This window comes from Kitasatospora sp. NPDC101108 (genome assembly GCF_055584725.1).
In genome coordinates this window covers 230,687-346,029 of record NZ_JBVJLM010000005.1, presented here as the reverse complement: position 1 = coordinate 346,029, position 115,343 = coordinate 230,687, and the positions used below count along the sequence as shown (strand labels likewise).

General features: G+C 74.4%; 60 protein-coding genes and 2 pseudogenes (1 of these 62 cut by a window edge). 38 read left to right on the top strand and 24 right to left on the bottom strand.

Annotated features, from left to right (window positions below):
• Nucleotides 1-374 precede the first annotated feature (374 nt).
• The 3 genes from ACZ6Z8_RS14430 to ACZ6Z8_RS14420 all read left to right on the top strand — a co-directional run bounded on the left by ACZ6Z8_RS14430 (nucleotide 375) and on the right by ACZ6Z8_RS14420 (nucleotide 7,430).
• A complete protein-coding gene (locus ACZ6Z8_RS14430; RefSeq protein WP_465609858.1) occupies nucleotides 375-3,089 on the top strand; it encodes a beta-L-arabinofuranosidase domain-containing protein in 2,715 nt (904 codons plus the stop codon).
• 415 nt (nucleotides 3,090-3,504) lie between these two features.
• Complete coding sequence (locus tag ACZ6Z8_RS14425; RefSeq protein WP_465609554.1) at nucleotides 3,505-7,158, top strand: WGR and DUF4132 domain-containing protein; 3,654 nt, start codon at nucleotides 3,505-3,507, stop codon at nucleotides 7,156-7,158.
• Between the two features lie 41 nt (nucleotides 7,159-7,199).
• Nucleotides 7,200-7,430 (top strand): hypothetical protein, encoded by a 231-nt coding sequence (locus tag ACZ6Z8_RS14420; RefSeq protein ID WP_465609552.1) that lies wholly within the window; start codon nucleotides 7,200-7,202, stop codon nucleotides 7,428-7,430.
• Nucleotides 7,431-7,585: 155 nt separating this feature from the next.
• Here ACZ6Z8_RS14420 and ACZ6Z8_RS14415 read toward each other — a convergent pair whose 3' ends face one another.
• Nucleotides 7,586-8,188 carry a hypothetical protein gene (locus tag ACZ6Z8_RS14415; RefSeq protein WP_465609550.1) on the bottom strand — a complete coding sequence of 201 codons (603 nt, stop codon included), beginning with the start codon at nucleotides 8,186-8,188 and terminating at the stop codon, nucleotides 7,586-7,588.
• Between the two features lie 319 nt (nucleotides 8,189-8,507).
• A pseudogene (locus tag ACZ6Z8_RS14410) lies at nucleotides 8,508-8,717 on the bottom strand (NAD-binding protein); the annotation flags it as partial.
• Between the two features lie 274 nt (nucleotides 8,718-8,991).
• Here ACZ6Z8_RS14410 and ACZ6Z8_RS14405 point away from each other — a divergent pair.
• Both ACZ6Z8_RS14405 and ACZ6Z8_RS14400 read left to right on the top strand, forming a co-directional pair.
• Nucleotides 8,992-10,518, top strand: a complete 1,527-nt coding sequence (locus ACZ6Z8_RS14405; protein WP_465609549.1) for an NHL domain-containing protein — start codon at nucleotides 8,992-8,994, stop codon at nucleotides 10,516-10,518.
• A 187-nt stretch (nucleotides 10,519-10,705) separates the two neighbouring features.
• On the top strand, nucleotides 10,706-12,217 hold the full coding sequence (locus ACZ6Z8_RS14400; RefSeq protein ID WP_465609547.1) for an NHL domain-containing protein: 1,512 nt from the start codon (nucleotides 10,706-10,708) through the stop codon (nucleotides 12,215-12,217).
• Between the two features lie 118 nt (nucleotides 12,218-12,335).
• On the opposite strand, the gene ACZ6Z8_RS14395 is transcribed toward ACZ6Z8_RS14400, so the two are convergent.
• Both ACZ6Z8_RS14395 and ACZ6Z8_RS14390 read right to left on the bottom strand, forming a co-directional pair.
• The gene (locus ACZ6Z8_RS14395) at nucleotides 12,336-12,866 is read right to left on the bottom strand and encodes a hypothetical protein (RefSeq protein ID WP_465609546.1); all 531 of its coding nucleotides are present in this window, start codon (nucleotides 12,864-12,866) and stop codon (nucleotides 12,336-12,338) included.
• 82 nt (nucleotides 12,867-12,948) lie between these two features.
• Nucleotides 12,949-14,094: a hypothetical protein gene (locus ACZ6Z8_RS14390; protein ID WP_465609544.1), complete on the bottom strand. Its 1,146-nt coding sequence runs from the start codon at nucleotides 14,092-14,094 to the stop codon at nucleotides 12,949-12,951.
• A gap of 441 nt (nucleotides 14,095-14,535) precedes the next feature.
• Here ACZ6Z8_RS14390 and ACZ6Z8_RS14385 point away from each other — a divergent pair, with 441 nt between their 5' ends.
• The 3 genes from ACZ6Z8_RS14385 to ACZ6Z8_RS14375 all read left to right on the top strand — a co-directional run bounded on the left by ACZ6Z8_RS14385 (nucleotide 14,536) and on the right by ACZ6Z8_RS14375 (nucleotide 18,571).
• The gene (locus tag ACZ6Z8_RS14385; RefSeq protein WP_465609542.1) at nucleotides 14,536-15,258 is read left to right on the top strand and encodes a hypothetical protein; all 723 of its coding nucleotides are present in this window, start codon (nucleotides 14,536-14,538) and stop codon (nucleotides 15,256-15,258) included.
• A gap of 67 nt (nucleotides 15,259-15,325) precedes the next feature.
• On the top strand, nucleotides 15,326-17,215 hold the full coding sequence (locus ACZ6Z8_RS14380; RefSeq protein WP_465609540.1) for an FG-GAP-like repeat-containing protein: 1,890 nt from the start codon (nucleotides 15,326-15,328) through the stop codon (nucleotides 17,213-17,215).
• Nucleotides 17,216-17,809: 594 nt separating this feature from the next.
• Nucleotides 17,810-18,571 (top strand): DeoR/GlpR family DNA-binding transcription regulator, encoded by a 762-nt coding sequence (locus ACZ6Z8_RS14375; protein ID WP_465609538.1) that lies wholly within the window; start codon nucleotides 17,810-17,812, stop codon nucleotides 18,569-18,571.
• 152 nt (nucleotides 18,572-18,723) lie between these two features.
• On the opposite strand, the gene ACZ6Z8_RS14370 is transcribed toward ACZ6Z8_RS14375, so the two are convergent.
• Nucleotides 18,724-19,689: a carbohydrate kinase family protein gene (locus ACZ6Z8_RS14370; protein ID WP_465609536.1), complete on the bottom strand. Its 966-nt coding sequence runs from the start codon at nucleotides 19,687-19,689 to the stop codon at nucleotides 18,724-18,726.
• Nucleotides 19,690-19,923: 234 nt separating this feature from the next.
• Here ACZ6Z8_RS14370 and ACZ6Z8_RS14365 point away from each other — a divergent pair, with 234 nt between their 5' ends.
• The 4 genes from ACZ6Z8_RS14365 to ACZ6Z8_RS14350 are packed head-to-tail and all read left to right on the top strand — an operon-like array spanning nucleotide 19,924 to nucleotide 23,908.
• A complete protein-coding gene (locus ACZ6Z8_RS14365) occupies nucleotides 19,924-20,958 on the top strand; it encodes a substrate-binding domain-containing protein (RefSeq protein ID WP_465609534.1) in 1,035 nt (344 codons plus the stop codon).
• A 45-nt stretch (nucleotides 20,959-21,003) separates the two neighbouring features.
• Nucleotides 21,004-22,002, top strand: coding sequence for an ABC transporter permease (locus ACZ6Z8_RS14360; protein ID WP_465609532.1), 999 nt, complete (start codon nucleotides 21,004-21,006; stop codon nucleotides 22,000-22,002).
• Complete coding sequence (locus ACZ6Z8_RS14355) at nucleotides 21,999-22,826, top strand: ATP-binding cassette domain-containing protein (RefSeq protein ID WP_465609531.1); 828 nt, start codon at nucleotides 21,999-22,001, stop codon at nucleotides 22,824-22,826. Before ACZ6Z8_RS14360 ends, ACZ6Z8_RS14355 begins: the two co-directional genes overlap by 4 nt.
• A gap of 59 nt (nucleotides 22,827-22,885) precedes the next feature.
• Complete coding sequence (locus ACZ6Z8_RS14350; RefSeq protein WP_465609529.1) at nucleotides 22,886-23,908, top strand: LacI family DNA-binding transcriptional regulator; 1,023 nt, start codon at nucleotides 22,886-22,888, stop codon at nucleotides 23,906-23,908.
• Between the two features lie 568 nt (nucleotides 23,909-24,476).
• On the opposite strand, the gene ACZ6Z8_RS14345 is transcribed toward ACZ6Z8_RS14350, so the two are convergent.
• A complete protein-coding gene (locus ACZ6Z8_RS14345; protein WP_465609519.1) occupies nucleotides 24,477-24,872 on the bottom strand; it encodes an SHOCT domain-containing protein in 396 nt (131 codons plus the stop codon).
• 236 nt (nucleotides 24,873-25,108) lie between these two features.
• Here ACZ6Z8_RS14345 and ACZ6Z8_RS14340 point away from each other — a divergent pair, with 236 nt between their 5' ends.
• The gene (locus ACZ6Z8_RS14340; RefSeq protein WP_465609516.1) at nucleotides 25,109-25,954 is read left to right on the top strand and encodes a hypothetical protein; all 846 of its coding nucleotides are present in this window, start codon (nucleotides 25,109-25,111) and stop codon (nucleotides 25,952-25,954) included.
• A gap of 31 nt (nucleotides 25,955-25,985) precedes the next feature.
• Here ACZ6Z8_RS14340 and ACZ6Z8_RS14335 read toward each other — a convergent pair whose 3' ends face one another.
• The 5 genes from ACZ6Z8_RS14335 to ACZ6Z8_RS14315 form a co-directional block, all read right to left on the bottom strand.
• Nucleotides 25,986-28,721 carry a winged helix-turn-helix domain-containing protein gene (locus ACZ6Z8_RS14335; protein WP_465609515.1) on the bottom strand — a complete coding sequence of 912 codons (2,736 nt, stop codon included), beginning with the start codon at nucleotides 28,719-28,721 and terminating at the stop codon, nucleotides 25,986-25,988.
• 145 nt (nucleotides 28,722-28,866) lie between these two features.
• Nucleotides 28,867-29,757, bottom strand: coding sequence for a YhjD/YihY/BrkB family envelope integrity protein (locus ACZ6Z8_RS14330; RefSeq protein ID WP_465609513.1), 891 nt, complete (start codon nucleotides 29,755-29,757; stop codon nucleotides 28,867-28,869).
• A gap of 178 nt (nucleotides 29,758-29,935) precedes the next feature.
• Nucleotides 29,936-30,163, bottom strand: coding sequence for a hypothetical protein (locus tag ACZ6Z8_RS14325; RefSeq protein WP_465609511.1), 228 nt, complete (start codon nucleotides 30,161-30,163; stop codon nucleotides 29,936-29,938).
• 129 nt (nucleotides 30,164-30,292) lie between these two features.
• A complete protein-coding gene (locus ACZ6Z8_RS14320) occupies nucleotides 30,293-31,702 on the bottom strand; it encodes an MFS transporter (protein ID WP_465609509.1) in 1,410 nt (469 codons plus the stop codon).
• 118 nt (nucleotides 31,703-31,820) lie between these two features.
• On the bottom strand, nucleotides 31,821-33,650 hold the full coding sequence (locus ACZ6Z8_RS14315; protein WP_465609507.1) for a glycoside hydrolase family 15 protein: 1,830 nt from the start codon (nucleotides 33,648-33,650) through the stop codon (nucleotides 31,821-31,823).
• Between the two features lie 288 nt (nucleotides 33,651-33,938).
• Between ACZ6Z8_RS14315 and ACZ6Z8_RS14310 the strand changes: the two genes are divergently transcribed.
• On the top strand, nucleotides 33,939-34,457 hold the full coding sequence (locus ACZ6Z8_RS14310) for a hypothetical protein (RefSeq protein ID WP_465609506.1): 519 nt from the start codon (nucleotides 33,939-33,941) through the stop codon (nucleotides 34,455-34,457).
• 108 nt (nucleotides 34,458-34,565) lie between these two features.
• Here ACZ6Z8_RS14310 and ACZ6Z8_RS14305 read toward each other — a convergent pair whose 3' ends face one another.
• Together ACZ6Z8_RS14305 and ACZ6Z8_RS14300 are read right to left on the bottom strand one after the other, a co-directional pair.
• Complete coding sequence (locus tag ACZ6Z8_RS14305) at nucleotides 34,566-34,847, bottom strand: SHOCT domain-containing protein (protein WP_465609504.1); 282 nt, start codon at nucleotides 34,845-34,847, stop codon at nucleotides 34,566-34,568.
• Nucleotides 34,848-34,889: 42 nt separating this feature from the next.
• Nucleotides 34,890-35,384, bottom strand: a complete 495-nt coding sequence (locus ACZ6Z8_RS14300) for a DUF6325 family protein (protein WP_465609502.1) — start codon at nucleotides 35,382-35,384, stop codon at nucleotides 34,890-34,892.
• A 391-nt stretch (nucleotides 35,385-35,775) separates the two neighbouring features.
• Between ACZ6Z8_RS14300 and ACZ6Z8_RS14295 the strand changes: the two genes are divergently transcribed.
• The gene (locus tag ACZ6Z8_RS14295) at nucleotides 35,776-36,987 is read left to right on the top strand and encodes a hypothetical protein (protein WP_465609500.1); all 1,212 of its coding nucleotides are present in this window, start codon (nucleotides 35,776-35,778) and stop codon (nucleotides 36,985-36,987) included.
• Nucleotides 36,988-37,224: 237 nt separating this feature from the next.
• Nucleotides 37,225-37,647 (top strand): annotated as a pseudogene (locus ACZ6Z8_RS14290) (DUF7144 family membrane protein); the annotation flags it as partial.
• Nucleotides 37,648-37,924: 277 nt separating this feature from the next.
• On the opposite strand, the gene ACZ6Z8_RS14285 reads toward ACZ6Z8_RS14290, so the two are convergent.
• Nucleotides 37,925-40,714 (bottom strand): SpoIIE family protein phosphatase, encoded by a 2,790-nt coding sequence (locus ACZ6Z8_RS14285; RefSeq protein WP_465609498.1) that lies wholly within the window; start codon nucleotides 40,712-40,714, stop codon nucleotides 37,925-37,927.
• A 42-nt stretch (nucleotides 40,715-40,756) separates the two neighbouring features.
• Entirely contained in the window at nucleotides 40,757-41,329 is a 573-nt protein-coding gene (locus ACZ6Z8_RS14280; RefSeq protein WP_465609497.1) for a YceI family protein, read from the bottom strand.
• A gap of 504 nt (nucleotides 41,330-41,833) precedes the next feature.
• On the opposite strand from ACZ6Z8_RS14280, the gene ACZ6Z8_RS14275 reads away from it, so the two are divergent.
• The 3 genes from ACZ6Z8_RS14275 (at nucleotide 41,834) to pntB (ending at nucleotide 46,609) form a co-directional block, all read left to right on the top strand.
• On the top strand, nucleotides 41,834-43,204 hold the full coding sequence (locus ACZ6Z8_RS14275; protein WP_465609495.1) for a ricin-type beta-trefoil lectin domain protein: 1,371 nt from the start codon (nucleotides 41,834-41,836) through the stop codon (nucleotides 43,202-43,204).
• Between the two features lie 364 nt (nucleotides 43,205-43,568).
• Nucleotides 43,569-45,140, top strand: a complete 1,572-nt coding sequence (locus ACZ6Z8_RS14270; protein ID WP_465609492.1) for a Re/Si-specific NAD(P)(+) transhydrogenase subunit alpha — start codon at nucleotides 43,569-43,571, stop codon at nucleotides 45,138-45,140.
• 5 nt (nucleotides 45,141-45,145) lie between these two features.
• Complete coding sequence (gene pntB, locus ACZ6Z8_RS14265; RefSeq protein WP_465609491.1) at nucleotides 45,146-46,609, top strand: Re/Si-specific NAD(P)(+) transhydrogenase subunit beta; 1,464 nt, start codon at nucleotides 45,146-45,148, stop codon at nucleotides 46,607-46,609.
• 223 nt (nucleotides 46,610-46,832) lie between these two features.
• On the opposite strand, the gene ACZ6Z8_RS14260 is transcribed toward pntB, so the two are convergent.
• Nucleotides 46,833-48,254 carry a phytoene desaturase family protein gene (locus ACZ6Z8_RS14260; protein ID WP_465609489.1) on the bottom strand — a complete coding sequence of 474 codons (1,422 nt, stop codon included), beginning with the start codon at nucleotides 48,252-48,254 and terminating at the stop codon, nucleotides 46,833-46,835.
• A gap of 133 nt (nucleotides 48,255-48,387) precedes the next feature.
• The gene (locus tag ACZ6Z8_RS14255) at nucleotides 48,388-49,701 is read right to left on the bottom strand and encodes a UDP-glucose dehydrogenase family protein (protein WP_465609488.1); all 1,314 of its coding nucleotides are present in this window, start codon (nucleotides 49,699-49,701) and stop codon (nucleotides 48,388-48,390) included.
• 293 nt (nucleotides 49,702-49,994) lie between these two features.
• On the opposite strand from ACZ6Z8_RS14255, the gene ACZ6Z8_RS14250 reads away from it, so the two are divergent.
• Nucleotides 49,995-50,630 carry a hypothetical protein gene (locus tag ACZ6Z8_RS14250; protein WP_465609486.1) on the top strand — a complete coding sequence of 212 codons (636 nt, stop codon included), beginning with the start codon at nucleotides 49,995-49,997 and terminating at the stop codon, nucleotides 50,628-50,630.
• A 14-nt stretch (nucleotides 50,631-50,644) separates the two neighbouring features.
• Here the strand turns inward: ACZ6Z8_RS14250 and ACZ6Z8_RS14245 are convergent, their stop codons facing one another.
• The 5 genes from ACZ6Z8_RS14245 to ACZ6Z8_RS14225 form a co-directional block, all read right to left on the bottom strand.
• A complete protein-coding gene (locus ACZ6Z8_RS14245) occupies nucleotides 50,645-52,450 on the bottom strand; it encodes an acyl-CoA dehydrogenase (protein WP_465609484.1) in 1,806 nt (601 codons plus the stop codon).
• 187 nt (nucleotides 52,451-52,637) lie between these two features.
• The gene (locus ACZ6Z8_RS14240; RefSeq protein ID WP_465609482.1) at nucleotides 52,638-52,877 is read right to left on the bottom strand and encodes an MbtH family protein; all 240 of its coding nucleotides are present in this window, start codon (nucleotides 52,875-52,877) and stop codon (nucleotides 52,638-52,640) included.
• A 42-nt stretch (nucleotides 52,878-52,919) separates the two neighbouring features.
• A complete protein-coding gene (ddaH, locus tag ACZ6Z8_RS14235) occupies nucleotides 52,920-53,771 on the bottom strand; it encodes a dimethylargininase (protein ID WP_465609480.1) in 852 nt (283 codons plus the stop codon).
• A gap of 93 nt (nucleotides 53,772-53,864) precedes the next feature.
• Nucleotides 53,865-54,695: an ABC transporter permease gene (locus tag ACZ6Z8_RS14230; RefSeq protein WP_465609478.1), complete on the bottom strand. Its 831-nt coding sequence runs from the start codon at nucleotides 54,693-54,695 to the stop codon at nucleotides 53,865-53,867.
• Nucleotides 54,696-54,838: 143 nt separating this feature from the next.
• On the bottom strand, nucleotides 54,839-55,750 hold the full coding sequence (locus ACZ6Z8_RS14225; RefSeq protein WP_465609476.1) for an ABC transporter ATP-binding protein: 912 nt from the start codon (nucleotides 55,748-55,750) through the stop codon (nucleotides 54,839-54,841).
• 374 nt (nucleotides 55,751-56,124) lie between these two features.
• On the opposite strand from ACZ6Z8_RS14225, the gene ACZ6Z8_RS14220 reads away from it, so the two are divergent.
• Nucleotides 56,125-56,601, top strand: a complete 477-nt coding sequence (locus tag ACZ6Z8_RS14220; RefSeq protein ID WP_465609474.1) for a GNAT family N-acetyltransferase — start codon at nucleotides 56,125-56,127, stop codon at nucleotides 56,599-56,601.
• A 135-nt stretch (nucleotides 56,602-56,736) separates the two neighbouring features.
• A complete protein-coding gene (locus ACZ6Z8_RS14215) occupies nucleotides 56,737-63,921 on the top strand; it encodes an amino acid adenylation domain-containing protein (protein WP_465609472.1) in 7,185 nt (2,394 codons plus the stop codon).
• Between the two features lie 74 nt (nucleotides 63,922-63,995).
• On the opposite strand, the gene ACZ6Z8_RS14210 is transcribed toward ACZ6Z8_RS14215, so the two are convergent.
• Nucleotides 63,996-64,802: a thioesterase II family protein gene (locus ACZ6Z8_RS14210; protein ID WP_465609470.1), complete on the bottom strand. Its 807-nt coding sequence runs from the start codon at nucleotides 64,800-64,802 to the stop codon at nucleotides 63,996-63,998.
• A gap of 298 nt (nucleotides 64,803-65,100) precedes the next feature.
• Between ACZ6Z8_RS14210 and asnB the strand changes: the two genes are divergently transcribed.
• The 14 genes from asnB (at nucleotide 65,101) to ACZ6Z8_RS14140 (ending at nucleotide 106,116) form a co-directional block, all read left to right on the top strand.
• Nucleotides 65,101-66,984: an asparagine synthase (glutamine-hydrolyzing) gene (asnB, locus tag ACZ6Z8_RS14205; protein ID WP_465609469.1), complete on the top strand. Its 1,884-nt coding sequence runs from the start codon at nucleotides 65,101-65,103 to the stop codon at nucleotides 66,982-66,984.
• A complete protein-coding gene (locus tag ACZ6Z8_RS14200) occupies nucleotides 66,981-67,724 on the top strand; it encodes an aspartate/glutamate racemase family protein (protein ID WP_465609856.1) in 744 nt (247 codons plus the stop codon). Before asnB ends, ACZ6Z8_RS14200 begins: the two co-directional genes overlap by 4 nt.
• Entirely contained in the window at nucleotides 67,721-69,466 is a 1,746-nt protein-coding gene (locus tag ACZ6Z8_RS14195) for a non-ribosomal peptide synthetase (RefSeq protein ID WP_465609467.1), read from the top strand. Before ACZ6Z8_RS14200 ends, ACZ6Z8_RS14195 begins: the two co-directional genes overlap by 4 nt.
• Nucleotides 69,463-75,912, top strand: coding sequence for an amino acid adenylation domain-containing protein (locus tag ACZ6Z8_RS14190; protein WP_465609465.1), 6,450 nt, complete (start codon nucleotides 69,463-69,465; stop codon nucleotides 75,910-75,912). Before ACZ6Z8_RS14195 ends, ACZ6Z8_RS14190 begins: the two co-directional genes overlap by 4 nt.
• Nucleotides 75,913-75,916: 4 nt before the next feature.
• The gene (locus tag ACZ6Z8_RS14185; RefSeq protein ID WP_465609463.1) at nucleotides 75,917-76,654 is read left to right on the top strand and encodes an aspartyl/asparaginyl beta-hydroxylase domain-containing protein; all 738 of its coding nucleotides are present in this window, start codon (nucleotides 75,917-75,919) and stop codon (nucleotides 76,652-76,654) included.
• Between the two features lie 78 nt (nucleotides 76,655-76,732).
• Nucleotides 76,733-81,214, top strand: coding sequence for a type I polyketide synthase (locus tag ACZ6Z8_RS14180; RefSeq protein WP_465609461.1), 4,482 nt, complete (start codon nucleotides 76,733-76,735; stop codon nucleotides 81,212-81,214).
• Nucleotides 81,211-89,862 carry an amino acid adenylation domain-containing protein gene (locus tag ACZ6Z8_RS14175; RefSeq protein ID WP_465609459.1) on the top strand — a complete coding sequence of 2,884 codons (8,652 nt, stop codon included), beginning with the start codon at nucleotides 81,211-81,213 and terminating at the stop codon, nucleotides 89,860-89,862. Before ACZ6Z8_RS14180 ends, ACZ6Z8_RS14175 begins: the two co-directional genes overlap by 4 nt.
• A gap of 94 nt (nucleotides 89,863-89,956) precedes the next feature.
• On the top strand, nucleotides 89,957-95,479 hold the full coding sequence (locus ACZ6Z8_RS14170; RefSeq protein WP_465609457.1) for a type I polyketide synthase: 5,523 nt from the start codon (nucleotides 89,957-89,959) through the stop codon (nucleotides 95,477-95,479).
• Nucleotides 95,476-98,613 carry a non-ribosomal peptide synthetase gene (locus tag ACZ6Z8_RS14165; RefSeq protein ID WP_465609455.1) on the top strand — a complete coding sequence of 1,046 codons (3,138 nt, stop codon included), beginning with the start codon at nucleotides 95,476-95,478 and terminating at the stop codon, nucleotides 98,611-98,613. Before ACZ6Z8_RS14170 ends, ACZ6Z8_RS14165 begins: the two co-directional genes overlap by 4 nt.
• A gap of 71 nt (nucleotides 98,614-98,684) precedes the next feature.
• Entirely contained in the window at nucleotides 98,685-100,514 is a 1,830-nt protein-coding gene (locus tag ACZ6Z8_RS14160; protein ID WP_465609453.1) for a non-ribosomal peptide synthetase, read from the top strand.
• Nucleotides 100,511-101,713 carry an argininosuccinate synthase-related protein gene (locus tag ACZ6Z8_RS14155; RefSeq protein ID WP_465609451.1) on the top strand — a complete coding sequence of 401 codons (1,203 nt, stop codon included), beginning with the start codon at nucleotides 100,511-100,513 and terminating at the stop codon, nucleotides 101,711-101,713. Before ACZ6Z8_RS14160 ends, ACZ6Z8_RS14155 begins: the two co-directional genes overlap by 4 nt.
• A gap of 2 nt (nucleotides 101,714-101,715) precedes the next feature.
• Entirely contained in the window at nucleotides 101,716-103,008 is a 1,293-nt protein-coding gene (locus ACZ6Z8_RS14150) for an ATP-grasp domain-containing protein (protein WP_465609449.1), read from the top strand.
• Nucleotides 103,009-103,060: 52 nt separating this feature from the next.
• Entirely contained in the window at nucleotides 103,061-105,634 is a 2,574-nt protein-coding gene (locus ACZ6Z8_RS14145) for a penicillin acylase family protein (protein ID WP_465609447.1), read from the top strand.
• A 5-nt stretch (nucleotides 105,635-105,639) separates the two neighbouring features.
• Nucleotides 105,640-106,116 (top strand): hypothetical protein, encoded by a 477-nt coding sequence (locus tag ACZ6Z8_RS14140; RefSeq protein WP_465609445.1) that lies wholly within the window; start codon nucleotides 105,640-105,642, stop codon nucleotides 106,114-106,116.
• A 103-nt stretch (nucleotides 106,117-106,219) separates the two neighbouring features.
• Here ACZ6Z8_RS14140 and ACZ6Z8_RS14135 read toward each other — a convergent pair whose 3' ends face one another.
• The gene (locus ACZ6Z8_RS14135) at nucleotides 106,220-107,590 is read right to left on the bottom strand and encodes an MFS transporter (RefSeq protein ID WP_465609443.1); all 1,371 of its coding nucleotides are present in this window, start codon (nucleotides 107,588-107,590) and stop codon (nucleotides 106,220-106,222) included.
• 740 nt (nucleotides 107,591-108,330) lie between these two features.
• Here ACZ6Z8_RS14135 and ACZ6Z8_RS14130 point away from each other — a divergent pair.
• Both ACZ6Z8_RS14130 and ACZ6Z8_RS14125 read left to right on the top strand, forming a co-directional pair.
• Nucleotides 108,331-114,390 carry an acyltransferase domain-containing protein gene (locus ACZ6Z8_RS14130; protein WP_465609441.1) on the top strand — a complete coding sequence of 2,020 codons (6,060 nt, stop codon included), beginning with the start codon at nucleotides 108,331-108,333 and terminating at the stop codon, nucleotides 114,388-114,390.
• Nucleotides 114,387-115,343 carry the 5' portion of a non-ribosomal peptide synthetase gene (locus ACZ6Z8_RS14125; protein ID WP_465609439.1) on the top strand. 861 nt of this gene lie beyond the right edge of the window, so the window shows 957 of its 1,818 coding nt (coding positions 1-957); the start codon lies at nucleotides 114,387-114,389; the stop codon falls past the right edge of the window. Before ACZ6Z8_RS14130 ends, ACZ6Z8_RS14125 begins: the two co-directional genes overlap by 4 nt.

The following is a 115,343-nucleotide window of genomic DNA, read 5'->3' as shown; positions in this document are numbered from 1 at the left end:
GATGGAATGGACACCTCAGGGGCACCGTGACGGCCCTCACTATGGCCACACGTTGGGGCACCGTCAAGACATCGCACATGGAACCTTGGTCAGTGTACGCACAGTTTCGACTCGCGGTCCGGGCCGGCACCGCCGGTCCGTCGCCGCAGTCGGTCGAGAACCGGTGGGCAGTGACGATCCCCCGCCCGGCGGACCTCTGGACACGCCCGGCGCGCGGGGCTATAAACGTGGGACCTGTTAACGGCAGATGTCGCGATGTCAGTCATCTCTCCCCCCGCCCCTCAGAGTTGCCCTGCCTCGGGCAGCTTTGTTAGCGCTAACACTCCATGGGCGCACGGTGGTTCTTCCTCCCCGAAAGGAACAGGTCAGCAATGCTGCCCCCTCCCCTGAGCCGCCGCAGTCTGCTCCGGGCGACCGGCGCCCTGGCCGTCGCGCCCGCCGTCGGTCTCGGTCTCGACCTCGGTCTCACCGCCCCGGATGCCGAGGCCGCCGCCATAGGCGTCTCGGCGCTGCCGTTCGACCTCGGCCAGGTCCGGCTCACCGGCGGCCGGTGGCTCGACAACCAGAACCGGACCCTGGCGTACCTGCGCTTCGTCGACGTCGACCGTCTGCTGTACAACTTCCGCGCGAACCACCGGCTGTCCACCAACGCGGCCGTCGCGACGGGCGGTTGGGACGCCCCGTCGTTCCCCTTCCGCACCCACGTGCAGGGGCACTTCCTCAGCGCCTGGGCCCAGGCCTACGCGGGAACGGGCGACACCACCTGCCGCGACAAGGCCGCCTACATGGTGGCCGAGCTGGCCAAGTGCCAGGCCAACAACGCCACCGCGGGGTTCGCCGCCGGCTACCTCTCGGGCTTCCCCGAGACGGACTTCACCCAGCTGGAGTCCGGCACGCTCAAGAACGGCAACGTCCCCTACTACTGCGTCCACAAGACCATGGCCGGCCTGCTCGACGTCTGGCGCCTCATGGGCAGCACCCAGGCCCGGGACGTGCTCCTGGCGCTGGCCGCCTGGGTCGACCAGCGCACCGGCAGCCTCGGATACGGCCAGATGCAGGCACTCCTGGGTGTCGAGTTCGGTGGCATGAACGAGGTCCTGGCCGACCTCCACCTGCAGACCGGGGACGCGCGCTGGCTCGCGGTCGCCCAACGCTTCGACCACGCCGCGGTGTTCGACCCGCTGGCCGCGGGCCAGGACCAGTTGAACGGCCTGCACGCCAACACCCAGGTGCCGAAGTGGATCGGTGCCGTCCGCGAGTACCGGGCCACCGGAACCGCGCGCTACCGCGACATCGCCTCGCACGCATGGACGATCTGCACCACCTCGCACAGCTACGCCATCGGCGGGAACAGCCAGGCCGAGCACTTCCGCGCCCCCGACGCCATCGCCGCCTACCTGACCAACGACAACTGCGAGCTCTGCAACTCGTACAACATGCTCAAACTCACCCGCGAGCTCTGGCAGTTGGATCCCACCAACGCCGCGTACTTCGACTTCTACGAGCGCACCCTGCTCAACCACGTCGTCGGCGCGCAGAACCCCGCCGATCCCCACGGGCACGTCACCTACTTCACCCCGCTCAAGCCCGGCGGCCGCCGGGGCGTGGGACCGGCCTGGGGCGGCGGCACCTGGAGCACCGACTACGACTCCTTCTGGTGCTGCCAGGGCACCGGCATGGAGTCCAACACCAAACTGGCGGACTCCGTCTACTTCCACGACGGCACCACCCTCGTCGTAAACCTGTACGTGCCCACCGTCCTCACCTGGGCCGAACGCGGCATCACGGTCACCCAGTCCACCTCGTACCCGGCGCAGGACACCACGACGCTCCAGGTCACTGGCAGCGTGAGCGGCACCTGGTCGATGCGCATCCGCATTCCCGCCTGGACCTCCGGCGCCACCGTGAGCGTCAACGGCACGGTCCAGAACATCGCCACCACACCGGGCAGCTACGCCACCCTCACCCGCTCCTGGACCTCCGGCGACACGGTGACCGTCGAACTGCCCATGCGCGTCACGCTCCGGGCCGCCAACGACAACCCGAACGTCGCCGCGATCACCTACGGTCCGGTCGTCCTGTGCGGCAACTACGGCAGCACCGCCCTCGCCGCCCTCCCAGTCCTCGACCCGGCGTCGATCACCCGGACCGGCACGACCGGCCTCGCCTTCACCGCGACCGCCGACGGCTCACCCGTCGGCCTCGTCCCGTTCCACGAGGCCCAGGGCTTCAACTACACCGTCTACTGGAGCACCGGGAGTACCGGATTCCGCCTGCTCAACGCGGCCAGCGGGCTCGTTCTGGGCATCCAGGACATGTCCACCACGGACGGCGCGTCCGCCCTCCAGTGGGCCGACTCCGGCACCGCCGACCACGACTGGGGGCTCGTGATCGACGGCACCGCGCTGCGCCTGCGCAACGCCAACAGCGGCAAGGTCCTCGGCGTACAGAACATGTCCACCGCCGACGACGCCCCCGTGCTCCAGTGGTCGGACAACGGCACCGCCGACCACCGGTGGTCCGTCGTCGAGGCGGCCGACGGCGCGTACGAACTGCGCAACGCCAACAGCGGCAAGCCGCTCGGCATCGCCGGCGGATCCCTCGCCCAAGGGGCCCTCGCGGTGCAGGCCGCGGACACCGGTGCGCCGACCAGCCAGTGGCGGTTCGTACCGAGCGGCACCCGCCGCATCCAGAACGTGGCCAGTGGGCTGGTGCTGGGTGTACTGACCATGTCGACCGCCGACGGCGCACCGGCGATCCAGTGGGGCGACAACGGCACCGCGGACCACCTGTGGACCGCGGTGATCGACGCCGGCGGCTACCTGCGGCTTCGGAACTCCAACAGCGGCAAGGTCCTTGCCGTGGAGGGCGGCAGCACGACGAACGGCGCCAGGATCGTCCAGTGGACCGACGACGGAGCCGCCGACCACCGGTGGCGCCTACGGCACGGCGGCGGCGACACCTTCCGCATCCAGTCCGCCGTCAGCGGCCGAGTCCTCGGAGTCTCCGGCGCCTCCACCGCCGCAGGAGCCCAGGTCGTCCTGTGGGACGACAACGGCACGGCCGACCACCTCTGGCGCTTCCTCTGACCGGCGATCACGCTCGATGGCGAGCTCACTCGTCGTGCCGAGTCCGGGCCTCGCGGGCAAGTGCGTCAAGGCCAGCGTCGAGCGCGCGGCCTCCCGCGCGGAACGCGACCGCCGTTCCGCGCGGCCTCCCACGCGGAACGGCGGTCCGACCACGCACCCGTCGCGGCCAAGTTCGACTTCGGCGACAACTGATCGATGAGTAGCCATTGACGCCGAGACGTGGCCCCAGTCACTGATCGGCGACGGCCGATACGTCCAGAGCGTGTACGCCGCTCGCTGAGGCACGAGGCACGAGGCGCCGGCGCACGGTGACTTCGGCGGGGAGGTGAGCGCGGGGGCGGTCGGCCGGGGACTTGTCGGTGGGGCTCGCTAGCGTTCGTCTCCTGATCATCAGTGCGAGGAGAGGGGCGGGGCTGTGCGGCGCTGGGAGTTCGTCGAGGGCGGCTCGGACAAGTTCTGGGAGGCTGCGGTCGACGGTGTCGCGGTGACCGTGCGGTTCGGGCGGTCCGGTACGGACGGGCGGGAGCAGGTCAAGTCGTTCCCGACCGTGGAGGAGGCGCAGGCGCACTTCGCCAAGGCGGTCGCCGCGAAGGAGCGCAAGGGCTACCGCGAGATCGGTGCGGGGGCGGCTGCGGAGCCGGGTGCGGCAGCGATTCCGGTGCCCGTGGCGCAGCCCGTCGTGTCCGCGCCCACGGCCGAGGCCGCCGGTCCCGAGGACGAGGACGTCTTCGTCATGCCGGACGCCTGGCGTCGGGCCCTGATCCCGCGCCGGGGCGGCATTCCCCGGAAGCCGTCCGCGCCGGTGAAGGAGCCGGTGAGCTCGTACCGCGACGGGCTGCGGCAGATGGGGGACTGGCTGGAGCAGACGCTCACCTCGGAGCACAGTGACCCGGAGCTGGTCGCGGCCGCCCGCGCCCACCAGGCCGGCAGCCGGGACCCGCTCGGTGCGGCGGTGCTCGCCGCCGTGTTCTCGTACCCGAGCAACAACGGGGTCTGCTCGGCCGTGGACGCCTGGGTGGCGGAGTTCGGCCTTCCGTTCGCGGCCAGGGCCACCGTCGAGCTGTTCACGACGTCGGTCGAGACCGACTGGATCTGCCCCAGCCAGAAGTCCGTCCACCCGCGTGTCCGGCGCGGGGCCGACCAGAGGCACGGCGTGTACCGTCCCGCCGCGGACCGGGTCCGGTCGCTGCTGGCGGACTGCGACGAGGAGACCCACCGCGCGGCGGTCGAGGCCCTGGCGGGCTGCCGGAACAACCTGACCCGCCTGGTGGTGGCGGCGTACCTGGTGCCGTCCGAGACCGCCTGGGTCGAGGAGTGCGTCGCGTCGGGGGGCTCTCGACTGGCCGCCGTCGAGTGGTCGATGCTGCTGTGCTCGCTCTCCTCGGCAAAACCGCTGGAGAAGCTCCCCCCGCTGCCGAGCCTGGGCCATGCCGGATGGTCCACCGAGATCATCGCGACCGTGGCGGAGGGCCTCGGCGGCGACGCGGCACCGGTGATGCTGCACGACCTGACCACCAGCTACCACCACAAGGACGGCAAGAAGCGGATCCTGGACGCCCTCGCCGAACTCCCCTCCGACGAGGGTTTCCGGGGGCTGCTGGCCCAGCAGGACGGCATCAAGTCCACCCGCGCCGCCCTCATGGCCGGTCTCCGCCGCTTCCCCCGGCGTGCCCTGCGCCTGCTCGCCGAGGCCGCGGTGGCCTCCACCGACCCGGCCGCGCAGCAGCTCGCCCGGCAGCTCCTCACCGGCCACGTCGCCGTCCACCGCGCGACCGCGCTCGAACTGCTGCCGGAGCTGACGCCCGAGCAGGCGGCCCTGGTCGAGCCGCTCACCGACCTGGGCGAGCGGGTGCCGGAGGTCGGCCCCGACTCGCTGCCGGAGCTGTTCACCAGCCCGCCGTGGACCCGGCCGCGCTCCGCCGGCAAGCCCCGCGTGCTGACCGGCCTCAGCGCGCCGCAGGAACCGCAGATGCGGTGGCTGCCGGGTGAGCGCGAGGTGTGGGCGGCGAACTCCGAGCCCTGGTACGCGAGCTGGTCGGACGACGCATGGCAGCGGGTCGCGGCCACGATCCGGGCCAGGATCGGTCAGCCCGAGGACGCGCGGCTGCGCGGCGGACAGCACGCCGAGCTCGCGCTGTTCGCCTACGGCGACGAGAACTTGGCCCGGCCCCTGCTCGCGCAGTGGCGCGTCGGTGAGCGCATCTTGCACTCCGGGGACTCCCTGCGCCGGGTCGCCGCCCGCTTCGGGACGCACGCCCTCGGACCGATCCGGGCCGCAGCGGCGGGGAACCCGGCCACGCACGCGCCCCTGCTGCTTCCCTACCTGGACGTCCGGGTGGCCGAGAGCATGGCGGACTGGCTGGTACGCCTCAAGTCGGCCGGGAGCACCGCGCGTTCATGGTTCACCCGGCACGGCGTGGACGCGGCCCGGTTGCTGGTGCCCGCCGCGCTCGGGAAGGCCGGGGCGGCCCGGTACGGCGCCGAGCAGGCCCTGCGGGTGATCGCCGAGGCGCACGGCGCGGCGGCGGTGCGCGCGGTGGCCGGCGAGTACGGGCCGAAGGCGGAGGAGGCCGTGGGCGCACTGCTGTCGGCCGACCCGCTGGTGACCGCGCTACCGGCGAAGCTGCCCCCGTCCTGCGACTGGACGGAGCCGGTGATGCTGCCGCAGCTGCTGCTGCGCGGCGGTGAGGGCGCCCTGCCCGCCGAGGCGGTGCGGCACGTGCTCACCATGCTCGCGCTGTCCGCGCCCGGGGCGTTCTACCCGGGCCTCGACGAGGCGGCCCGGCTGTGCGAGCCGCGGTCGTTGACGGAGTTCTGCTGGGCGGTGTTCGAGCAGTGGCGGCTGGCCGGCATGCCCGCCCAGGACGGCTGGGCGCTGCACGTGCTCGGCCGGTTCGGCGACGACGAGACGGTCCGCCGGCTGACGCCGGTGCTCCGTGCCTGGCCGGGCGAGGGGGCCCACCACCGGGCGGTGGACGGCCTGGAGGTGCTGGCCGCCATCGGCACCGACGTGGCCCTGCTGCACCTGCACGGCATCGCACAGCGGGTGAAGTTCAAGGCGCTCAAAACCCGGGCCCAGGAGAAGATCTCCGAGGTGGCAGCCGGTCTCGGCCTGACCGGGGAGCAGCTGTCCGACCGCCTGGTCCCGGACTTCGGGCTGGACGCCGACGGGACCACCGTCATCGACTACGGCACCCGGACCTTCACGGTCGGCTTCGACGAGCAGCTCAAGCCGTACGTGCTGGACGCGGCCGGCGCCCGACGCAAGGACCTGCCCGCCCCGGGGGCACGGGACGACGCCGAGCTGGCGCCCGCCGAGCGCAAGCGCTTCGCCGCGCTCAAGAAGGACGTCCGCACGGCGGCAGGGGACCAGATCCGCCGCCTGGAGGAGGCAATGGTCACCCAACGCTCATGGACGGCACAGGAATTCGACCAGCTCTTCGTCGGGCATCCCCTGCTGTGGCACCTGGTGCGCCGCCTGGTGTGGCTGTCCGAGACCGACGGCACGGTGACGGCGTTCCGCGTCACCGAGGACCGCACCCTGGCGGACGTCCGGGACGAGGCGTTCGCGCTGCCGGCCACGGCCTCCGTCCGGCTGGCGCACCCGCTCCTGCTCGGCGACGACCTCGCCGACTGGTCGCAGCTGTTCGCCGACCACGAGATCCTGCAGCCGTTCCGTCAACTCGGCCGGCCGGTGTACACGCTGACCGACGAGGAGCGGGCCGGCCACCGCCTCACCCGCTTCGAGAACGGTCCGGTGCTGCCCACCACCCGGCTGGTCGGCATGGAACGGCGCGGCTGGCGGCGCGGCGAGCCCCAGGACAACGGCGTCGAGCAGTGGCTGTCCCGCCGGATCGGGCCCGACCTCTACGTGGTGATCGCCCCGGAGGACGGCATCGCCGTCGGCATGTTCGACTCCTACCCCGAGCAGCGGGTGGAAACGGTGTGGCTCGACAGGTGCCCGGGCGACTACTGGCCCCGCAACCGCACCTTCCCGACCTTCGCCGAGCTCAACCCGGTGATCGCCTCCGAGGTGATAGCCGACCTCACCGAGCTGACCACGTTGTGACACCCCGCCACCTCACTGACGACCACCCGGGAAAGGGCGCCGTGACCACGGCCACCACCGAGGAGAAGCTCCAGCTACCGCCCCCAGAGGTCCGGTACGCCGAGGAACCGGCGGCACTGCACGCCGAAGACCGCGACCCGTGCCCGCCGGGCTGGGAGCTGAGCCTGCGCGCCGCCCGCCGGTTCACAGTAGGCGACGAGGCCGCCGGCATCGCCCGCACGTTCGTCGGCGACCCCGTCACACGGCCCCCGCTCGTACCCGGGCTCGGCTGACCGGCGGCAGCCGGCCCTTCGCTCTCCAGGCTGGCGCCCCTTATCGCCCGCCCGGGTCGGCAGCACCGAGCGGGCGGACGGCAAGGGTCGCCAGCCGCCGGTGGCCGTCACCCCCGCTGGGTGACGGCCACCGAACAGGGCTCACACCCTGGTCACTAGCACGACCACGGTGTGGTGACGTGGCCCGTCACGGTGTCCACCGCCACCGTCCTGCCCTCGCTGGGAATGCAGAAGTAGTAGGTGGGATGCGGGTTCTGCACGACGGGCTCATTGAGGTACAGGGGCTTGAACGCGCCGGTGTGCCCGGCCTTGACGGCCAGATCGTGGGCCTGGACCTCCGTCATGGTGAACGGGGAGATGGCCTGGATCCCGATCGGGACCCTCCACGGCTGCGTGCTCTGGTACTGACCGGTGGTCGAGTACTTGTACTCGAAGGACGGCTCCGAGCCCTTGGCCCGGAAGCGGATCCACCAGGCCTGGACGTCATTGGGGTTGGTCGTGGGTGCCAGCAGGACGGCGTCCGCGTCGTAGAACTGCGAGCCGGGGTGCTCCTGCTGCGCCTTCACCTTGGCCTCCCGCACGATCTGTGTGAGCGGGAGGTGGGGTGCCGCGCCGGCGGTGGTCGGGGCGATCGGCAGCAGCGACAGGGCCGTGGCGGTCGCGGCGAGCCCGATCCGTGCCCGACGGCGGCGGCGTGATGTCCGGCACCCGTTCAGTGCGGGTGTCGCGGGCGTGCGGGCGGTGCGTGTGGTGTTCATGTCCTTCATCTCCTTCGCCCCGGACCCTGCGTGGTCACGGTGGAAGTCGACTGCCGGGTTCGGCGTGAGCGGTGGCCGACGGGCGAGAGGTCCTCGGCCGGGCTCCGCGGGGGATGCAGCCTCCCGGGGTCCAACGGTAGGAAGGTCTGCGGGCGCCGTCTCCTGGCCGTCATCCTCGCTGAGCCGAACAGGCGAACCTCTCACCCGGAGCGATGCCCGTCCGGGGTTTCGCCGCGCGGTCCCGGCCGGTGGGCCCGATCCTGTGCCGCTCCTTGATCATCGCTGACTGTTACAAGGTGGTGACACGATCGTGGTCGAACTCGGCGGCCCTGAAGCGCAGTTCGGCCGGAGCGGCGTCGGCGGCGAGCCCGAGGTCCTTGGCCATCAATGCGGCGGCGAACCCGGCCGCGTAGTCGCGGTCGACGGGGCCGGCCGGAACCGGCCCGGGGACCGGGCAGTTGGTGGTGAGCGCCCAGCACTGGCCGGAGGCGGTGGAGGCGACGTCGTAGCCGGTTGCCTGCCCGAGCCCGGAGTTGGATGGCCGTTTCGACGGTCTCGCGGTGGAGTGGCTGGGAAGCGAGCGTGGTGATCTTCTCTGGTGCCTGCGGGGACACTGCTGCGGTCGAGCAGTTCACGTCCGGGCGCCGGCGGGGGTCGACCGCTCATCCAGGTCGCCGTCTCGTCAACGTGCTCCACAAGGAAGCACTCGGAAGGGCAATTGCCATTCCAATGCTCTTGTGACTTTCTGGAATCGACCGACAACCGCTTGCAGCAGGCGGTCAGTGAACGGTGAAGGGACGACGATGAGCACTGCCCCCAAGGCACCCGAAGACGGCGAGCAGTCCGCCCCTCCGATCGGCACGGTCGCGGGGACCGGAGCCGAGGGGTTCACGGGGGACAAGGGACCTGCCGTTTCGGCTGAGTTGAACCGGCCGTACGGAATCGCGGTGGACAGCAACGGCGCCGTCTGCGTCGCCGATCACGAGAGCCACCGGATCCGGAGGATCACGACCGACGGGAGGATCAGCACGATCGTCGGGACCGGGACGTCGGGGTCCAAGGGTGACGATGGTCCAGCGGTCTCGGCCCAACTGAACTCGCCGCGCGGGGTGGTGACGGACAGGGCGGGCAACCTCTACGTCGCCGACACCGAGAACCACCTGGTCCGGAAGATCACGACCGCCGGGAGGATCGGCACGGTCGCCGGCAAGGGCACCGCCGGCTTCAGCGGTGACGACGGCCCCGCCACCGCCGCTCGGTTGGACCGCCCGGTCGGGGTGGCGGTGGACAGCACCGGCGCCCTCTACATCGCCGACCACGGCAACCACCGGGTCCGGAAGGTCGCGGCCGACGGGACGATCAGCACGGTCGCCGGCACCGGCAAAGCGGGCTTCGACGGAGACGGCGGTCCGGCGGACGCAGCCCAGCTGAACTGCCCGTCCGGAGTGGCGGTGGATGGCGCGGACAACCTCTACATCGCCGACACCGAGAACCACACGGTCCGGAAGGTCACGACTGACGGGAAGATCAGCACGGTCGCCGGCACCGGCAGCGCAGGCTTCGACGGAGACGGCGGACCCGCCGCCTCGGCCCAACTGGACTTCCCCACCGGGCTGGTGGTGGACAGCACCGACACCCTCTACATCGCCGACCACAGGAACCACCGGGTGCGGAGGGTCGCGGCCGACGGCACGATCAGCACCGTCGTCGGCGCGGGCAAAGCGGGCTTCGACGGCGACGGCGGCCCGGCCGTCTCGGCCCAGCTGAACAGCCCGATCGCGCTCGCCGTGGACTGCGTCGACACCCTCTACATCGCGGACCACGTCAACAACCGGGTGCGGAAGGTCGCGGCGGCGAAGATGGCCGGGCTGCCCGAGTCCGGCACGGTGGTCTCCTGGGCCAACGTCCGCAGCAAGCTGCGGATGGGGGTCGTGCGCGAGTCCGTCAAGGACGGGGCCGAGGTCCATCACCTCCTCGCCGCGCCCAGGGAGCACCAGCGCTGGCGGCTGGTCGTGGTGGGCGAGGACGACGGCGATGTCCACTACGTGATCGAGAACCTGCGCAGCGGCAAGGTACTTGAGGTCCCCGAGGCGCTGAAGGTGCACGGGACGGTGGTCGCGCAGCGCACCTCCGAGGGCGGGGACGCATACCACCAGCACTGGCGGTTGATCCCCATGAGCCCCGCGACCGCCGCCCATCGGGTGTACGAGATCGCCAACCGGCACAGCGGCCTGCTCCTGCGCGTCGACACCAGCACCTCGACCGCGATCAAGCAGTACCGGTCCGAGGGCGACCACCGCAACCGGCAGTGGCAGCTGCTCCCCGTGTGACACAGGGGCAGGGGCATCGTCGCCCCCGCCCCTGGCAGCCGGACACGACCCTGACGCGCCAGGGCGCCCGCCGGTGGCCGCCGCCAACTCCCGGAGCAGGTTGCGCTGTTCCGGGACGTTGCCGCGGCCTGGAACAGACCGACAGCCACTCACAGCGAGCGGCTACCCGAACGGTGAAGGAATGACGATGAGTACCCCGAACGAGCAGCCCGCCCGTCCGATCAGCACGGTCACGGGCATCGATGGCGCGGGAGGATTCGGCGGGGACAACGAGCCCGCCGTCAAGGCTCGGCTGGACCGCCCGATGGGGGTGGCGGTGGACCGCACCGGCGTCCTCTACATCGCCGACACCAACAACCACCGGGTCCGGAAGATCACGACCGACGGGAAGATCAGCACGGTCGCCGGCAAGGGCCAACCGGGCTTCGGCGGTGACGGCGGCCTGGCGACCTCGGCCCTGCTGAACACCCCGCGCGGACTGGCGGTGGACGGTGCGGGCAACCTCTACATCGCCGATGCCGTCAACCACCGGATCCGGAAGGTCACCACCGACGGGAAGATCAGCACGATCGCCGGTACGAACAGCGTGGGCAACGCCGGCAACAACTGTCCGGCGACCTCCGCCCAGCTGAACTACCCGTTGGCGGTGGCGGTGGACAGCGCGGGCAACCTCTACATCTCCGAGTACTACAACAACCGGGTGCGGAAGGTCACGACCGACGGGAAGATCAGCACGATCGCCGGCGCCGGAAAGGCGGGCTTCGGCGGTGACGGCGGTGCGGCGACCTCGGCCCTGCTGAACGGCCCGCGCGGACTGGCGGTGGACGGCGCGGGCAACCTCTACATCGCCGATGGCATCAACAACCGGATCCGGAAGGTCAGCACCGACGGGAAGATCAGCACGATCGCCGGTACGAGCAGCGCGGGCGTCGGCATCGACGAAGGCCAGGCGGCCTCGGCCCAACTGAACCTCCCCATGGGGATGGTGGTCGACAGCACCGGCACGCTCTACATCTCCGACTACAACAACCACCGGATCCGGAGGATCACGCCCGACGGGAAGATCGGTACGGTCGCCGGTACGGGCAAGGCGGGCTTCGACGGCGACGGCGGCCCGGCCGCGAAGGCGCAGCTGAGTCACCCGATGGCACTCGCCGTGGACTGCGTCGACACCCTCTACATCGCCGACCACGTCAACAACCGGATCCGGAAGATCGCGGCGGCGAGGATGGCCGGACTGCCCGAGTCGGGCACGGTCGCCTCCCTGGCCAACGTCCGGAGCGGGCTGCGGATGGGGGTCCTGCGGGAGTCCACCAGGGACGGCGCCGAGATCCACCAGTCCCACGCCGTCCCCCGCGAGCACCAGCGCTGGCGGCTGGTCGTGGCCGGCCAGAGCGACGGCGATGTCCTCTACAGGATCGAGAACCTGCGCAGCGGCAAGGTCCTGGAGGTCCTCGAAGCGGAGGAGGCGGCCGGGGCCCTGGCGGCGCAGCGCGCCTACGAGGGCGTCGACGCGCACCACCAGCACTGGCGGCTGATCCCGGTGGGCGCCGCGGCCGACGGTCCGCGGGTGTTCGAGATCGCCAACCGGCTCAGCGGCCTGCTGCTGCGCGTGGACGCCGGCGGCCCCGCAGCGGTCAAGCAGCACGGGGCGGAGGGCGACCACCGCAACCGGCAGTGGCAGCTGCTCCCCGTGTGACACACGAGGGGGCAGGGGCTGCTTGCCCCTGCCCCCTCGTGACCCGCACCTCGGAGTGACCCGGACCTCGGAACCAGCGACCCGGACCTCGGAACCTGAGCCCCGCCCGCCGGGCGAACTACTTGCCCTTGGGCGGGGTTTCCGCGGTCGGCTTCGCCGCAGTCGGTTGCTCGGCGGCCGGCTTGTCCGCCTTGGGCGCATCGGCGGACGGCTTGGCAGCCTTGGGTGGCTGGGAGAAGTCGCTCTTGCTCGGCTTGCTCTCCAGATCTTCGTCCTTCTGGAGGCCGCTGTGCTCCGTCACCGTCGGACTCGACGCCCGCATGCCGCTGGCCGCCGCCATGGACACCGAGCCCGGGTCCCCGGCGTACGCGGCCTGCGCGCCGGCCGACGCCTGGGTGGTCTGGATGAAGGAGCCGAGGAAGCCCAGGATGGCCCGCGCCTCGGGCGACTGCTCCTGGACGGTCTTCGCCCGGTCGTTGGCCCCGTGGATCCCGCTGGTGAACAGGCTCGTGGTCGTGTCGTCGTAGGTGTCGTCGTCGGCGTCCTCGAAATCGATGTCCGCCCCGGGCTGCGCCTTGGTGCCGTCGCTGTCCACCGAGAAGAGCCCCGCGCCCTTGCCCGCGGAGCCGAAGATGTTGCCGAACACCATGGTTGTCACCTCTGGTCGTCTCTGATCGTCTGATCGTCCCCGGCCGTCTCCGGCCGTCGTGGTGGCGGCGCCGCCCGCCGGGTCAGGGCAGCTTGTGCAGTGTCTGGTCACTGCCGACGAGGCTCTCCCCGTCGAACATCGTGTGGTCGACCTCCAGGGCGGAGACCACCTCGGCCAGCCCCTTCATGCGGAAGCCGCCGCCCGCCAGGTCGAGGTCGGCGATGTCGCGGGCGACCAGCTTGGCGAGGCCGGGGTACGTCCCGGGCTGCGGGGGCGACAGGACCGCCACCGGCACGTCGTACAGCACGCCGAGCAGCCCGGAGAAGGTCACCGGGATCTCGTAGACGTACTGCTTGCGGACACGCCGCTGGGTGACCAGGGTCTCCACCCGGGAGCCCGCCGGGACCTCGCCGGAGATCTGCGAGTTGGACATCCAGCTGGTGGTCAGGGTGCCGCCGACGGAGCCCATGATGCCCATCATCAACTGGGCGTTGAGTTCCGCGGTGCCGGTGGCGCTGCCGGTGGTGGCGAACGCCACCGAGTTGGTCACCGAGCTCGACGCGGAGTTCGAGGCGGAGTTCGTCACCGCGTTCGTCATCGAGTTCTTCACGGCGTTCTCGACGCCGTTCGCGACGTCGACCCCGATGTCCTCCTTGCTGTTCTCGTTCGTCACCACGTTGGTGGACTTGTTGTCCATGTCGTTCTGCAGCTGGTTCTGGAGCTGCGTCCCCAGCTCCGCCCCGAGCTGCGCCTGCAGGTCCAGCTGGAGCTGGCTCTGCAACTGCAGTTGGAGCTCCGCGCTGACGCTGCCGCCGAAGGTGAGCTGGGCCTCGCCCTGGAGTGACCACGTGACCTCGTTCGACACCGTGAACTCGACCGCGTCGGTGAAGGTCATCTTGGACGTCTGGCTGCGGTTGACGTACGTGCGCGAGGAGAACATGTCGGGCGGGGGCTGGTGGATGTTGCCCCGCTCCTCGATCAGCGGCTCCCCGAGGTTCATGTAGGCGAGCCAGCCCAGTTGGTGCGCGGTCCCGGGGAAGGTGCCGAAGCTCGACTTGTTCATGGAGAACCCGATGGGCTTGTGCTTCACGCCGTGGTCGTCGACGTAGACCAGGTTGGGGTGGTCCAGGATGGCCTGCCAGGTCTCCTCGATACCGAGTTCCCGCAGGTTCTTCTTGGTCAGTGGCCGGCGCTTGGCCTGATCCAGGTGGTACGCGTTGGAAGGCATTCCCCGTCCTCGAAATGATCCGGTCGAACCGCGTTCGGTGAAATGGAAAAAGAATTCTGCACACGTTCCGGCGATCGAAGTTAGCACGGTCATGTTTTCCTCGGCAGGTGATTTCTTGCATGCCACCCAATCGGGTGATGCAGGGCTCCTGAGCCGCCGCCGGTCTGCGGAACATGAAACCCTGGCCGGCGGTTGGACGCCTGACCGGCACACGCCGGGAAGCCTTGCCGGCAGGGGCTTTTGGCTTCGAACGCCGCTGCGACCGGAGATATGGTCCTCGACCATCCTTTCGCCTTCCGATTCCGTTTCGACCTCGTTTCGACCGGGCGCGGCTGGGCTTCCGACAATGTCGTGTGGTACACCAATGAACCGGGCGCCCGGCGCATTGTTCTCCCACAGCTATCCCATATACGGAACAACGGAACAGGTGAGGTTTCCGCGATGTACACCCAAGAACGCACGGCGATGGCGAATTTGGTGGTCGGCGGCCCGGTGGCGGTGAACGGCTACGACAACGCGATCGTGGCGGCGCTGGTCGAGAACCGGCCGGTCATGCTCGTCCACGCCTTCAACGGCGGCTACCTGCGGCCCGCGGAGCTCAAGGAGTCGAGCCACGACAAGGGGGTCAAGCTGGCCACCACGCTCGACCCGGACACCAAGGAGGCGAAGGGCCACCTCTGGTACATCACCCCCGGCGGCTTCTTCGGCCAGCGGCCGCTGTACTTCCTGGAGAGCGCCGCCGGGCAGGTGACGCCCAAGCCCCTCGCCGCGGGCGAGGCGGCCGCCGGGCGCGGCGACGACGGCACCCCGAAGCCGCAGCGCCGGCGCATCAGCGTCCACCAGGACGCCCCGAAGCCCGCGACGGCCGACACCGTGCAGGTCGGCCTCCCCGACAAGGTCGCCGAGAAGTGGCGCGGCAAGAACGGCGCCCCCGAGGACTCCCAGCTCTGGGTCGTCACGGTGACGCCCTGGGGCGGGATCACCTTCGTGCCGATCACCCACCCCGACGCCATCCTCGGGTTCAAGGACCACGCGGTGACGGCCGACAACGAGGTGCGCGTCACCTACAACTGGGGCGGGGACTTCACCGGGACGGTCATCAACACCTTCTACCCGCGGCTGCCCAACGAGTGGAACGTCCCCTACCACCACGTCTTCACGTGAGCCGCCGCCGCGCCGTCCCGGCCCCGAACCACCACCCGTACCCGCACTGCCTGGAAGAGGCACCACGATGCCCGTGCCCACGCAAGAACTGAAACTGGAGATCGTCAACGCCGCCACGGGGAAGACCCTCGGCGCCAAGGCCGCGCCGGGCGCGGACGGGGCACTCGTCGTCCGCGACTTCCCCAAGGGCGGCCCGAGCCCGGAGCAGTGGCAGCTCATCCCCGTGCAGACCGCGCAGGGCGGGTTCGAACAGGACGACCAGGGCTATGTGATCCGCAACGCGGCCGGCGGCAAGGTCTTCGACGACCCCGCAGGCCAGGGCCGCGCCCTGCGCGAAGCGGCCGCCGTGGCCGGCAAGCGGAACCAGCAGTGGCACGTCGTCCCCATCGAGGGCGAGGCGGGCCTCTACTTCATCGAGAGCGCGACCGACGGCGCCGTCCTCGACCTCGCCGGATCCGGCTCCGATTCCGACTCCGGCTCCGACGATGACGAAGCCGAAGCGAAGGGCGGGGACGAAACCCAGGTCGTCCTGCGCCCGTACGACGACCACGCGAGGACCCAGCGCTGGCGGTTCGTCACCGCCGCGCCCGAGCGCACCAGTGACCCCGTACTGCGCTTCGCCCACGTGGACCACTGGAACGGCCGCCGGTCCTGGCCGCTGGTCCGCTCGAACGCGCTGCGGATGGCGCCCGGCGCGACCCCCTCGTTCAGCGACATGCTGCTGGTCCTCGAAAAGTTCGGCAGCGACAAGGCCGCCGGGGAGTGGCAGGGCGACGGGGCCAACCGCGGTCCCGGGCAGGCGGGTTGGTGGGCCGGAGCCGGTGCGCGGTTCCTCGCCGATCTCACCGGGGCGGGGCGGCACGACATCGTGGGGCTCACGGCCGCGAAGGGGGCCGTGACGTCGGCCAGCCGGGGCGACGGCACCTTCGACGACGAGCGCGCACTGCACAAGTCCACGAACGCCCTGGCGCCCGGGGACCTGTGGACCCTCGCGGACACCACGGGCAGCGGCAGGCCCGACGTCGTCGTGCTGGCCGCCGACGGCGTCCGGGTCTCCCGCCAGGACGAGGACGGGGAGTTCGGGTCCGCCGCCGGCACCCTGGTCCTCAAGGCCTTCGGTCACGACCAGAAGGCGGGCGGCTGGCTCGCCGACAAGCATCCCCGCTTCCTCGTCGACACCACCGGCGACGGCCGGCTCGACCTCGTCGGCTGCCACGACGACGGCGTCTGGGTGTCCCGCCAGGACGAGGACGGGAAGTTCGCCCCGCTCGACGAGGAAGTGGCTCTCCCGGCGTTCGGCCACGGCGAGAAGGCGGGCGGCTGGCGCCTGGACAGGCACCCCCGCTTCCTCGCCGACACCACCGGCGACGGCCGGCTCGACCTCGTCGGCTGCCACGACGACGGCGTCTGGGTCTCCTACCAGGACGAGGACGGAGGGTTCATCGAACCCTCTCTCGTGCTGGGCGACTTCGGGACCGTCCAGGGGTGGAAGTCGGTCGCGAACCACCCACGGTTCCTGATCAGGACCACCAGCGGTGGCCCGGTGGACATCGTCGGATTCGGCCCGCAGGGCGTCGCCGTGTCCCGGGGACGCGGCGACGGCACCTTCGAGCCCGCGAAGCTCGTCCTGAACGACTTCGGAACCGCCCAGGGCTGGTCGGGCAAGAAGCACCTGCGGTACCTCGCCGACGTCACCGGCGACGGCAACCCGGACATCGTCGGCTTCGGCGACGAGGGCGTCTGGGTGTCGCACGGCCTCGGCGAGGGCAGGTTCGAGCAGGCCCAGCTGGTGTGCCGAGGATTCGGGCACAACGACGACGCGGGCGCCTGGCGGGTCGACCGCCACCCCCGCTTCCTCGCCGACATCACCGGCGACGGCCGCGTCGACATCGTCGGCTTCGGCGGCCCGGGCGTGTACGTGGCCCGCAACCTCCACCGCCGCTTCAGGACCCGATAGCCCTCGAAGGACCCCCACAAGTGCTTCCCGGCGTGGCCCGTCGACCACTCCGGGAAGCGGACACCTGTGCCCTGCCGCCTCCCCCGCGCCGGCAGGGCACAGGTGTTATGCCGGGCCGACAGATCAACTCGGCCGCCAGGTCCAGCCGTGGCCGGAGCCGGCCCTTCTACGCCCCCGGCGACGGGTCGTCGGCCCAGCCCCCCTCATCGCCGCTCCCTCGCGGCCCCCGCAGCCACCGACGCGGACCTCTGGCACGCCTTGGCCGCGCCCGCATCGACGACCTCGTACGCCCGCTGCCCGAAGGCCCGGGCACTGTCGTCGGCGAACGCGGCCACCGCCTCTCCGGCAAAGGGCGCCAACACCTCACCGACCGCGACGGCCTGGCGCCGACCGAGGGCGCCGGGTTCCTGGTCCTCGAACGGGAAACGGACGCCCGAGCCCGCGGCACCCGGCCCCGGGCGCTGCCGGCCAAGTCCACTCATTCGGGCATGCCATGACGAAGGAGTAGCCCTTGTAGCCCTTGCTTTCCGGCCCGGAAGGCGTATGGTCACTCCTCATCAGGCGTGAACAGACATGAAACGGACTTGATCCCACATGCATGCTCCCGAGCGACAGCAAGAGATCCTGCGCCTCACCCAGCTCCACGGGCGGGTGGACGTGCCCTCGCTCGCCGAGGAGTTCGGTGTCACGCAGGAGACCGTCCGACGGGACCTGTCCGCCCTCGACCGGGCCGGGCTCGTGCGCCGGGTGCACGGCGGCGCGCTGCCGGCCGGGGCCCTGCACCTCGAACCGGGCATCGCGGAGCGGGAGTCCACGGCCGCCGGCGAGAAGGACCGGATCGCCCGCGCCGCCCTGGCCCTGCTCCCTACCGAGGGCACCGTGCTCCTGGACGCCGGGACCACCGTCTCACGGCTCGCCGCCCTGCTGCCGCTGGACAGCACCCTGGCGATCGTCACCAACGCGCTGCCGATCGCCGCCCGGTTGGCCGACCACCCGGGCCTCGGCCTCCACCTGGTCGGCGGCCGTCTGCGGCACCGGACCCAGGCGGCCGTGGACGCCTGGGCGCTGCGCGACCTCGCCGACGTCCACGCCGATCTCGCGGTCATCGCGACCAACGGTTTCTCCCCCGAGGTCGGGCTCTCCACGCCCGACCTGGCGGAGGCGGCCGTCAAGCGCGCCATGGTGGCCGGTGCCCGTCGGGTGATGCTGGTCGCCGACTCCTCCAAGTACTGCGTCCGGCACTTCGCCCGCTTCGGCGTGCTCGACGACGTCGACATCCTGGTCACCGACACCGGGCTGACCGACCGGCAGGCGGCCGAGATCGAGACCCACGGGCCGGAGGTCCTCCGCGTCTGACCGTCGGCACCGGAGATCCGACGCGGGGTGAGCCGGCCGGGTCACCGTGCCGGTGGCCTCGTCCCCGGCGGCGGGGGTGAAGGTGTCGAGCACGCGGTCATGTCATCGATGACATCGGCTGTGGAGGATGGCGGCCTTTCCGTGACTTCACGTCAGGAGCCCTTGCGCTGACGGGGTATGCCGAGCTGCTCCGCCCAGGGCGGATTCGGGCCGGTGACCGAGCAGGTCAGGGCCGCCACCTCGGCGGCGAACCGGCACGCCGCGGCGGCCTCGGCGAGGCTCAACCCGGCCAGCCGGCCGCCGAGCCGGCCGAGCCGCGCGAGGCGGTGCAGCAGCCCGGCGGTGAACGAGTCACCCGCCCCGACGGTGTCCACCACCGCGACCTCGGGTGCCGACACCCGCACCCGCTCGCCGTCCAGCGAGACCAGCGCCCCCTCGCCGCCGAGGGTGATCACCACCAGCCGAGCGCCGGCCTCGTGCCAGCCGTCACAGGCCCGTTCGGGCGAGACGCCCGGCAGCAGCAGCTCCAGGTCGTCCGAGCTGAGCCGCAGGATGTCCGCCAGCTCGCACCACCGGCCGAGCCGGGCCCGGTAGACGTCCGGATCCACCAGCTGCGGGCGGACGTTGGGGTCGATCGACACGGTGAGACCGGCCCGCGCCCGTTCGAGGAGCAGCTCGACCAGGGCGCCGCCGGGCTCGCGGACCAGCGCGAGCGAGCCGGTGTGCAGGCAGCTCGCGTCGGCGAGCGGCACGGCGGCCAGCTCGGCCGCGCTCCACTGCCAGTCGGCGGCCCGATCCGCGTGGAACGCGTAGCGCGCCTGGCCGTGGCCGTCCACGGTGGCGATGGCGAGCGCGCTCGGCTCGGCGGCCGTCACCACCGCGCCCAGGTCAACCCCGGCGGAGCCCAGGTGGGCGCGGAACAGACCGCCGAAGGCGTCGGCGGAGATCCGGCCGAGGAAGCGCGTGGGCGTGCCGAGCCGGGCCAGCGCGACGGCGGTGTTGGCCGGCCCGCCGCCGGGCAGCACGCGCAGGGCCAGCTCACCCGGAAGGGCGCCGGCCGGGTCGGCGAAAGCGTCGGCGACGCACTCGCCGAGGACCGCGACGAATCGCTGGGACACCAAAGGCCGCCTCTCATGGGTCGGTGACGGAACGTCGTGCGCAGCGGCCGTCAACTCTGGTTCGGCGCACCGGGTTTCAGCCACGTTACCCAGTTGTTACACCCAGAGGCCTTGCCCGCCGCGCAGGGCTGACTTCATCATCCTCGGCAAGCCAGTGTCAACGTTGACATTGGCTGGCCGCCGGACTGACCCCGCCTCGGGACCTCCGCACCACGCAGATCAGGGAGCCCACGCATGCCCCGTACCACTGCCCTCGCCCGCCTCGCCGCCTGCGCCACTGTCGCAGCACTCGCCCTCACCGCCTGCGGCTCCGGCTCCGGCTCCAAGGGCTCCTCCGGCTCGTCCGGTTCCGGCGCCGGCTCCGCGGGCGGCACCGTCAAGGTCGGCCTGATCACCAAGACCGACACCAACCCGTTCTTCGTCAAGATGAAGCAGGGCGCCGAGAAGTCCGCCAAGGAGAACGGCGCCACCCTGGTCACCGCGGCCGGAAAGTTCGACGGCGACAACGCCGGCCAGATCGCCGCCCTGGAGAACATGGTCGCCACCGGCGTCAAGGGCGTCCTGATCACCCCCAGCGACTCCAAGGCGATCCTGCCCGCGATCAGGAAGGCCCGGGACAAGGGCGTCCTGGTGATCGCCCTGGACAGCCCGACCGATCCGCAGGACGGCACCGACGCCCTGTTCGCCACCGACAACAAGCAGGCCGGCGTGCTGATCGGCCAGTACGCCAAGGCCGCCATGGCGGGCAGGACCGCGAAGATCGCCACCCTGGACCTCGCCCCCGGAGTCGCCGTCGGCCAGTTGCGCCACGACGGCTTCCTGCAGGGCTTCGGCGTCCCCGCCGGCGACCCGTCGATCGCCTGTTCCCAGGACACCGGCGGCGACCAGGCCAAGGCCCAGACCGCGATGGAGAACTGCCTGCAGAAGGCGCCCGACCTGAACCTCGTCTACACCATCAACGAGCCGGCCGCGCTGGGGGCGTACACCGCGCTCAAGGCCAAGGGCCGCGAGAAGGAGGTGCTCATCGTCTCGGTCGACGGGGGCTGCACCGGCACCCAGGCCGTCAAGGACGGGAAGATCGCGGCCACTTCGCAGCAGTACCCGCTGGTCATGGCCGCCAAGGGCGTCAAGGCGGTGACCGACCACGCCAAGGGCGGCGCCAAGCCCACCGGCTACACCGACACCGGCGTCACCCTGATCACCGACCGGCCGCAGACCGGCGTGGACGCCAAGGACACCGGCTACGGCCTGGAGAACTGCTGGGGCTGACCGGCTTCCAGACCACCACCGCCCCACTCCCCCGAGGACCGTCCGATGACCACGACCACCGCCCCGTACGCGGAACTCCGATCGCCGCCACTCGCGCGCCGACTGCTCACCGCCCCGACCGCCGGACCGCTGGCCGCGCTGGTGCTGGCCTGCGCGTTCTTCACCTTCACCACCGACACCTTTCTCTCCGGCGGCAACTTCTCGCTGATCATCCAGCAGGTGATGGTGGTCGGCACCCTGGCGATCGGGCAGACCCTGATCATCCTGACCGCCGGCATCGACCTCTCCTGCGGCGCGGTGATGGCCTTCGGCTCGATCACCATGGCCCGGCTCGCCGCCGAGGGTACCGTGCCGCCTCTGGTCGCCATCGCCCTCGGCCTGGCGGTCTGCGCGGCCTTCGGCCTGGCCAACGGCCTGCTGGTGCAGCTGATCCCGCTGCCGCCGTTCATCGTCACCCTGGGCATGCTGAACGTCGCCTTCGCGCTCACCCACATCTACTCCGACGAGCAGACCGTCACCGACCTACCCGGCCCGCTGACCTTCCTGGGCGGCACCTTCCCGCTCGGCGACACCGACGTGACGTACGGTTCGGTGCTCGCACTGGCGCTGTTCGCGCTCTTCGCCTACCTGCTCTCCCGCACCGCCTGGGGCCGCCACGTCTACGCCCTCGGCAACGGCCGGGACGCCGCCCGCCTCAACGGCATCCGCACCGGCCGCCTCACCGTCGGCCTCTACGCCCTGGCCGGCCTGGTCTACGGCATCGCCGCCCTGCTACTGGTCTCCCGCACCGGCGTCGGCGACCCCCAGGCCGGACAGACCGACAACCTGGACTCCATCACCGCCGTGGTGCTCGGCGGCACCAGCCTCTTCGGCGGCCGGGGCAGCGTGTTCGGCTCGCTGATCGGCGCGCTGATCGTCGGCGTCTTCCGCAACGGGCTCCAGCTGATGGGCGTCGCCTCGATCTACCAGACCCTGATCACCGGCGTCCTGGTGATCCTCGCCGTGACCGTCGACCAGATCTCCCGGAAGCGAGCCAGCCGATGACCACCACCCCCGTCCTCCAGGCCCGCGGCCTGGTCAAGCGGTACGGCCACGTCACCGCCATCGACGGCGCCGACTTCGACCTGATGCCCGGCGAGGTGCTGGCCGTCATCGGCGACAACGGCGCCGGCAAGTCCAGCCTGATCAAGGCACTCACCGGCGCGATCGCCCCGGACGAGGGCGAGATCCGGCTGGACGGCGAGCCGGTCCGGTTCGCCGGCCCGCAGGACGCCCGGGCGGCCGGCATCGAGACCGTCTACCAGGACCTCGCCGTCGCCCCCTCCATGGACATCGCCGCCAACATGTTCCTCGGCCGCGAGCTGCGCCGCCCGGGTGTCCTCGGCACGGTGTTCCGCTCGCTCGACCACAAGCGGATGCGCGACGAGGCCGCGGCCCACATGGCCGAGCTGAAGATCGGCCTGCGCTCGCTCACCCAGTCCGTGGAGACCCTCTCCGGCGGTCAGCGGCAGGCCGTCGCGGTGGCCCGCGCGGTGGCCTGGGCGCGCAGCGTGGTGGTGATGGACGAGCCGACCGCGGCGCTCGGGGTCAAGGAGTCCGGTCAGGTGCTCGACCTCATCCGCCGGGTCCGCGACCGCGGCCTGCCGGTCGTGCTGATCAGCCACAACATGCCGCACGTCTTCGAGATCGCCGACCGGATCCACGTCCACCGGCTCGGGCGGCGGGCCGCGCTGATCAGGCCGGGCGACCACTCGATGTCCGAGGTGGTGGCCATCATGACCGGTGCGCTCACCGTCGCCGAGGACGGCAGCGGTACTGTCGTCGCGGACGCCGGCGCCGCCAGGGCCGCCGGGGTCCGTACGAGCTGAGCAGTCCTGGGTGGCCCGGGCCGGGGGGCCGGGCCGCCGCCCGACAGAAACGGTGGTCCATGGCCGCGACCCGTCGTCCGACGCTGCACGACGTCGCCCAGGAGGTCGGCGTGAGCGCCAAGACGGTCTCCCGGGTGCTCAACAACGACGGGCCGACCTCCGCCGCGACCCGGGAGAAGGTGCTCGCCGCCGTCGAACGGCTCGGCTTCCAGCCCAACCTGATGGCCCGCAACATCCGCACCGGCGGCCCGGACACCACGATCGGCCTGGTCGTCCCGGACATGGGCAACCCCTTCTTCGGCACGGTGGCCGGCGGGATCGAGTCCGCCGTCCGCGACCGCGGACTGACCCTGCTGCTCGGCTCCTCCGGCGACGACCCGGCTCGCGAGCGCGACCTGATCGCCGCCTTCCTCGCCCGGCGGGTCAGCGCGCTCATGGTCGTCCCGGCCGACGGGTCGGACCACGCCCACCTCAGGTCCGCCCGGATCACCGGGCTGCCGGTCGTCTTCCTGGACCGCCCCGGCAGCGGCCTGGCCGCCGACTGTGTGGTCTCCTCCAACCGGGACGGCGCCCGCACCGGCGTCGCCCACCTCATCGCCCACGGCCACCGCCGGATCGGCTTCATCGGCGACCTTCCGGCCACCCTCTACACCCGCCGCGAACGCCTGGCCGGCTACAAGGACGCCCTGGCCGCCGCCGGCCTCCCCTACGACCGGACGCTGGTGGTCGGCGCCCACGGTCAGCCGGACGCGGCCGCCGCCACCGACCGGCTGCTCTCCCTCCCGGAACCACCGACCGCGCTGTTCGCCGCCAACAACTTCGCCGCCATGGGGACGGTCTCCGCCCTCGCCCACGCGCGGCGCCGCGAGGTCGCCCTGGTCGCCTTCGACGACATCCCGCTGGCCGACGTCCTGGAACCCGCCCTCACGGTCGTCGCCCAGGACCCGGCCGCGCTCGGCGCCGCCGCCGCCCGCACCGCCCTAGCCCGCCTCGACGGCGACCGCAGCCGGGCCCGCACCACCGTGGTCGACACCCGCCTCATCGCCCGTGGCTCGGGCGAACAGCGCCCGCCCCACCGCTGACCGGCCTGGTTCGGATTCGGTTACGGCACGGATGGCTCGCCCGTCGAGCCGCTCCGACGTGTACGGGAGTGCGCGACAACCAGGGCCACCTGCCCACCCAGGACGCCTACGGCGACGCCCGCCGCCGGTACGGCTCGTCGTCCACCGCGTAGGGGGCGCGGGGGTCGGTCAGACGAGGTCGGGGAGGGGGCGCCGGGCGACCTTGTGGGCCTCGTCCGGCGGGACGCCCAGCATGCGCAGGACCATCTCGGCGAGGTTCACCGCGGCGTCGTCGCCGTCCACGTCCGGCCGGGCGAACCTCGGGCTCCAGCAGCGCCAGGTGGGGCCCGGTCGTCATGGACGTCGTCCCGACCGGGAGGAACGACTTCACCGACACCGCCGCCTGGGCGTCCCTCCTGCACACCACGCGCAGCCCCGACTCGGATGGGCGCCGAACGCCGGGGCCGGCCGGCTCGCGCGCCGTGGGTGCAACAGCCGGGTCCGACAGCACGGTGCGTCCAACCGCTGGGATCGGGGCGGAACATCAGTAGTTCGTTCTCCGCGTAGGACCACCCGGCGTTGCGGCGCGTCAGGTGAGGACGAGCTCCTTGGCGCGCTGGTACTCGTCCTCGGTGATGTCGCCGTGGTTCTTGAGGTCGGCGAGCCGCGCCAGTTCGGCGACGTGGTCGGTGGGCGCGGTGGTGGTGCCGGCGGCGTCCCGGATGTAGGTGCGGAACTCCTGCTCCGCCTCGGCCGCCTCCTGGTACTCGCGCTTCCCCATGCCCTTGCCCCTGGCGATCAGGTAGACGAACACACCGAGGAACGGCAGGACGAGCACGAACACGCTCCAGCCGGCCTTGGCCCAGCCGCTCAGGGCGTCGTCCCGGAAGAGGTCTCCGAAGACTCGGAACAGGAGGAAGAACCACATGATCCACAGGAAGATCCACATGGTCGTGAAGAAGATGTTGAGCAACGGGTAGTCCACCGGGGGCCTCCTGACATCGATGCTCTGCCCCGAACGCCGTGGCAGACGCGGTCTATCGCCGGTGTACCGCTCTGCGGCCCGGCGGGGCATCACCCGCCCCGGGTGAGTTCCGCGCCCGGGGCGGCCCCGCAGCGGCGGGGCTATTCTGGCGACTGATGGGCGGAGCGGAGAGCACGCAGCGGCGACGGCCCGGCCTGGGCGACTTGCTGAGGACGGTCCGGGCGGACCCCGTCCGCATGCCCGAGCGGCTGGCCGCCTTCACGGTGGAGTTCCTGGGCCCCCAGGCGGCCGACACGGTGGTACGGGCGCGCGGAGCGGAACGAACCGGGACCCCGCAGGGCGGGAGCGTCGAAGAGGTGATCAGGCGGGGCGTGCGCCGCTCCGTGGTGGACGGCTCGTTCCTCGGCGGTCCCTTCGTGCTCCTGCTGCCGGTCGCGTTCATCGGCGCACTGCTCGCCCAGCTGCGGATGGTGCTGGAGCTGGGCGCCCTGGCCGGCCGCGATCCGTGTGACCAGGAGGCGGCGGTGGAGATCCTGCTGGTGCAGGGCGTCCACCCGACGCGTGCGGAGGCCAGGGCGGCCCTGCGGGAGGCGTCCCGGGGTCCGGCCGACGAGGGCGGCAAAGGCTCCTGGCTCGCCGTCGTCCGCCGCCAGGCCTACCTGATCGGCCTGGTGGCGCCGGACGACCCGGCCCGGAGCCGGGTTCGCAAGTGGTTCGGCTGGGCCGGCATCGGGGGGCTGCTGGTCATCGGGACGGTGGTGCCGTTCGTCTGGGTGCCCGCCTGCGCCGAGATGTACCGTCGCGCCACCGACCGGCTCGCGGACCGTACCCTCGCCCTGCTCGGGTCGGAGGGCGGCGGGCCCGTGCCGGTCCGGGACCGTGACCGGTCCGTGCTGCGCCCCGGCCTGCTCCTGGTCGTGCTGCGGACCGTGCTGGCGTGCGCGGTGACGGTGGGCGGGGTGCTCGTCGTACTGCTCACCGGAGCGCGGGTCGCCGGCAACTCCTGGCTCGCCATGTTCCTCGTCCTGCTGGGTGCGGGCGCGGTGGTGGCCGGCTGGCACTGGCTGCGCGCCCGCCACTGAGCACCCGGCTGCGTCCGCCCCCGATGGACGGTCAGATCAGCCGCAGTTCACGGGCCCGCCGGACGGCCCTGCTGCGCCCGGAGACCGCGAGCTTCCGGTTGATGCTCTTGAGGTGCGTCTTGACCGTGTTCACCGAGAGGAACAGTTCGGCGGCGATCTCCTCGGTGGAGAGCAGCCGTGCGGCGGCCTCCAGGATCTCGATCTCCCGGTCGCTCAACGGCTCGACGGGCGCGTCCGGCACCGCGTCGTCACCGCTCGCCGCCCCCGGCGGCCCCTGCGGCCCCGGGAGGAGGTCGGGGGGCAGCCAGTCGTGGGCGTCCACCGGCACCGGCCGGGCCCGTAGCAGCCGCCGCAGCCACGGGCCGGCCTCCCGGAACGGTCGGACCACCTGTTCGGACCGGGCGACCGCGAGGGCGCGGGTGAGCAGCCGCCGGGCGTCGGCCTCGTCGCCCAGGGCCGCTGCGACCTGTGCCCTGGCCAGCAACACCCGGGCGGTGACCGCCGGTCCGTGGCCGTCATGGTCGGGGATCGCGTCCAGGGCCCGGCGGGCGCTCGGGCCGTCCCCGGCCGCGAGATGGGCACGGGCCGCCGCGACGGCGCAGTCCGGTCCCCCGGCACCGTCGCGGTCCAGCACCGCCAGGGCGGCGGCCGGATCGCCGTCGGCGAGATGCGCGGCCGAACCGACCACGGCCGCGCCCTCCGTCACCCAGGCAGGCAGCGGTCCGGCCGCCGGAGGACGGCCTTCGTCCACCCGGTCGAGCGCGTCCAGGGCCGCCCGGGCCCGGCCGTCGGCCAGCAGGATCCTCGCCCGGACGATCGCCAGGACGGCGGCGACCGCCGGATCGTGCCGGGCCGCGGCCGACCTGGCCGCCCGGTCGAGCGCCGCGCGGGCCGCCGGCAGGTCGTCCCGGTCGACGGCGAGCGTGGCGAACACCAGCTGACCGACGCCGGTGCGGGAGACCGGCGGCAGGCCGGCGCGTTCGGCTTCGGCCGCGGCCCTCCGCAGACGGGCCTCCGACCGCCCCGGCCGACCGTGCAGCAGTTCGATCAGGGCGAGGCGGGCGAGCGCCTCGTGGCGCGGACCGGCCGTGGTGGCCCCCCCGGGCGTCCTCGCTGCCGCCGCGAGCGCCGCACTCGCGGCGCCGAGACTGCCTTCCCAGAGCAGCGCCGAGCCGAGGTCGTTCATCCGCAGCGTGGACAGCTCCGGGTGCTCCGCCACCAGGTCCTGCGGCACCAACTCCTGGAGCCGTTCGGCCTGTTCGGCGGCAGCCCGGGCCTGGTCGGCCGAGCCGGCCAGCCGAGCTGCCAGCACCCGCAGCTGGGCCACGGTGAACAGGGCCGCCGGGTCGTCCTCGCCCTGGTGTTCGGCGAGGAGAGCCTCAGCGCGCCGGAGGCGTTGGGCACCCTTGTCCACGTCGTGCCGGGTGAAGTCACAGGCCGCCCGGACCAGTTCGGCGGCCGGCCCCTGGGCCTCGGGGGCCATCGTGGCGAACAGCCGCTCCAACCGCTCCGCATCCCGGCCGGTGAACAGCCGACCGATGGCCAGTTGATCGACCACCTGCGTCGCGGCGAACTCCCAGTCACCGGCCGCCGCGGCGTGCGGAAGCGCCTCCGTCAGCTGCCCCGCCCCGGCCAGCCACCGGGCGGCCCTGCGGTGGAGTTCCCGTTCCAGCCCCGGGCTCCGGGCTCCCAGGTGGATGCGCAGGATCTCGGAGAACAGCGGGTGGCACCGGTACCAGGAGTGTCCGACGGGCTCCACGAAGGCGTTGGCCCGGGAAAGGGCCGCCAGGGTCCGCGCACCGTCCGGGCGACCGGTCAGGGCGTCGGCGAGGTCCGGGTGGATCCGGTCCAGGACACTCGTCCGCAGGAGGAAGTCCTGGCTCTCGACCGGTTGGGTGTCGAGGACCTCGGCGAGCAGGAAGTCCGCGACCGTGCTCTGCCCGGCCTCGAACTCCGCCAGGTACGCCGCGGGATCGGCGGCGCCCTGGGCGGCCAGTGCCGACAGCCGCAGGCCGGCGGCCCAGCCACCGGTCCGCTCGGTCAGCGCGCGCACGCTCCCGGCGGACAGCGCGAGCCCGTGCCGGTGCAGCAGCACGGAGGCCTCCTCGGGCCGGAAGGCCAGGTCGGCGGCCCTGATCTCGGTCACACTGCCGGACACCCGGTAGCGGTGGATCGGCAGGAGCGGCTCCGTCCGGCTGAGCAGGGCCAGGCGCAGACCGGGGCCCGCGTGGCCGAGCAGGAAGTGCAGACCGGAGGCCACCTCCGCGGCGGACACCTGCTCGAACTCGTCGAGCACGAGGGTGACGGGCTCGTCCCGGACGCTCAGGTGGGCGGCCAGCCGGGCCAGCAGGGAGTGGTCGACCTCGTGGGCCCGGGCCGGACTGCCGATGCCGGCCGGCAGGGCGACGCCGTGGTGCCGGAGCGCTTCCAGCAGGTAGGCCCAGAAGACCCCCGGCGCGTTGTCCTCGTGCTCGACGGTGAGCCAGGCCACCGGACCGGGCGGTCGCGCCGTGGCGACCCAGTCGGCGACGAGCAGGGTCTTCCCTGCACCCGCCGGTCCGGTCACCAGCAGCAGGGGCGTCGGCGGGCCGTCGGCGAGCCGGTCGACCAGGCGCTGCCGGCGAACGAAGGTCTCCGGCGTCGCGGGCACCGCGAACCGCGCCGCGAGCACCGGGTCGCCGCCGGGTATCCGGGACGACGGCCCGGCGTCACCGCGGGGACCGTCCACCGGGCGGTCCTGCGTCCTGGCCGCTGGACTGGAGGCCATGGTCTTCACCTCGGGGGGTCATGGCGCGCCGACGACGCAAAGGTGTGACGACTTCCATCGTTTCCGACTTCCTCCGGCTCGGCAAAAGGGCGGACAGGTCCTCCCCGGAGGGCCACCCGACCCGCGCCGCCCGACCGTACGGGTCCTAACCCTCGTCCTCCCCGGTCGGCTCAGGGGTGCCCAGGAGCCTGGCCAGCCGGCCCTGGCCGGCCACCACGTAGCCGACGCCGATGCCGAGCGTGACGGCGGTGAACACCACGATCAGCCAGCTGAGCAGGGTGAAGACCAGGCCGAGCGGGCCGAACTGGTCGATGCTGCGGTTCAGCGAGCGGGGAACGTAGAGCTGCGACGCCCAGGCGAGCGCGGTCAGGCCGGCACTGGTCAGCACGGCCCCCGGGATCAACGGGAGCCAGGGGACCCGCCCGCCGAGCAGGAGGTGCTGCGTCCACAGCCAGAGCAGACCGGCCGTGATCATGTAGAGGACGACCCCGAGGGCCGCGCCCGCGCCGAATCCGTTCCGCACCTTTCCCTGGAGGACCAGGGCGGTGATCCACACCAGCAGCCAGGCGACCCATCGCCAGGCCGCCAACCGCCCGGAAAGGTGGGGCAGGTGCCAGGTCCGCTCGCACAGGCGCTGCAGGATGCGGCTGCAACTCGTGGCCGAGAGCACGGTCACCAGGATGCCGATGCCGCCGAAGGCATCCGTGGTCGCCTTCTGGCCGACAGGCTGGAGCGCCCGCTTGACGTCGTCGAGCGAGCTGCCGTGGAGGCCCAGGACGGTCCGCAGCGAGTCGGCGGCGCTGCTGCGCGCCTCCTGGGGCAGGAAGGCGGCCAGCACGAACAGCACCGGGATGGCCGTCAGGAACGCCTGCGCGGCGAGCCGGGTGGCGGTGTCCAGGACGTGGATGTGGATCAGCTGGGCCGCCAGCCGGCGCAGGAACGGCGCGTCGCGCAGGTCGGCCGTCCGCCCCCGCAGCCGGGCCGACCTGGCGCGGAACCGGTCAGCGCGGGTCGGCTCACCACGCTGGTGCGCCACTCCGCTCTCCCCTCGGTCGATGCCGGCGGCCGGGCCGCCGGGGTGCGGCCGGCGACCCGGCGCTGCGGACCGTCCACCGTTCCAGCCTGGGCGACGGGTCGTCGGGCGGCACCCCGGACGGACTGCCGTTCGGCGCAACGGGCGTCGCCGGCGCGCCCCGTCCCGGCGCTGGGGGTGTTCAGCTCCCCGGCCAGCGGAGCGCCTCCGGCTCGGGCAGCCGGCGGAGCTCCATCACGTGCAGCCCGAGCGCCTGGAACCGGCTCAGCAGGCCGTACAGGTGGGCCTCGTCCGTGACGGGGCCGAACAGCAGCGTCTGGTCCGGAACGAATACGCTCTCCAGCTCCGGAAAAGCCTCGCGGACGGTCCGTCCTGACATCGCCCCGGCGATGCGGAACTCGTAGCGCATGGGGGTCCTTCTCTCGCGTGCTGCGCGGGGCCTCGCCGGTCCCCCGTGGGTCCAGGCTGCGCCCCGGCTCGCCGGAGGGGGATCACTCGGCCGGGGTGATCCCCGGCCGCGGAGGCGCGTGCACCGTCCTCACCGGCCCCGGCCGGGTGCCGTCGGGGGCGCGGTGGAAGTCCGGTCGCGCGGCAGGAACAGCGCGGTGCAGAGGCCGATGAGGCCGCAGAGCGCGAGGACTGCCATGGCCGCCGCATAGCTGTTCCGGGTGAGTTCGGAGACCAGGATCGTTCCGGCGACTGCGGTGCCGATCGAGGAGCCGAGGTTGGAGACACTGCGGGAGAGACCGGAGATCTCGCCCTGACGGCTGTCGGGGAAGGCGGACTGCACGATGTTGACCGAGGGGGTGAGCATCAGGCCGACGCCCAGTCCGATCAGCAGCAGTCCGGGGGTGAACGCCCAGACGGAGTCGAAGGCGCGCACCAGCAGCAGGAGCACGACGATGCCGATGACGGTGAGGGCGAAGCCCGTGATGATCAGGGAGCGCTGGGACCGTCGCTCGGCCAGGCGTTCGGCGGCGAGCGAGGTCGCGAGCAGTCCGAGCGTCGCGGAGGTGAAGACCGCCCCGGTGGAGATGGCGCTGTAGCCGCGGACGACCTGGAGGTAGGCACCGACGGTGAACGACACGCCCATCAGCACGAGCCACTGGGCGTTCTGGGTGACCAGGCCCAGGTTCGAGGTGCGGTTGTGGAAGAGGCTGGAGGCCAGCAGGGGTTCGCGACCGGTGTCCTCCAGGTGGCGGACCCAGCGGAAGAAGCCGCCCAGCACCGCGGCACCGGCCAGCAGGAGGGCGATCATCAGCCAGGTGTTGTTGTCCGCGGCCAGGATGCCGGTGACCAGCAGGACCAGCCCGCCGGCGGACAGGGCGGCACCGACGGTGTCGAAGGACCGGGTGGGGTCGGCGGGGAGCGGGTCCTCCAGTTTGCGGGTGAGGAACACGATCACGGCCACGATCACGACCTGGAAGCCGAAGTTGGCACGCCAGTCGATCGCCGTGGTGAGCAGCCCGCCGAGCAGCGGACCGGCTGCCGCACCGATACCGCCGAGGGCCATGATGGCGCCGAAGGCGCGCGCCCGGGCCGCGGTACCGGTGAACAGCAGCGTGGTCAGGATGTAGACCGGGGGGATCAGCAGGGCCGTTCCCACGCCTTCCAGGATCGAGTTGCCGAGGATCAGGACGCCGAGTCCGGGCGCGGCGGCACTGAGCAGGGCGCCGACGCCATAGATGACGAGACCGGCCATCAGGCAGCGCTTGCGGCCCCAGCGGTCGGTCAGCTTGCCCCCGGGGATCATCAGCGCGGCCATCACCAACAGGAAGACGGTGATGACCACTTGGACGCCCTGGACGGTGGTGTCGAGGTCAGCGCTGATGTCGTTGATCATCACGTTCATGCTGGAGCCGGCGAAACTGCAGACGAACTGGGCCAGCGCCAGCGGGATCAGCACACTGCGCCCGGTCGCGGCGGGGGCGGTGATCGTGCCGGTCATGCCGGGTTTCCTTTCCTGGGGAGGTCACCCGGTGCCCGGGGCGGATCGGCCCGGGCACCGGGCACCACGCGTCCTCACACGTCCCGAGGGCCCTTTCGGCCCCCGGGTTGCGGCAGGATCAGGCAGCCCCGTGGCGGTCGAGTTCCTGGTCGAGAGCGAGGGCCGCATCGATGAGTGCGAGATGGGTGAAGGCCTGTGGGAAATTGCCCAGTTGCTCACCGGAGGGGCCGATCTCCTCGGCGAACAGGCCGACGTGGTTGGCGTAGGTGAGCATCTTGTCGAACGCGTAGCGGGCCTGGTCCACCCGGCCGGCCCTGGCCAGCGCCTCGACGTAGAGGAAGGAGCAGAGGTTGAAGGTGCCCTCGGAGCCGCTCAGCCCGTCGGGGGACGCGGCCGGGTCGTAGCGGTAGACCAGGCTGTCCTGGACGAGTTCCTGGTCCATCGCGTCCAGGGTGGAGAGCCAGTCGGGATCGGTGGGCGAGATGAAGCCGACCTTGGGCATGAGCAGCAGGGAGGCGTCCAGGACCTCGGTCGAGTAGTGCTGGGTGAAGGCCTCGCGTTTGGAACTCCATCCGCGCCGCACGATCTGGCGCAGGATGTCGTCGCGTTCCGCGCTCCAGCGCCCCAGGTCGGCGGGGCGGGCGAACTTCCGGGCGATGTGGACGGCGCGGTCGAAGGCCACCCAGCACATCAGGCGGCTGTAGGTGAAGTCCTGACGCCCGCCCCGGGTCTCCCAGATGCCCTCGTCCGGGCGGTCCCACTGATCGGTCAGCCAGTCCACGAGCCGGCGGAACGCGTCCCAGCCGCGCAGGGCCCCCATGTCGCTCTCGTCCGCGGCGAACGCGTAGGCGGCTTCGCCGTAGATGTCGAGCTGGAGCTGGTCGGCGGCGGCGTTCCCGGCGCGTACGGGGTAGGAACCGCGGTAGCCCTCCCACTGGGTGAGGGACTCCTCGGTCAGGCTCGGGTCGCCGTCGATGCGGTACATGATCTGGAGCCGTTCCGGCTCGGCCACGGAGGCCTCGATCCGGTCCCGGACCCACCGGCGGAAGGCCAGCGCCTCGTCGCGGAAGCCGAGGCTGGTCAGGGTGTGGACGGACAGCGAGGCATCCCGGATCCAGGTGTACCGGTAGTCCCAGTTCCGCTCACCGCCGATCTGCTCCGGCAACCCCATCGTCGCGGCGGCGATCAGCGCGCCGGTCGGTTGGTAGCTGAGCAGCTTCAGCGTGATCGCCGAGCGCTCCACCATGTTGCGCCAACGCCCCCGGTACGTGCAGGACTTGAGCCACCCGTACCAGAACTGCCGACAGGCGTCGAAAGCGGCCAGCGCGGCCGCGTCGCCCGGTGCGGCGGGCGGAGCGGCACCCGGGGACTGGGTGGTGAGGACCACGATGGCCATCTCCCCCGCGTCCAGCGTGAACCGCGCGGTGACGTCGGAACCGTCGGCGCGGAGCACGACCGGGTCGGTGGCCTGGACGTGGAGTTCCTGGCCGGGGCCCTGCAGCACCGCGCTGCGTTCGTCCGGCAGGGAGAGCCGGTGGGTGGCGCGGCCGTAGTCGAAGCGGGGCCGGCACTCCAGCACGAAGGACATCCGTCCGCGCACCACCCGGGCCGTGCGCAGGATCCGGTGCCGGTCGCTCGGTGACGGCGAGGTGTCCGGGAGCATGAAGTCGACGACCTCGGCCACGCCCTGCGGGGCGAGGAAGCGGGTCACCAGGATGGCCGTACCGGCCAGGTATAGCTGCTTCACCCCGGCTTCCGGCACCTCGTCCCGGTCGACAGCGAGCCGGCACCGGCCGCCGTTGGCGTGGTCCAGCAGGGAGGCGAAGAGACTGGGCGAGTCGAAGCGGGGGGTGCACCACCAGTCGAGGTCGCCCTCGGTGGACACCAGGGCGGCGGTCTGCAGGTCGCCGATGACCCCGTGCTCGGCGATCGGAGGATACGGAATCACGATGTGCTCCCCGGTGGACTAGGGAAACGGATGGGCGGGGGAACGGTCACGACGGTCACGGGCCTTCACGGTCACGGTACGAACGGCGCGCGGGAGGCGGATCACCCGGTCGGGGTGAGCGGGCGACGCCGGGCGGCGGGGCTCCGCGCGGGCCGTGGGCGGCGTTGCGGCGGGCGGCGACGGGGCCCGCTCACCTGCCGGAGGGGAGGCGGCGCGCCGGGGAACGGGTGATCATGGGCTGAGCGGGCTCAACGGTCGTCCCCGGACGGGGACGGGAGGAGGCGCATCGTGTCCACGCCCCGCAGCCGTCCCGCCGCGCGCGGGCCGGCCCCGGTGGGAACCGCCGACCGGACGGACTACGCCGGAGCGGTCTACGGTTCGATGCTGGCCGCCTCCGTGATCGCGGCCTCCGGAGTGCACGAAGCCCATCCGCGGCTGTCGCTCATCGTGCTGCTGGCGGTCACCGGGCTGGTCTTCTGGGTCGCCCACGTCTACGCGCGCCTGGCGGGAGAGCGCGAGGTCGCCCGCTGGGTCCGGTGGGACCGGGTGCGGGAGGTCGGCCGGGAGGAGTGGCCGCTCGTCGAGGCGTCCGCGCTCCCGGCCCTGGCGGTGTTGGTCAGCCCCTGGCTCGGGACGGGTGACAGCGCCTGGCTGGCCCTCGGCGTCGCCGTGGCGCAGCAGGTGGGCTGGGCGACCCTGGGTGCCCGTCGGGCCGGCGCCTCCACCGGCCAGGCGGCCGTGGAGGGCGTGGTGAACCTCCTTCTGGGCCTGTTCATCGTGGCGGCCAAGGTGGCGGTCGGGCACTGAGCCGGCCGACGGGCCCGGGGGGATCCGATCCGGATGCGGTGGTGCCCCGTCCCGACGCCGGACCGGGACGGGGCACCACCGCGCGGACGGCGGTCGGCGCCGGCGGTGTCAGCCGGCGAGGAGCCGCTGCTTCTGCGTGGCGAACTCCTCCTCGGTGAGGACTCCCTGGTCCTTCAGCTGCGCCAGCTGCTGCAGCTGGGCGATCCGGTCCTCCATGCTCGGTGCCGCGGGCGCGGCCGGGGCCGGTGCCGGGGGCGGGGGCGCCGCTGCGGCCTCCATGTCCTGCTGGGCCCAGCGGCCCGCCTGACGGCGGGAGACCCGGTTGGACACGGCGGTCGCCGTGCCGGCGACGACGGCGGTGCGCGCGATACCGCGCAGCAGTCCAGGCATGTCTCGTCTCTCCTTCTCTCCGCGGCTGTGCCGGGCGCGCCGTCAGCCGGCGGGGGACGGTCCGGGAACGGAGCCGTACGTGGGGTCCGCCGCGGCGCTGTCCTCCAGGTCGTCCAGCGATCGCAGCAGGTCCGGCAGGGGTATCCGGCCGCTGGCGACGACCCGGGCGCCGCCCCGGCGCAGGGCCGTGGCGAACGGCGCGGCCCAGGTGTTCTCGTAGATCAGTACCCCGGCCGAGTTCCCGGGCGCGAGGACGCCGGCGGCCTCCGCCAGGTCGTCGGCGCCGACCAGACCCGAGCCGACTCCCTCGAAGACGGCCAGGTCCAGTCGACCGTCACCGTCGAAGTCGGCCAGTTCCATCGCCGCGACGGTGCCGTCGGCGTCCTTGCGCACGAAAGCGAAGTCCAGGATGCGGATCACACCCCGGTCCACCAGGTCGATCAGCAGCGGCAGCCCTTCCCCGGTCATGCGGTTGCCGGGGAACTCGACCACCAGGTAGTCGACGGGCCCGGTCTCGACGAGGTCGTCATCGGCCATGGCGATGCTCCTTCCACGCGGTGTCGGTCGCCCGGCCCACCGGACCGGTCGCTGGTTCGACGGTTCGACGCTAGGGAACGCCGTCCCCCGGCGGATCACCTGCCCGGGGTGAGAACAGCCGGTTCCCTCGTCGGTGCCTCGGGCCGCGGGCAGCCGGGCGTCACCACGTCGCGCGGCTTCCTCCTCCGGGCGGACCACTCCGGCGTGCCACGTGGCCGCCCGGGCGGAGTGAATGGGGAGCAGCGGTGATCCGACCGCGTTCTTGCCGAACCCGGGAGGACCGTTGAACGGGCCAGTGGAACCCCCTCCGTCCGAGCCTCCCGCCGGAACGCCGGCCACCGGGGGACCTCCGTCGGCGCGGCGTCACCGCTCCCGGGCTGCGGGCATCGTCATGAGCACCGTCTCGGCCGTACTGATCACGCTGACCTGCATCCTGGTGCCGGTCTCGCTGCTCACCGTCTGGGTCCACGACATCGCCCTGGACACCGACCGGTACGTCTCCACGGTCGCGCCGCTGGCCACCGATCCCGCGATCCAGGACGCCGCGGTCAAGCGGATCACCCAGGGGGTGGACGTGAAGGTGGACGGCTCGGCGGCCGCCTCCGAGCTGGCCGGGTGGCTGGAGTCCCAGGGGCTGCCGCCCAGGGCCGCGACCGCCGTCAAGTCGCTCGGTCCCAAACTCGACGACGCGGTGAACCAGGTGGTGACCAAGGTCGCGACCGGGGTGGTGCAGAGCGACGCCTTCCCCACGGTCTGGACACAGGCGAACCGCTCCGCGCACGCGGCCGTGGTCCAGGCCCTCACCGGACAGGGCCGCGGCGCCGTCGGGATCGAGGACGGCACCGTCACCCTCGACCTCGGGACGGTCGTCGACCAGCTGAAGGAGCAACTGGTGGCCGCGGGCCTCACGCCGGCCGAGAAGATTCCGGACGTGAACAAGCAACTGGTGCTGTTCCAGTCCGACAAACTGGCGAAGATCCGCGGCGGCGCGCACGCCCTGGACGTGGTGGGCAACTGGATGCCGGTGATCACCGTGCTGATCGGCGCGGCCGGCGTGCTGCTGGCGCGGCGCCGGCGCCGGGCGCTGGTCACCACGGCCCTGGGCGCGGCCGGTGCCTGCCTCGTGGTGGCGATCGCCCTGGTGGTCGCCCGCCACTACTACCTCGACCACCTGCCGCGCGCCGTGCAGTCCCCGGCCGCCGCGGCGGCCGTCTTCGACACGCTGCTGCACTTCCTGCGGATCAGCCTGCGCACCGCGATCGTCCTGGGCGTGGTGGTGGCGCTCGGGGCCTACCTCTCCGGTGCGGGACGGCTGCCGCGTGCCGTCCGCGGTCGGGCCGACCGCGTCGCGGACTCCGCCGCCCGCTGGGGCGGCTCCCACGGCGTGACCACCGGCCGGGCCGGCACCTGGACCGACGCCCACCGCCGCGGTCTCGCCCTCGCGGTGGTCCTGGTCCTGGCCCTGGTGTTCGCCCTGTGGAACCACCCGACCGTGCTGACGGTGCTGCTGCTCGTCCTGGTCCTCCTCGTGGTGCTGGCCGTCCTCGCGCTGCTCGCCGCGTCCGGGCGGGCCGGTCCCGGGGACCGCCGCACCCCGGAGTGACGCCCCGCCCGGGGCGCGGGGCGGGGGGCCGTGCGCCCCAGGACAGGACGCAGGCCCGGCCCTACCGTGGACCTTAGGGCGACTGCCGAGTCCGGTGACTCCACCGCGTCGCCCGTGACCGGGGCCGTCGCCCGGGCCCCCACGGCTCGTCCGCACCGGATCGCAAGCCGGACGGGTGCACCGTCCCCGGAGTCCCTCCCCGGCCGCGCAGCGGTCGCCAACGAAGGAGTCAACGTCATGAGCAGCAGTGTCACCGGAGCCGGCCGCAGCGGCCATGAACCCGAACGGCGGCCCTTCGCGACCGGGTGGACCGTCTTCGCCGCGATCATGCTGATCGCCGGCGGCGTCATGGCGATCTTCCAGGGGATCGCCGCCATCCTCAAGGACGAGCTGATCGTCGTCACCCGCCACTACGTGTACTCGATGAACACCTCGGGGTGGGGATGGATCCACCTCATCCTCGGGATCGTCGTCGTCCTGGCGGGTGTGGCCCTGTTCAGCGGGGCCGCGTGGGCGCGGGTCGTCGGTGCCGCCATCGCCGGACTGAGCATGATCGCCAACTTCCTGTGGCTGCCCTACTACCCGTTCTGGGCCCTGGTGCTGATCGCGATCGACGCCTTCGTCATCTGGGCGCTGTGCGTCGGCACGACCAGGAAGGCGGACGTACCGGTCCAGGAGCCGCCGGTCCCGCCCACGGCCACCGCAGCCGGCGCCGGGGGGTCGGTCAGGTCGCCGTCCGACCGGTGACGCCCCGGACGGTCCGACGGGGGCCGGACCGTCCCGCGGACCCCTCGCCGAAGGCGGGCCCTACGGCGTGATCTCCCGTCACATGGCCCGAACGCTCGTGGACGGCAGGGGAGTTCGACCAGCTCCTGGTCGGGCATCCGCTGCTGTGTCGACTCCTGTCCCGCGACGAGGAGCGCCCCGCCGTGCCGGGTCACAACAGCATCGCCTCGAACCGGTACTCGGGTGCGGTCAGTGGCTGCTCCGCCCAGATGACCTTGCCACGTGCCGTGTACCTGGTTCCCCATCGTTCGGCCAGCTGGGCCACCAGGAACAGGCCCCGGCCACCCTCGTCCGTGGTGTCCGCGTAGCGCAGGTGGGGGGCGGTGCTGCTGGCGTCGGAGACCTCGCAGACCAGGCTGGTGTCGCGCAGCAGGCGGACGCGGACCGGCTCGGCGCCGTAGCGGAGGGCGTTGGTGATCAGTTCGCTGAGGATCAGCTCGGTGGTGAAGGTCAGTTCCTCCAGGCCCCAGGCGGTGAGCTGGTCGTCGCACGCCTTGCGGATGCGGGAGACGGCGGCGAAGTCGTCGGGTACGTCCCAGGTGGCCACCTGGTCGGGCGCGAGCAGGTGCGTGCGTGCGACGAGGAGGGCGATGTCGTCGCACGGACGCGGTGGGGCCAGCGCGTCGAACACGGCCCCGCAGATCTCCTCCGGGGAGGCTCCCGTGCGGATGTTCGCCAGGGAGCCGTGCAGCGCGGCGAGTCCGTTCTCCAGGTCGCGGTCGCGGCTGGTGACGAGTCCGTCGGTGTAGAGGACCAGGACGGCACCGGGTGCCAGCTGGAGTTCGGCGGTTTCGAAGGGCAGGCCGCCCACGCCGAGCGGCGGCCCGGCGGGCAGGTCGACGAACTCCACGCTGCCGTCGACGCGGACCAGTGAGGGCGGTGGGTGACCCGCCCGCGCCATGGTGCAGTGTCCGGAGACCGGGTCGTAGACCGCGTACAGGCAGGTGGCGCCCGTGACCGTCCGCACGCCCTCGTCCTCGGCCTCGGCCTCGATGTCGCCTTCTCCCGGCCTTCCCTCGTCCTGGTCGAGCCGGGCGACCAGTTCGTCGAGACGGGCGAGCAGCTCGTCCGGGGGCAGGTCGAGGGCGGCGAAGTTGAGGACGGCCGTGCGCAGCCGGCCCATGGTGGCGGCGGCGTGCAGGCCGTGACCGACGACGTCGCCGACGACCAGTGCCACACGGAAGCCGGGCAGCGGGATGACGTCGAACCAGTCCCCGCCGACCCTCTGCAGTGCCGGCCGGTAGCGGTAGGCCGCCTCCAGGGCGCTCTGCTCGGGCAGTCCCCGGGGCAGCAGGCTGCGTTGCAGCGCCTCGGCCATCCGGCGCTCGCGGGTGTAGCGGCGGGCGTTGTCGAAGCAGATCACCGCGCGGGCGATCAGCTCCTCGGCGAAGGCGACGTCCTCCGGCCCGAACGGCTCCGACTGCTCCGCGCGCCAGAAGCTGACCGTGCCCAGGGCCCGGCCGCGCGCCTTCAGCGGCGTGGAGATCAGCGAGTGGACCCCGTACGCCAGAATCCGGTCGGCGGTCTGCGGGTCGGGTGTCCGCCAGGCGTGTGCCTGACGCAGGTCGGCCACCAGCGTGGCACGCCCGCCCTCCATGGCGGTGGCCTCCGGTGTGCCGGGCAGCGGGCTGATCTGCGAGCCCACCGGGAGGAACGGCCGGTCCTCGCGGATGCCGCAGGCGGCCACCCGGCGGATCCGCGGGCCTCCCGCACCGCCCGTGCCGGGGAGCGGCTCGTCACCGCGCAGCACCGCCTCGGCCAGCTCGACGGTGGCGAAGTCCGCGAACCGGGGAACCGCCACCTCCGCCAGCTCCTGGGCGGTCCGCACGATGTCCAGGGTGGTACCGACCCGCAACCCGGCGTCGTAGAGCAACCGCAGCCGGCCCCGGGCCGCCTCGGCCTGCCCGGCCAGTGCCCGCAGCTCGGTGGTGTCCCGGATCGTCGCCACGCTGCCGGACCCGCCGCCGAACGGCGCCGTGGGGCGGTTGTTGACGGCGAGCAGCCGGTCCTCGGCCGGATGCACCTCGTCGGTGGCGGCCCGCCCGGACGCCAGCAGCTCGGCCAGCCCCGGATCGAGCCCGAGCTCGGTGACCGGCCGCCCCTCCACCTCGGGCGGCAGCTTCAGCAGCCGCCGGGCCTCGTCGTTCGTCAGCAGCACCCGTCTGTCCCCGCCGACGATCAGCACGCCCTCGCGCACCGCGTGCAGCACCGCGTCGTGGTGCTCGTACATCCGCGTCATCTCGGCCGGGCCGAGGCCGTGCGTCTGGCGGCGCAGCCGCCGCCGCACCAGCACCGCCCCGCCGGCTCCCACGGCCAGCGCGGCTGCCGCGCCGCCGAACAGGACCGGCAGCTGCCGGCCCACCGCGCTGCTCGCGTGCGCGACGGTGTAGCCGACCTGGACCAGGCCGGCGGCCGAGCCGTCCGGCCTGGTGACCGGCGCGCTGCTTTCCACGACCCGGCCGATGGGCACGGTGAAGCTGTAGGTGATCGGCCCCTGGAGGGCCTGCTGGTACGGGCCGATGAGGTGCTTCCCGATCAGCGCGGGCTGGGCGGTCTGCGCGTAGCGCGTCCCGTCGGGGCCGGCGATCACGACGTAGTCGAAGCCGCTCTTCTTCACGATGTCCAGAGCCAGCGGCTGCAGCACCGCGGTCGGGTCGGCGCTGCCCAGGGCGTCCACCACCGTGGGGACCTGCGCCAGGGTGACGGCCGCGGCGCGCGTGCGGTGCTCGGCATCATTCGAGGCGTAGTTGCGGGCCTGCAGGATGAGCGCCGTCAGCCCGGCACCGACCAGCAGCACCACGACGACCAGCAGCCACAGGAACACCTGCCCGGCGACACTGCGCACCCGCGGCCTCAAGCGGAGCCGCCCCCTGGCGTACCGGGACTCCCCCGGTCCGCCGGGTTCCGTGCCCCCGGCGGCGTGGCTGTCCACTCTGTGCATGCAGGCCGTCCCCGCATCTCCGGACCTCTCCTCCAGTGTGGGTCAGCTCGCCGTCGCGGCGGGCTCCAGGACTGCTTCGACATCGACCGTGACGTCGACCATGTCGCCTACGACGACACCGCCCCGGTCGACCACGTCGTTCCAACTCACGCCGAAGTCATGGCGGTTGATGCGCGACCTGGCGACGAATCCGGCCCGGCGCCGCGGGCCGAGATCCCGGTCGCCCTCCCACCAGGGGGTGTCCCACTGGCCCAGGTACGTCACATCGAACGTCACGGAGCGTGTCACTCCGCGGATGGTGAGTTCGCCCGTCACCTCGAAGTCGTTCGCGCTCACCTGCCGGACGCGGGACCCGGTGAAGGTCCACGTCGGGAAGCGCTCGACGTCGAAGAAGTCGGCGCTGCGCAGGTGGGTGTCGCGGTCGGGCTGCCCGGTGTACACCTGCGTCGCGTCGATCGTCGCCTCCACCTGGGCCTTCTCCGGGTCGTCCGGGTCGATCACCAGGAAGCCGTGCACGTTCTTGAACTGTCCGCGCACGTAGGTGACCATCATGTGTCTGGCGCTGAACTCCGCCGCTGTGTGACCTGGCTCGAAGAACCATCTCGCCGTAGCCATGGCAGCTCCTCGGCATGTTTGCCCCTCCGAACACGATAGGACGGCACTGAACCGTAGGCGCGCCCGGTGCCGACAGGCTGCGCTGGTCACCTTCCGTGATGGGCTCACCGGGGGGCTCGTCGAGGGGCGTGTGACGCGGGAGAGGTCCCGACGGGCGTTCCAGCCGGGCCTCGATCAGGTGGCGCAGATGGGCGAGCCCCGTCGTGGACGGACTTCGCCCCGCGGTGTTCGAGCAGTGGCGGCTGCCCGGGAGGACCCAGCGCGGGTGGGTGCTCGGCCTTCATGAGTTGACGCCAAGGGGCGCCTGTTCAACCTCTTGACGCTTTGACAGGTACAGGAGTTGAATGCGGCTCAGCTCAGCTCAGCACACCACGATGGGACGACCCCAGGGCTCGTCCGGCGGAACACGCCGGCCGGTGCCCCCGCTTCGCCCCGCTCCGCGGAACCCGCCCCCCCACCCCACCTCGCGGGCCGGGTCCGCGCCCCTTCCGTTGGGAGCAGCAGATGACCCGTGTCCCCGCGCGCCGCCGCACCGGCCGGCGCTCTCGCCAACTCACCCGGCCCGGCCGCCGACTCGCGGTCCTGGCCACCCTCGGCATGCTCGTCGCGCTGATCGGCCAGGCGCCCGCCCTCGGCGCCGCCCCCACCGCGGTGACGGCGGCGGCCCCGGTGGCCGCCGCCGGGCCGCCGCCGGGGTGGACGACCGTGTTCAGCGACGACTTCTCGGGCCCGGCCGGCGCACGGCCGTCCGGGGCGAACTGGACGTACGACACCGGCCCGGGTTCGAACTTCGGGACCGGCGAGATCGAGACCATGACCGACTCGACCGCCAACGTCCACCTCGACGGCAACGGCAACCTGGCCATCACCGCCCTCGGCAGCGGCGGCTCCTGGACCTCGGGCCGGATCCGGACGCCGAGCGCGGTCGCCGGGGCGCCGGCCGGCGGCAAGCTGGAGGTCACGGCCTCGATCATGCAGCCCGCCCCCGCCGGCGGGCTGGGCTACTGGCCCGCGTTCTGGATGCTGGGCCCGGGGCAGTGGCCCGAGAACGGCGAGATCGACATCATGGAGGACGTCAACGCCCGCTCGCAGGTGGCCGGCACCATCCACTGCGGCACCTCCCCCGGCGGTGTGTGCAACGAGGGCAACGGGATCGGCAGCGGCCTGCGCGCCTGCCCGGGCTGCCAGAGCGGCTACCACGACTACGCGATGATCCTGGACCGCACCAACACGTCCGCCGAGTCGATCACCTGGTACCTCGACGGCACCGCGTACTTCACCGTGTCGGAGAGCCAGATCGGCACCGCCGTCTGGCAGCAGGCCTTCGACCACCCGCTGTCCATCATCTTCGACCTGGCCATCGGCGGCGGCTTCCCCAACGGCGTCTGCGGGTGCACCACCCCGACGTCCGCCACCACCTCCGGGGCCACGATGAGCGTCGCGTCCGTCGCGGCGTACACCACCACCACCGGCGGCAGCGGCGGCGGCGGCGGTTCGGCGATCACCGGCTACGGCGGCCTCTGCCTGGACGACCGCGCCGCCTCCACCGCCGACTACAACCCGGTGCAGATCTACACCTGCAACGGCACGCCCGCCCAGCAGTGGACGGTCGTCCAGGCCGGCAGCACGCTGCACGTGCTGGGCAAGTGCCTGGACGTGTACGCGGCCGGCACCGCGAACGGCACGGCGGTGGACCTCTACACCTGCAACAACACCGGCTCCCAGGTCTGGATCCCGCGCTCCGACGGTTCGCTGTACAACCCGCAGTCCGGCAAGTGCCTGGACGACCCAGGGTGGTCCACCACCGCGGGCACCCAGGTGCAGATCTGGGACTGCACCGGCGCCGCCAACCAGCGGTGGGTGCTGCCCGCCTGAGACGGCGCCGCGGCGGCCGGAGGCTCCCGCGGGGCGGGACGGCGGTGGGGTGCGAACCCGCCGCCGTGCCCGCTCCGCGGGGGCCTTCAGCACGACGGCGAGCGCCGAAGGGCCGCGAGGAGAGCCTGCGGGACGGCTCGCTCGTGAACGAAGGGAGGAGGCGGATCCCCACCCACTGTTCGGGCGGCGGCGGGGTGCCCGGTCCGTCCGGCCGTCCTCCGTACGGGTGAGTGAGGCTCGTCACTGGTTCGCGCCATCGGTTCGCAGACTGGGTAGGAGTACGTTCCTTCGACCAACGGCCGGGGTTCCGCCCCGGCCGCGCATCCCCCGGTCAGCAGTGCTTCCGACGAGAGAGACACCAGACATGTCTGCACTTGTCCCGTCCCAGCCCCCACCCCAGTCCGTCGGCGTGGTCGCCGAGTCGTCCGGCGGGGAGACCCGCGTCGCGGCGACACCGGCGACCGTGCGGCAGTTGATCGGTCTCGGCTACGACGTCGTCGTCGAGCCGGAGGCCGGTGCCGCCTCCGGCTTCACCGACGACGCCTACACCGAGGCCGGCGCGCGCATCGGCGACGCCTGGGCGGCGGAGGTGGTCCTGAAGATCAACGCCCCGACGGACGACGAGATCGCCCGGCTGCGCGAGGGCACCACCCTGGCGGGCCTGATCGCGCCCGCCCAGCACCCCGAGCTGCTCAAGGCGCTCTCCGCCCGCGGCGTCACCGCACTGGCGCTGGACGCCGTCCCGCGGATCTCCCGGGCGCAGTCGATGGACGTGCTCAGCTCGATGGCCAACATCGCCGGGTACCGGGCGGTGATCGAGGCGGCCCACGTGTTCGGGCGCTTCTTCACCGGCCAGGTCACCGCCGCGGGCAAGGTCCCGCCGGCGAAGGTCCTGGTGGCGGGCGCCGGCGTGGCCGGCCTGGCCGCCATCGGCGCCGCCTCCAGCCTGGGCGCGATCGTCCGGGCGACCGATCCGCGGCCCGAGGTGGCCGACCAGGTCCGGTCGTTGGGAGGCGAGTACCTGGCCGTGGAGGTCGCCCAGGAGGCGAGCACCGACGGGTACGCCAAGGCGACCTCCGCCGAGTACGACCGCGCCGCCGCGGCGCTGTACCACGAGCAGGCGAAGGACGTGGACATCATCGTCACGACCGCGCTGATCCCCGGGCGCCCGGCCCCGCGGCTGGTCACGGCCGGGGACGTGGCGGCGATGCGGCCCGGCAGCGTCATCGTCGACATGGCCGCCGCGCAGGGCGGCAACGTCGAGGGCACCGTGGCGGGCCGGACGGTGGTCACCGACAACGGCGTCACCATCATCGGGTACACCGACCTGGCGGCCCGGCTGCCCGCCCAGGCCTCGCAGTTGTTCGGCACCAACCTGGTCAACCTGTTGAAGCTGCTGACGCCCGGGCGGGACGGCCGGTTGGCCCTCGACTTCGAGGACGTGATCCAGCGGGCCGTGACGGTCGTCCGCGACGGCGAGATCACCTGGCCGCCGCCGCCCGTGGCGGTGTCGGCCGCTCCGGCCGCGCAGCCCGCCGCGCCGGCGTCCGCGGCCGTGGAGCCGGGACGGCCCCGCCTCGGCCCCGCGGCGCGCTTCGGCCTGATCGGTGCGGGGATGCTCGCGGCCTTCCTGCTGACCGCCTTCGCTCCGGCCCAACTCGCCCAGAACCTCACGGTGTTCGCACTCGCCGTGGTCATCGGCTACTACGTCATCGGCAAGGTGCACCACGCCCTGCACACCCCGCTGATGTCGGTGACCAACGCGATCTCCGGGATCGTGGTGATCGGGGCCCTGCTGCAGATCGGCCACGAGAACCGCGTCGTCACCGGGCTGTCCTTCGTCGCCGTGCTGTTGACCAGTGTGAACATCTTCGGCGGCTTCGCCGTCACCCGCCGCATGCTGTCGATGTTCTCGACCTCCCCCGAAAGGCGTTGAGCCCGATGACTTCCACCACGGCCTCGCACGCCGCGGACCTGGTCGCCGCGCTGCTGTTCATCCTCAGCCTCGCCGGGCTCTCCCAGCACCGGACCTCGCGGGCCGGCGTCGTCTACGGCATCGCCGGCATGGCCCTCGCGCTGGTCGCCACCGTCGTGGTGGCGGCGCAGAGCATCGCCGCCGGCGCGGTCGCGCTGATCGTGCTCGCGATGGTGCTCGGCGGTGCGGCCGGGCTGTGGCGGGCGCGGCGGGTCGAGATGACGCAGATGCCCGAGCTGATCGCCGTCCTGCACAGCTTCGTCGGCCTCGCCGCCGTCCTGGTCGGCTGGAACAGCTACCTGGAGGTCGAGTCCCACGGGTCCGGCCAGACCCGGATCGCCGGTGAGCTGCTCGGCATCCACCACGCCGAGGTGTTCATCGGCGTCTTCATCGGCGCGGTCACCTTCACCGGCTCCGTCGTGGCCTTCCTGAAGCTGTCCGCCCGGATCGCCTCGCGTCCGCTGACGCTGCCCGGGAAGAACGCCCTCAACCTGGGCGCGCTGGCCGCCTTCGCGGCCCTGACGGTCTGGTTCACCGCCAGCCCGGGCCCGGTCCTGATGGTCGCGGTCACGGTGCTGGCGCTCGCCCTGGGCTGGCACCTGGTCGCCTCGATCGGCGGCGGCGACATGCCCGTGGTGGTCTCCATGCTGAACAGCTACTCGGGCTGGGCCGCGGCCGCCTCCGGGTTCCTGCTCGACAACAACCTGCTCATCGTCACCGGGGCGCTGGTCGGCTCCTCCGGCGCCTACCTCTCGTACATCATGTGCAAGGCCATGAACCGCTCCTTCCTGTCCGTGATCGCCGGTGGTTTCGGCATCGAGGCCCCGAGCGGCGGGGGCGAGGAGCAGGGCGAGCACCGCGAGGTGCACGCCGAGGAGGTCGCCGGGCTGCTCGACCGGGCCCGGTCCGTGGTGATCACCCCCGGCTACGGCATGGCCGTGGCCCAGGCCCAGCACCCGGTGGCCGAGCTGACGCGGCGGCTGCGCGAGCGCGGGGTCGAGGTCCGCTTCGGGGTGCACCCCGTCGCTGGGCGCCTGCCCGGGCACATGAACGTGCTGCTGGCCGAGGCGAAGGTGCCCTACGACATCGTCCTGGAGATGGACGAGATCAACGACGACTTCGCCGCGACCTCGGTCGTCCTCGTCATAGGCGCCAACGACACCGTCAACCCGGCCGCCACCGAGGACCCGAGCAGCCCGATCGCCGGGATGCCGGTGCTGCGGGTGTGGGAGGCCGAGCAGGTGGTCGTCTTCAAGCGCTCGATGGCCTCCGGCTACGCGGGGGTGCAGAACCCGCTGTTCTTCCGGGAGAACACCGGCATGCTCTTCGGCGACGCCAAGCAGAGCGTCGAGGCGATCCTGCGGGCCCTGCCCGGCCGGGACCCCGAGGGCGCGGTTCCGGCCGCCGGGCACGCGGCGGCGGCACGGTAGCACCGCCCGCGCTCCCGGCCGCCCGGGCTGTCGGACCGGTGCGGAGGGGCGTCACCCTCCGCCGGTCCGACAGCCCGGGCCGTCCTCGCCCCCGACCGGCCCGGCCCTCGACGCCCACGGCAAGCAACTCGCCGCCCTCCAGCACCACTTCGGGCCCCTGACGCTGCCGCAGGCGCCGCTCCAGTAGCCGGGTGCCGTTGGAGCGATCCCCGCGCCGGCGGGGTCACCACCGTGCCAGGTGTCGCAGAGCCGACTGGGCCGCGTGGAAGCCGGCCATGCCGTGGACTCCGGCGCCCGGTGGGGTGGCGGCGGAGCACAGGTAGACGCCCGGGACTCCGGTGGCGTAGGGGTCGCGGGTGGGGCCGGGGCGCAGGAGGAGTTGGCGGGCGGTGTTGGCGCCGCCGGTGATGTCGCCGCCGACGTGGTTGGGGTTGTCCGAGTGCAGCTGGGCCGCGGTGCGGACGTGCCGGGCGCGAATCCGCGGCCGGAAGCCGGGGGCGAACCGCTCGATCTGGTCCAGGACGGTTTCGGTCGCATCCCCCCGGTAGCCGTGCGGGACGTGGGCATAGGCGTAGACGGGGTGGAGGTCCCCGGCCGAGCGGGACGGGTCGGCCAGGTACTGCTGGCCGACCAGTACGAAGGGGCGGTGGGGCATCCGGCCGCGGGAGGTCGCCTCCTCGGCGGCGACGACCTCCTCGAAGGTGCCGCCGAGGTGGACGGTACCCGCCGTCCGGCAGTGCTCGTTGGTCCACGGGATGCCGCCCTCGACCGCCAGGTCCACCTTGAAGGCCGCGGGCCCGTACCGGTAGCGGCGGTAGGCCCGGGCGGTCCGGGGCGGGAGGCGGTCGCCGAGGATCCGGGCGGCGGCGTGCGGGCCGGTGTCCAGCAGGACGAGGTCGGGCCGGTCGAGCTGGCCGAGGTCGAGGACCTCCACCCCGGTCTCCACGGTGCCGCCGAGGCGCTCCAGCAGCCGTGCCATCGCGGTGGTGACCGCCTGCGAGCCGCCCTCCGCCACCGGCCACCCGTGGGCGTGGCCGACGGCGATCAGCATCAGGCCGATGGCGCTGCCGAACGGCCCGCCGAGCGAGCCGAACGCGTGGGCCGCCGCCCCGCCGAACAGCGCCCTGGCCTGCTCGCCGCTCCACTGCCGCGCGGTCCACGGGGCGGGCAGCACGGCCTGGGCGCCGAACTCGGCCAGGGCGAGCGGCGCGCCGGGCACGTGCAGGAGGGGGCCGAGGACGTCGTCCGCGAGCCGGTCGAAGTTGCTCGCCAGCCGTCCGAACACCCGCCGCCACGTCCGGCCGTCCGCCGGCGGCAGCTGCGCGGCCGTCCGGTCGACGTCGCGCCACAGCACCCCGGCGGCGCCCGAGTCCAGGGGGTGGGCCAGCTCCGCCCCGGCCCAGAGCCAGCGCAGCCCGTACTCCTCCAGGCCCAGGGAGCGCAGGAACGGCGAGGCGACGCCGGTGGGGTGGAAGGCGGAGCAGTCGTCGTGGATCAGCCCGGGCAGCGTCCGCTCGCCGGACCGGGTGCCGCCGCCGATGGTCTCCCGCGCCTCCAGCACCCTGACCCGCACGCCCTCCTGGGCGAGGCGGATCGCGGCGGCGAGCCCGTTCGGCCCGCTGCCCACCACTACGGCCGTCGTCATGCTGCCGGTCCCGCCTCTCTCTCCGGGGTCACCGGGCGGCGGAGAGGGCCGGCCGCCCGGGGTAGGCCAGCTTAGGGAGCGAAGGCCCCGGATCCGCGCACCGAGGCGCCGCGTCCGGGCAGCGGTTGCCCGGTCAGGGGCGGCCCAGGGAGCGGTAGGTCCAGCCGGCCGCGCGCCAGGCCGCCGGGTCCAGCACGTTGCGGCCGTCGACGACGGCGCGGACGGCGACCTGCTCCCCCAGGGCCACCGGGTCGAGTTCCACGAACTCGCGCCACTCGGTGAGCAGGAGGAGCACCTGGGCGCCGCGCACCGCCTCCGCGGTGGAGGCCGCGTGGCCGAGGTCGGGGCAGGCCTTGCGGGCGTTGTCCAGGGCGGCGGGGTCGTACACCGAGACCCGCCCGCCCTCGCGGGCGATCGCCGTGGCGACGTCGAGCGCGGGCGAGTCGCGGATGTCGTCCGAGTCGGGCTTGAAGGCGGCGCCGAGCACGGCGACGTTCCGGCCGGTGAAGGAGCCGCCGGCCAGTACGCGGGCGTGGTCCACGGCCCGGGTGCGACGGCGCAGGTTGATCGCGTCCACCTGCCGCAGGAACTCCAGGGACTCGCCCGCGCCCAACTCCTCGGCGCGGGCGACGAAGGCCCGGATGTCCTTGGGCAGGCAGCCGCCGCCGAAGCCCAGCCCGGCGGCGAGGAAGCGCCGGCCGATCCGCTCGTCGTACCCCAGCGCGTCGGCCAGCCGCACCACGTCGGCGCCGGCCGCCTCGCAGACCTCGGCGATCGCGTTGATGTACGAGATCTTGGTCGCCAGGAAGGCGTTCGCGGCGACCTTCACCAGCTCGGCGGTGGCGTAGTCGGTGACCACGGTCGGGATGTCGCCCAGCGGTTCGTACAGCGCGCGCAGCAGTCCCTCAGCCCGGCCGGGGCGCACCCCGAGCACGATCCGGTCGGGCGCCAGGGTGTCCCGCACGGCGTGGCCCTCGCGCAGGAACTCGGGGTTCCAGGCGAGTTCGGCGGCCTGACCGGCCGGGGCCAGGGCGGCGAGCCGGGCGGCCAGCCGCTCGGCGGTGCCGACCGGGACGGTGGACTTGCCGACGACGACGCAGGGCCGGTCGAGGTGCGGGGCCAGGGCCTCCACGGCGGCGTCGAGTTGGGAGAGGTCGGCGGCCCCGGAATCCCTGCGCTGGGGGGTACCCAGGCAGAGGAAGTGCAGGTCGGCGAAGTCGGCGGCCTCCTTGGGGTCGGTTCCGAAGCGCAGCCGGCCGGCAGCCAGGTTGCTGCGCAGCAGCTCGTCCAACCCGGCCTCGTGGATGGGCAGTTCGCCCTGGTTGAGGCGGCGGACCCGGTCCTCGTCGATGTCCAGGGCGAGGACCCGGTGGCCGAGTTCGGCCATGCAGGCGGCGTGGGTGATGCCGAGGTAGCCGCTGCCGATCACCGTCAGGCGGTGGCGCATGGACGGTCTCCTGTCGTGGGGTGGGCGCGTGGGCGTTGCCGGGGGGCGTGGGGGCGGAGCGGGCAGGGGTTCCGGTGGCTCGGGTTCAGTCGGCCGTCCGCGGGAGCCGGCGGACGGGCCGGACGGCGAGCAGCGCCAGGGCGCAGCCCAGGCCGACCACGGCCCCGAGGAACAGCAGCCGGTGCACGCCGACGAGGTCGCTGACCGGCCCGGCGACCGCCTGGCCGGTCGGCGAACACCCCGCCGAAGACCACGAACAGGGCGAGGCGTCGCGAGCTGCCGAAGGAGCCGATGTGACCACCCGGGAGAGCGTCTCGGAGCACGGCCTGACCGTGCGCGCCCAGCACCGGCGCAACCCGTACGGCCACCTCTTCGACGACGCGGACTTCGCCGGGCTGCTGCTCGGCCTCGGGCTGCGCCGGGCCGCCAGCATCTGGCGCAACCACACCGCGCCCGCCGCCACCGCGCCGCGCGACCCGTACCCCCGGGCGAGCATGGGCTTCGTGCTGCTGGACCCGACGGCCGGGCCCTGGGTGCCCGAGGAGCGGGCGGTGATGGCGGCGGTCACCGTCGGCGAGGACGCCCGGCGCTTCCTGCCCCGGGCGGCGGCCAAGGCCGCGGGCCACCGCCGGCTGGGGCGCAACTACGGCGAGGCGGTCCTGACCGACCCCCACCTGTGCGGCAGCGGCGGGTTCCGCTACGGGCACTCGGCGGCGATCCGCGGCCAGATCGTGGGGGCCAGCTCCCAGTCCACCGACCAGGACCTCTTCGAGGCCGGACGGCTGGCCGCCGAGCTGGTCGACGCGATCGCCGCCGCCCAGCTGGCCTGGGAGGAGCGCACCGGCCCCCGCGACTGGTACTCCGCCGAGGACGCGCCCCACCCCGTCTACCGGGAGATGGTCGCCTTCGCCCTGGACCGGGAACAGTGAGGGTCCGGCCGCGGTCAGAAGGCGTCGTCGGGGATCTCCACGGCGGTGCGGTCCAGGCTCTCCAGCAGGTCGAACTGGGCCGCGGTCCTGGGGAGTTCGTGGCGGAAGAAGAAGCGGCAGGCGTGCCGCTTGCCCTCGTAGAAGGATCCGCTGCCGCCTTCGGCGGCGAGGAGCTGTTCCAGCCACAGCCAGGCGACCACGGTGTGGCCGACCGCTTCGAGGTAGACGCTGGCGTTGGCCAGCGCCGTCTCGGGGTCGCCCGTCGCCCAGAGGCGCCCGGTGACCGAGACCGCTCGCCGGACGGCCTCGTCGAGCCGCGCCGCGTACTCGGCGGCCTCACCGCCGGCGGCCCCGGCGCGGGCGACGGTCGCCGAGACGGTCTCGACGAGCAGTCGCAGGCCCGCGCCGCCGTCCATGACCACCTTGCGGCCGAGCAGGTCCAGGCCGTGGATGCCGTGGGTGCCCTCGTGGATCGGGTTGAGCCGGTTGTCGCGGTAGAACTGCTCGACGTTGTACTCGCGGGTGTAGCCGTAGCCGCCGTGCACCTGGATGGCGAGGCTGTTGGCCTCCAGGCACCACTGGGACGGCCAGCTCTTGGCGATCGGGGTGAGGACGTCCAGCAGCAGCTTGGCGCGGGAGCGGTCCTCGGGCGAGGCGCCGGTGCGCTCCTCGTCGAGGAGCCGGCCGCAGTACAGCACCAGGGCCAACGCCCCTTCGGCGTACGACTTCTGGGCCAGCAGCATGCGGCGGACGTCGGCGTGGGCGATGATCGGCACCTGCGGTCCGCCCGCCGGCTTCGCGGCGACCGGGCGGCCCTGGGGGCGGCTGCGCGCGTAGTCCAGGGCGTGCAGGTAACCGGTGTAGCCGAGCGCGGTGGCGCCGAGGCCGACGCCGATCCGGGCCTCGTTCATCATGTGGAACATGTACGCCAGGCCGCGGTGCGGTTCGCCGACCAGGTGCCCGACCGCGCCGGGCTCGCCGCCCGGCCGGTGCACGCCCTCGCCGAAGTTGAGCAGGGTGTTGGTGGTGCCCCGGAAGCCCATCTTGTGGTTGAGCCCGGCCAGTACGACGTCGTTGCGCTCGCCGAGTGAGCCGTCGGCGCCGACCAGCACCTTGGGTACGATGAAGAGCGACAGTCCCTTCACCCCGGGCGGTCCGCCGGGGATCCGGGCCAGCACCAGGTGGACGATGTTCTCGGACAGCTCGTGCTCGCCGCCGGAGATCCACATCTTGTTGCCGAACAGCCGGTAGCTGCCGTCCTCCCGCGGTTCGGCCCGGGTGCGGACGTCGGCGAGCGAGGAGCCGGCCTGCGGCTCGGACAGGCACATGGTGCCGAAGAACCGGCCCTCCACCATCGGCCGGACGTAGGTGTCGATCTGCTGCGGACTGCCGTGCGCCAGCAGCAGGTTGGCGTTGCCCGCGGTCAGGAACGGGTACGCCGCGGTGCCCGGGTTGGCGGCCTGGAACCAGGCGAAGCAGGCGTTGGCCACGACGGTGGGCAGCTGGGCGCCGCCGACCTCCTCGTCCATGGCGCTGCCGAGCAGGCCCGTCCCGGCGAAGACGGTGAGCGCCTCGCCGACCTCCGGGATGATGTGGACCCGCTCGCCGTCGAAGCGCGGCTCCTCGGCGTCGTTCCGCTTGTTGTGCGGCGCGAAGTGCCGGGTGGCGACCTGCTCGCTGAGGTCCAGGGCCGCGTCGAAGGTCTCCCGCGAGTGGTCGGCGTACCGCGGCCGCCCGGTGAGGGACGGGACGTCCAGCCATTCGTACAGCAGGAAGTCGAGGTCACGGCGGGAGAGCAGCAGCGAGGTCAGCGAGGTCATGGAACGGATCCTGCCCTTCGAGTCACGGGAGCGAACCACGGCCCCGGCGGCCGAGTTCGCGGATCGGCGGACACCGGCCGCGCCGGAGACGGCCGACTAGGCGGTCGGCGCACCCGCGCCGGACGGACCGCCGGGCACCGTGACGTCCCCCTCGGGGGTGGCTCGGCCGGGCCCGGGCGGGCTGTGGTCAGCCGAGTGCGGGTCCGGTGGCGGCGGGCCGACCGGGGGTGGCCTCCGCCAGGCCGCGGGGGCGGATGTCGGTCCAGGAGGTCTCGATGTGGTCGACGCAGTCCTGCCGTCCGGCCGGGCCGAAGGTGGGGTGCCAGCCGGCGGGGGCCGGGGCGAAGGCGGGCCACAGGGAGTGCTGGCCCTCGTCGTTGACCAGGACCAGGTAGTCGGCGTCCGGGTCGTCGAAGGGGTTCGTCATCGGTTCGGTCCTCTCTCGGTTGGGTGGGGCGGGGGCGGGCGGTCAGCGGCCGCGCAGCTCCAGGGTGCAGCACTTGACGCTGCCGCCCGCCTTGAGCAGCTCGGTGAGGTCCACGCCGATCGGCTCGAAGCCGCGCCGGCGCAGTTCGCCGATCAGGTGGGTGGCCGATTCGGGCAGCAGCACGTGCCGGCCGTCGGAGAGCGCGTTGAGGCCGAAGACCGCGGCGTCCTCGTCGGTGGCCAGGACGGCGTCCGGGAAGAGTTCGCGCAGCACCGCGCGGCTCCCGGGGGTGAAGGCCCCCGGGTAGTACATGACCTCGTCGTCGGAGAGGACGGCGAGGGCGGTGTCCAGGTGGTAGAACTCCGGGTTCACCAGGGTCAGGCCGGTCACCGGGACGCCGAAGAACTCCTGGGCCTCCGCGTGCGACCTCGGGTCGGTGCGGAAGCCGGTGCCGGCCAGCAGCCGGCGGCCGACCAGCAGGTAGTCGCCCTCGCCCTCGTTGATGTGCTCGGGCCACAGGAGCTCGGAGTAGCCCTGGTCGCGGAACCAGGAGAGGTAGGCCGGGCCCTCGGCGGTGCGCTCGGCGTGGCGGAAGCGCGCTCCCAGGACCTTCCCGTCGATCACGGTGGCGCCGTTGGCCGCGAAGACCATGTCGGGCAGGCCGGGCAGCGGGTCGATCTCCTCGACGGTGTGGCCGAGTTCCCGGTAGAGGTCACGCAGCCGGGTCCACTGGGCGAGCGCGCGCTCGCCGTCGACCGGTTTCTCCGGATGCATCCAGGGATTGATGGAGTAGCTGACGCCGAAGTGGCTGGGCCGGCACATCAGGAAGCGGCGCGGGCTCGCGGTGCGGACCGGCGGCCGCTCGCCGGTGCCCGGTCGGGTGGTGTCCGTCATGGACGTGGTTCTCCTTGGTCTGCGCGGTGCCCGGGGAAGGCCGGGTCCCGTTGTCGGTCGGGGGCGTGGCGCGCTGCCGCGCGCTCCCCCGGTTCAGTCGATGAGTCGCCGGCGCATCCCGCGGACGGCCAGGTACCACGCGAGGGCGGCGAATCCGGCCAGCACGGCTCCGTGCAGCGCGTCCGCCGCGCCCAGCGTCCCGAAGGCGGCGTGCCGGACCATCTGGGTGCAGTGGTAGATCGGGTTGACGGCGGCGACGGCGTGGACCCAGCCGGGCAGGCCGTCCAGCGGGAAGAACACGCCTGCGGCCATCACCAGCGGGGTCAGGACGCCGGAGACCACGAGCCGCAGCCAGTCGATGGCCGGCACCAGGCAGGACACCCACATGCCGAGCAGGGCGAAGGCGAAGCCGGAGACCAGCGCCACCAGCGGCACCAGCAGCAGTTCCGGCGTCGGCGGGAGGCCGATGGCGAGGGTGACCAGCAGGGGCGCGGTGCCGTACACGGAGGACTTGACGGCGATCCAGGAGCCCTCGGCGGTGACCAGTTCCCAGACGTCGACGGGCTGGCAGAGGACGGCGTCGTAGATCTTCTGGTACTTGCGGCGGTTGAAGCTCTCGAACATCCCGGCGAAGGCCGAGGCGAAGAGCACCGAGGTGACCACCATGCCGACGCCGACGAACTGCGGGTAGGGGTGGCCCTGTACGGAGTCGATCAGCCGGCTGAAGCCCAGGCCGAAGCCGGTCATGTAGACCAGCGGTTCGATCAGCGAGCCGAAGGTGATGGCGGGCCAGTAGCGCCGGAAGAGCAGCAGCTCACGCAGCCAGACCGCGCGCACGGTCGGCCACAGGGCCGGCGGGCGGCCGGGTTCGGCGGTAGGGCCGGCCTGTTCCCGGGTGCGGGGCGTGGGCGTCGCCGTGGTCATCGGATGTCCTCTCTCTGGGGGCCGGCGGGCCAAGACGCGCCCTGGCCCCTGCCGGTGTCCGGCGCGCGGCCTCGGGCCGGCCGCTCCCCCACGGGGGCGGCCGGCTCGCGGGGCGCGACGGCGCGGGCGGTTTCGGCCGGAACTCAGCCGAACAGTTCTCCGGTCAGGGCGACGAAGACGTCCTCCAGGGAGGTCGGGCGCAGCACGTCCGGAGACCCGAGGCGCTCGTGCATCTGCGCGGGGATGGTCTCGGCCCGCAGCACGGAGACGGCCGGCCCGGTGCGGCGGCTGGGCAGCCCGGCCCGGGCGGCTTCGGCCTCGACCAGTTCGCGCCGGGCCGCGTCGCCCCGGTACTCGGCGGCCTGGGCGCCCGCGTGCGCGCGCAGCAGGTCCGCGGGGGTGCCCCGGGCGATCATCCGGCCGCCGAACACCACGGCCACCTCGTCGGCGAGCCGCTCGGCCTCCTCGATGTAGTGGGTCGACATCACCACGGTGGTGCCGCTCTCGCGCATCCCGTCGATGACGTCCCACAGGTCTTGGCGGATCTGCGGGTCGAGACCGACGGTGGGCTCGTCCATGAGCAGCAGCCGCGGGTTGTTGACGATGCCCCGGGCGAGCAGGACCCGGCGGCGCATGCCGCCGGAGAGCGCGTCGGCCCGGGTGTCGGCGCGGTCGGTGAGGCGGACCGCGGCCAGGGCGCGGTCGACGGCGTCACGATACCCGGCGCGCGGCAGGGCGGTGAAGCGGACGAAGACGTCCAGGTTCTGTCGGACCGTCAGTTCGGGGTCGATGTTGTCGTGCTGCGGGACGACGCCGACCAGGGAGCGGGCCCGGCGGGAGTCGTCCGGCATCCGGTGCCCGAAGACCTCCACGGTGCCCGAATCCGCCCGGGTCTGTCCGGTGAGCATCCGCATGGTGGTGGACTTGCCGGCGCCGTTGGGTCCGAGCAGGCCCAGGAACATGCCGGCGGGCACCTCCAGGTCCAGGCCGCCCACCGCCGTGGTGGTGCCGAAGGTCTTGACCACGCCGCTGATTCGGACGGCAGGGGTGTCCACGCGGGCCGCTCCTTTCGGGAAGGGTCTGGGAAGGTCCGGGATTCCGGGAAGGGTCCGATGTCACAACGGCCCATGCAGTGTTGCCGGTTCATTTCCGATCGCCTGTCCGGCGCGCGCTCATCTAACCGCAGAATAGCCTTGTCAGGAACCCGCCCAGAGGGGGTTCCCATGTCCATGACCAGGTGTTATGTTGACCGGAGATCAATGCCGCTGGGCCGCCGGAAGCAGGCCCATCCGGGGGGAATTTCGGCTCAACCATCCATCGCCCGACGGAACTTGCCGTCAGTGTGCAATGGGTGTCGATCTCGCGTTTCCACCCTTGATGGCCGACCCGCGGCAGCACCGCCCGCAAAGCCCCGTTCAAGGAGATGTGGATGCAATCCGACGCGCCGTTCACCGGCAACGTCCACCTGCGGGCCGCACGGGCGGAGGACGCCGCGGCCGTCACCGCGGTCTTCCTGGCCTCCCGCGCGGCGGCCATGCCCTATCTCCCCCGCCTGCACAGTGACGAGGCCACCCTGTGGTGGGTCACCAACGTGGTGCTGGCGGACACCCGGGTCTGGCTCGCCGAGGACGCCGGCACCGGGGCCCTCCTGGGCTTCGCCGCACTCGACGGCGACCAGCTCGACCACCTCTACCTGCACCCCGACGTCCGCCGCCGCGGCATCGGGACGCTGCTGCTGGAAGCCGTCAAGGAGGCGAGCCCCGGGAAACTCTCGCTGCACGTCTTCCAGCGGAACACCGGGGCGCGGGCCTTCTACGAGCGGCACGGCTTCGTCCCGGTGGACAGCAACGACGGCAGCCGGAACGAGGAGAACGAGCCCGACATGACCTACCGCTGGACCGCCTGACCCCTTCGCAGCATGCGGCAGTACCCCGCCGAGGAACGCCGGCGGGCCCCAACGGCCAAGAGCCACCGGACAACCACCGTCCGTCCCACCCCGCCCACCAGGCCCGTGGGACGGATTGACCTGGAGGGAAGCCCCGTGCTGGGCGAACACAGCCTGCCCGCGGAAACACCGCTGTCGTACGCGCAGTTGGCGCTCTGGTTCAACGACCGCCTCCAGGGCGGGGACGCCTCGTACAACGTCCCGGTGGCCCTGCGGCTGACCGGCGAGGTCGACCACGAGGCGCTCCGGGCCGCACTCGACGACGTGCTGGAACGGCACGCGGCCCTGCGCACCGTCTTCCCCGAGCGGGACGGCGTGCCGCGCCAGCACGTGCTGCCGATGGCCGAGGTGCCCCCGGTGCTCACCGTGGTGCCCACCATCGAGGCGGAGCTGCCCGCCCTGATCGCGGCCGAGTCCGGGCACGTCTTCGACCTGGAGTCGGAAGTCCCGCTGCGGGTGCGGCTGTTCCCGCTCGGCCCGGGCGAGCACGTGGTGCAGATGGTGCTGCACCACATCGCCGGCGACGGCTGGTCGATGGCCCCGCTGGCCCGCGACCTCAGCACCGCGTACCTGGCCCGGCGGCAGGGCCGGGCGCCGATCTGGTCCCCGCTGCCCGCCACGTACGCCGAGTACGCCGTGCGCCAGCACGCGAACCTCGGCGACCTGGACGACCCGCAGAGCAGCGGCGGCCGCCAGCTCGCCTACTGGCGCGAGGCCCTGGCGGGCCTGCCGGACTTCCTGGAACTCCCCACCGACCACCCGCGGCCGGCCGCGATGTCGCACCGGGGCGAGTTCTTCCCCTGGGACCTCCCGGCCGAGCTGCACCGCGAGCTGCTCGCCCTGTCCCGCTCCTGCCGGGTCAGCATGTTCATGGTGCTCCAGGCCGCGCTGGCAGCCGTGCTGACCCGCTCCGGGGCCGGTACGGACATCCCGATCGCCAGCCCGATCGCCGGCCGCACCGACGAGCGCTACGACGAGGTCGTCGGGTACTTCGTCAACCCGCTGGTCCTGCGCCTGGACACCTCCGGCGACCCGACCTTCCGCGAGCTGCTCAAGCGGGTGCGCCGCACCGACCTCCAGGGCTTCGCCCACCAGGAGTTCCCCTTCGAGCGGCTGATCACCGCGCTCAACCCGCACCGCTCGCTGGCCTGGCACCCGCTGTTCCAGGTCATGCTGGCCTTCCAGAACACCCCCGAGGCGAGCCTCGCCCTGCCCGGCATCGAGACCGAGATCGCCGAGGCCGGCCCGGGCGGCGCCAAGTTCGACCTGTCCTTCAACATCCGGGAGCTGCACGACGCCGACGGCGCCCCCGCCGGACTCGGCTGCTTCGTCGAGTACAGCACCGACCTGTTCACCCGGGCCGGCGCCGAGGCCCTGACCGCCCGGCTCGGCCGGCTGCTCGCCGCGGCCGCCGCCGACCCCGACCGGCCGATCGGCGCCTACGACCTGCTCTCCGCCGACGACCGGCTGGACCTCCTGGAGCGCGCCGCCGGGCCCGCCCTGCCCGCCGCCACCGTCACCTACCACGCCGCCTTCGAGCAGCGCGCGGCCCTGGAGGGCGAGGTCACCGCCCTCGTCGCCGAGGACGGCCGGTTGACCTTCGCCGAGGTCAACGAGCGGGCCAACCGGCTCGCCCGGGAGCTCGTGCGGCTCGGGGCCGGCCCCGAGCGGTACGTCGTGCTGGCGCTGCCGCGCACCACCGACCTGCTGATCGCCCTGCTCGCCGTGCTCAAGTCGGGCGCCGCCTACATCCCGGTCAGCCCCGCCGCGCCGCGCGAGCGGCTGGCCGCCGTCCTCGCCGACGCCGAACCGGTCTGCGTGCTGGCCACCGTCGCCGGCGCCGGACGGCTGCCGGACACCTCGCCCGTCCTGCTCCTCGACGAGCCCGCGGTCCGGGCCGCCGTCGCCGCGCACCCCGGCGGCGACCTGACCGACGCCGACCGCACCGGCCCCACCGGTCCGCTCGATCCGGCCTACGTCATCCACACCTCCGGGTCGACCGGCGTCCCCAAGGGCGTGGTGATCCCGCACGGCGGCCTCAGCAGCCTGATGCAGCACCACCGCACCCGGATGGTCCGGCCGTCCGGAGGCCCCGGGGGCCGGCGCCTCCAGCTCGGCCTGGTCGCCTCGATCACCTTCGACACCGCCTGGGAGCCGCTGTTCTGGCTGCTGGAGGGCCACCCGCTGCACCTGCTGAGCGACGAGGTCCGGCTCGACCCCCAGGCCCTGGTCGACTACGTCCGCCGCGAGCGCCTGGACTTCCTCGACCTCACCCCGACGTACGTCCCGGCCCTCACCGCGGCCGGCCTGTTCGCCGAGGGCGAGCACCGGCCGACCGTGCTGATGCTCGGCGGCGAGGCCGTCGGCCCGGCGCTGTGGACCGAGCTCTCCGCCCTGCCCGACGTCGCGGTGTTCAACTACTACGGCCCGACCGAGTGCACCGTCGACGCGCTCGCCTGCGACCTGGCGGACAGCGCGACCCCGGTCATCGGCCGCCCCCTCGACAACACCCGCGCCCAGGTGCTGGACGAGCGGCTGCGCCCCGTCCCGCTCGGCGTGCCCGGCGAGCTGTACCTGTCCGGGCCGCACCTGGCCCGCGGCTACCTGCGCCGCCCCGGCCTCACCGCCGAGCGCTTCGTCGCCGACCCGTACGGCCCGCCCGGGGCCCGGATGTACCGCACCGGCGACCTCGCCCGGATGCGCCGCGACGGCCAGGTGGAGTACCTCGGCCGGGCCGACGGGCAGATCAAGATCCGCGGCTTCCGGATCGAGCCCGGCGAGGTCGAGGCGGTGCTGCTGCGCCACCCCGCCGTCCTCCAGGCCGCCGTCCTGGCCCGCGGCGACAGCGCCGAGGACCGCTACCTGGCCGCCTACCTGGTGACCGAGGACGGCGACGCCCCCGACCTCGCCGAGGTGCGCGAGCTGCTGGCGGCCCAGCTGCCCGACTACATGATCCCGGCGGCCTACGCCGTGCTCGACCGGCTGCCGCTCAACTCCAGCGGCAAGCTGGACGGTTCGGCCCTGCCCGAGCCCGGGCTGCGCGCCGCCACCGGCCCGTCCCGGGCTCCCCGGGACGCCCGCGAAGCCGCGCTCTGCGCGCTGCTCGCCGAGGTCCTCGGCGTCCCCACGGTCGGCCCCGACGACGACTTCTTCGCGCTCGGCGGCCACTCGCTGCTGGCCACCCGGCTGGTCAGCCGGGTGCGCACCGCCCTGGGCGCCGAACTGCCCATCCGGGCGGTCTTCGAGAGCCCCACCGCCGCGGGACTGGCCCGTCTGGTCGACACCGGGCGGTCCCGCCCCGTGCTGACCGCCGCCGCCCGCCCCGAGCGGGTCCCGCTCTCGCACGCCCAGCGCCGGCTCTGGTTCCTGCAGCAGCTGGACCCGCTGAGCGACGCGTACCACATCCCGCTCGCCCTGCGCCTGGGCGGCGACCTCGACGCCGACGCGCTCGCCGCCGCCCTGCACGACTGCGCCGTCCGCCACGAGGCCCTGCGCACCGTGTTCCCCGCCGACGAGCACGGCCCCCGGCAGCTGGTCCTCGCCCCGGACCGGCTGCCCCCGCTGCTGCGCCGCGCCGACGCCACCGGGGTGACCGAGGACGGCCTGGCCGAGGCGCTGCGCACCGCCGCCGCCCGGCCCTTCGACCTCGCCACCGAGCCGCCGCTGCGGGCCGATCTCCTCGTCCTCGCCCCCGGTCGGCACGTCCTGCTGCTGACGGTCCACCACATCGCCTGTGACGGCTGGTCACTGGGCCCGCTCGCCCGCGACCTGGGCACCGCCTACCGGGCCCGGTCGGCCGGCCGGGCGCCCGAGTGGCCCGACCTGCCCGTCCAGTACGCCGACTACACCCAGTGGCAGCTCGCCGTCCTCGGCGACGACGGGGACCCGGCCAGCCCGGCCGCCCGCCAGTGGCAGTACTGGAGCGAGGCCCTGGCCGGTCTGCCGGAGGAGATCGCCCTGCCCGTGGACCGGCGGCGCACCGCCGAGACCGGTCCCCAGGCCGGCCACGTCCCGCTGCGGCTGACCGCCGAGGACCACCGGGCCCTGGCGGCGCTCGCCCGGGCGCACGGCGCCAGCCTCTTCATGGCCGTCCAGGCCGGTCTCGCGGCGCTGCTCACCCGCCTCGGCGCGGGCACCGACATCCCGATCGGCGCCCCGATCGCCGGCCGCACCGACGAGGCCCTGGACGACCTGGTCGGCTTCTTCGTCAACACCCTGGTGCTGCGCACCGACACCGACGGCGACCCGGGCTTCCGCGAACTGCTGCTCCGGGTCAGGGACGCCGACCTGGCCGCCTACGCCCACCAGGACCTGCCGTTCGAGCGGATCGTCGAGCTGGTCAACCCGGAGCGCTCCCCCGGCCGCCACCCGCTGTTCCAGGTCGCCCTGGTGATGGACCAGGCCGCTCCCGCCGTGGACATCCCGGGCCTGGAGAGCGAGCTGATCGCCGCCGGCCCGGCGCCGGCCAAGTTCGACCTCACCGTCACCCTCGGCGCCCCCACCGGCCCGGACGGCGAGCTGAGCGGCGCGATCGAGTACCGCACCGACCTGTTCGACCGGGCCACCGTCGAAGCGGTCGCCGGCCACCTGACGCGGCTGCTCGCCGCGGCGGCGGCCGACCCGGAGCGGCCGATCGGCCGCCTGGACCTGGCCGCGGAGGGCGAGCGGCCCGGTCTGCTGGCCGCGTCCGTCGGTGAGCGGCGGGAGTTGGCGCCGACCACGCTGGCCGCGATGGTGCGGGAGCGCCTGGCCGCCCCGTCGGACACCCCGGCGCTGGTCTTCGAGGGCGAGGCGCTCGCCCCGGCCGAACTCGACCGCCGGATCGAGGCGATGGCCCACCGGCTCGCCGCCGTGGGCGTCCGCCCGGGCACCCTGGTCGCGGTGGCCGTGCCCCGGTCGGTGGAGCTCGTGGTGGCGCTGTGCGCCGTCCACCGGGCCGGCGGTGCCTACCTCCCGCTCGACCCCGACTACCCGGCCGACCGGCTCGCCTTCATGCTGGCGGACGCCCGGCCTACCGCCGTGGTCGCCGGCCCCGAACAGCTCGCGCTGCTCGGTCCGGCCGGCGGCGTGCCGTGCCTGTCCCCGGAGGACCTGCCGGCGCCCGGGGGCGTCACCCTGACCGCACCGGGCCCCGAGGACCCCGCGTACGTCATCTACACCTCCGGCTCCACCGGCCGCCCCAAGGGCGTGCTCGTCCCGCACCGGGGCATCGCCAACCGGCTGCGCTGGGGCCAGGAGGAGTACCGGCTGACGGCCGCCGACGCGGTGCTGCAGAAGACCTCGTCCAGCTTCGACGTCTCGGTCTGGGAGTTCTTCTGGCCGCTCGTCACCGGCGCCACCCTGGTGGTGGCCAAGCCGGACGGGCACCGCGACCCGGCCTACCTGGCGGACCTGATCCGCGGTCAGGGCGTCACCGTCGCCCAGTTCGTGCCCTCCATGCTGGACGCGTTCCTGCAGCACCCGCAGGCCGCCGACCACGCCGGGCTGCGCCTAGTGGTGGCCAGCGGCGAGGCGCTCCCGGCGGCCACCGTGCGCCGGTTCCGGCAGGTGCTCCCGGGCGTCCGGCTGGCCAACCTGTACGGACCGACCGAGGCCTCCGTCGAGGTCACCGCCTGGGAGTGCGGCCCGGCGGACGAGCAGCCGCGTCCGGTGCCGATCGGCCTGCCGGTCTGGAACACCGGCGCCTACGTCCTGGACGCCGCCCTGAACCCGGTGCCGCCGGGAGTGCCGGGCGAGCTCTACCTGTCCGGCACGCAGCTCGCCTACGGCTACCTCGGCCGTCCGGCGCTCACCGCCGAGCGGTTCGTCGCCGACCCGCACGGCGCTCCGGGCGCCCGGATGTACCGCACCGGTGACCTCGCCCGTCGCCGCCGCGACGGCGCGGTGGAGTACCTGGGCCGGGTGGACGGCCAGGTGAAGGTGCGCGGCTACCGGATCGAGCTCGGCGAGATCGAGGCCCGGCTGGGCGAGCACCCGGCGGTCTCGGCCTGCGCGGTCACCGTCCGCGAGGACCGGGCCGGCGCCGTCCGGCTGGTCGCCTACGTGGTGCCGGCCCCGTCGGCGCAGCCGCCCACGGCCGCCGCGCTGCGCGCCCATCTGCGCGGCCACCTGCCCGAGTTCATGGTGCCGACCGCCTACGTGACGCTCGGCGCGCTCCCGGTGAGCGTCAACGGCAAGCTGGACCGCCGGCGGCTGCCCGAACCGCAGACCCACGTGGAGAGCCGGGCCCGGGAGCCGCGGACGCCGGCCGAGCGCGCCCTGGTCGCGCTGTTCGCCGAACTGCTCGACGTGCCGCAGGTCGGCCCGGAGGACGACTTCTTCCTGCTCGGCGGCCACTCGCTGCTGCTGATCCGGCTGGTCGAGCGGATCCACGCGGAGTTCGGCACCGAACTGCCCGTCCGGGCGCTGTTCGAGGCGCCGACCCCCGCGGCGCTGGCCGAGCGGCTGGCCGGGCAGCTGCCCGGGACCGCCGAGGCGGCCTTCGAGCCGCTGCTGGCCCTGCGGGGCACCGGCGACCGGCCGCCGCTGTTCTGCGTCCACCCGGTGACCGGCGACAGCCTCGGCTTCCTCGGCCTGCTGCGCGGCCTCGACCCGGACCAGCCGGTCCACGCCTTCCAGGGCATCGGCCCGGTCGGCGGCGGGCCGCGGCCCCCGACCATGGACGGGCTGGCCCGGGAGTACCTGGAGCGGATCCGGGCCGTCCAGCCGCACGGACCGTACCGGCTGCTCGGCTGGTCGTTCGGCGGGCTGGTCGCCCACCAGATCGGCGTCCTGCTGCGCGAGGCGGGCGAGGAGGTCGACCTGGTGGCGCTGCTCGACAGCCTGCCGGCCCCGGCGGACGCCGGGGAGGTGGACGACACCGTCGTGCTGGCCGAGCTGCTGACCACGATCGGCGCGCCCGACGACGAGGTGGCCGCCGTGCTGGCGGACCGGTGGCGGCCGAAGCCCTCGGAGCTGCTCGACCGGCTCGCGGTCGCGCTGCGCGAGGCCGCGCCGCGCGACGAGGAGCAGCTGGCGGTCTTCCTCGACTCCTGCCGCTACCACGCCGGGCTGATGACCGGCTGGACGCCGGGGGTGCTGGACGCGCCGGTGGTGGTCTTCACCGCCTCCGCCGACAACCGGCCGGAGCAGACGGTGGCCGCCTGGCGGGCGCACACCACCGGGCCGGTGCTGGACCACCCGGTCGCCGCCCGGCACCTGGACCTCGCCAACGCCGGACCGATCGACGAGATCGCCCGGGTCGTCGCGGCCGCCCTCCGGCGGGCCGACGGGGCCCGGTGACGGTGGTCCGTCCGGAGTGTTCCGGACGAACCGCCACCCGCCGGCCGGCCCCGCGGGGGGCCGGCCGGCGGGGGTCAGACGCCCTGGGCCTCCAGGCCCGCCCGGGCCTCCGCCGCGAGCTCCACGAGCACCTCGGTCCGCTGCTGGTGCAGGAAGAAGTGGTCGCCGGGCAGGATGCGGTGGCGGAAGCGCGCCGCCGTGGTGCAGCGCCAGCCGGTGATCCACTCCGGACCGGCCATCAGGTCGTCCGTGCCGCCGAGCGCCAGTACCGGACAGGGCAGCACGGTCGGCCGGATCCGCTCGTTGTACTCGGCCAGCAGTGTGACGTCCGCCCGGAGCACCGGCAGCAGCATCCGCATCAGGTCCTGGAACTCCAGGACCTCGGCAGGAGTGCCGCCGAGGTCGACGAGGCGCTCCAGGAGGTCGTCGTCGGTGAGGTCGTGCAGCTGGGCCACGTCCGGCGTGCCGGGTGCCCGGCCTCCCGAGACCACCAGGGACAGCGGCAGCGGCCGTCCGTCGGCGGCGAGCCGGCGGGTCGTCTCGTAGGCGATCCGCGAGCCCATGCTGTGCCCGAGGAGGATGAACGGCTCGTCGGCCGGGCGGCTCGCCAGCACGGCGAGCATGCCGTCGACGACCTCGTCCATGCCGGCCGCCGGCGGTTCGGCGAGGCGGGTGCCCCGGCCGGGCAGCTCCACCGGGACCACCGTCAGGTCCGGCTGGCCGGTGTCCCGGGCCCAGGGCAGGTAGGCGCTGGCGGAGCCGCCGGCGTGCGGCAGGCAGTAGACGCGTACGGCCCCGGACCCCCCGTCCGGCTCGGCATCACGGTGCCACGGCGTCCAGCGGGCCACCTCGTCGGGCAATACGGCGGGCCATCCGGTCATCAATTCTTCTCTTTCGTTCCCGGTCAATTCGAAGAAGCCTGAGAACCAGGCCCCGGGAAGACTTTATGCACTGATTTTCGGATAGGTCCAGCCCGGCATCCCGACATGCCCCGGAGATTATCGATCCGGCCATGGCGGGGTCTTGTCGCGCCCGAAAACGGCAAATTCACACGGTGAAATCTTGCTCTTTCCCGGGCCATCCGACTCTGTTACGGTGCTATCCGTCCGGGCTTCTCCCGGATATTTCCGGAGTATTTCCGACGGCACGTGCGAACATCCACGGGAGAGGGCGGACACAATGTGCGGAATAACCGGCGTATTCGTCCTGGGCGGTGGTCGCCCGGCCGACGCCGAGGCGGTCGCCGCGATGACGGCGTGCCTGGTGCACCGGGGGCCCGACGAGGACGGCCACCACACCGGCGACGGCATCGCCCTCGGCTTCCGCCGGCTGGCCCTGAACGACCTCGCCCACGGCAACCAGCCGCACCGCACCGAGGACGGGACGCTCGTCTCGGTCTGCAACGGCGAGATCTACAACCACCGCGAGCTGCGCACCGCGCTCGGCCGCCGCGGCCACCGCTTCCGCACCGAGAACGACACCGAGGTGCTGGTCCACCTCTACCGGGAGTACGGCAAGGAGCTGACCGCCCACCTGGACGGCCAGTTCGGCTTCGCCCTGCACGACGCCGCCGAGCGGCGGCTGCTGCTCGCCCGGGACCGGGCCGGCATCGTCCCGCTCTTCTACACCGTCACCGACGGCCTGCTGATCTTCGCCTCCGAGGTCAAGGCGATCCTGCGCCACCCCGCCGTGCGCGCCCGGGTCGACCTGCGCGGCCTCGACCAGGTGCTGACCCTGCCCGGGCTGGTCAGCCCCCGCACCATGTTCGAGGGCATCAGCGCGCTGCGCCCCGGGGAGCGGCTGATCGCCGACCACGCCGGGGTGCGCACCGAGCGGTACTGGGACCTCGACTTCCCGCTCGCCGCCGACCTCGCCCCGGTCGCCCCCGCGGACCTGGACCGGGAGCTCGACCGGTTCGCCGACAGCACCATCGGGCTGCTCGACACCGCCGTGCGCAGCCGGCTGCTCGCCGACGTGCCGATCGGCATGTACCTCAGCGGCGGCCTCGACTCCAGCATGATCGGCGCCCTGATGTCCCGGGCCCGGCCCGGCCACGCCTGGCCCAGCTTCTCGGTCACCTTCCCCGGCCGGGACTTCGACGAGGGCCCGCACCAGCGGCTGGTCGCGGGCAAGCTCGGCACCGACCACCACGAGGTGCCGGTCGGCGAGCACGAGGTCGCCGCGCGGATCACCGCCATGGTGCGGCACGCCGAAGCCCCCGTCCGCGAGTCGTACAACGTCTGCTCGCTCGCGCTGTCCGAGGCCGTGCGCGCCGCCGGGACGGTCGGCGCGCTCAGCGGCGAGGGCGCCGACGAGCTGTTCGGCGGCTACCCCGGCTACCGCTTCGACGCCACCGGCCTCGGCGGCAGCCGGCTCACCGGCCTGGACGCCTCCCTGGAACGGGAGTTCCGGCACCGGATGTGGGGCGTCGACCTCGCCTACGAACAGGACCAGCTGCCCGCCCAGGAGTTCCGCCGCGAGCTGTACGCCGAGGACCTGGCCCCCGCGCTGGACGAGTTCTCCGTCACCGGCCAGCGCCTGGTCGACCCCGAGCGGCTGGCCGGGCGCCACCCGCTGCACCAACGCTCCTACCTCGACTACCACCTGCGGCTCGCCGACCACCTGCTCGGCGACCACGGCGACCGGATGGCCCTGGCCAACGGCGTCGAACTGCGCTTCCCCTTCCTGGCGAACGCCGTGGTCGACCACGCCACCACGGTGCCGCCGGAGCTGATGCTCGCCCACGGCCGGGAGAAGGCCGTCCTGCGCCGGGCGGCCGAGGGGCTCGTCCCCGCCGAGGTGCTCGGCCGGCAGAAGTACGGCTTCCGCGGCCAGACCAGCAGCCACCTGCTGAGCACCGGAGCCGACTGGTTCGAGGAACTGATCTCCCCCGCGACCGTCCGCCGCCAGGGCTACTTCAACCCGGACACCGTCGCCGCCCTGACCGCGCGCCAGCGCACCGACGGCCGCCAGGTGCACGCCCACCTGGACACCGACTACCTGATGCTCGTCGCGACCTTCGCCCTCTTCGTCGAGGAGTTCGACCTGCCGTGCCTGGGATGACCCTCACCGCCGCCGCACCGTCCGCCGCGCCCGGCGGCCGTCCGGACCACCCGCTGATCGGGGTGCTCGGCGGCATGGGGCCGCTGGCCTCCACCGAACTGCTGCGCACCGTCTACCGGGCCTGCCGGCTCCAGCCCGAACAGGAGACCCCCCGGCTGCTGCTGTGGTCCGACCCCGCCGTGGTGGACCGCACCGAGGCCATCGGCAGCGGTGAACTCGACGCACTGCGCCGCGCGGTGGAGACCTCGCTGCGCGGCCTGCTGGCGGCCGGCGCGGAGCGCACCGTGATCGCCTGCATCACCGCCCACCACGTGCTCGGCGACCTGCCCGCCGAACTCGCGGAGCGCTGCGTCTCCCTGGTCGACGTGGTGCACGAGGAACTGGCCGCGGCCACCGAACCGCACCTGCTGCTCTGCTCCTCCGGCACCGCCCGGGCCGGCCTGCTCACCTCCGGCCCGGCCGGCGCCCGCGCCGCCGAACGGCTGGTCGCGCTGCGCCCGGCGGACCAGGACGCGCTGCACGAGCGGATCCACCGCCTCAAGCGCGGCGAGGACCCCGCCCGCACCATCGACTTCCTGCGCGAGACCCTGCCCCGCTACGGCGTGCGGGCCTTCGTCGCCGCCTGCACCGAACTGCACCTGGTCACCAGGGCGATCGAGGACTCCGGTCTGGGCGGGGAACTGCCCTCCCTCGACCCGCTGACGGTCGTGGCCCGCCGGATCATGAACGGAGAGTTGTGAGCCCCACGAGCATCCTCGACCGCTGGGCCGACCAGGTCGAGCGCCGAGCCGCCGAACCCGCCCTCGCCACCGCCGGCCGGGACCGGAGCCACCGCGAACTGGCCGAGCTGGCCACCGGCCTGCGGGCCCGGCTCGCCGAGGGCACCGGCCCCGTCCTGGTGGCCTGCGCCGACCCCGTCCCGGTGGTCGCCGCGATCCTCGCCTGCGCCGCCACCGGCCGCGCGTTCGCCCCGGTCGACACCCGTCAGCCCGCCGCGCGCTGGGCCGCCCTGCTGGCGGACCTGCGGCCGGGCACCGTGCTCGCCGACAGCGCCGGGCGCGCCGCCCTGGCCGCCGCCGGACAGGGCGAACTGCCGCTGCTGGAGGCCGAGTCCGTCACCGGCCTGCCGTGGACGGCCGACCACTGGCGCGGCCTCGACGCCCCCGACGCCGGATACGTCTACTTCACCTCGGGCACCACCGGCCGCCCCAAGGGCATCCTGGGCAGCTTCGAGGCCGTCGCCCACTTCCTGGACTGGGAGATCGCCGAGTTCGGCATCGCACCCGGCACCCGGGTCTCCATGCTCACCTCCCCCGGCTTCGACGCCTTCCTGCGCGACGCGCTCGTCCCGCTCTGCGCCGGGGGCACCGCCGTCGTCCCCGCGCCCGGGGCGGTCCCGGTCGGCGCGGCCCTCGGCGACTGGCTGACCGAGCAGCGGATCGAACTGCTGCACTGCGTCCCCACCGTGTTCCGCACGCTGCGCGCCGCCGGGCTCACCGCCGGCTCCCTGCCCCGGCTGCGCGCCGCCCTGCTGGCCGGCGAGCCGGTCCGCCCCGCCGACATCACCTGGTGGCGCGGCCTGTTCGGGGCCGACAAGGAGCTGGTCAACCTCTACGGCCCGTCCGAGACCACCATGACCAAGGTCTTCCGCCGGCTCACCGCCGAGGACGCCGGGGCGGAGACCGTCCCGGCCGGCCGCCCGATGCCCGGGGTCGAGGTCAGCGTGCTGGTCGCCGGACGCCCCGTCACGGAGGCGATCGGCGAGATCGAGATCCGCACCCCGTTCCCGCTGCGCGGCTACCTGGGCGGGACCCCCGGCGGCTTCGCCGGGCCGGACCGCTACCGCACCGGCGACCTCGGCCGGCTGCGCGCCGACGGCGCCCTGGAGGTCCTCGGCCGCCGCGACCAGCAGGTCAAGGTGCACGGCGCCCGGGTCGAACTCGGCGAGATCGAGGACGGGTTGCGCCGCCACCCCGGCGTCGCCGACGTCTGCGCCGCGCTGGTCGAGGAGACCGACGGCGAGCCGGTGCTGTGCGCCTACCTGGTCGCCGAGGGCGTCACCGACGAGGAACTGCGCGACCACGCCGCCGAGACCCTGCCCGCCGCCGCCCGGCCCGCCCTCTACCTCCGGCTCGCCGCCATCCCGCGCACCCTCAGCGGCAAGGCCGACCGGCGGGCGCTGCCCAGCCCCGCCGCCGCCCGGGCCGGCCACACCGGCGAACAGCCGCTGGAGGGCCTGGAGGCCGGGATCGCCGAACTCTGGCGCGAGCTGCTGCACGTTCCCAGCGTCGGCCGGCACGACGACTTCGCCCTGCTCGGCGGCGACTCGCTGGGCATCGCCCGGCTGCTGGACGGGCTGCGCACCCGCTTCGGCGTCGAGGTGCCGTTGCGGGTCTACGTCGGCGCCCCCACCGTCGCCGGGCTGGCCGCGGCCGTCGCCGCCGGCCGCGACGGAGCCCGCCCGGACGGTGAGCGCCGATGAGCCGCGACACCTCCCTGCCGCTGCGCACCGACCGCGGCCGCGCCCCGCTCTCCTACGCCCAGCGCTCCATCTGGCGGGCCGAGCAGGTCCTGCCCGGCACCGCCCTGCACAACGAGAGCGCCGCCTTCCACGTCGACGGCCCGCTGGACCCGGCCGCCCTGGAGCGGGCGCTCGCCGAGGTCGCGCGGCGGCACGAGATGATGCGCTGCTCCGTCGTCCCCGACGGCACCGGCGAGCCCTGGCAGCTGTTCGCCGAGCGGGTCCGACCCACCGTCGAGACCGTCGACCTGACCGGGGTGCCCGAGCCCGAGCGGGCGCAGCGGCTCGCCGAGTCGGTCGCCCGCGCCGTGGCCGTGCCCTTCGACCTCGACCGGCCGCCGCTCATGCGCACCCACCTGTTCCGGCTGGGCGAGGACCGGTCGCTGCTGCTGTTCACCGCCCACCACATCGTGGTCGACGCCTGGGGCTTCGGCGTCTTCCTGGAATCCCTCGCCGCCTGCTACGCCGCCGAGTCCGGGCCGTCGGCCGAGCCGGCCCCGGCCGACGGCCCGGACTTCGGTGACTACGCCGCCTGGCAGCGCGCCGAGGCGGGTGACGGCGGCGGGCTCGACCACTGGACGTCCCGGCTCGCCGGGGAACTGCCCACCGCCGACCTGCCCGCCGACCCCGGCCGGGGCGGCGACCCGGTCGCCGGGGCACTGCACCACTTCACCGTCCCCGCCGAACTGGCCGCCCGGCTCAGCGCCTTCGGCCGGGCCGAACTCGCCAGCCTGTCCACGGTGCTGCTGACCGCCTTCTGCGCCACCGCCGCCCGCTGGACCGGCCAGGACGACGTGGTGGTCGGCATGCCGGTGGCGACCCGCAACCGGACCGCGCTGGCGGGCGTGGTCGGCCCGCTGCTCAACATCGTGGCCCACCGCACCGACCTCGGCGGCGAACCCGGCTTCCGGCAGGCCCTGGCCCGCACCCGGCAGCAGCTGAAGGCCGACCTCCGGCACCGGGACACCCCCTTCGACCTGGTGGTGGAGCGCCTCGGCCGCGCCGCCGGCGGGCGGACCCCGCTGTTCCAGCTGATGTACTCCTTCCACAGCGGCCCCACCACCACCCTGGAGCTGCCCGGCGTCCGGACCACCCCCGCGCCCTCGCACAGCGGCACCGCCAAGTACGACCTGACCTTCTTCCTCCGGCCGCGCCCCTCGGGCGCACTGGACGCCACCCTGGAGTACCGCACCGCGCTGCTCGCCCCCGAGACGGCGGCCGACTTCGCGGACTCGCTGCTGTGCCTGCTGGAAGCCGCGGTCGCCGACCCGGACCGACCGCTGACCGAACTGCCGGTGCTCTCCGAGCCGCGCCGCCGCGAGGTCCTGACGGAGTTCAACCGGGCACCGGACGGCGGACGCGACTGGGCCACCGTCCCCGAGGCCCTGGCGGAGCTCGCCCGCCGGGACGCCTGCGCCCCGGCCGTCGAGTCCCCCGGCGCCGCCTTCACCCGGGCCGGCGCCGACGCGGCCGCCGACCGGGTCGCCCACCGGCTGACCACCCGCCACGGCGTGCTGCCGGGCGACCGGGTGGCCCTGCGGGTGGAACGCGACGCCGCGCTGGTGCCGCTGATCGTCGGCATCTGGCGGGCCGGGGCCGTCCTCGTCCCGCTGGACGAGGCCATGCCCGCCGCGCGCGCCGAACACGTGCTCGGCGACAGCGGCGCCCGGCTGCTGATCGGCGACGGCGTGCCGGGCCTGCCCGCCGCCGACCCGGCCGCGCTGCTGGCCGAGGGGCCGGAGCCGTCCGCGGCCCCGTCGCCCGGACCGGCTCCTGAGGACCTCGCCTACCTGATGTACACCTCGGGCTCCACCGGGCTGCCCAAGGGCGTCGCGGTGCCGCACGGCTGCGTGGCCAACCTGCTGCACAGCGTGGTCTCCGCCGAGCCGGGCCTCGGCTCCGGGGACACCCTGCTCGCCGTCACCTCGGTCACCTTCGACATCTCGGTCCTGGAGCTGTTCGCCCCGCTGCTGGCCGGCGGCCGGGTCGTGGTCGCCCCGCGCGCGAGCGTCCGGGACGCCGAGGCGCTCGGCGCCCTGCTGGAGAGCAGCGGCGCCACCGTGATGCAGGCCACCCCCTCGCTCTGGCGCGGGCTGCTGGACGGCGGCTGGCCGGGGCGGCCCGGACTGCGGGCGCTGTGCGGCGGCGAGGCCCTGGACGGCGACCTCGCCGAACGGCTGCTGACCCGCTGCGCCGAGCTGTGGAACCTGTACGGGCCCACCGAGACCACCATCTGGTCCACCGTCGGGCGGGTGCGCCCCGGCGAGCCCGTCACGGTCGGCCGCCCGGTCGCGCGCACGGTCTGCTACGTCCTCGACCGGCGGCTGCGCCCGGTGCCGCGCGGCGCCGTCGGCGAGCTGGTGATCGGTGGGGCCGGCGTGACCGCCGGGTACCGCAACCGCCCCGAGCTCACCGCCGCGGCCTTCGTGCCCGACCCGGTGGACCCGGCCGGCGGCACCGTCTACCGCACCGGCGACCTGGCCCGGCACCTTCCGGACGGCCGGATCCTGGTGCTCGGCCGGGCCGACCAGCAGGTCAAGATCCTCGGCCACCGCATCGAGGTCGGCGAGGTGGAGTCCCTGCTGACCGCCCACCCCGCGGTCCGCCAGGCGGCCGTGGTCGTGGACCGCCGGCAGCCGGCCGGCCCTCGGCTGGTCGCCTTCGTCACCGCCGGGGCCGAGGACGACGCCCTGCCCGAGTCGCTGCGCCGCCACCTGCGCGAGCAGCTGCCCGCGGCCGCCGTGCCCGGGACGATCGCCGTGCTGCCCGCACTGCCCCTGAACACCAGCGGCAAGGTGGACCGGACCGAACTGCTGGGCCGGGTCGGGGAGTTCGCCGCCGTGCAGCGGACCGAGCCGGTCACCGAGGCCGAGCGGGCCGCCGTCGCGCTCTGGGCGGAGGTGCTGGGCCTGCCGGCCGAACGGGTGGGCACCGCCGACGACTTCTTCGCCGCGGGCGGCAACTCCATCGCCGCCACCCGGCTGCTCGGCCGGGTCCGGGCCCGGTTCGGCGGCGCGCCCTCGCTCGCCGAGTTCTACGCCGACCCCACCCCGGCCGCACTGGCCCGCACCCCGGAGGCCGCGGCAGCGGACGACCCGGCCGGCCGTACCGCCCGGCCCGCGCCCGACACCGTCCCGATGACCGACCAGCAGCGACAGCTGTGGCTGCTGCACCGGCTCGACCCGGAATCGCCCGCCTACCACCTGCCGGCCGAGCTGGAACTGACCGGTCCGGTCGACCGGGACGCCCTCGAAGGCGCCCTCACGGACCTGGTGGCGCGCCACCCCGTGCTGGCCGCCCGCTGCGAACTCCGGGAGGAGGGCCCCGTACTGGTGCTGGCGCCGACCGCCGCGCCGGCCCTCGCCGTCCTGGACGCGACGCCCGCGGAGGTGCCCGCGCTCGCCCGCGCCGAGGCGGTCCGGCCCTTCGACCTGGCCGCCGGACCCCTGCTGCGGCTCACCCTGGTCCGGACCGGGCCCGAGCACTCGGTGCTGCTGTGCACCGCGCACCACCTCGCGGTGGACGGCTGGTCCATCGGGGTGGCCGTGCGGGAGCTGGCCGCGCTCTACGCCGCGCGCCTCGGCCTGGCCGAGCCGCCGCCCCCGCTGGAGCTGGGCTTCGCCGACCACGCGGCCGACCTCGCCACCGAGCGTGCCGTGACCGGACGTCAGCAGCAGCTGGACTACTGGCTGGAGCGGCTCGACGGTCACCCCGGGGTCCTGGACCTGCCCACCGACGTGCCCGCCCTGACCCGCCCGGCCGGCTCCGGCGCGACCCTGCCGGTCGCACTGGCACCGACGCTGACGGCCGGGCTGCGCGAGGGTGCGGCGCGCCTTCGCACCACGCCGTTCACCCTGCTGCTCACGGTGTACGCGGCCCTGCTGGGCCGCTACGCGGGCAGCGAGGACGTGGTCGTCGGCGTCCCCGCGGCCAACCGGGACCGGCCCGAACTGGAGGCGCTGGTCGGCTCCCTGGTGAACACCCTGCCGGTGCGGGTGGACCTGTCCGGCGCCCCCTCCTTCGCGGAGCTGGTCGCCCGTACCGGGCGGACGCTGGCGGCCGACCTGGGCCGTCCGCTGGTCGCCTTCGACCGGCTGGTGGCCCGTCTCGGCCTGCCCCGCGAGCCGGGCCGGCCCAGCCTGGCGCAGGCCTCGCTGGTGTTCCAGGCCGCGCCGCCGACCGCGGTCCGGCTGGGCGGGGCCACCGGCGTGCTGCGGCAACTGCCCACCGGCACCGCCAAGTACGACCTCACGCTGGCCCTGGACGAGCACGCCGACCGGATCGACGGCGGGCTGGAGTACGCCGCCGACCGCTTCGGCCCGGACTTCGCCGCCCGGTTCGCCCGGCACTTCGACACCCTGCTGCGGGCCGCGCTGGCCGCGCCCGACGCCCCGCTGGACGCGGTCGAGCTCGCCGACCCGGGACTGCCGTCGCCCGCTCCGGCCCGCCCGGCCGGCCGGGTGCGCGCCGAGTACGCCCGGTCGGTCACCGAGCTGTTCCGGGCCCGGGCGGCCGCCCACCCGGACGCCCCCGCGATCCGCGCCTACGGCCTGACGGTGGACTACCGGCGGCTGGACGCCTGGAGCGACACCGTCGCGACCCGGCTTCTGGCGCACGGCGCCGGCCCCGGCCGCTTCGTCTCGGTGCTGTTGCCGGCCGGTCCGGTGCAGACCGCCGCGATCCTCGGCGTGGCCAAGACCGGCGCCGCCTTCGCGGTGCTCGACCCGGCCGACCCGGACGCCCGGCTGACGACCCTGCTGGCCGACGCCGAACCGGTGTGCCTGTTGGCCGCCGAGGCCGCGCTCGCCCGCCACCCGGGACTGCGCGGGGACGGCGGGGACTTCGCCGGCGTCCCGGTCGAGACCCTCGACCCGTGCCCGCCGGACGCCGGGGCCCCCGCCGGCCCCGCCCCGGCCGCCTCCCCCGCGGCCCCCGGCGACCCGCTCTGCCTGGTCTACACCTCCGGTTCCACCGGCACCCCCAAGGGCATCGCCCTCCCGCACGCGGCGCTCGCCCAGTTCGCCGACTGGCAGCGCGAACGCTTCGGCATCCGGCCGGACAGCCGGATCGCCCAGTGGGCGCCGTTCACGTACGACGCCGCCTACACCGAGGTGTTCGCCGCGCTCTGCTCGGGGGCAGTGCTCTGCCTGCCGCCGGACGGACTGCGCCGCGACCCGCTCGCGGTGGCCGAGTGGCTGCGGGCCGAGCGGATCACCCAGATCCAGACCGTCCCGGCCTTCTTCCAGCTGGCCACCGAGGCCCTGGACGCGACCGGGACGCGACTGCCCGACCTGGAGCACGTCCTGATGGCCGGCGAGGTGCTCCCGGTGGCCCTGGCCGCCACCTGGGCGCACCGCCCCGACCGGCCCCGGCTGCACAACCTGTACGGGCCCACCGAGTGCGTGCTCGCCACCCACCGGGAGCTGGCGCCGGGCGAGGAGTTCCCCACCGGGGTGCCGATCGGCCTGCCCATCCCGGGCCGCGAAGCGGTCGTGCTGGACCACCGCGGCCGGCTCTGTCCGGTCGGCGTCGTCGGCGAGATCCACCTGCGCAGCGACCTGCTGGCCGGCTCCTACCACCGCCGGCCCGAGGAGAGCGCCCGGGCGTACGTCGCCGACCCCTGGGAGGACGGCGGCCGGCTGTACCGCACCGGGGACCTCGGCCGCCGACTGCCGGACGGCGAGCTGGCGTTCACCGGCCGGATCGGCAGCCAGCTCAAGATCCGCGGCAACCGGATCGAGCTGGAGGAGATCGAAGCCCTGCTGGAGCTGCACCCCGGGGTGCGCGAGGCCGCGGCCGCCGCGCACGGCGAGGGCCCGGCCCGACGGCTGGTGGGCTACGCGGTCGCCGCGCCCGGGGTCACCGGCGCCGACCTGCGGGCCCACCTGGCCGAACGACTGCCCGCCGCGGTGGTGCCGGACACCGTGATGCTGCTGGACGCGCTGCCCAGGACCCGCACCAACAAGCGGGACCGGGCCCGGCTGCCGCTCCCCGGGGCCGCCGCCCGGCCCACCGACGCCGCCCCGCTGGCCGGCGTCGAACAGCTCGTCGCCGACGCCTGGCAACAGCTGCTGGGCGGCGGCCCGGTGGGCCGGCACACCAGCTTCTTCGAAGCCGGCGGCGACTCGCTGCTGGCCGCCCGGCTCCAGCTGGAGCTGGCCCGCCGGCTCGACCGGCCGGTCCGGCTGGTCGACATCTTCGGCCGGCCGACCATCGCCGAGTTCGCGGCCGGCCTCACCGACGGCGCCGGCAGCACGGGCGGCCCGAGCCCGGCCGCATCCGCCGAACCGCGCGGCGAACGACGGCAGAACGCCGTCCGCGCCCGGGGCAGGGCCCGCCGCGAGGCCCGCGACCGGGCCGAGGGGGCGGGCACCGCCGACCAGTACACACCGACAGGGAGGGACTGAAACCATGGACGTCCAGAGCGTGATGACGGAGCTGCACGGCGCCCTCGGCACCGAGGGGCTGGAGCGGGTCGAGGAGTGCCTGCGCATCCTCACCGGGGAGCAGGCCCCCGAGTACCTGCACGAGGACCAGGAGCCGACCCGGCTGTTCTTCCCCGGGATCAGCGCCCTGCCCTGGCACGACACCGCCGAACTGCCGTGGGTGGCACGGGTGGAGGAGTCGTACGAGGCGATCAAGGCGGAGTTCCTGGCGCTGCGCGAGGAACAGGCCCGCTTCGCCCCGTACGAGGACCTGTACACCAAGGAGCTCGGCTGGCAGGGCTGGGACACCTACCAGCTCTACCGCAACGGGGAGTGGCGCGACGAGGTCCGCGAGCGCTGCCCGGAGACCCACGCCGCCGTGTCCGCGACACCGCACGGGCCGCGCGACGGCATGTTCACCGTCCTCAACCCCGGCGTGCACATCACCCCGCACACCGGCGGCGTGAACCTGCTGCTCACCGCGCACCTTCCGCTGGTCGTCCCGCCCGGCTGCGCCATCAAGGTCGCCGACGACGAGCGCGGCTGGGAGGAGGGCAAGGTGATCCTCTTCGACGACAGCTTCATCCACGAGGCGTGGAACAAGGGCACCCAGCAGCGCGCCGTCCTGCTCTGGGACGTCTGGCACCCCGAGCTGACGCCCGTCGAGGTCCGGGCCCTGGAGATCCTCATGCCCCGCTTCCAGCGCTACCTGATGGCGGTCTGAGCCCCGGCCCCGTACCCGGTCGTCCCCGGTCCTGCCCGCCCCGCCGCGCGCGGAACCCACCACACCACGGAGAACACCTTGAACGCACAGCCGGTCCTTCCCGACGCGGCCGAGACCGACGGCCGGGTCGCCGTCGTCGGCCTCGCGGGCCGCTTCCCCGGAGCCGATTCCGTCGACGCGCTGTGGGAGCTGCTGGCCGCCGGCACCGAGGCGATCAGCCGCTTCGGCCCGGAGGAGCTGCGGGCCGACGGCGTTCCGGACGAGCAGTCGGGCAAGCCCGGGTACGTGGCCGCCAAGGGCGTGCTGTCGGACGTCGCCGGCTTCGACTCCCAGCTGTTCGGCTACAACGCGCTTGAGGCCTCGGTCATCGACCCCCAGCAGCGGATCTTCCTGGAGTGCGCCTGGGCGGCCCTGGAGGACGCGGGCTGCGACCCCGACCGGGCACCCGGACCGGTCGCGGTCTACGCCGGATCGCTGCTGAGCACCTACCTGATCCACAACCTGCTGCCGCGCACCGACCTGCGGGACTCGCTCGGCGTGCCGATGCTCTTCCAGGGCAACCAGCCCGACCAGCTGGCCGCCCGGGCCGCGTACAAGCTCAACCTGCGCGGCCCGGCGGTCAGCGTGCAGACCGCCTGCTCGACCTCGCTGGTGGCGGTGCACCTCGCGGTGCAGAGCCTCCTCTCCGAGGAGTGCGACCTCGCCCTGGCCGGCGGCGTCACCGTCACCGTGCCGCACCGCTCCGGCTACCTGCCCGTGCCCGGCGGCATCGAGTCCCCGGACGGGCACTGCCGGCCCTTCGGCGCCGAGGCGGCCGGCACGGTCTTCGGCAACGGCGCGGGCGTCGTGGTGCTCAAGCGCCTCGCCGACGCGCTCGCCGACGGCGACCGGGTGCACGCCGTCATCCTCGGCTCGGCCGTCAACAACGACGGTGCCAACAAGGCGGGTTACACCGCTCCCGGGGTCGCCGGGCAGACCGCGGTGATCCGCGAGGCGCTGTCCGTCGCGGGCGTCGCCCCGGACACCATCGGCTACGTCGAGGCGCACGGCACCGGAACCCCGATCGGCGACCCGATCGAGGTCGAGGCGCTCACCGCCGCCTTCCGCGCCGAGCAGGACGCCGAGCTCCGCTCGGCCACCGGCTGGTGCGGCCTCGGCTCGGTCAAGTCCAACCTCGGCCACCTGGACACCGCCGCGGGCGTCACCGGCCTGATCAAGGCCGTCCTGGCCGTCCGCAACGGCCGGATCCCGGCCAGCCTGCACGCCGAATCGGTCAACCCCGGCCTCGGCCTGGCCGACACCCCGTTCTTCGTCCCCGGCGACCTCACCGACTGGCCGGTCTCCGAGGGCCCGCGCCGGGCCGCCGTCAGCGCCTTCGGCATCGGCGGCACCAACGCCCACGTGATCCTGGAGCAGGCCCCCGCGGCCGCCGCCCGGGAGACCGCCGAACCCACCGCCGTCCCGGTCGCCCTGCCGCTGTCCGCCCGCACCGGCACCGCCCTGGACGCCGCCGCCGAACGGCTCGCCGAGGACCTCGCCGCCCACCCCGACCGCCCGCTCGCGGACGTCGCCCGCACCCTGCGCACCGGCCGGCGCCGACTGGTCCAGCGCCGGGTCGTGGTCGCCCGGGACACCGCCGGCGCGATCGCCGCACTGCGCGGGGGCGGCCGCCGGGAGTCCGTCCGGGCGCGCGCCGGACAGGGCGCCGCGCCCGTCGCCTTCCTGCTGCCCGGCCAGGGCGCCCAGTACCCGGGCATGGCCCTCGGCCTGCACACGGCGCACCCGGTGTTCCGCACCGCCCTGGACGAGGCCTCCGAGCTGCTGCGCCCCCACCTGGGCCTCGACCTGGTCGAACTGCTCCGCGGCGGCGACGCCGAGCAGCTGCGCCGCAGCTCCGTCACCCAGCCGGCCGTCCTCGCGGTCGGCCACGCCCTGGCCGCCCTGTGGCGGCACTGGGGCGTCCGCCCGGCCGCCCTGCTCGGCCACAGCCTCGGGGAGTACACCGCCGCGCTGCTCTCCGGCGTCCTCGACCTGCCGGAGGCGCTCGCCCTGGTCGCCGCCCGCGGCCGGCTGATGGAGGCCACCGCGCCCGGCGCGATGCTGGCCGTCCCGCTGGACGAGGAGGCCGCCGCCGAACTCGCCGCCCGGCACGGCCTGGACCTCGCCGCCGTCAACGGTCCGGCCGCCGCCGTGCTGTCCGGCGCTCCCGAGGCCGCCGAGCGCGCCGCCGCCGAACTCGGCGAGCGCGGCCTGCGCGCCCTCGCCCTACCGGTGGACCGGGCCTTCCACAGCACCCTGTGCGCCCCGGCCGCCGAGCAGTTCGCCGCCGAGCTGGCCAAGGTGACGCTGCGCGAGCCCGCCGTGCCGTTCCTCTCCAACCTCACCGGCGACTGGATCACCCCGGAGCAGGCCACCGACCCCGGGTACTGGACCCGCCAGATGCTCTCCCCCGTCCGGTTCCACGACGGACTCACCCGCCTGGCCGCGCTCGACGAGCGGATGGTGCTGGTGGAGACCGGTCCCGGCAGCGTCCTGACCGACCTGGCCCGCTCGGCCGCCGAGGGCGGCGCCGCACCGCGGTTCGCCCAGCCGCCGCTGCCCACCCGCGGCCGCCGCGGACCCGAGGACGAGCCCGGCAGCGCCGTGCTCTCCCTCGGCAGCCTGTGGACGCACGGCGCCGAGGTCGACTGGGAGCCGCTCGACGCCGCGGCCCGCCCCGCCGACCTGCCCGGCTACCCCTTCGAGCGGTTGCCGCACTGGATCGAGCCCACCGTCCCCGGAGAGGCGCCCGCCACCGCGCTGCCCGCCTCGGACCCCGACGCGGTGCACGCCACCATCGCCTGGCGGCCGCTGACCGGCCCGGCCGCGGAGGACCCGCTGAGCGGGCGCCGCCAGACCTGGCTGGTCCTGCTGGACCGGGCCGGGGCCGCCCAGCCGCTGGTCGACCTGCTGACCGCGCGCGGCCAGATCGTCACCACCGTCCAGCCCGGCACCGAATACCGCCGGGTGCGCCGGGGCGTCTACGAGCTCGACCCGGCCGACCCGGCCCAGTACGCCAAGCTGCTCGCCGACCTGCGCGCCCTGGTCCGGACGCCCACCGCCGTCCTGTACGCCTGGGGGCTGGACGAGACCGCGGAGGAGACCGACGGCTACTTCGGCCTGGTCCACCTCGCCCGCGCGATGTCCGCCGAGAGCGTGGTGCACGAGGTGCGGCTCGGCGTGGTGACCGCCGGGGCCTTCCCGGCCGCCCCCGGCGAGCGGCCCCGGCCCGCAGCGGCCCTGCTCAGCGGCCCGGTCCAGGTGTTCGGCGAGGAGTACCGCAACCTGCGCTGCACCCAGGTCGACCTCGCCGCCGGGGCCGGCCTGGACGAGGCGGCCGCCACCGCGGTGGTCGGCGCCGTGCTGACCGGTCCCGCCCCGCTGCTCGCCCTGCGCGACGGCGCCCTGCTCTCCCGCACGGTCGAGCGCGCCGAGCGGCCCGTCCCCGCGGCCCCGGCCCGGGTGCGCGCCGACAGCACCTGGCTGATCACCGGCGGCCTCGGCGGGATCGGCCTGACCCTGGCCCGCTACCTGGCCGGTGCCGGGGTCGCCCGGCTCGTCCTGCTCGGCCGCGGATCCGGCGGCGACGCCGCCGGGACCGCCCTGACCGCACTGCGCGGGGCCGGCGCCGAGGTGCTGGCCGTGCGCGCCGACGTCACCGACGCCGAGTCGCTCGACCGGGCGCTGGAGCAGGCCCGATCGGCCTTCGGCCGGATCGACGGCGTGATCCACGCGGCCGGTGTGCCCGGCGGCGGCTCGGTGGAGCTGCGCTCCGACGAGAGCATGCGCGCGGTGCTCGCCCCGAAGACCGCCGGCCTGCGCCACCTGCTGGCCGCCCTGCGGCCCGGCGAGGCCGAGGTGCTGGTGCTCTGCTCCTCGCTCGCCACCCTGGTCCCGACCTACGGCCAGTCCGACTACGCGGCCGCCAACGCCTACCTGGCCGCCGTCGCGGAGGCCGAGGCCGCGCGCGGCGAGCGGTTCGCCGTGGCCGTCGACTGGGACATGTGGGCCCAGGTCGGCATGGCCAGCCAGGCCGAGGTCCCGGAGGCGCTACGGGCCTTCCAGGCCGAGATGCTGGCCGGCGCGCTCACCCCCGAGCAGGGCGCCCGCGCCTTCGCAGCACTGCTCGACGGCCCGGCCGGCCGGGCCGTGGTGGCCCGGGTCGGCGCCGGGATCACCGACGGCACGCTGCGGACCTCCACCGCCCCCGCCGCCGACCTGCCCCGGACGGCCGCCCTGCCGCGCCCCGAGCTCGCCACCCCGTACACCGCCCCGGCCACCGCGACCGAGGAGCGCCTGGCCGAGATCTACGCCGAACTGCTCGGCCTCGACCGGGTCGGGGTGGAGGACGACTTCCTGGAGCTCGGCGGCCATTCGCTGCTGGCCGCCCAGGTCGCGGCCCGGCTGCGGGCCGAGTTCGAGGTCGACGTCCCCGCCCGGCTCTTCTTCGAGGGCGGCCGCATCGCCGACCTCGCCGTCGAGATCGAAGACCGCATCATCGCCGAACTGGAGCAGCAGTGACCAACCCCGCAGGCCGCAACCCCCGGGGCCGCGAGGACCGCCTCGCCCGGCTCACCCCCGAGCAGCGCGCCGCCTTCGAGGCGCGCGCCCGGGGCCGCGCCGGCGCGGCCCCGGCCACCGCCGACACCGCCGCTCCCGGCCCCGCCGCCGCGCCGACGCTGCCGCCGCGCGACCGCTCGCTGCCCGCGCCGCTGTCCTTCGGCCAGGAGCGGCTCTGGTTCGTGGAGCAACTCACCCCCGGCCTGGGGATGTTCAACGAGTACGTCGGGCTGCGCCTGACCGGCACCCTGGACATCGCCGCCCTGGAGGCCGCACTGACCGGCCTGGTGCAGCGGCACGAGGCGCTGCGCACCGTCGTGGCCACCGGCCCGGACGGACCGGTGCAGCGGGTGCTGGACCAGGCCGGGCCGGTGCTCCGGGTCGTCGAGCCGCAGGACGGCGAGGCCCGCTGGAGCGAGCAGCAGGAGCGCGAACTCGCCGAGCGGGAGGCAGCCCTGCCGTTCGACCCGGAGCACGGGCCGCTGCTGCGCGCCCTGCTGATCCGCTCCGCGCCGGAACGCGCCCTGCTGGTCGTGGTCAACCACCACCTGGTCGGCGACGCCTGGTCCCGCTCGGTGCTGGTGGAGGAACTCTGCAGCCGCTACCGGGCCTTCCGCGAGGGCGGCCCGGTGCCCGCACCGCTCGCCGTGCAGTACGCCGACTGGGCGCAGTGGCAGCGCGGCGAACTCACCGACGACGCGCTCGCCGAACCGCTCGCCTACTGGCGCGAGCGCCTGGACGGAGCCCCGCACGTCCTGGAACTGGCCACCGACCGGCCCCGCCCGGCCGTGCCCAGCCACCGGGGCGGCCGGGTGCACTTCACCCTGGACGCCGCCACCACCGAGGCCGTGGAGCAGGCCGCGCGCACCGCCCGGGCGACCCCGTTCATGGTCACCCTGGCGGCCTGGCAGGCCGTCCTGATGCGCCACTCCGGCCAGCAGGACGTCCTGGTCGGCGTGCCCACCGCGGGCCGCGACCGGCCCGAACTGGCGGGCCTGGTCGGCATGTTCGTCAACAGCCTGGTGTTGCGCTCGGACCTCTCCGGCGACCCGGCCTTCGGCGAGCTGCTCGACCGGGTCCGGGAGACCGCCCTCGGCGCGCTCGCCCACGCCCAGGTGCCCTTCGAGCGCCTGGTCCGTGAGCTGCGCCCGGACCGCGACCTGAGCCACGCACCGCTCTACCAGGTGCAGTTCGGCTACCGGAACGTCCCCGCGCCGGACATCGACCTGCCCGGGGTCGGCGTCGAGCTCGTCGAGCTGGACAACGGGCTGTGCCGCACCGACCTGAGCCTGGAGCTCGCCCGGGAGGGCGCGATCACCGCCGGCGTCTGCGAGTTCAGCCGGGACCTGTTCGACGACGACACCGTCCGCGAGCTGACGGAGGCGCTGCGGCGGGTGCTCGCCCGCGGCGCCGCCGACCCCGGCCTGCGGCTCTCCGAGCTGCTCGCGCTCACCCCCGTGGAGCGGGCCCTGCTGACCGCCGCGGGGGACGGCGGGCCGCTGCCCGAGGACGCCGTGGACGTCGTGACGGCCTTCGCCGAGGCCGTCCGCACCCGCCCCGACGCCGAGGCCGTGCTGCCCGGCGGCCGCCCGGACCAGGCCCTGACCTACGCCGCCCTGGACGCGCGGGTCGACGAGCTGCTCGCCCGGCTGCGCGCCGCCGGGGTGCGCCCCGGCGACCGGGTCGGCCTGTGCCTGCGCCGCGGCACCGACCTGCCCGCCGCCATGCTCGCCGTGCTCCGGGCCGGCGCCGCCTACCTGCCGCTCGACCCGGACTACCCGGCCGCCAGGCTGGCCCACGTGGTCGAGGACGCCCGGCCCACCGCCGTCCTGGTGCACGCCGCGACCAGGGACGCGGCACCGGCCGGCGCCCCGCTGCTCGACCTGGACGCCCCGGCACCGACCGGGAACCCCTCCGCCGGGCCCGCGCCGGTCGACCCGGACGCGCCCGCCTACGTCATCCACACCTCCGGCTCGACCGGCCGCCCCAAGGGCGTCGTGGTCCTGCGCCGCAACCTCACCGCCTTCCTGGCGGCGATGGACCGCGTGCTCGCCGAGGGCACGGACGGCACCGGCGGCGCGGCCGCCGCCGAGCCGTCGACCTGGCTGGCCGTCACCAGCGTCTCCTTCGACATCTCCGTCCTGGAACTGCTCTGGACCCTCAGCCGAGGCCACCGGGTCGTGGTCAACCCCGACCCCGGGACGGCACTGCCCGCCGCCGCCCCGGCACCCCGGGCCGACCGGGCCGTCCCCGAGTTCAGCCTGTTCTACTTCGCCAGCGGCACCGCCGGCGCCGAGCCCGGCCCCGGGCAGTACCGCCTGCTGCTGGACGGAGCCCGCTTCGCCGACGCCAACGGCTTCTCGGCGGTCTGGCTCCCGGAGCGGCACTTCCACGCCTTCGGCGGGCCGTTCCCGGCCCCCTCGGTGCTGGCCGCCGCGATCGCCCAGGCGACCGAGCGGATCGGCATCCGGGCCGGCAGCGTGGTGCTGCCGCTGCACCACCCCGTGCGGGTGGCCGAGGAGTGGTCGGTCGTCGACAACCTGTCCGGCGGCCGGGTCGGCCTCTCCTTCGCCTCGGGCTGGCACGCCGACGACTTCGTCCTGGCCAAGGACGCCTACCAGGACCGCCAGGCGCTCACCGTCAGCGGCATCGAGCAGGTCCGGCGGCTGTGGCGCGGCGAGCGGCTCCCCTTCGAAGGGCCCGGCGGCCGCACCGTCGACGTCGAGGTGCTGCCCCGTCCGGTCCAGGCCGAACTGCCGTACTGGCTCACCTCCTCCGGCAACCCCGAGACCTGCCGCACGGCCGGCCGGGTCGGTGCCCGGCTGCTCACCCACCTGCTGGGCCAGAGCACCGAGGAACTCGCCGAGAAGATCGCCGTGTACCGCGAGGCCTGGCGGGAGGCCGGCCACGCCGGTGAGCCGCACGTCACCCTGATGCTGCACAGCTACATCGGCGCCGACGGGGCCGACGTCCGGGCGCACGCCTGGCAGCCGTTCCGCGACTACCTGCGCAGCTCGGTCGGCCTGATCGAGAACCTGGCCCGCGGCCTCGGCATGGACGTCCGCAGCAGCGACTTCACCGCGGAGGACCAGGAGGCACTGCTCGACCACGCCTGTGCCCGCTACCTGGGCCACGGCTCGCTGATCGGCACCGCCGAGGAGTGCCTGCCGCTGGTGCACCGGCTGGCCGCGATCGGGGTCGACGAGATCGGCTGCCTGGTCGACTTCGGCGTCGACACCGACACCGCGCTGGCCGCCCTGCCCCGGCTGGCCGGACTGCGCCGCACCGCGGCCGCCGCGCCCGCCACCGGCCCGGCCGACGCCGAGCTGACCGCGCTGATCCGCGCCCACGGCGTCACCCACCTGCAGTGCACCCCCTCGCGGGCCCGCACCCTGCTGGACGAGGCCGACCCGGAGGCGCTGCGCGGCCTGCGCGGGCTGCTGCTCGGCGGCGAGGCGCTCGACGCCGACCTGGTCCGCCGCCTGGCCGCGCACCTCGACGGCCGGATCCTCAACATGTACGGGCCGACCGAGACCACCGTCTGGTCCACCACCGACGTCGTCGACCCGGCCGAGGGCCTGGTCACCATCGGCCGCCCGATCGCCGGCACCACCGTCCGGGTCCTCGACCCGTACGGGCGCCGGGTGCCCGTCGGCGTGCCCGGTGAACTCCTCATCGGCGGCGCCGGGGTGACCGCCGGCTACCTCGACCGGCCCGAACTGACCGAGGAGCGGTTCGTCGCCGACGCCGAGGCGGGCGACGGCGGGGCGGCCGACGGTGGGGCGGCCGGCCCCGGGGCCGGGCGGCTGTACCGCACCGGCGACCTCGTCCGCACCCGCCCCGACGGCCGGATCCAGTACCTGTCGCGCAACGACCACCAGGTCAAGATCCGCGGCTTCCGGATCGAGACCGGCGAGGTGGAGGCCGCGCTCACCGCACTGCCCGGGGTCCGCCAGTGCGTGGTGACCGCGTACGGCCTGGGCACCTCCCGGGCCGCGCTGGCCGCCTACCTGGTGCCCGAGGACCCGGCCGCGCCGCCGGCCGCGGCCGAGCTGCGGGCCGCCCTGGCCGGGCAGCTGCCCGGCTTCCTGATCCCGTCCCGCTTCCTCACGCTCGAAGCGCTGCCGCTCACCGGCAACGGCAAGGTCGACCGGGCGGCGCTGCCCGCGCCCGAGTCCGTGCCCGCCTCCGGCCGCGACCGCACCCCGCCGGCCACGCCCACCGAGGAGCGGATCGCCGCGATCTGGCGCGAGGCCCTCGGCCTCGACGAGGTCGGCACCGGCGAGGACTTCTTCGAACTCGGCGGCCACTCGCTGCTGGCCGCCCGGATGGTCGCCGGCATCCGCGACGAGCTGCACGTGCAGCTGCCGCTGCGCACCCTGTTCGACTCGCCGACCGTGGCCGCGCTGGCCCTGGCCGTGGACGCGCTCGGCGCGGACGGGCCCGCCGGGGCCCCCGCCGAGCGGGCCGCGCTGGTCCCCGACCCGGCCCGCCGGCACGAGCCCTTCCCGCTCACCGACGTCCAGCGCGCCTACTGGATCGGCCGCAGCGGCGCCGTCGGCGGCGACGTGGCCTGCCACCTCTACCTGGAGGTGGACGTCGCCGACGTCGACCCGCTCCGGCTCCAGGACGCCTGGCGGTCGATGGTGTCGCGGCACGACGCCCTGCGCCTGGTCTTCGGCGAGGACGGCACCCAGCGCGTCCTGCCCGAGGTGCCCGCGTACGAGCTGACCGTCGACGACCTGCGCGGGCTGCCCGAGCAGGACCGGGCGGAGCACCTCGCCGGGACCCGTGCCCGGATGTCGCACCAGGTGCTGCCGGCCGACACCTGGCCGCTCTTCGAGCTGCGCGCCAGCCGCACCGCGGGCGACGACGTCCGGCTGCACCTGAGCATCGACACCCTGATCGCCGACGGCGGCAGCGTGCAGATCCTGTTGCGCGAACTGCTCGCCGTCTACCAGGGCACGCTCGACCCGCGCCCGCTCGAACTCTCCTTCCGGGACTACGTGCTGGCCGAGCAGGGCCGCCGGAGCGGCCCGGCCCTGCAGCGCGACCTCGACTACTGGCACGGCCGGCTGGACACCCTGCCGCCCGCCCCCGCGCTGCCGCTGGCGCGGCGCCCCGAGGAGCTGGCCGAGACCAGGTTCCGCCGCCGCGAGGCGCACCTGCCCGCCGAGCTGTGGGAGCGGCTGAAGAGCCGGGCCGCCGCCGGCCGGGTCACCCCCTCGGCGCTCGCCCTGGCCGCCTACGCCACCGTGATCGGCACCTGGTCGACCGTCGACCGCTTCACCCTCAACCTCACCCTGTTCAACCGGGTCGGCGACCACCCCGACCTGGCCGCCATGGTCGGCGACTTCACCGCGCTCAGCCTGTTCGAGGTGGACGGCGCGACCGCCGGCTCCTTCGCCGACCGGGCCCGCCGACTGCAGGACCGGCTCTGGGAGGACCTTGACCACCAGCTGGTCAGCGGCGTCCGGGTCGGCGGCGAACTCGCCCGTCGGCGCGGGGTCGCCGAGGCCGCCATGCCGGTCGTCTTCACCAGCGAGCTCGGCGCCGACGGCGTGGGCGGCAGCCGGGTGCTCCGGGAACTGGGCGCCGAGGTCGCCCACACCATCACCCAGACCCCGCAGGTCTGGCTGGACCACCAGATCTCCGAGGACGAGGGCCGGCTGCGGCTGACCTGGGACGCCGTCGAGGAGCTCTTCCCCGAGGGCGTGCTCGACGCCATGTTCGAGGCCTACACCGGCCTGCTCACCGCGCTCGCCGAACAGCCCGGCGCCTGGACGGACCCGCACCTGGTCGTCCTGCCCGCCGGGCAGCTCGACGCCTACCGGGCGCTCAACGCCACCGACGGCCCGCGGCCCGACGGGCTGCTGCACGAGCCCTTCCTCGACCGGGCCCGGACCTCGCCCGGCCTCACCGCGGTGGTCTCGGCCACCGGCACGGTGACCTACGGCGAACTGGAGCGGGCCTCGGCGGCCGTCGCCCACGCGCTGCGGGCGGCCGGGGTGCGCCCCGGCGAGCTGGTCGGCGTGCGCGCCGACCGGGGCTGGGAGCAGGTCGCCGCCGCGATCGGCGTGATCCGGGCCGGCGGCGCCTACCTGCCGCTGGACGCCGGCCTCCCGGCCGCCCGGGTCGCCCGCTCGCTGGAGCACGCCGGCGCCACCGCGCTCCTCGCCCGGGGGTCCTGGGCCCCCGAGGACGCCGTGCCCGCCGGAGTCACCCTGCTGGGCTTCGAACAGGCCCTGGCCACCGCGGCGGACGCCGCTCCGGCGCCGGTCCCGACCACCCCGGCGGACCTCGCGTACGTCATCTACACCTCGGGCTCCACCGGCGACCCCAAGGGCGTGATGATCGACCACCGGGGCGCGCTGAACACGGTGGTGGACGTCAACGACCGCTTCCGGGTCACGCCGTCCGACCGGGTCCTCGGCATCTCCTCGCTCGGCTTCGACCTCTCGGTGTACGACGTCTTCGGCACCCTCGCCGCCGGGGCCGCCCTGGTCCTGGTCGGCGCCGGCGAGGAGCGCGACCCCGCGCGCTGGTCCCGGCTGGTCGCCGAGCACCGGGTCACGGTCTGGAACTCCGTCCCCGCCCTGATGGAGATGCTGCTGGCGTACGCCGACGGCAACCCGGCGGCCGACCTGGAGTCGCTGCGCCTGGTCATGCTCAGCGGCGACTGGATCCCGGTCGGCATGCCCGACAACGTCCGTGCGCTCGCGCCCAAGGCCGAGGTGATCAGCCTGGGCGGCGCCACCGAGGCGTCCATCTGGTCGGTGCTGCACCCGATCGGCGCGGTCGACCCGGACCGCCCGAGCATCCCGTACGGCCGCCCGATGCGGAACCAGGGCATGGTCGTCCTGGACGAGGCCTTCCGGCCGCGTCCGGTCGGGGTGGCCGGCGCCCTGTTCATCACCGGCGCGGGCCTGGCGGTCGGCTACCGCAACGCCCCGGAGATCACCGCCCGCGCCTTCCCGAGCCACCCGGTCACCGGCGAGCGCCTCTACCGCACCGGCGACCTGGCCCGGCTGCTGCCCGACGGCGACCTGGAGTTCCTCGGCCGCGAGGACTCCCAGGTCAAGGTGCGCGGCATGCGGATCGAGCTGGGCGAGATCGAATCCGCGCTGGTCCGGATGGACGGCGTGCGGGAGGCCGCGGCGCTGGTCGAGGGCGACGGGCTCGGTGCCCGGCTCGCGGCCTACGTGGTCCGCGAGGCCGCCCGTCCGCTGCCCGCCGCCCCGGCACCGGCGCCCGCCCCGGCGCTGGACGCCGAGCGGGTCCGCCGGCTGGAGGCGCGACTGCGCCAGCCCGGCCGCCGCGCCGACCTGGCGGGCCGTGAGGTCCTGCCCTTCGCGCTCCCGGCCGACACCCTGGAGCTGCGCCGGGCCGCCGCCCTGCGCGGCGCCGCCACCGGCTTCGCCGACGCCCCGGTGCGCCTGGCCGACCTGCACGCGCTGCTGACCGTGCTCGCCCGCCAGGACGAGGACGGCGTGCCCCGGTACGCCTACGGCTCGGCCGGCGGCCTGTACCCGGTCCAGACCTACCTGGCCGTCGCCCCGGGCGGGGTGGCGGGCCTGGCGGCCGGCACCTACTACGTCGACCCGGCGGGACCGGCCCTGGTCGCGCTCGACGGCGCGCCGGGCGCGGAACGGGCGCTGGACCCGGCGCTCTACAGCGAGGCCAACCGGCCGCTGGTCGAAGGGGCCGGCTTCGCCCTCTTCCTGGTCGCCAGGAACACCGCGATCACTCCAATCTACGGCGAACTCGCGGACCGCTTCTGCCTGTTGGAGGCCGGGGCGATGGCGCAGCTGCTGCGGCACCGGGCCGGCGACTGCGCGGTGGCGCTGTGCCCGATCGGCGACGTGTTCCCCGAGCCGCTCCGCGGCGCGCTGCTGCTGGAGGACGGCCAGAGCGTGCTGCACACCCTGGTCGGCGGCCGGCCGCCGGGCGCGGCGGCCGAGGAGCCGGGCTCCGGCGCCGACTGGGCGCTCGGGCTGCGGGAGGCGCTCGCCGAGCGGCTGCCCGGCTACATGGTGCCGCAGCTGGTCCGGGCGGTGGAGGCGCTGCCGCTGTCCGCCAACGGCAAGGTCGACCGGGCGGCGCTCGCCAGGCTGGGCGCCCCGGCCGTCACGGCGGCGGCCACCCCGGCCACCCCGGCCGTCACGGCGGCGGCCACCCCGGCACCGGCCGCGGCGCCGGTTCCGCCGCCGCGCACGGTGGCGCGGCCCACCGGGCCGGGCGCGGTGGAGCGGCTCACCGCACTGTGGCGGGAGGTGATGGACGGGGCGGAGGTCGACGTCGACACCAACTTCTTCGAGGCCGGCGCCAACTCCATCCACCTGGTCCGGGTCCAGCGGCGGATCGCCGAGGACTTCGGGCAGGAGCTGTCGGTGGTCGAGATGTTCGACCGGCCGACCATCCGGCACCTGGCGGAGCTGCTGGACCGGACCGCCCCCGCCCCGGCCCCCGCCGCGGCCGCGGAGCCCTCGCCGGCCCCCGGGAGCGGCGCGCGGACCGAGGCGCAGAGCGCCGGCGGCGACCGCCGGCAGCACCACGAACGGCGCCGCGCCGCCCGCCGGGGCGGCGCCGGCACCAACCCGACCGGCTGACCCGAGCGGCCGGCGGCCGGACCGGGCACCGCTGCCCGGTCCGGCCGCCGGCCCCCGAGCCGCGTCGATCACCACCTGTGAGGAGAGCAGTCCGATGTCCACCCACGCCCCCGAGGGCCCGGCCACCGCGGTGCCGGACCTGCCGGACGCGATCGCCGTCACCGGCCTCGCCTGCCGGTTCCCCGGTGCCCCCGACGCCGGGACCTTCTGGGCCGACCTGGTCGCGGGCCGGGAGAACATCACCTTCCGCACCCCCGAGGAGCTGGCGGCCCTGGGCGTGCCGGCCGAACGGCTGGCCGACCCGCGGTTCGTGGGCGCCGGCGGCGTACTGGAGGGCCTGGCGGAGTTCGACGCCGAGTACTTCGGCATCCCGCCCCGGGACGCCGAGCTGATGGACCCCCAGCACCGGCTGTTCCTGCAGTGCGCGGTCGCCGCACTGGAGGACGCCGGGCAGCCCACCGAGGGGGTCGAGGGCGGCGTGGGCGTCTACGCCTCGGCCGGCTTCAACTCCTACCTGACGCACCAACTGCTGCCCCGCGCCGCCCACTTGGCGGACCGCGCCGAGGTCCAGTGGCTGGCCGCGGGCGACAAGGACTACCTCGCCACCCAGACCTCCTACCGGCTCGGCCTGACCGGCCCGAGCCTGAGCGTGCAGAGCGCCTGCTCCTCCGCCCTGGTCGCCGTCCACCTGGCGGCCGAGGCGCTGCTGAGCGGCGAGTGCGACGTGGCGCTGGCCGGGGCGGTCTCCGCCGGGGTCGGCCAGGGGCTCGGCTACCTGCACGCCGAGGGCGGGATCCTCTCCGCCGACGGGCACTGCCGCCCCTTCGACGCCGCGGCGACCGGCACCGTCTTCGGCAGCGGCGTCGGCGTGGTGGTGCTCAAGCGGCTGGCCGACGCGGTCGCCGACGGCGACACCGTCCGGGCCGTCCTGCTCGGCTCGGCGGTCAACAACGACGGGAACCGCAAGGTCGGCTTCACCGCGCCGAGCCTGGACGGCCAGGTCCGGGTGATCACCGCCGCCCAGTCGGTGGCCGGGGTCACGCCCGACGAGGTCTCCAGCATCGAGGCGCACGGCACCGCGACGGCCCTCGGCGACCGGATCGAACTCGCAGCGCTGGCCCGGGTGTTCGACGACGCCCCGGACCCCCGCCGGGTGCTGGGCGCGGTCAAGTCCAACGTCGGCCACCTGGACACCTGCGCCGGGATGGCCGGGCTGATCAAGACGGTGCTCTCGCTGCAGCACCGCACGCTGCTGCCGACCGTCCACTTCGAGAACCCCAGCCCCGAGCTGGACCCCCGCCTGTTCCGGGTGCTGACCGAGGCCGAGCCCTGGCCCGGCGCGGACGGCACCCGGGTCGCCGGGGTCAGCTCCTTCGGCATCGGCGGCACCAACGCCCACGTGATCCTCCAGGACGCGCCCCCGCTGCCCGCCGCTGCCGCCGCGCCGGCCGGCGAGTGGGAGCTGCTGCCGGTGTCCGCCCGCACCGAGCCGGCGCTCGACCGCGCCACCGAACGGCTCGACGCGGCACTGGCCGGACCGGGCGCGCCCACGGCCGCCGACGCCGCGTTCACGCTGCAGACCAGGCGCAGGCACCACCCGTGGCGGCGCACCGTCCTGACCGGGCCCGGCGGGCGGCAGCACTCCCGCCCCGTCCGGGTCGCCGGCGACGGCCGGGGGGTCGCCTTCCTGTACCCCGGCCAGGGCGCCGGCCGCCCGGGCATGGCCGCGGAGCCGTACCGCGCCGAACCGGTCTTCCGCGCCGCGCTCGACCGCTGCCTGGACGCCCTGCGGCCGTGGACGGCCGCGCCGCTGCACGCGCTGCTGCTCGACCCGGCCCACGCGGACCTGTTCGACCGCACCGAGGTCGCCCAGCCGGCCCTGTTCGCGGTGGAGTACGCGCTCACCGCGTGGTGGACGGCGCTCGGCCTGCGGCCGGTCGCACTGGCCGGCCACAGCGTCGGCGAGTTCGCGGCCGCCTGCGCCGCCGGGGTCTTCGAACTGCCGGGCGCCGCCCGGCTGGTGGCCGAACGCGGCCGGTTGATGGGCACCATGGCGCCCGGCGCGATGCTGAGCGTCCCGCTGCCCGAGGCGGAACTGCGCGCACTGCTGGACGACCCCGAGGGCCCGGAGCTCGCCGCCGTCAACGCACCGGACCGCTGCGTGGCGGCCGGCGCCCCGGAGGCGGTGGCCCGACTGGCCGAGCGCCTGGCCGCGCGCGGCGTCGCGGCCCGGCCGCTGGCCGTCCGGCACGCCTTCCACACCCGGGACGCCGAGCCGCTGCTGGCGGAGTTCGCCCGGCTGGTGGCGGCCGTGCCGGTGCAGGCCCCCGCCCTGCCGGTGGTCTCCGGCCTGACCGGGCGTGAGCTGACCGCCGAGGAGGCCGTCTCGCCGGAGTACTGGGCGCGCCAGCTGCGGCACACCGTCCGCTTCGCCGACGCGCTCGCCGCCCTGCCGGGCGACGGCCCGCTGCTGGAGCTCGGCCCCGGCCGGGGCCTGACCGGCTTCGCCGTGCGGACCCTGGGCAGCGGCCGGCCGGCCCTGCCCACCCTGGACGCCGCCGCGCCCGGATCGCAGCCGCCCGCCCGGCTGACCGCGCTGGGCCGGCTGTGGGAGCGCGGAGCCGAGCCCGACTGGTCGGCCCTCGGCGAGCGGGCCGGGCGTCGGCACACCTCGCTTCCGGGCTACCCGTTCGAGCCGGTCCGGCACTGGTTCGACCCGGCCGGGGACGGCCCGCGCCCCGCCGGTCCCGCCGCCGTCACCACCCCGGCCGCGACCGCCGCCCCGGCCGCCGAGGGCGTGGACTCCTGGCTGCACGTCCTGTCCTGGACCCCCACCCTCCCGCCGACCGGCACCGGCCCCGTCCCGGCCTCGGTGCTGCTGCTCGCCGACGACGCCGGCCTCGCCGGGCCGGTCGCCGAACGGCTCACCGCGGCGGGCGCCCTGGTCACCCTGGTCCGCGCCCCCGGCGCGGCGGCCGGCCCGGACGACACCGGGCTCACCCTCGACCCCGCGGACCCCGCCGCCTGCACCGCCCTGGCCGCCACCCTGGCCGGGCGCGGCACCCCGCCGGACGCCGTGGTCTCCTGCCAGGCCCTGGACGACCCGCCGCTGGAGCGGGCCACCCCGGCCGAGGCGGCCGACGGCGCCCTGCGCGCGCTGACCGTCCCGGCCCAACTGGCCCGCGCCCTGGGCGAGGCGTTCCCGGGCCGGCCGCTGCGGCTGCTGCTGGTCACCGACGCCGCCCACGGGGTCAACGGGCAGCCCGCCCGCACCCCGCAGGCGGCCGCCGGGCTCGGTGCCGTCCGGGTGCTGCCGCAGGAGCTGCCCGGCCTCACCGCCGAGGCGCTCGACCTGGACTGCCCCACCCGGGAGCCCGCCGAACTGGCCCTGGCCGCCGACGCGGTGGTGGCGCGGCTGTGCTCCGAGCAGGCGCCCGCGCCGCTCACCGCGGTCCGCGGCCGGGCCCACCTGGTGCCCACCCCGGACCGGCCCGTGCTCACCGACCCGGCCGGCCCGCAACCCGCGCCGCCCACCGGCCCGTGGCTGGTCACCGGCGGTCTCGGCGGGATCGGCCTGGCCGTGGCCGGCCGGCTCGCCGAGGACGCCGGCCGGACCCTCGTGCTGCTCACCCGCCGCGCCGTCCCCGACGGCGAGGGCTGGCGCAGCCTGCGGCCCGCGGGTGCCGCGCCCGCCGGGAGCTGCCCGCCGGAGCTGACCGAGGCGCTCGCCGGTCTGACCGCCCACGGCGCCCGGCTGTGCCTCGTCCAGGCCGACGTCACCGACGAGGCCGCGCTGGCCGCCGCGCTCGACGAGGTGCGGGCCGCGTACGGCCCGATCGCCGGGGTCGTGCACGCCGCCGGGGTGGCCGGTGGCGGCGTCACCGCGCTGCGCGCCCCCGAGGAGATGGCGCGGGTGCTCGCCCCCAAGGTGCTCGGCACCGTGCTGCTGGAGCGGCTGACGGCCCGTGACCGGCCGCTGCTGGTGCTCTGCTCCTCGGCTCTCGCGGTCACCGGCGCGGTCGGTCAGGCCGACTACACCGGGGCCAACGCCTTCCTGGACAGCTTCGCCACCGGCACCCGGGCGGCCGTGTCGATCGGCTGGGACCGCTGGTCGCAGACCGGCATGGCGGTCCGCTCCGGGCTGCGGGACTGGCTCGACGGAGGCGAGGAGCTCGACCACGCCCTCTTCGACGCCCGCCGCACCGAGCCGGACGGGACGGTGGAGTTCCGGCTGCGCCGCAGCGGCCAGACGAGCTGGCCGGCCGAGGAACACCGGATCGCCGACGCCCCGGTCCTGCCCGGCACCGCACTGCTCGAACTCGCGGTCGCGGCGCACCGGTTGACGCTGGGGGACGGTCCGGTCGAGCTCGACGCGGTGTTCACCCACCCACTGCGGCTGCCCGTCGGCCAGCCCCCGGAGGTGACCGTGCGGCTGCGTCCGGCGCCCGACGGCGGGCACCTGTGGGAGGTCCGCTCCAGCGCCGTGCCGTCCAGGCCGCACGCCCAGGGCCGGATCGCGCCGTACCGGGGCGGTTCCCCCGAGCGCCTCGACCTGGACGGGCTCGCGCAGCGCTGCGCCGCCGTCGCGCCGTCCGCCGGGCAGCGGCCCGCCGGGGCGAGCGGGCTGCGCACCGGGCCGCGCTGGGAGAGCGTCACGGAGGTCCGCCAGGGCGAGGGCGGGGGCGAGGCGATGCTGCGGCTGCGCCTGCCCGAGCCGTTCCACGGCGACCTGGCCGCGCACCCGCTGCACCCCGCGCTGCTGGACACCGCCACCGGCGCCGTCACTGCCCGCACCGGCAGCCACCTGCCGGTGGCCTACCGGCGGCTGGTGGTGCTCGGCCCGCTCGGCCCCGATGCCGTCGTCCACGTCCGGCCCCGCACCGGTGCGGCCGGGGCCGGCGGCACGCTGGTCGTCGACGTGGTCGTCGCCGCGCCGGACGGTGTGCCGAGCGTGCTCGTCGAGGGCTTCGTGCTGCGGCCGGCCCCGGTCGCCGGCCCGGACGGCGGCGCGACGGGCGCCGCGGGGGCCGCAGGCGGCGTCGAGCCCGAGCAGGGCGGGATCCCGACCCGGGAGGGCCTGCTGGCGCTCGACCGGATCCTGGCCAACCGTCACCTCCCGCACGTCCTGGTCAGCCCGCGCGCGGCCGGAGGCGCCGCGCCGCGCACCGCCGTCACCGCCACCACCGCCACAGCTGCGGCCGCTCCCCCGGACGCCGGGCCGGCCGACTCCGGGGACCTGGAGGAGCGGATCGCCGCGGTCTGGTCCCGCCTGCTGGGCGTGCCCGGCATCGGCCCGGACGACAGCCTGTTCGAGCTCGGCGGCGACTCCCTGCTGGTCGTGCAGATCACCGGCGAGCTCCAGCGGCTCGGGCTGGCCGTCTCCCCCGGCGACCTCTTCGCCCACCCCACCGTCGGACAGCTCGCCGCCCGGCTCCGCGCGGACCGCGAACCGGCCGCCGGGCCCGCACCCGACACCACAGCCCTGCCCACCGCTCCCGCCGGACCCTCCCCGGCCCCCTCGCCGGGGCCGCGCGAGGCCTTCTCGGACGCGGACCTCAGCGAAGACGACCTGGCCCGGGTACTCGCCCTGTTCCGGTCAGGAGAGGACACCAAGTGAACGACATCGAGGACATCTACCCCCTCTCGCCCACCCAGGAGGGGATGCTCTACCACAGCACCACCTCCCCCGAGCACGGCCTCTACGTCGAGCTGACCACCTTCCGGGTGCACGGCGAACTGGACCTCGCCGTCCTGGGCGCCGCCTGGCAGCGGGCGATCGCCCGGCACCCGGTGCTGCGCACGGCCTTCGTCCGGGAGCGCATCCGCACCCCGCACCAGGTGGTGCTGCCGAAGGCGGAGCTGCCGATCGAGTTCCGCGACCTGACCGGCCTGGACGAGGCCGCCCGCGCGGCCGCCGTCGCCGAGGAGCTGGAGCAGCGGGCCCGCGAGCGCTTCGACCTGACCCGGCCGCCGCTGATGCGGCTGCTGGTGCTCCGCCTGCCCGGCGAGCACCTGGTGGTGTGGACGTACCACCACCTGCTGCTGGACGGCTGGTCGGCGGCCCTGCTGCTGGCGGAGGTCACCGCCGGCCTGTCCGGCGCCACCGCCGAGCTGCCCGCGCCGCCGCCGTTCCGCGAGTACATCGCCTGGTTGGGCCGTCAGGACCCGGAGCGCGACCGGGCGTTCTGGACGGAGTACCTGGCGGACCACCGCGAACCGGCGACCCTGACCCTGCCCGGGATGCGTCCGGGCGCCAAGCCCACCGGCGGCTTCCACACCGTACGGGCGGCGCTGCCCGCCGAGACCCTGGCCACCCTGCGGCGACTGGCCGCCGCCCGGTCCACCACCTTCAGCGGCCTGGTCGAGGCCGCCTGGGCGGGGACGGTCGCCCGCCACTCCGGCCGCGACGACGTCGTGATCGGCGTGACCGTCTCCGGGCGCCCGGTCGGCCTGGACCGCGCCGAGCAGATGCTCGGGATGTTCATCAACACCGTCCCGGTGCGGGTGCGGGTCGACCGGGAGCTGCCCGGCGACGAGTGGCTGGCCCGGCACGCCGCCACCCGTCACCCCGTGCTGGACCACCAGCACACCGCGCTGACCGACATCCAGCGCTGGGCCGGCACGGCCCCCGGCGTGCCGCTGTTCGACACCGTCGTGGTGGTCGAGAACTACCCGGACCGGACGGAGGCGGTGCTCTCCCACGGCGAGGTCACGGTCGACGACGTCCGCTACGAGACCCGGACCAACTACCCGGTCACCCTGGTCGTCCGGGCCGCGGCCGACCTGCAGCTGCAGGCGGTGGTGGACTCCGGCCGGATCACCCCGGAGGAGGCGCGGGGGCTGCTCGACCACGTCGTCGCCGTGCTGACCCGCTTCGCCGCCGAACCCGGCCGCCCCGTCGGGGAGTTGCTGGCCGTCACCGAGGAGACCCGCACCCGGCAGCTGGACATCTGGAACGGCACCGGGATCGACCGCACCGCACCGGCCGCCCTGCTGTCCGGGCTGATCGACGACGCGGTCCGCGACCGGCCCGACCACCCCGCCGTGGTCGACCAGCAGCACCGCCACGGCTACCGGGAGCTGGACCTGCGCGCCGACGCCCTGGCCCGGCTGCTGGTCGGGCGCGGGGTGCGCCCCGGGGACCGGGTGGGCATCTGCCTGGGCCGCGGCGCCGACCTGGTGACCGCGATGCTGGCGGTCGCCCGCGCCGGGGCCGCGTTCGTCCCGCTCGACCCGGCCCACCCGGTGGAGCGGATCCGCCTCGTCCTGGCGGACGCCGCGCCCGCCGTGGTGCTCGTCGACGCGACCGGAGCGCCCGCGCTGAGCGAGTGGGACGGCACCGTCCTCGACCTCACCACCGCCGACCTCACCACCGCCGACCTCACCGGCGTGGCCTCCGCCCGGGCCGTCGAGCTCCCGGGCGCCGACCCGGACGGGCCGGCCTACCTGATGTTCACCTCCGGCTCCACCGGCCGCCCCAAGGGCGTCGTCGTCGGCCACCGGGCCCTGGCGAACCTGGTGGACAGCCTGGCCCGCCGGCACCCCGGCCTGGACGGCGACACCCGCTTCCTCGCCCTCACCACGCTCGGTTTCGACACCTCGCTGGCCGAACTGCTGGTGCCGCTCGCGGTCGGCGGCACCGTCCACGTGGGCGGCCAGGCCCTCGGGCTGAGCGGCCGGGAGATCGACCGCTACACCGTGGAGCACGGCATCACCGCGCTGCAGGCCACCCCCTCCCGCTACCGGGCGCTGCTGGACTCCGGCTGGCAGGGCGCCGGCCGGCCCCGGCTCTACAGCTGCGGCGAGGCCTTCCCCGCCGACCTGGCCGCCCCGCTGGCCGCACGCGGCTCCTCGGTGTGGAACATGTACGGCCCGACCGAGACCACCGTGTACTCCAGCGTCGAGCCGATCACCGCGGACACCACCCGGGTCACCGTCGGCCTGCCGATCTCCAACACCGTGCTGCACGTGCTGGACACCGTCGACGGCGGGCTGCTGCCGGTCGGCTGCGTCGGCGAACTGTGCATCGGCGGCGACGGCGTGGCCCAGGGCTACTGGCAGCGGCCCGAGCTGACGGCGGAACGGTTCGTCACCGACCCGTTCACCGGCGGCCGGATGTACCGCACCGGCGACCACGCCCGCCGCCTGCCCGACGGCCGGATCGAGCTGCTCGGCCGGATGGACCGCCAGCTCAAGCTGCGCGGCTACCGGATCGAGCCCGGCGAGATCGAGCAGGTGCTGCTCGCCCTGCCCGAGGTGGCCGGCTCCGCCGTCGCCGTACGGGAGGGCCGCCTGGTCGCCTGGGTGGTGCCCGCCGACCGCGACGCCCCGCTCGACCCCGCCGGCCTCCAGGCCGCACTGCGCCGCTCGCTGCCCTCGTACATGGTCCCCGAGGCGGTCGCCGTCCTCGCCGAGCTGCCGCTCACCCCGGCCGGCAAGACCGACCTGCTCGCCCTGCCCACCCCGCCGCAGCCCGGCGACGAGACCGCACCCGCTGCCCCGCCGGTCGGGGCCGCGGACCACGAGGCGCTGGTGACCCGGCTGTTCGCCGAGGTCCTGGCCCTGCCGGAGGTCGGTCCCGACGAGGACTTCTTCGAACTGGGCGGCGACTCGCTGCGCGCCCTGCGCCTCGTCTCCCGGCTGGAGGCGGAACTGGGACGCGCACTCGACATCGAGCTGCTCTTCGACGCGGGCACGGTCCGCGAACTGAGCGCGGCCATCGGCCCGGCCTCCGACGCCGCCGGCCAGTGACCCGACCGGCGTCCCGGCCGACCCCGGCCGGGACGCCCCGCACCGAACACACCGATTGGACAGGAACGACCATGGCTAGCACTACGGCCACCCTCCTCGACGACGACCGGCGACGGCTCGACACCCTGCTGCTGTCCCGGTGGGACGCCGACCCGGCACACCCCGCCGTGGTCGACGGCGACCGGGTGCTGACCGCGGGGGAACTCAGGGACCGGACCGTGCGGGTCGCCACGCTGCTGCGCGGGCGCGGGGTGCGCCCGGGCGAGCGGGTGGCGGTGTACCTGGAGCGCTCGGCCGACTTCGTGATCGGCGTGACCGGCGTCGTCCTGGCCGGCGCCGCCCAGGTCGCCTTCGACGTCAACGACCCGGTCGCCCGGACCCTCGACATGCTGGCCGACTGCGAGCCCCGGCTGCTCGTCACCACCCCCGAACTGCGCTCCCGCTTCCCCGCCGACCTCGGCGTCGAGGTGGTGACCGTCGCCGAGTGCGCGGCCACCGAGCCGGCCGCCCCCTTCGAACCCGCGGCCGACCTCGACGAACAGCCCGCCGTGGTCATCTACACCTCCGGCTCCACCGGCCGCCCGAAGGCCTCGCTGATCCCCCACCGCGCGGTGACCACCCGGCTGCGGGCGCTGCAGCGCAGCCACGGCCTCGGCCCGTCCGACCGGATGCTGCACCACACCGCGTGCAGCTTCGACATGTTCCTGATCGAGGTCTACTGGCCGCTGATCACCGGCACCACCGTCGTCATCGCCGCCCCCGGCCGCCAGCGCGACGCCGACTACCTCGCCGAGACCATCCGCTCGGCGGAGATCAGCATCTTCTACTGCGTGGTCTCGCTGCTGGAGCTGTTCCTGCTGGCCCGGGGGCCCGAGGAGCGCTTCGACGGCCTGCGCCGCGTCCTCACCGGCGGCGAGCCGCTCGCACCCGAGCTGGTCCGCCGCTTCCACGCCCGGTCCACCGCCCCGCTCACCAACCTCTACGGCCCGAGCGAGTGCACGATCTACTGCACCGCCTGGGTGCCCCCGCGCGACCCGGACCTGGACACCGTCTACATCGGGCCGGCCATCGAGGACACCACGCTGTGGATCCTCGACGAGGACGGCAAGCCGGTGCCGGACGGCGAGCCCGGCGAGCTCTACATCGGCGGCGCCGGCCTGGCCCTCGGCTACCTGAACCGCCCCGAGCTGACCGCGGAGCGCTTCGTCCCGGACCACCTCGGCGACGGCACCGGCCCGCTCTACCGTTCGGGCGACCTGGTCCGCACCCACCCGGTGGGCGGCCTGGAGTTCCTGGGCCGGGTCGATCTCCAGGTGAAGATCCGCGGCTACCGGATCGAACTGGGCGAGATCGAGTCCGCCGCCCTGCGCGTGCCGGGGGTGCGGCAGGCCGCCGCGGTCGCCCACGGCCGCGGCAGCGACGCCCGGCTGGTCGGCTTCCTGGTCCTGGAGGGGGACGCCGAGCCCGAGGCCGTCACCGCCGCGGTGCGCCAGGAGCTGCGCGCCGCGCTGCCCTCCTACATGGTCCCGGCCTCGTTCGCCACGCTGGCCGCGATGCCGCTGACCGCCAACGGAAAGCTGGACCGCACCCTGCTGACCGAGCGGGCCGGGGAGGTGCTGCCCGCCACCACCGCCGCGGCCGCCGACGCCCGGCCGGCCGGCGACGGCCTGGCCGCCCTGGTCACCGGGGTCTGGTGCGAGGTCCTCGGCGTGCCCGCGATCGGCCCGGACGACGACTTCTTCGACATCGGCGGGGACTCCTTCAAGGTGGTGCGCGCGGTGCGCAAGCTGGAGGCGCTGCTCGGCGTCGAGGTCCCGATGGACCTCGCCTTCGACGAGCCGACCGTGACCGGCTTCACCGCCGCCCTGACCGAGCACGGGGTGGAGGGATCCGCCCGATGACATCCCAGGTCCTGCGCTCCTTCGGCGAGCTCGACACGATCGCCCGCGACCCGTCCGCCCCGGTCGTCACCCTGTTCAGCGGCGGGCTGGACAGCAGCTACCTGCTGCACCGCCTGGTCCGGGCCGGCGCCCGCAACGTCCATGCGGTCAGCGTCGACCTCGGCGAGGACGAGAGCGGCGAGCACAAGCAGCTCATCGCCGACCGGCTCGGCGTCCGGCTCCACCTGCTCGACGGCCGGCAGGAGTTCGCCGAGGACTACGTCCGCCCGGCGATCGCCGCGCACGCCGTCTACCTCGACACCCACCCGGTCAGCTCCACGCTCAGCCGGCCGCTGATCGCCAAGCTCGCCCTCGCCACCGCCCACGAGCTCGGCGCCACCACGGTGCTGCACACCGCCAACCGTTCGCAGAACACCCTGCGCCGGCTCAACGGCGCCATCGGCCTGCTCGGCTTCGCCGGCCGCTACGGCAGCCCGTACGACCTGGACCCGGTCGACCGGGAGCAGAAGATGCGCGAGCTCAAGGAGGTCGGCCTGGACCAGCTCAGCGAGCGGCTGGTCAGCGGCGACTCCAACCTGTGGTGCCGGGAGTTCGAGTCCGGGATCCTCGACGACCCCGAGGACCACGCCGTGCCCGAGGAGCTCTACCGCTGGAGCGCGCTGCGCCCCGCCGGGGCCCCGGAGACCGTCGAGGTCGCCTTCGAGGCCGGCCGGCCCGTCGCGGTGGACGGCCGGCCGCTGCCGCTGACCGAACTGATCGACACCCTCAACCACCTGGTCGGGGCCCACGGACTGGGCCGCTACAGCGGGCTCGAACACCTCGACCACGGGTCGAAGGTGCTGGAGATCCGCGAGATGCCCGCCGCCTGGCTGCTGCTGCGCTCGCGCCGCCACCTGGAGACCGCCACCCTCTCCGCCGAACTGCTGCGGGAGAAGATCCATCAGGAGCAGCTGTGGGTCCGCGAGGCCCTGGAGGGCCGCTGGTTCGGCGAACTGCGCACGGCCGCACAGGCGTTCATCGACGTCTGCTCGGCGCCGGTCACCGGTTCGGTGCTCTGGCGGCTCACGGCCGGCTCGGCCGAGACCCGGGCCATCGTCGCCGACCGGCCCCGCTACCTGCGTGACCGCGAGGCCTGGGAGCACCGCTCCGTCGCCGCCGAGCGCGCGGCCTTCACCCCGTTCCGGCCCCAGGAGCAGTGACCGTGGAACACTCCGACCCCAGGCCCCAGTCCCCCGCCGCCGCACCCCTGCCGGTGCTGCTGGTCGTCTACGGCCGCGGCTCGGCCACCCCGCGCGGCATCCTCGGCGCCGCCCGCCGGGTCTGCACGGTGGTCTTCCTCGGCGACCTCGGCGACCCGAAAACCGCCGCCGACCTGGCCGGGCTGCCGAAGTCGGCCACCGTGGTGGACACGGCCGGGCTGACCGAGGAGCAACTCGTCGAGCGGGCTGCCGGTTTCGGTGCCTCCGGCGTGATCACCTTCAGCGACCACCTGCTCCGCTCGGCCGCCGCGGTGGCCGAGCGCTGCGGTCTGCCGTTCCACGACCGCGCCACCGTCGAGGTGCTGGTCGACAAGTTCCAGCAGCGCGCGGCGCTCGCGGCGGCCGGGGTGCAGTCCACCGTCTGCCGGACCGTCCGCTCCGCCGCCGACCTCGCCCCGGCGCTCGCCGCGACCGGCCTGCCCGCCGTCCTCAAGCCCCGCTCGGGCGCCGGCAGCGTGGACACCTGCCTGGTCCGCAGCAGCGACGAACTGGCGCAGCGGTACGCCGAGTTCACCAGCGACGCGGCCACCCCCGCGGTGTTCGTGCTGGAGGAGTACCTGGTGAGCGACCCCACCGTGGTGGGGGAGTTCTGGGGCGACTACGTCTCGGTCGAGTCCGCGATCAAGGACGGCGAGATCCACACCGTGGCGGTCACCGGCAAGCTGCCGCTGGCCCACCCCTTCCGGGAGACCGGCTACTTCACGCCCGCGCTGCTCCCGGACGGCCTGGCCGAGCAGGTGGTGGCCCTGGAGCGGAGTGCACTGCGGGCCCTCGGCATCCGCGAGGGCGTCACCCACACCGAGATCAAGTTCACCCCCGACGGTCCACGGCTGATCGAGGTCAACGGGCGCCTTGGCGGGCACGTCTCGGACGTCCTCAAGCGCTCGGCCGGCACCGACCTGCTGCTCCTCGCCCTGCGGCTCGCCCTGGGCGACTTCACGCCGCCCGCGCCGGTGCTCGCCCTGGGCGCCGCCTGCCCCGCCGTGGCCTTCCAGTACTTCCTCTCCCCGCCCGCCGACGGGCTCACCCCCGGCGGCGGTGAACTGATCGACGACCTCCAGGCCGTCCCCGGGGTGGACCTGGTCGACGCCCGGATCGACCCGGCCTGGCGGGCCGACTGGCGGGCCGGCACCGAGTGGCTGATCGGGACGGTCTACGGCTCCGCCGCCGGACACGCCGAACTGCGGGCCACCGTCGAGGGCATCCACCGCCGGATGGACGCCTTCTGGTCCTGAGACCTCCCCTGTCCACCGCACATCCGCTCAACCTCGCACCCCTGGAGTCAACTTGCCGCGGCGAATACGCACAGCCACCCACGCGGCGGCGGCAGCCGTCGTCTCCGGCCTGGTCCTCGCGCTGCTCGCGCTGGGCATCGGGCCGGTCCCCGCCCTCGGAACCGCCCTCGTCCCCGGGGCAGGTGTGTGGGACTCCGCCGCGGGCGCCGAACTCCCGCACACCGAGACCCTCGACCTGGCCGGGCTCAAGGCCCCCGTCACGGTCGCCTTCGACGACAACGGCGTCCCCACCGTCAAGGCCGGCTCCGACGACGACCTGTTCCAGGCCCAGGGCTACCTGCACGCCCGGTTCCGGCTCGCCCAGCTCGACCTGGAACGGCGCGCGGGCCGCGGCAGGCTGGCCGAGCTGAACGGGCCGGCCAGCCTCGAATCCGACCGCTTCGAACTGCAGATGGGGCTGCTGCGCACCGCCGAGGCCGAGTGGGCCGCCACCCCGCCCGACAGCCCGGCGGGCCGCGCCCTCACCAGCTACACCAGGGGTGTCAACGCCTGGATCTCCGAGCTGCGCCGGAACGGGCAGTGGCCGGCGATCTTCTCCCTCACCGGCGTCCACCCCGCCGACTGGACCCCGGTGGACAGCCTGGTGATCCAGGAAGTCCTCACCCAGAGCATGGACTTCACCAGCACCCCGCTGGACTACGCGATCTTCCGGGACTCCCTGGGCGCGCAGCGCACCATGGACTGGTTCCCGGTCCACGCGGCCAACGACCAGCGGCCGTACGACCCCGGGCCGTACCGCGACCTCGGCACCGCGCCGCTGCCCGCCAACGTCAACTCCGCGGGGCCCGACGTCCCGGCCGCCGCCAACCGCTCGCAGCCGCGCCCCGCGCCCGTGGCCCCCACCGGCGCCCCCGACCCCGCCGGGGAGGCCACCGCGGCCCGGACCCTGCTCGACACGATCCGCGCGCTGCCCGCCACCCAGATGCACACCTTCCCGGACAGCAACGCCTGGGTGGCGAACGGCCCGGCGGTGGCCGGCGGCAACGCGATGCTGGCCGGCGACCCGCACCTGCCGACGACCCTGCCCTCGTACTGGTACCAGATCGCGCTCTCCTCCCCCGGGACGAACGCCACCGGCGCCAGCATGGCCGGCATGCCCGGCGTGCTGATCGGCCGCAACGCCGACATCTCCTGGTCCCTGACGGACGCGCAGAACCAGTCGACCGTCTTCTACAGCGAGCGGACCAGCCCCGACCACCCCGGCCAGTACTTCTGGAACAACGCCTGGCACCCGATGCAGCGGGTGGAGTACACCATCCCGGTCCGCGGCGGGGACACCGAGCACCTCTCCGTGGACCTCACGGTGCACGGGCCGGTGATCACCCGGGCCGGCCAGACCACCTCGGTCAGCTGGATGGGCAACGTGCCCTCCCCCGACCTGGCCGTGCTGCTCGCCGTCGACAAGGCCCGCAACTACCAGGAGTTCCGCACCGCGCTGGCCGACTGGCACGCCCCCACGCTCAACTTCGCCTACGCCGACGGCGGCGGCAACATCGGCGTGGTCGCGGCCGGCTACTTCCCGCTCACCAAGGCCGGCGACCCCTGGTTCCCGCTGCCCGGCACCGGCGAGTACGACGTGGTCGGCGCCATCCCCTTCGACGCCACCCCGCAGGCCTACAACCCGCCGAACCACGTGATCGCGACAGCCAACCAGCGCCCGGTGTCGGCCGACTACCCGTACTACATCGGCACGTCCTTCAACTCCTTCGACAACGGCTACCGGGCCGCCCGGATCTACCAGTTCCTGGAGAGCCACCCGGCGATGACGGCCGCCGACTTCACCACGCTGCAGAACGACACGACCGACTACCTCGCCACCGTCATCCTGCCGCACCTCAAGGAGGCGCTGGCCGGCACGAAGCTCGACGCCCGTCAGCAGGCCGCGCTCGACGTCCTCGACCGCTGGGACTCCACCATGCGGCCCTCCGTCGCCGGCGGGCCGATCTGGTGGACCTTCTGGAACGACTACCTGGAGACCACCTTCCAGCCCTGGTGGGACCAGGCCAAGGTGCCGGTCGAGAAGGACCGCTGGTACCTCAGGGTCTCCAGCGCGCTGCCGAGCCTCGACGAGGACCTGGAGGTCTGGACCCTGCACGACCCCGCCAACCCGGCGTTCACCTCCCCCGGCGGCCCGGCCCGCACGGCGCCGGAGGCCATGCGCACCGCGTTCGCCCAGGCCGTCTCCGAGCTCTCCCAGGACCTCGGGAGCGACCCCGCCACCTGGACCTGGGACCGCGTGCACACCCGGCAGGTCCCCTCGCTGACCGACGCCGACGCCCTCGGCTACGGGCCGGTGCCCGCCGAGGGGGACCGCTGGACCGTCAACGCGGCCGACGGCGGCCTGAACTCCACCTTCGGGCCGAGCTGGCGCATGGTGGTCGACTGGAAGGGCCCGGGCAGCGCCACCGCCCAGGCCGTGTACCCGGGCGGGCAGAGCGAGAACCCGGCCTCGCCCTGGTACCAGACGTTCATCCCGTACTGGCGGGACGGCCGCCTCCTGCCGCTGCTGACGGCCGCGGACCAACCTGCCTCCACCAAGGTGTGGACCCTGCGACCGGGAGCGTGAGCACCGTGACGGATCTTCAGAAGCAGTCTGCGCCCGAGGAGTCGGCGGCCCAGGCCCCGGCCCAGGCCCAGGCCCAGGCCCCGGCCGACGGCGGCCTGGCGCTCCCCGCACCGGCGCTCCCCGCCGCGCTGGTCGGCGCCGCCGCTCTGGTGGCCGTCGGCTCGCTGTGGAGCCTGTGGTACCTGCCCTTCGCGGTCGGCCTGCTGGCCGGCGCGGGGACGGCGGTCCGCGGCCTGCGCGCCCGTACGGCAGTGCTGGTGGCGGCGGTGGCCGCGGTCGCCGGCTGGGGCGCTCCCCTGCTGTGGCGGGTCGCCTCCGGCGAGGCCGTGGCCGGCACCGCCCGGACGGTGGCCGCGCTGGCCGGGCTGCCGGCGCTGGCCTCGCCGGTGGTCGCCATCACCCTGCTGATCGGCCTGGTCCAGGCGCTGCTGGGCGTCTGGCTCGGCCGGACGGCGACCGCGGCCCTGAGGCCCGGGCGGTGACGGCCACGGCCGCGGCGATGGCATGACCGGTGGTACCACCGGCCTCCGGGGCGGGCCCGGTGCGCGGACTTCGCGCACCGGGCCCGCCCCGTACGGGGCTCCGTCAGCCGGCGGCCTGGGCGGCGGCCCGGGTCCGCCGGCCCGCGGCGATGACGACCGCGCCGAGGACGCACGCGACGGCGGCGGTGACGTAGGCCAGATGGTAGCCGCCGAGCTGGTCCTCCCGGGTGCCGGCGACCAGGACCATCAGCGCCACGCCGACGCTGGCGCCGATCTGCTGGGTCACCACGTTCACCGCGCCGGCCACGCCCTGCTGCTCGGCCGGGACCCCGCTGAGCGCGGCGGTGGTCATCGAGGGGAAGTTGAGGCCCTGGCCGATGCCGCTGAGCACCAGGCCGGGCAGCACGTAGGTGACGTAGCCGCCGGAGTGCGGGGTGGCCAGCCACAGGCCGGTGCCCACGCCGATCAGCACCAGGCCGACGGCCATCAGGGTGCGCGGGGTGTACCGGGCCAGCAGGCGGCCGGTGGCGAAGTTGGCGGTGAGGAACACGGCCAGGGACATCGGCACCAGCGCGAGGCCGGACTCGAACGGGGAGTAGTCCAGCATCCCCTGGAGGTACAGCGGCGCGAAGAACAGCATCCCGACCGAGCCCATGTACTGGAGGAACGCGGCCAGGCTCGCGGAGCGCACCGGGGCGAGCCGGAAGAGCCCGAGCGGCAGCACCGGGTCGGCGGTGCGGTGCTCGCGGACGACGAACAGCACCAGGCAGAGCGCCGCGGCGCAGAGCGTGATCCAGGCCGTCGCGCCGCTGCTGCTCACCCCGACCACGAGCAGGGTGAGCCCGAGGGTGCCGGAGATCGCGCCGGGCAGGTCCAGCCGGCCGCTGTGCCCGGCGCCGTCGGGCAGTCCGATGCGGGTCACGGCCAGGACGGCGAGCCCCAGCAGCACCGAGAACCACAGCACCGAGCGCCAGCCGAAGAACTGGGTCAGCACGCCGCCGAGCAGCACCCCGCCGCTGAAGCTCGCGGCGCCGACCGCCGCGTAGACGCTGAACGCCCGGTTGCGCGCCGGGCCGGCCGGGAACGCCTCGGAGAGCAGGGCCAGTGCGGCCGGTCCGGACAGGGCGGCGCCGATGCCCTGGACGGCGCGCGCGCCCAGCAGGACGGCGATGTCCGGGGCCACCGCCCCGACCAGCGCGGAGGCGGTGAAGACCGCGACGCCCACCTCGAAGACGCGGCGCCGGCCGAGCACGTCGGCCAGTCGGCCGCCCACCAGCAGGAAGCCGGCGAAGGTGACGGCGTAGGCGGTCATCACCCACTGGAGGGTGGTGTCGCTCAGGTCGAAGCGCGTGCCGACGGACGGCAGGGCGGCGTTGAGCACGCCGAGGCCGCTCACGTCCAGGGCGAGCGCCCCGGCCAGTACTCCGAGGGCCAGTCCCGGGCGGGTCAGCGGCGTGACCGCGGTGTCGGTCATGCGAGCCCGCCGTCGCGCGTACCGGGGCGTGCGCCGCGTGGTGCACCGGGGGGTGCGGCCACCCGGGGCCGCGGGTGGTTCCGACCGGCTAAGGAACGGTCGACTCCGACTGACGCAGTCTCAAGGATCACAACTGGCATGAGGATCAGCTTGCCCGGACGGATCTACCGCTGTCCAGCCCGTCCCTCGCCAACTCGGCCCTACGACAAGGCCGTTCGACGGCCCTCGCCGCCGAGCAGATCGAATCGGACACTTTGGCGATCGAATCTCGCCACTGGTCCGACCAGTCTCCGGCGACGCTTGTCTCGCCATTCACCAAGTGGCACGCTCATACCCGCTGGTCAGTAAATGCCCGGTGATACGAAGCACCTCAATTCGCATATTTCCTTGCGCTCGACACGTTTCCATCGCGTTCGACAGGATCGACCTCGACACCCGCCCCGGTTGGGGTTTCCCGTGTTTTCCCCCGTTCTCCGCGCTCAGGGGGGGACCGGGACAGCAACGCCGCGCGAATCCTCGGCAGCGAACGGGCCGAAGGACCGATCGGCAGGAGCCGCACGCGTCGGCGAGAACTTCACAGTGGGCCGCTGATCCGCGCTCCCCGAGCTGTCGTGACGCTCGTGACCCGGAGTCCGGAAGCGGCTGAATTCGCCTCCGCGGCCCGGCTGTCCATTGCGCCGGCGGCCGGTCGGAAGTGCACCTCGACCCTCCATTCCACCTGCCCTGCCCATGGAGTCGCCATGCCCCGAGAACGTGCAGCGCGAGACCTGTCCGCCGTCACGGAATTCCTGCTCTCCCGGGTTTCCGAGCTGTTGGCCGTACCCGCGAACGCGGTGGACCGCCGGGCGCCGATGCACCGCTACGGACTGGATTCCGCCAAGTCGGTGGCCCTGGCCGCGGCCCTGGCCGAGTTCGTCGGCCGGCCCGTCCCGGCCACCTGGCCCTGGCAGTACCCGAGCGTGGAGGAACTGGCCCGCGCGGTGGTCGACGGCCCTCCTGCCGCCGAGCCCGCGCCGGACGCCGACCGCCGCACCGGCCGCCGTACCACCGCGCACGAGCCCGTCGCGGTCGTGGGCATCGGCTGCCGCTTCCCCGGCGGGCCGGACCCGGCCTCGTTCTGGCGGCTGCTGGTCGAGGGCGGCGACGCCGTCGGGCCGGTACCGGCCGCGCGGCGGGAACTGCTCAACGACCGGGTCCGCTGGGGCGGGTTCATCGACGGCATCGACCGCTTCGACCCGCTGTTCTTCGGCATCTCGCCCCGCGAGGCCGTCCAGATGGACCCCCAGCAGCGGCTGATCCTGGAACTGTCCTGGGAGGCGCTGGAGGACGCGGGCATCGCCCCGCACAGCCTGGTCGGCAGCGACACCGGGGTGTTCATGGCCTCCTGCTGGGGCGACTACGCCGCCCTGGCCCACTACCGCGGGCCCGACAGCCAGATCACCCCGCACACCGCGACCGGCATGCACGACGGCATCATCGCCAACCGGGTCTCCTACCTGCTCGGCCTCCAGGGCCCCAGCATGGCCATCGACGCGGCCTGTGCCGGATCGCTGGTCTCGGTGCACGTGGGGTGCCAGTCCATCCAGTTGGGCGAGAGCGACCTGGTGCTCGCCGGCGGCGTGAACCTGAGCTTCGTCTCCGACTACTACACCGCCATGGACCAGATGGGCGCCCTCGCCCCGGACGGCCGCTGCAAGTCCTTCGACGCCCGCGCCAACGGCTACGTCCGCGGCGAGGGCGCCGGGGTCGTCGTGCTCGCCCCGCTGAGCACCGCCCTGGAGCGCGACCTGCCGGTCTACTGCCTGATCAAGGGCAGCTCCTCCAACAACGACGGCCTGAGCAACGGCATGACGGCGCCCAACCCCCAGGCGCAGGAGAAGATGCTGCGCACCGCGTACCGCCGGGCCGGCATCGCCCCGCACCTGGTGGACTACATCGAGTGCCACGGCTCCGCGACGCCCCTCGGCGACCCGATCGAGGCCAACGCCATCGGCGCGGTGCTGGGCGGCGACCGGACGGAACCGCTGCGGCTCGGCTCGGTCAAGTCCAACGTCGGCCACCTGGAGGCGGCCGCCGGGATCGTCGGCCTGGTCAAGCTGGCGATGTCGATGCGCAACGGCGTCCTGCCGCCCAGCCTGCACTACAGCGCGCCGAACCCGCAGATCATGTTCGACGAGTACAACCTCACCGTCCAGGACCGGCTGACGCCCTGGCCGCGGCGCTCCGACGCCCGCCGGGGAGGCGTCAGCTCCTTCGGCTTCGGCGGGGCGATCTGTCACGTCGCGGTCGAGGAACTGCCGCGCCCGGAGGCCTCGTTGCTGCTGCTGGCCGCGGACTCCCGGGAGGAGCTGGCGGAACGGGCCCGGGCGCTGCGCGACGAGGGCGACCTGCGCGCGCTGTGCGCCCGCACGCCCGGCGAGGGCGCCTTCCGGCTCGCCGCCACCGCCCGCGACATGGCGGAACTCCGGGCCTCCCTGGACGCCTTCGCCGGCGGCACGGCGGCCGACGGGCTGAGCGTCGGGAAGGCGCCGGGCCGGCGGCCGCGGGTGGCCTTCCTGTTCTCCGGCAACGGCTCCCAGTGGGTGGGCATGGGCCGGCAGCTGCTCGCCGGCCTGCCGGTGTTCCGCCGGTCGATGATGCGCTCGGACCGGCGGATGCGGGAGCTGCTGGGCTTCTCGCTGGTCGACCAACTGCTCTCCCCCGACGGCCGGCTGGACGACATGGACGTCTTCCAGCCCCTGCTGTTCTCGCTCCAGGTCGCCCTGGCCGAGGCCTGGCGCTCACTGGGGGTGGAGCCGGACGTCGTGGTGGGCCAGAGCGTCGGCGAGTTCGCCGCCGCCCACGTCGCCGGTGCACTCGACTTCGACGACGCCTCCCGGCTGGCCGCCCACCACGGCCGGCTGCTCCAGCAACTGGCCGTGGGGCGCGGCGAGGGCATCGTGGTGATGACCGCCGCCGAGGAGGTCACCCCGTACCTGACCGGCGGGCTCACCCTCTCCGGCCGCAACGGCCTGCACTCCACGCTGGTCACCGGCACCCCGCAGGAGATCGACGACCTGGTCGGGCGGCTGACCGGGGCGGGCGTCACCAACCACCGGGTGCGGATGGGCCACGCCCCGCACTCCGCGCTGGTCGACCACGTCCTCGCCCCGCTCAGGTTCGAACTCGACGGCATCCGGCCCCGGACCGCCCGCGTCCCGATGATCTCGACCGTCACCGGCGAGCTCGTCGACGGCGCCGAACTCGGGCCCGACTACTGGGCGGACAATCTGCGCCGGGAGATCCGGATGGTCGACGCGCTGACCGCGCTGCGCGACCACGACGTCGACGCGGTGGTCGAACTGAGCCCGCACCCCCTGCTGTTGAAGTCGGTGTCGGAGATCCTCACCGCGACCACCCTGCCCTCGATGCGCCGCGGTGCCGACGAGGCCGCGACCCTGCTCGGCTCGCTCGGCGCGCTCTACACCGCCGGCCTGCCCGTCGCCGCCCACCCCTTCCTGGCCGGGGACCGGGGCCGGCACGCCGCGCCGAGCCTCGGGGCCGAGGCGGCCGACGGGCGGCCGCACCTGGTGCCCGTCACGGCCCGTACGGCCGAGGCGCTGGCCGACACCTGCCGGGAGCTGTCCAACCACGTCGAACGCCACCCGGGCCTGCGGGTCTCCGACCTCGCCTACACCCTGGCCGCCCGGCGCAGCCACCACGGCCACCGGATCGCGCTGCTCGCCCGCAACCGGCAGGACGTCCTGGACGGCCTGGCCCGGGTCGCCGCCGGAACGCCCCACCCCGAGGTCCTCACGGGTACGGTCTCCGGCAACGTCGACCGGCGGGTGGCCCTGGTGTTCTCCGGCGGCGGCACCCAGTGGGTCGGCATGGGCCGCGAACTGCTGCGTTCCCACGCCGGTTTCCGCAGCTCGATGGAGGCCTGCGACGAGGCCGTGCGGGCGGCCGGCGGCTGCTCGGTGCTGGAGCAGCTGGCCGCCCCGGCCGACGAGGCCCGGTACGAGGAGATGGACTTCCAGCAGCCGGTGCTGTTCGCCCTCCAGGTGTCGCTGGCCAAGGTGTGGCTCGGCCTCGGCATCGAGCCGACCGCCGTGGTCGGGCACAGCCTGGGCGAGGTCGCGGCCGCCTGCGTGGCCGGGGCGCTGTCCCTGGAGGACGCCGCCCGGGTCGTGGTCGCCCGCTCGCACCTGCTGGAGCGCGAGGCCGCCGTGGGCGCGATGATCTCGGTCGACCTGCCGGAGGCGGAGCTGCTGCCGCGGCTCGCCCCGTACGCCGAGCACGCCGCCGTCGCCGTGGTCAACAGCCCCACCAGCGCGGCGGTCTCCGGCTCCCCCGGGGCGATCGACGCCCTGGAGGCCGAGCTCAAGCGGGACGGCGTCTCGGTCCGGCGGATCCGGGTCGAACGGCCGGTGCACAGCCCGGGCATGGACCCGCTGATCCCGCCGCTGCGCGCGGCCCTCGACGGCATCACCCCGCTGCCGTCCGGCCTCGACTTCCACTCCACGGCGGTGGCCGGGGCGGTCAACCCGACGGCCGACGTCGACTACTGGGTGCACAACCTGCGCAACCAGGTCCGCTTCGCCGAGACCATCGGCGCGCTGGTCGACCAGGGCGTCGGCACCTTCGTCGAGATCGGCCCGCACGAGACGCTGCGCGGCGCGGTCGAGGAGATCGCCCTGACCCGCGGTGCCCGGGTGCACGCGGTCAACTCGCTGCGGCGCGAGGAGAGCGACCTGCGCTGCCTGCTGGGCGCCGCCGCCTCGCTGTTCGTCCGGGGCCTGCCGCTGACCTTCGACGGGCTGTTCGCCGACGACGTCGAGGCGGTGGAGACGCCGCTCGTCCAGTGGCAGCGGGAGCGGTACTGGATCGACACCGAGCTCCGCGCCCCGGCCGCCGGGCCCGCGCCCGTGGCCGCACCGGTGCCGGTCGCCGTGGCCGCGCCCGAGGCCCGGCCGGTGGAACAGCAGCCGGCGGAGAGCCGTCCGGTGGCGGAGGTCGTCCTCGCCGAGCTGGCCGACGCGCTGGGCGTGCCGGTGGGCCGGTTCGACCCGAACGCCAGCCTGCTCGACTTCGGCCTGGACTCGATGCTGGCGATCCGGCTGGTCAACAGGCTGCAGTCGCTGTTCGGGCACCGGGTGTCGCCGGTGGTGTTCCTGGACGGCCGGGCCATCTCCCAGGTCGTCGGCCACTTCGTCGAGCTCACCGCCGGACCGCCCGCCGCGCCGGAGCCGGTGCGGCCCGCCGCGGCTCCGGCTCCCGTGACGGTCCCGGCTCCGGCGCCGGTGGCGGCCGTCGGGGCGTCGCCCGCCCCGGTGCTCCCGGACTTCCTGGCCGAGCTGTCCGAACTGGACGCCGAGGAACTGCTCGACGAACTGGACGCCCGCGGCCTGCTGGAGGCCACCGACGCCCCCGCCCTGGAGCAGCTGCGCGCCGAGGGCCTCGGCCTCGAACTGGCACCCGCCTCGCACGGCCAGGCCTCGCTCTGGTTCATGCAGATGGTCTCGCCGGACGCCGTGCCCTACAACTTCATGGTGACGGCCAGGATCCGGGCCGCGGTCGACGAGAAGGCCCTGGAGCGCGCCGTACGGGCCGTCATGCTGCGCCACCCGGCGCTGCGCACCCTCTTCGTGGAGGCCGGCGGCAGCCCGTACCAGGTGATCCTGGACGAGCCGGTGTACGAGTTCCTGGTGGTGGACACCTCCGGCCTGGACGACGAGCAGGCCCGCGAGGAGCTGGCCCGGCACGGGCACCGGCCGCTGGACCTGGACAACGGGCCGCTGGTGCGGGTCGTCCTCCTGACCCGCGGGCCGGCCGACCACTACCTGCTGGTGCTCGTCCACCACATCGCCTCGGACGCGGCCTCGGCCGACGTCATGATCCGCGAGCTCCAGGAGTACTACGAGGGCGCCGACCCGGCCGCCGGCCCGCCCGTCGCCCCGTACACCGAGTTCGTCGCCCGGGAGCGGCAGTGGCTGGCGAGCCCGGCGGCCGACGCGGCGCTGGACTGGTGGTCGGAGAAGCTGGCCGATCCGCCCGCCCATCTCGACCTGTCCGCCAAGGAGCGGCCGCCGGGCGTCACCTACGAGGGCCGCGACCTGGCGTTCCGCTGGAGCGCCGAGGAGACCCGTCTGCTGCGGGAGTTCGCGGTGCGCGAGGGGGTGTCGATCAGCACCGTCGTCCTCGCCGGGTTCTTCGCCACGCTCAACCGGGCGGTCGGCACGGAGGACTCGGTGCTGGCCACCGCCATCGCCCAACGGGCCGAGCCCGGCTGGGAGTCCGCGATCGGCTACTACCTCAACACCGTGCTGGTCCGGGCGAACCCGGCCGCCGACCGCAGCTTCCGCGAACTGCTGCGCGAGGTCCACGCGTTCTCGCTCGGCCTGCTGGAGCACATGAACTACCCGCTCGACCTGCTGGCCTCCCAGCTGAAGCCGCCGCGCGCCGAGGGCCGCTCCCCGTGGTTCGACGTGGTGGTGAACTGGCTGTCCTCGGACGCCTTCCCCCGCTCCGTCAAGCTCTTCCACGGCGTCGGCAGCACCCTCACGCCCGACGGCGCCCTGCCCCTGGAGCCGCTCCAGGTGCGCAGGCACCTCGCCAAGTTCGACCTGGAGATCTCGATGGCCGACATCGACGGCGAGGTGGCCGGCCACGTCCAGTTCAAACCGAGCTACCTGGAAAGGCACACCGTGACCGCACTGCTCGCGCTGTACCGCAACGTGCTCTTCGACTCGATCGCCCGACCCGACCTGCCCCTCGGCGAGCTCGCGCCGACCGGCCTGCCCGAGGGGACGGACCGGTGACCGCGACCCTGCACTCGGAGTTCCTGGAGCAGGCGGCCAAGAGCCCCGACGCGACCGCGGTCTACTCCGACGCCGGAGTCCTGACCTACGGCGAACTCGAACAACGCTCACGGGAGTTGGCCGAGCAGCTGGCCGCCGCCGGCGCAGCGCCGGGAGTCCCGGTCGGCATCTGCGTCGAGCGCACCCCCGACCTGCTGGTCGGCATCCTGGCTGCCCTGCGCACCGGCGCCTGCTACCTGCCGCTGGACCCCAACTACCCCGCCGACCGGCTGACCTTCATGGTCCAGGACAGCGGCGCCCGGCTGCTGCTCACCACGCCCGCCTCCCGGGCCGCCTGCCCGCCCGGCCCGACCGTGGTGGTGCTGGGCGACACGGTGACCACCGAGCCCGGCGCCCGGCCCGTACCGGCGGTGCCCGAGGACACCGCGTACGTCATCTACACCTCCGGATCCACCGGCCGGCCCAAGGGCGTGGCCGTCCGGCACAGCGGCTGCACGGCGATGCTCGCCGAGCTGGACCGGGTCCTGGAGGGCTGCGACCTGAGCGGGATCTCGGCGGCCAGCTCGGTCTGCTTCGACATGTCCGTGATGGAGATCTTCAACGCGCTGTGCCGCGGCGGCGCCGTCGTCCTGGTCGAGAGCGCGGTGCACCTGGCGGAGAGCCGGTACGCCGACCGGATCACCCACCTGAACGTCGTCCCTTCCGTCATGAACGGCCTGCTGGACGCCGGGGCCCTGCCGCCCAACGTGCGCTCGGTGGTGTTCGGCGGCGAGGCGCTGCGCCGCAAGCTGGTGGACCGGACGTACCGGGAGACCGGCGCCGAGCGGGTGTTCAACGCCTACGGCCCCACCGAGGGAACCGTGTTCTGCTCCTTCGGGCCCGTCCCGGCGGACGGCGCCGGCGAGCCGACCATCGGCCCGCCGACGACCAGGGTCTACGTGCTCGACGAGCAG

Bases quoted from the DNA above. Each gene is read 5' to 3' on its own strand.
- ACZ6Z8_RS14210 (WP_465609470.1), bottom strand. From the start codon at position 64,802: ATGACCGGATGGCCCGCCGTATTGCCCGACGAGGTGGCCCGCTGGACG.
- ACZ6Z8_RS14285 (WP_465609498.1), bottom strand. From the start codon at position 40,714: ATGCACAGAGTGGACAGCCACGCCGCCGGGGGCACGGAACCCGGCGGA.
- ACZ6Z8_RS14325 (WP_465609511.1), bottom strand. From the start codon at position 30,163: ATGCGCTACGAGTTCCGCATCGCCGGGGCGATGTCAGGACGGACCGTC.
- ACZ6Z8_RS14270 (WP_465609492.1), top strand. From the start codon at position 43,569: ATGTCTGCACTTGTCCCGTCCCAGCCCCCACCCCAGTCCGTCGGCGTG.
- ACZ6Z8_RS14245 (WP_465609484.1), bottom strand. From the start codon at position 52,450: ATGACCTCGCTGACCTCGCTGCTGCTCTCCCGCCGTGACCTCGACTTC.
- asnB (WP_465609469.1), top strand. From the start codon at position 65,101: ATGTGCGGAATAACCGGCGTATTCGTCCTGGGCGGTGGTCGCCCGGCC.
- ACZ6Z8_RS14240 (WP_465609482.1), bottom strand. From the start codon at position 52,877: ATGACGAACCCCTTCGACGACCCGGACGCCGACTACCTGGTCCTGGTC.
- ACZ6Z8_RS14260 (WP_465609489.1), bottom strand. From the start codon at position 48,254: ATGACGACGGCCGTAGTGGTGGGCAGCGGGCCGAACGGGCTCGCCGCC.
- ddaH (WP_465609480.1), bottom strand. From the start codon at position 53,771: ATGACGGACACCACCCGACCGGGCACCGGCGAGCGGCCGCCGGTCCGC.
- ACZ6Z8_RS14395 (WP_465609546.1), bottom strand. From the start codon at position 12,866: ATGGTGTTCGGCAACATCTTCGGCTCCGCGGGCAAGGGCGCGGGGCTC.
- ACZ6Z8_RS14275 (WP_465609495.1), top strand. From the start codon at position 41,834: ATGACCCGTGTCCCCGCGCGCCGCCGCACCGGCCGGCGCTCTCGCCAA.
- ACZ6Z8_RS14230 (WP_465609478.1), bottom strand. From the start codon at position 54,695: ATGACCACGGCGACGCCCACGCCCCGCACCCGGGAACAGGCCGGCCCT.
- ACZ6Z8_RS14255 (WP_465609488.1), bottom strand. From the start codon at position 49,701: ATGCGCCACCGCCTGACGGTGATCGGCAGCGGCTACCTCGGCATCACC.
- ACZ6Z8_RS14360 (WP_465609532.1), top strand. From the start codon at position 21,004: ATGACCACGACCACCGCCCCGTACGCGGAACTCCGATCGCCGCCACTC.
- ACZ6Z8_RS14130 (WP_465609441.1), top strand. From the start codon at position 108,331: ATGCCCCGAGAACGTGCAGCGCGAGACCTGTCCGCCGTCACGGAATTC.
- ACZ6Z8_RS14350 (WP_465609529.1), top strand. From the start codon at position 22,886: ATGGCCGCGACCCGTCGTCCGACGCTGCACGACGTCGCCCAGGAGGTC.
- ACZ6Z8_RS14305 (WP_465609504.1), bottom strand. From the start codon at position 34,847: ATGCCTGGACTGCTGCGCGGTATCGCGCGCACCGCCGTCGTCGCCGGC.
- ACZ6Z8_RS14160 (WP_465609453.1), top strand. From the start codon at position 98,685: ATGGCTAGCACTACGGCCACCCTCCTCGACGACGACCGGCGACGGCTC.
- ACZ6Z8_RS14135 (WP_465609443.1), bottom strand. From the start codon at position 107,590: ATGACCGACACCGCGGTCACGCCGCTGACCCGCCCGGGACTGGCCCTC.
- ACZ6Z8_RS14380 (WP_465609540.1), top strand. From the start codon at position 15,326: ATGCCCGTGCCCACGCAAGAACTGAAACTGGAGATCGTCAACGCCGCC.
- ACZ6Z8_RS14335 (WP_465609515.1), bottom strand. From the start codon at position 28,721: ATGGCCTCCAGTCCAGCGGCCAGGACGCAGGACCGCCCGGTGGACGGT.
- ACZ6Z8_RS14300 (WP_465609502.1), bottom strand. From the start codon at position 35,384: ATGGCCGATGACGACCTCGTCGAGACCGGGCCCGTCGACTACCTGGTG.
- ACZ6Z8_RS14220 (WP_465609474.1), top strand. From the start codon at position 56,125: ATGCAATCCGACGCGCCGTTCACCGGCAACGTCCACCTGCGGGCCGCA.
- ACZ6Z8_RS14295 (WP_465609500.1), top strand. From the start codon at position 35,776: ATGAGCACCGTCTCGGCCGTACTGATCACGCTGACCTGCATCCTGGTG.
- ACZ6Z8_RS14200 (WP_465609856.1), top strand. From the start codon at position 66,981: ATGACCCTCACCGCCGCCGCACCGTCCGCCGCGCCCGGCGGCCGTCCG.
- ACZ6Z8_RS14365 (WP_465609534.1), top strand. From the start codon at position 19,924: ATGCCCCGTACCACTGCCCTCGCCCGCCTCGCCGCCTGCGCCACTGTC.
- ACZ6Z8_RS14405 (WP_465609549.1), top strand. From the start codon at position 8,992: ATGAGCACTGCCCCCAAGGCACCCGAAGACGGCGAGCAGTCCGCCCCT.
- ACZ6Z8_RS14280 (WP_465609497.1), bottom strand. From the start codon at position 41,329: ATGGCTACGGCGAGATGGTTCTTCGAGCCAGGTCACACAGCGGCGGAG.
- ACZ6Z8_RS14155 (WP_465609451.1), top strand. From the start codon at position 100,511: ATGACATCCCAGGTCCTGCGCTCCTTCGGCGAGCTCGACACGATCGCC.
- ACZ6Z8_RS14185 (WP_465609463.1), top strand. From the start codon at position 75,917: ATGGACGTCCAGAGCGTGATGACGGAGCTGCACGGCGCCCTCGGCACC.
- ACZ6Z8_RS14375 (WP_465609538.1), top strand. From the start codon at position 17,810: ATGCATGCTCCCGAGCGACAGCAAGAGATCCTGCGCCTCACCCAGCTC.
- pntB (WP_465609491.1), top strand. From the start codon at position 45,146: ATGACTTCCACCACGGCCTCGCACGCCGCGGACCTGGTCGCCGCGCTG.
- ACZ6Z8_RS14400 (WP_465609547.1), top strand. From the start codon at position 10,706: ATGAGTACCCCGAACGAGCAGCCCGCCCGTCCGATCAGCACGGTCACG.
- ACZ6Z8_RS14190 (WP_465609465.1), top strand. From the start codon at position 69,463: ATGAGCCGCGACACCTCCCTGCCGCTGCGCACCGACCGCGGCCGCGCC.
- ACZ6Z8_RS14170 (WP_465609457.1), top strand. From the start codon at position 89,957: ATGTCCACCCACGCCCCCGAGGGCCCGGCCACCGCGGTGCCGGACCTG.
- ACZ6Z8_RS14340 (WP_465609516.1), top strand. From the start codon at position 25,109: ATGCCCGAGCGGCTGGCCGCCTTCACGGTGGAGTTCCTGGGCCCCCAG.
- ACZ6Z8_RS14385 (WP_465609542.1), top strand. From the start codon at position 14,536: ATGTACACCCAAGAACGCACGGCGATGGCGAATTTGGTGGTCGGCGGC.
- ACZ6Z8_RS14390 (WP_465609544.1), bottom strand. From the start codon at position 14,094: ATGCCTTCCAACGCGTACCACCTGGATCAGGCCAAGCGCCGGCCACTG.
- ACZ6Z8_RS14320 (WP_465609509.1), bottom strand. From the start codon at position 31,702: ATGACCGGCACGATCACCGCCCCCGCCGCGACCGGGCGCAGTGTGCTG.
- ACZ6Z8_RS14415 (WP_465609550.1), bottom strand. From the start codon at position 8,188: ATGAACACCACACGCACCGCCCGCACGCCCGCGACACCCGCACTGAAC.
- ACZ6Z8_RS14355 (WP_465609531.1), top strand. From the start codon at position 21,999: ATGACCACCACCCCCGTCCTCCAGGCCCGCGGCCTGGTCAAGCGGTAC.